Genomic DNA, 114,786 nt, shown 5'->3' with positions numbered 1-114,786 from the left:
CCAGGCGCATCGAGGACATGATGCAATCCATGCTCGGCAAGATCGAACTCGAAATAAAGCCGCAGGCCTGGCCGCTTTCCGGCCTCGTGCCTCATGTTTTTGCAGCCAGACGCACGATTCTTATCGGCGAAGCCGCGCACGTTTTTCCGCCAATCGGCGCACAAGGCCTCAATCTGGGATCGCGCGATGTCGAAACGCTGGTCAAGGCCGTAGAAAGCGATCCGGCAGATCCCGGTTCGGATCGGGTCATTCGCGCTTATGACCGCGCGAGACGCCCGGATATTCTGGCCCGCACCGGCTCCGTCGATGCACTCAATCGTTCGCTTTTGTCCGGCATGCTTCCGGCGCAGATCGTGCGCGGCGTGGGCCTGGAAATGCTTCGCTCCTTTGCGCCGCTGCGCGCGTTCTTCATGCGTGAAGGGCTTCGCCCCGGCAGCGGCTTCTCGCATCTTCTTCCGAAACTGCCGAGGCTTCCACACCGAGACGACGGAAAACGCTCCAGCTAACCTGATTTTCGGACCACCTGACACATCAAACTGACAGAATTGCCGGTCGCTGCCGACTTTAATTTGTCGCGCGGTGAACTAAATAATGTTGCATGGGTATGACACAGATAAAGCACGCGAAATTCCAGATCGGCCAGGTGGTCAAGCACCGGCTATTCCCCTTCCGCGGGGTCATCTTCGACGTGGATCCAGAATTCGCGAATACGGAAGAATGGTATGAATCCATTCCCGAGGAAGCGCGCCCGCATCGCGATCAGCCATTCTATCATCTGCTCGCTGAAAACGCGGAATCCGAATATGTCGCCTACGTTTCGGAACAGAACCTCGTGCCGGATTTGAGCGGCGAGCCCCTGCGCCATCCGCAGATAGAAGAAATGTTCGACCGGCTGGATAACGGTTCATATCGCGTAAAAGCGCAGCACTCGAACTAGGGCGCGTTTCGATCCAATGAATGGAACCGGCGCTCTAATCTCTTTTATTTGAAATATAATCATTAAGATAGAAGCGTCTTTTAAAGCGATAGTTGAAAAGAAAAGGGGCGCTCGAAGCGCCCCTTTCTCGTGACAGACTGGATGCAGCTTAGTTTGCTGCGCCCTTTGCCTTGTCCTGTTCAGCCTTCATCTTGGCTTCAAAGTCTTTCTGCTTCTTCTGGACGGCGTCCTGAAGTTCCTTCTGGCGTTCTTCCAGTTCCGACTGCTTGAGAGCCGGGCCAGTCAGAGCGCCGGAGAAGCCGGTGAGTGCAACCGGAATCGGGTTCGGCTTGTTCTGATAGTTGACCGAAGTCAGGGTCAGCTTGCCGCCCTTCTTGAGCGCGTTGATGAGATCGTCGGTCAGCGGAGCTTCGGCGATGCAGCGATCCGGGAAGCAGATGCCGTATTCAAGCTTGACCGGCTTGTTGTTGTCGATCTGGAGGCCGACACCAGCAGGAATCAGACGGCCGATAGGAACGGTCACCTGAAAGATCTTGCGGTTGATCTTGCCCTTGATCTCGATGAGGTTGACGGCGGTCAGGAGCTGGCCGGAATCCGCGGTGACGATGTTCTGCGTGTTGCAGATGTCATTGTCTTCCTGCTTCGAGCAGACCTTGAACCAGCCCTGTGGCGGCTGCTGCGCCGATGCAGGCATCGTCGCGGAGGCAAGCAGGGCGAACGCGCCAGCAATGGCAGATGCGGCAGCGATTGTCTTCGTGCTGGACATGATCAACAGGTTCCTTTCAACACTCTGATCTATAGTTCCCGTTCTGTAGTTAAGTCAGCGATAGACCGTCACTGATTTGAAAATGCGGCAACAGCGTGACCTTGAGGGTTTTAGCCCCCATTCAGGCCCTATCCGGGCCCAATCCGGAGCCGTGTTACAACGACTAGGGGCATGAATCCAGATGAGTTTCGACATTCCATGCTCGGAATCCGCCAAAATCTTTGTTTTAGCTCCTACTGTCACGCGGCGGACACGCCCTAATTCCGCACTTAATGTACGATCATGCTAGTTTTCGGTTCCGAATCGGCGCTTCCCGGCGGCGACCATCAAACTTGTTTACAATGGACGATTGAAGTTGAACGGATTGATTGCCTATCTCCGCAAAGCGGTTCTTGCGAGCTTTACCGGAGCGGTTGTCGCCGCAATGCCGGTGCAGGCGGTAGCGGAAACCCAGCCGGACTACGCGCTCTCCATGCATGGAGACGTGGCGCTACCAGCCGACTTCACCCATTTTCCTTACGCAAATGCCGACGCACCGAAGGGCGGCGCGCTCACAATGGGCGTTGTCGGCACTTTCGACAGTCTCAATCCATTTGTGCTGAAAAGCATGCGTACAACGGCGCGCGGCCTGTTTCTTGACAGCGATCTGGGAAATCTGGTTTTCGAACCATTGATGCAGCGTTCGCGAAACGAACCTTTTACGCTCTATCCTCTCCTTGCGGAGAAAGTCTCTACCGATCCGGATCGCAAATGGGTCGAGTTCACGTTGAACCCGAAAGCGAGATGGTCTGACGGCCAACCGGTGACGGTGGACGATGTGCTCTTCACCTACGACATCCTGACGGAAAAGGGACGCCCTCCCTACAATAACCGGATGAGCCGTGTCGAAAAGATCGAGAAGACGGGCGAACGCTCCGTTCGCTTCACCTTCAACGACAAGTCGGACCGTGAGTTTCCCATGCTTATCGCGTCCGTTATGCCCGTGCTGCCAAGGCACGCCATCGATCGCGAAACTTTTGGCAATTCGTCCCTTAAACCACCTGTTGGCAGCGGCCCGTACCTTGTTTCCGGCGTGCAGCCCGGCCAGCGGATCGTCTACAAGCGCAACCCTGATTATTGGGGCAAGGATTTACCCTCCCAGCGCGGCCTCAACAATTTCGACACTTTGACAGTCGAATATTATCGCAACGAAACTTCCCTTTTCGAGTCCTTCAAGAAGGGGTTGCTCGACGTCTTTATCGAAGCAAACCCGACCCGCTGGCAAAAGCTCTATGATTTCCCGGCGGTCAAACAGGGACGGGTTATCAAGGACAACTTTGAAAAAGGCACGCCAGCCAATCTGCTGGGATTCGTGTTCAATACGCGCCGCCCGATCTTCGCCGATCGGCGCATCCGGCAGGCGCTGGGGCTGCTGTTCGACTTTGAATGGGCCAACCGCAATCTCTTTGCCGATCAGTACCGGCGCACGCAGAGTTACTGGGAAGGATCGGAGCTTTCTTCGGTGGGCAAACCTGCAGACGACCGCGAGAAGCAATTGCTTGCGCCTTTCCCCGACGCTGTTCGCGAGGATGTCATGAATGGCACATGGCATCCGCCGGTAACGGACGGCAGCGGCCATGATCGCACGCCTGCAAAGAAGGCCTATGATCTGCTGACGGAGGCAGGCTTCCAGTTTGAACACGGTCTTGCGGTCGATCCTTCGGGCAAACCGCTCACGTTCGAAATCATGACGCGCTCGCCCGACGAAGAAAAGGTCGCGCTTGCTTACAAGCGCAATCTCGCGCGACTCGGCATTACGGCAGAAATCCGCACCGCAGATGATGCCCAGTATCAGCAACGCCTGCAAACGTTCGACTACGACATGATCCTCGGCGCGCTGACCGGTTCGCTTTCGCCCGGCAATGAACAATGGATGCGCTGGGGTGCGGCCTCGCGGGATGTGCAGGGAAGCTTCAACTATCCCGGTGTTGCCGATCCGGCGGTCGATGCGATGATCGAAGCGCTTCTGGCCGCAAGGACCCGTGCAGATTTCGTCAGTGCGGTCCGCGCGCTTGATCGTGTGCTTATCTCCGGCGACTATTACGTTCCGCTCTACTACCTGCCCTATCAATGGGTGGCCCGGTGGGACCGCATCGAACATCCGCAGAAGACTTCGCTCTACGGTTATCAACTGCCGACATGGTGGCGCGCAAAACAATGACCGGGCTTTAACGTCAGTGTAATTCGCCCTACATCCACCCAATATATGATGAGTATTCAACGGGAGGCCGAGCCTCCGGTTCCTGCACGGAGATTGAACCATGGCCGCCAGAAAGATAACTATCGATGTGGTCTCGGACGTCGTCTGCCCATGGTGCTTTCTGGGGCGCAAGCGCCTCGAGGCGGCTCTTGCCATGGTGCCGGATGTGGAGGCGGAAGTGCGCTGGCGTCCCTTCCAGTTGGACCCTACCCTGCCGCCACAAGGCAAGGATCGCCAGGCCTATATGCGGGAGAAATTCGGCACAGGCGGAAAGATCGATGACATCCACAAACAGTTGACCGAGCTTGGCGAGGAAAACGGCATCGTCTTCGATTTCGACGCCATCGCCCGCGCGCCGAATACGCTCGACGCACATCGCGTCATCCATTGGGCGGCACAGGCTGCACCCGATACGCAGGATCGGATGGTCGGCCTGTTGTTTTCGCTCTATTTCGAGCAGGGACAGGATATTGGCGACCATGAAGTGCTGGTTGATGCGGCGGCAAGCGTCGGCATGGACGCGGCAGTAGTCGCCCGGCTTCTCCAAAGCGATGCCGACAAGGCGACAATTCGCGAGGAGATAGATACGGCCAGCCGCATTGGTGTGCGCGGCGTGCCCTGTTTCATCATCGACCAGAAATACGCCGTCATGGGCGCACAGACGGCCGATGTTCTTGCCGACGCCATCCGCCAGACGGCGGAAGGTTTTGAACCGGGTATTGCCGAGGATCGCTGAAAGAAAAGCTATAAAATAGCCCGCGCTCCATCTGGACGCGCGGGCTTTTTCTTTGAATAATTGAATGCCTACATGCTCTGATCGGACACGCGAACCAGAGTCCAGCATGGCTGCTTGGCAAATTCATATTCCATATATTCGCCACCGTCCGTGCCCTTGATGACAACGATCTTATTGCCATTGGCAGCATCTTTGTATTCGGCCTGCAGCTTCTGACGTTCCAGCGTCGCCATATCTGGCATCACAGGCCATTCAACGTCAGCGAGTGGAACTTCCTTGCTTGTCTTTTTTGGCTCCGGGTCAGCTTCCATGTCGAGGCCTTCAAAGATGACTGTCTTGGCGGTCTGAGCTTCCTGAATCGCAATGTTATGGCTGAAACGCGTGACAAAATTCTCGATACCTTCAACCTTGCAGTTGAGTGTGGTCAGAGCAAAAGCCGATTGAGAAGCCAACACAAGTGCACCCGCAGTGCAGAAAATGCGCAAAGCATTCTTTAGCATCAAAGTTCTCTCCGTTCTAAAATCTCGGGACCAACAGGCGGCTCCGAACCCTCAATTTTTATCCCCGTGTGCCTCAGCCGCCTGTAGCAATTTTTGCGAGCTGAGTCATGATGACTGCCGAGCCGTTGAGGCGCTTCTCCGGTGTTGCCCAGTCGCGGATGAAAACAATGCTCTGATCTGGCCTGATCTTGGCCATAGAACCCTGTTCCCCGATCATTTTCACAAGCCCGACGGGATTTGCAAAAGTGGCATTGCGGAACTGGATGACCACGCCCTTCGGACCGGCGTCGAGCTTCTCGACATTCGCACGGCGGCAGAGCGCCTTGATGTAAACGATCTTGAGCAGATGCTGCACTTCTTCCGGCATCGGGCCAAAACGGTCGATAAGTTCCGCACCAAAGGCATCGATATCCTGCGGCTCTTCCAGATCGGCAAGGCGACGATAAAGGCCGAGGCGGAGCTGAAGATCGGGCACATAGGCTTCCGGAATCATTACCGCCGTGCCGATCGCGATCTGCGGCGACCACTGGCTGTCTTCAACCTCGATTGTGCCCTTGAGTGTCGCCACGGCTTCTTCCAGCATTTGCTGGTAGAGCTCGAAACCGACTTCCTTGATATGGCCGGATTGTTCCTCGCCGAGCAGATTGCCTGCCCCGCGAATATCCATGTCGTGGCTTGCAAGCTGGAAGCCCGCGCCCAGCGTGTCGAGCGACTGCAGAACCTTGAGGCGGCGTTCCGCCATCTGCGTCAGCATCTTGCCCGCAGGGAGCGTGAACAGCGCGAAGGCGCGTTGCTTGGAGCGACCGACACGACCCCGCAACTGGTAGAGCTGCGCCAAGCCGAACATATCGGCGCGATGCACGATCATCGTGTTGGCCGTCGGAATATCGAGGCCGGATTCCACGATGGTCGTGGACAGAAGCACATCATATTGGCCGTCATAGAAGGCGTTCATGATGTCATCCAGCACGCCCGGCGCCATCTGGCCGTGGGCTACGGCGACTTTTAGCTCAGGCACATGGGTTTTCAGGAATTCTTCGATCTCGCCAAGATCGGAAATACGCGGGCAGACATAGAAGCTCTGGCCGCCGCGATAGCGTTCGCGCAACAGCGTTTCGCGAATGACGAGCGGATCGAACGGCGACACGAAGGTGCGGACTGCCATGCGATCGACCGGCGGCGTGGTGATGAGCGAGAGTTCGCGCACCCCGGTCAGCGCAAGCTGCAAGGTGCGCGGGATCGGCGTGGCGGACAATGTCAGCACATGCACATCCGACTTCAGCTCTTTCAGCCGTTCCTTGTGCTTGACGCCGAAATGCTGCTCCTCGTCGATGATGAGCAGTCCGAGATTCTTGAACTTGATGGAGTTGCCGAGCAGCGCATGGGTGCCGACGACGATATCGACGGTTCCATCCTCCAGCCCCTTCTTGGCAGCCGCAAGCTCCTTCGTCCCCACGAGCCGCGATGCATGCGCGACGTTGATGGGCAGACCGTGGAAACGTTTCGAGAAGGTCTTGAAATGCTGGCGAGACAGAAGCGTCGTCGGCACGACGACCGCAACCTGAACGCCGCTCATCGCCGCAATGAAGGCAGCGCGCAGCGCCACTTCTGTCTTGCCGAAACCGACATCGCCGCAAATCAGGCGATCCATCGGCTTGCCAGCAGCCAGATCGTCCGCGACGGATTCAATGGCCGTCAACTGATCGTCGGTCTCATCATACGGAAAGCGAGCTGCAAACTCCGCATAGAGACCATCGGGCGGCGTCATGACCGGCGCGCCGCGCATCTGGCGTTCGGCAGCGATCTGGATCAGCTGACCGGCAATCTCAAGCAGGCGTTTCTTGAGCTTCGCCTTGCGCATCTGCCATGCGCCGCCGCCAAGTTTGTCGAGAACCGCATCCGAGCCTTCCGAACCATAGCGCGACAGAAGCTCGATATTTTCAACCGGCAGGAACAGCCGGTCGTCGCCTGCATAATGGATTTCAAGGCAGTCATGCGGCGCACCTGCCGCCGTGATCGTCTTGAGGCCAATGAAGCGACCGATACCGTGATCGACGTGGACGACAATGTCGCCAGCGCTGAGTGAGGCAACCTCCGAGATAAAGTCCTGATCCCGCTTGCGGCGCTTGGAGCGGCGGATGAGGCGGTCGCCCAGAATATCCTGCTCGGCCACGATGACGAGATCGCCCGCATCGAAGCCGCTCTCGACGGCCAGCACCGCCGCCGTCACCTTGTCGCGGGACAGCGCCTTGACGGTAGAAAGCCTGTCGACGGATTCGATCTTTTCCAGCCCATGTTCGTCGAGCACCTGCAAAAGACGGTCGAGCGAGCCTTCGGTCCAGGCAGCAACCAGCACCTTCTTGCCCGACGCCCGCAGTTCGGCAATATGCTTCACCACCGCCTCGAACAGGTTCACATCGGTGGCGGCGCGCTCCTCGGCAAAGCTGCGGCCCTTATGCACATCGGCATGAACAATCGTCCGACCCGTAACTTCCGGCGCACCGAACGGCGTCAGGTCGATGCGCATGCCCCCGGCTTCCGCGTGCTTCTCGACCTCTGATGGCGTGAGATAAAGCGTTTCCGGCTTCACCGGCTTGTAAGGCACGGCGTCACTGCCCGGTTCCTTGCCTTCAGCCTGCCTCAGCCGCGCCTCGTAATGATCGACAACCATGGTGTGGCGTTCGGTCAGCGCCTCATGGACAAGATGATCGAAGACCACCGGCATATCGTCCGCATGATCGAATACGGTGTCGAGCCTGTCATAGAACAGCGGCAGCCAGTGTTCCATCCCGGCAAAGCGGCGGCCTTCGCTGATAGCCTGATAGAGCGCGTCATCGCGCTGCGGCGCACCGAACATCGCGACGTAATTCTTGCGGAAACGGCTGATCATGTCAGGCGAGAGCGTAATTTCGCTCATCGGCTGAAGCACGAATTCCTTCCGCGTGCCGGTGGTGCGCTGCGAGGCCGGATCGAAAGCGCGAATCGTCTCCAGCGTATCCCCGAAGAAATCGAGCCTGAGCGGCTCTTCCGCGCCCGGCGCATAAAGATCGAGAATACCGCCACGCACCGCAAATTCGCCGATGTCGCGCACGGTGGAAACGCGCTCGAAGCCGTTGCGCTCCAACCGGGATGCCAGATCGTTCATGTCCAGCTGGTTGCCGGGGCGCGCAGAAATCACCTGCTCGGCAATTGCAGCCTGTGGCGGCAGTTTTTGCAGCACGGCATTGGCTGTGGTCAGAATGATTGCCGGATGCGGCGCTTTCCTGAGCGCGGCCAGGGCGCCAAGCGCTGTGAGCCTGCGCGCGGCGGCGTCCGCTCCCGGCGACACGCGATCATAAGGCAGGCAATCCCATGCAGGCAGATGCAGTACCGGCATGTCCGGCGCCACGAAACTCAAGACCTGTTCCAGATCCGCAATGCGCTGCCCGTCGCGCACGATATACATGATCGGCCCGCGTTCGCCGATCTCTTCCACCAGACGGATAAGACAGAACGCCTCATAACCGTCGGCGACGCCGTCGATCACGATATGACGATTTGCCCCGGATGCGCTGGAGGACTTGAGACCTAGTTTGCTGAAAACGGGCATGGGAACCTTGAACTCAGAATTCTATGCGGTCGCGGAAAGCGACAATATCGCGAAACAGCGGCGTGTCGTAGTCTGCGGGGATCGGGCTCTCGCCCGTCACCCATTTGAGAAGATCGCGGTCGAGCACTTCGAGAATATGCTCGAACTCATCAAGCTGCGGATCGGTGAAGCCCACAATATACGCGTCCGCATATTGTCCAAGGATCAGATCCATCTCGCGCATACCGCGATGCCACGCGCGAAACAGAAGCTTGCGGCGCCGTACATCCAGATTTTCCGTCGCCAATGTGCTGCCAGTCATCCTTGGTAAGCTCCAGTCAGTTCCAAATTGCTGCTGGTATATAGCATCTGCGCCGCAAACGGGAACCCGTTTATCCAACAGGAACAAAAAGAGCACAGAAAGATTGCACGCCGCCCTTGCACGGCAGCCAGAAGCAGTTAATGCTCCCGCCATGCGTCCATCCGTTCTCGACCCATTTTTCGCCTCCGTTCGTTCGCTTTCAGGCATTGGCCCGAAGGTCGCCGCCCTGCTTGGCAAACTGCTCGGCACCGACATACCGGGCGCGGAGCCGAAAGTCGGCCAGCTTCTGTTTCTGGCGCCGCATAGCGTGATCGACCGGCGCAACCGCCCCGGCATCGTTAACGCGCCTGAAGGCGCAATCGTCACGCTGGAAGTAACGGTAGACCAGCACCAGCCAGCGCCGCCCGGACGCGGCAATGTTCCGCATCGCGTCTTCGCGCATGACGATACCGGCGAAATCGCGCTGACCTTCTTCCATGCACAATTGCCATGGTTGCAAAAAATGCTGCCCGAAGGCGAGACCGTCATCGTGTCTGGGAAGGTGGAATGGTTCAACGGCCGCGCCTCCATGGTCCATCCGGACTACATTGCGAGCCTGGAAGATGCGGCCAATTTGCCGATGGTCGAGCCGGTTTACCCGCTGACGGCTGGCCTGTCGCCGAAGACGCTGGCGCGCGCCGTCAAGGAAGCTTTGAGCCGTGTTCCAACAATGCCGGAATGGGTCGACGCTCCCCTGCTGGCGCGGGAGCGCTTTACCAGTTTCCAGCAATCGCTCAATACGCTTCATCTGCCGGAAGACCCCTCCGATATTGGGCTTGAAAGTATTTCGCGACGCAGGCTCGCCTATGACGAGTTTCTCGCCGGACAACTGGCGCTCGCCCTTGTTCGCGCCAAGACCCGACGTCTTTCCGGTCGCCCATTGGAAGGAACAGGACGCATCGTCGCCGAAATCATGCGCCACCTGCCCTATCGCTTGACGAAGGGGCAGGATCAGGCCGTTCGCGAGATCATCACAGACCTCAAATCGCCTGAACGCATGTTGCGGCTTTTGCAGGGTGATGTCGGCTCGGGCAAGACGGTGGTGGGGCTGCTTTCCATGGCGCATGCCGCTGAATCCGGTGGTCAATCCGCGCTGATGGCGCCAACGGAAGTTCTCGCCCGCCAGCATTTTGCGACTATTGCGCCGCTTGCGGAGAAAGCGGGATTGAAGGCCGCGCTCCTGACCGGCCGTGAAAAAGGACGCGACCGGAATGCAGTGCTTGAAGGATTGAAAAGCGGCGAGATCGATATTGTGATCGGCACGCACGCGCTTTTTCAGGAAAAGGTCGAGTACCACGACCTCGTCCTGGTCATCATTGATGAACAGCATCGCTTCGGCGTGCATCAGCGCCTGATGCTGACGGCCAAGGGTTCGGCACCGGATATGCTGGTCATGACAGCGACCCCCATTCCGCGCACCCTTGTGCTTACCGCCTTTGGCGATATGGACGTTTCGAAACTGACCGAGAAGCCAGCCGGACGCCAGCCGATCACAACGGCTATCGTGCCGATGGAGCGCATGGGCGAACTTGTCGAGCGCATCCGAAAGGCTGTCGGAGAAGGACAGAAAATCTACTGGATCTGCCCGCTGGTCGAAGAATCCGAAGTCGTTGAACTGACATCAGCGGAAGAACGCTTTGAAAGCCTCAAACCCGTCTTTGGAGACCGCATCGGCCTTATCCATGGCCGCATGAACGGTGCTGAAAAAGACGAGGCCATGCGGGCGTTCAAACAGGGCGAAACCCGTGTTCTGGTTGCCACCACAGTGATCGAAGTCGGCGTGGATGTGCCCGATGCCACGATCATCGTCATCGAGCATGCAGAACGGTTCGGTCTGTCGCAATTGCATCAGCTGCGCGGGCGTGTGGGGCGCGGCGACAAACCTTCGACCTGCCTGCTGCTTTACAAGGGGCCGCTCGGTGAAATCGCGCAAGCCCGGCTGAAAGTGATGCGTGAGACGGAAGACGGTTTTCGCATCGCCGAGGAAGACTTGAAACTGCGTGGCGAAGGTGAACTGCTTGGCACGCGGCAGTCCGGAACGCCGGGTTTCCGCCTGGCTTCCATCGAAGCGCATGGCGATCTTCTGGAAATCGCCCGCAAGGACGCGCGTTACATTCTGACGAGCGATCCAGACCTGGAATCCGAACGCGGACAGGCGCTGCGGATATTGCTCTATCTCTTTGGGCGTGACGAAGCGATCAGGCTCCTGCGGGCGGGATAATAATCTCGCCCCTTAGCCTGAGGTGCGGAGCGAAGCGATGCCTCACCCTTCGAGACGGTGCTGCGCACCTCCTCAGGATGAGGCATTGGGGAGTGAAATCACCTTCAACGCTTTATAAAAGCCGTAACAGCTGCTTTTCCCGATTACTCGACAGTCACCGACTTCGCCAGATTGCGCGGCTGGTCGACATCGGTGCCCATCAGAACAGCGGTGTGATAGGCCAGCATCTGGATCGGCAGCGCATAGACAAGCGGAGTGATGAATTCCGGAACGTCCGGCAGAACGATGGTTGCCATCGTGTCGATGCTGGCAGCTTCTGCGCCTTTTTTGTCGGTGATAAGAATGATCCGACCCCCGCGCGCCGCCACTTCCTGCATGTTGGAAACGGTCTTCTCAAAAAGGCGATCCGACGGCGCGATGACGATTACCGGCATGGTTTCATCGATCAGCGCAATTGGGCCGTGCTTCAACTCACCGGCGGCGTAGCCTTCGGCGTGGATATAGGAAATTTCCTTGAGCTTCAGCGCGCCTTCCATGGCAAGCGGGAAGGAAGTGCCGCGACCGAGATAAAGCACATGATTGACCTTGGCCAGTTCATGGCAGACTGCGGCGATCTGGTCTTCCAGCTTCAGAACCTGATTGATGAAACGCGGCGCTTCGGAAAGCTGGCGCACCAGTTCCTGTTCGCGCTTGTCATCGATTGCGCCACGCGATTTCGCAGCCGCGATAACAAGCGAGGCCATGGCCGAGAGCTGGCAGGTAAAGGCCTTGGTCGAGGCAACCCCGATTTCCGGCCCGGCAAGCGTCGGGAAAACGGCATCGGATTCACGCGCAATGGTCGAGCCCGTCACGTTGACGACAGCGGCGATTTTCAGCCCCTGCGATTTGCAGTAGCGCAGCGATGCCAGCGTATCAGCCGTTTCGCCGGACTGCGATACGAACATCGCCAGCGAATCTTTCGAAAGCGGCATTTCGCGATAACGGAATTCAGACGCGATATCGCTATCGACCGGCAGGCGCGCAATCTGCTCGAACCAGTATTTGCCGACGGACGCAGCATAATAAGCCGTGCCGCAGGCAGATATCGTCAGGCGGTCGATCTTGCTGAAATCGATGCCGATTGCTTCCTGACGCACCTTGCCGGTGGTGAAGTCGAGATAGTTCGCCAGCGTGTGAGAGATCACTTCCGGCTGCTCGAACATCTCTTTCTGCATGAAGTGACGATGATTGCCCTTGGAGACAAGCATGTTAGCCGTCTGCGTCTTCTGGATCGGCCGCTCGACTTCGCTGTTGTTCTCGTCGTAAACGGTCACACCCTTGCGCGTCAGAACGGCCCAATCGCCATCTTCGAGATAGGCGATGGTATCCGTGAAAGGCGAAAGGGCGATGGCATCCGAACCGAGGAACATTTCACCTTCGCCATAACCGACGGCAAGCGGCGGCCCCTGGCGAGCGCCGATCAAAAGCTCTTCGTCGCCCTCGAACAGGAAAGCAAGCGCGAAAGCGCCATGCAGCATCGGCAGGCTGTCGCGGACAGCCTCGACCGGAGACTTGCCCTTTGCCAGTTCGCGGGTCACAAGATGCGCGACAGCTTCAGTGTCGGTTTCGGTCTGGAACTTGTAGCCTTCCGCCTCAAGCATGGCGCGAAGTTCGGCGAAATTCTCGATGATGCCGTTATGAACAACCGCAAGGCGCTCGGTGATGTGCGGATGGGCGTTACGCTCCACAGGCTTGCCGTGCGTCGCCCAGCGGGTATGGCCAATACCGATGACACCAGGAAGCGGTTCTCCAGCCAGTCGCTTCTCCAGATTGACCAGCTTGCCTTCGGCACGGCGGCGATCGAGCTTGCCGTTCTGCAAGGTGGCGATACCGGCAGAATCGTAGCCGCGATATTCAAGCCGCTTCAGTGCATCCACGAGAAGCGGAGCGACTTCGTTATTTCCGATAATGCCGATAATTCCACACATGGGCTGCTCCAGATCCGACGTCGAGACGTAATGTTTCGCGGTTTAAAGATTCTAACGCAGAACGGCAACCCAATGGATTGCCGCTCACTTAAGCTATTGGACGATTTATTTCGCCGCGGTTTTAGCCGCTTTGATGGCGGCATACTTCTCTCGCAGGATTTTCCCCCGGCCTTCCTTCGTTTCCTGCCGGGCACGACCGAAGGCCAGCGCATCGGCAGGAACATTGTCGGTAATCGTGCTGCCCGATGCGATATAGGCATTGTCGCCGATTTCTACCGGCGCAACCAGAGAACTGTTCGAGCCGACGAACGCGTTTTCGCCGATCACCGTCTTGTACTTGTTGTACCCGTCGTAATTGCAGGTGATGGTGCCCGCGCCGATATTGCTCGATGCGCCGACTATCGCGTCGCCGATATAGGTCAGGTGATTGATTTTCGCGCCTTTATGCAAGGTGGCATTCTTCACTTCGCAGAAATTGCCGACCTTGGTCTTTTCTCCCAGATTTGCACCGGGGCGCAGGCGGGCAAACGGCCCGATCTCTGCCTTGGGACCGACCTCCGCACCTTCCAGATGCGAGAAGGAATGTATCAAGGCTCCCGACGCAACATGCACATGCGGGCCGAAGAATACATTCGGCTCAACAATAACGTCGGCCTCGATCAGCGTGTCATGCGAGAAGAACACGGTTCCGGGCGCAATAAGCGTCACGCCTGCCAGCATCATCTCGCGGCGCTTGCGATCCTGCCAGATGGCTTCGGCTTCAGCCAGTTCGACACGATTGTTGATGCCGATGACATTATCGACCGGCACTTCGATGGCCGTCACATTCATGTCCCTGCCATGGGCGATGGCGACAATATCGGTCAGATAATATTCGCCCTTGGCGTTGTTATTATCGACGGCATCCAGAAGCGCCAGAGCATGTTGGCCACGGACAGCCATCAGCCCGCCATTGCAGAAACCGATCTGCTTCTGCGCTTCGCTTGCTTCCTTTTCTTCAACGATGGCGACAAGCTTGTCGCCCTCTTCGATCAGACGGCCATAGCCGTGCGGATTCTCCGGGCGGAAACCGATAACGACAACGTCTGCGCCTCCGGCCAGCCGCTCGCGGGCCTTTTGCAGGGATTGTGCCTCGATCAGCGGCGTATCACCAAAAACGATAAGCAGATCATCATAACCGCGTTCGATTGCCTCGCGCGCGGCCAGAACTGCATGCGCTGTACCGAGACGTTCCTTCTGCTCGAAGGCCGAGACAGGCCCTGCATTCTTTTCCACCGCCGCGCGCACTTCGTCGGCGCCGCGCCCCACGACCAGCGCAACATCGCTTTTGCCGGTGCCCTGAACGGCCTTGACCACGTGCGAAACCAGCGGCAATCCCGCCACCTGATGCAACACTTTGGGCAGGCTGGATTTCATGCGTGTGCCTTCGCCAGCAGCTAGCACGATGGAAAGGCAGGTACGGTCTGTCATTGTGTCGTCCAGAAAATTGAGATGATCTTCGCTCATAACATCAAAGCGTCTATGAAAACTTACGCGCCAGTCTTCAGGAAAAGACCTTCGATTTGCCCAAGTGCAGGAAAGGTTTCAAGCATCCAGTACGAGAATGATTGCATGCCGCCCGTCAGGAACAAAACTCCTGCTACCACCAAAAGCGCGCCCATCGCTTTCTCCACCTTGCCCAGATGCACCCGGAAACGCGAAAGAAACCGCATGAATGCGCCGGAAAAAAGGGCGGCGATCAAAAAAGGAATGCCAAGGCCAAGCGAATAGGTTGCCAGCAACAGCGCACCCTCGCCCACCGTGCTGCTACCGCCCGCAAGCGTCAGGATCGGCCCAAGAACTGGCCCGATGCATGGCGTCCAGCCAAATGCAAATGCCAGCCCCATGACATAGGCTCCGAGCGGCGACGCCGGAGCGTTGCGGGCCTGGAACCGGGCTTCGCGAGACAGGAACGACAGGCGCAGGACGCCGAGGAAGTTCAATCCCATCAATATGATGACCACGCCCGCGACGATTGCAATTTCCTGCTGCCAGGCGCGCAGGAAGGCGCCAATCGAAGAGGCGCCAGCGCCAAGCGCCACAAAAACAGTGGTAAAACCGAGAACAAAGCAAATTGCGGCAAACGCCAGCGAACGGCGCGCCGAAGGCGCTGCTGCAACGGTTGTCGCCTTCTCTGCACGGAAATCCTCGACGCTCACGCCAGCCATATAGCACAGATAAGGCGGCACAAGCGGAAGAACGCAGGGTGACAGAAAAGACAACGCACCGGCTCCGGCAGCGGTCATGTATGAAATATCGAGCACCAAGACCTCTTTCAATTCATCAAATCACTTGCAGCCTGACCCAACCGCAGGCTTATATAGACCAACTTCTGCTCTACTTTGAATATTTTCAATGCGGCATCTCGCTCGAACACAAGTTCGCCCTAAATCGAGATCATTGCGCAATTTATATATGTTGCTCCAACCGGACGATGTTCCTATGAGCCTTATTGATGATGACGAAGTGCCTTCCATGCCATCCGAAACGTCAGCAAGACATCATGGCTGGTTCACCCGCTACCAACATTTTCTGTTTCCGATAGCCGGTATCGCCATTGCGTTGCTTGCAATCTATGTGCTGGAGAATCTTCTCCAGCATACATCGCGCACGGAAACGCTCGCCGCACTGCATAATATATCGTGGGCAACGCTTGCGCTGGCAGTGTTTTTCACGGCTCTGAGCTATGCCGCTGTCGCACTTTACGATGTCGTGGCCGTCGATACGATCGCGCCAAACCAGATACCGCGCCGCCTTGCAGCCGTTGCAGGCGCCGCTGGCTACGCGATTTCCAACGCGCTTGGCTTTTCCCTGCTGACCGGCGGTGCCCTGCGTTATCGCATCTATGCCGCGGAGGGCGTGAGTCTTGCTGACATCGGCAAGATCGTCGGCACGTCATGGTTCGCGATCTGGTTCGCGCTGATCATAATGGTGGGCGCCGCTCTTCTCATCGATCCACGGGATGTTCCCTGGCTCTCTGCCATCGATTCCCGCATCGATATCGTTGCCGGCATCGCTATTCTGGGCGGTATCGGCTGGCTGATCTACTGGCTGTCGCATGGGCAGCGCAGTTTCACGATAGGCTCATTCAGCCTGCGCCTGCCCAACTCAAAGGGAGCGCTGCTCCAGATATTTGCCGGGCTCGTGGATGTGGGCGCCGCAGCGGCTACGCTCTATGTCCTCATGCCCGCCGATGCTGTGCCTAGCTTCGCCGTTTTCGCACTCGTCTATGTGATCGCCATCGTGCTGGGCATTGCCAGCCATGCGCCCGGCGGCCTCGGCGCCTTTGAAGCGACAATTATTGCAGGTCTCGGCCTTGGCGGAAAACCGGATGCGATTGCGGCGCTTCTCGCCTACCGGCTTATCTATACGATTATGCCGCTTGTCGTGGCGACCGCAGGCATTCTCATATGGGAGATCATGCGCCGCCGCCATATGCTCGGCAAGCAGGCACGCTTCGCCAAGCGGCTGGTCGAGCCGCTCGTCCCCGGTCTGTCTGCCAGCATCATCTTTCTGGGCGGGATCATGCTTCTCGTTTCCGGGGCCACGCCGGACCTTCGCTACCGCGTCGAAGTGCTCTCCGACATCGTTCCGGAATCCTTCATGGAAATGTCGCACCTCGCCGCCAGTCTGGTCGGCGTGGCGCTGCTCATCGTTGCTCGCGGTCTCTCAAAGAGGCTTGCGCGAGCATGGGTGGCTGCGCAAATCCTGCTTCTCTGCGGCGCGGCCTTTTCTCTGGCAAAAGGTCTCGACTGGGAAGAAGCCATTACTCTCTGTCTTTTCGCTTTCACACTGTGGGGGTTCCGGGATTCGTTCTATCGCCGCCCTATTTCGGGGCCGTTTGACCTGAGCTGGAACTGGATCGCGACCGTCGGCACAACTGTGCTCGTTTCCACATGGCTTGGATTTTTCGTTTATCGCCACGTGGAATATTCCAACACGCTCTGGTGGGATTTCGCCTGGAACGGCAATGCCCCACGCTTCCTGCGGGCAACCGTGTTGGTCTTTGCCGTGGTCGCCGCAGTTGGCCTTTACTCCATCATCAACCGGAACGGTCATCGCAGGCGAAAGGTGGATTATTCAATACCCCCCGCCGTGCCCGCCCTCGTCGCCCAATGGCCGCACACGGATGCCGCCCTGGCGCTGCTTGGCGACAAGCAATTTCTTCTGGCCCCCGACAACAGCTCCTTCATCATGTATTCCCAGTCCGGGGGCAGTCTGATCGCGCTTGGCGAACCCATCGGTAATGAACAAACCGGCAAAGAGCTTGCATGGTCCTTTCACGGGCTGGCCGACAAGCTTGCCCTGCGCACCGTATTTTACGGTGTTGGTCCGCAAAGCCTGCCCCTGTTTCTGGATATGGGCCTTGTCGCCCTGAAACTCGGTGAAGTCGCCCGCGTTGATCTCGCCGAATTCTCGCTGGAAGGACCGCGTCGCCAGCCGTTCCGCTATGCCGACAGAAAGATCGACAAGGATGGACTGACGTTTGAAATCATTCCGTCCGCCGATGTGCCTCCGCTCATCCCACGCCTGCAGGAGATTTCGGATGCCTGGCTGGATTTCAAGTCGGGCAGCGAGAAAGGGTTTTCGCTCGGATATTTCGATGAAGAATATATGAAACGCTTTGACGTTGCAGTGCTGAAACGCGACGGAGAAATCGTGGCTTTTGCCAACATATGGCGCGGCGCGGACAAATATGAAATCACTGTCGACCTCATGCGCTACATGCCGAATGTGCATAAGCTCCTTATGGACGCGCTTTTCGCGAAGCTGCTGATGGCCGGCAAGGAAGAAGGCTACAAGTGGTTCAACCTGGGCGCCGCCCCGCTATCGGGCCTGAGCGGCAGCAGGCTGGCCTCCCGTTGGAACCGCTTCGGCTCGTTCATCTACAAGCGCGGCGCCGATCTCTATCACTTTGGCGGATTGAAAGCCTTCAAGGAAAAATTCGATCCTGTCTGGACGCCGCATTACATGGTTTGCCCGGGCGGCCTTGAGACGCCGCGCGCCCTTCTCGATGCCACGACCCTCATCAATGGCAGCCCACTGGAGTTCATCCGCAAATGACGAAAAGACGCGTTCTCTTTATTGTGCTCGGATTGGCGCTGGTGGCAGCAGCGGGCGTGTACGGCACAATGCATACTGGTAAAATCGCGCGGCTCTGGACAAAAGTCATCGATTCCGACGAGCCGGTTATCCATGCCAGTGCCGAAAGACTGTCCAACATTCCTGTCTATATGCCAGAGAACGATCCTGTCGGACTTGCCATCCTGCTGAGTGATGACGGCGGCATAGGCGACCGGGAAAAACAATTCATGGATGCCATGCTTGCCCGGAATATGATCGTTCTGCCGGTCGAGCTTGGTCCGTGGCGCGCGGCGCTCGATAAGGAGGGCGGCGAATGCAACTATCTGGACTCCGATTTCGAAGCCATCGCCAAGGAAGCCTTGCGCGGGCTGGATCTCGGGGTCTATTTTCACCCCGTCCTGACGGGTGTCGGACAAGGCGCGACCATCGCTTATGCGGCGGCCTCGGATTCTCCGGATGCAACGATTGCAGGCGCTGTCGCGCTTGATCCGGTTCCTGCCAGGACCCGTCTTCCTTCTTGCACGGAAAAAGCCGCAGCAACCAAGGCCCCGGATGGAGGCTTCACCTATGGGTTCAATGTGGCAATTCCCGCCCCTGCCCTGGTGATCGGGCCGGCCGGATCACCGACGAATAATCCCGTTACTGCCCGGCAGGAAAATTTAGCCGTGCTTCAATCTGCTCCTGCATTTCCGGCAAGACTCAAAATGGCTGTCGACAATGTCGTGGCCATGGCGGATCAGGACGCCAAGAACGAAGCCCTGCCGATCGTCGACCTTCCTGCGAAGGACGGAAAGGCCGATATGATTGCGGTCTTCTATTCCGGTGATGGTGGCTGGCGCGACCTCGACAAATCCATCGGCGAGTGGCTGCAGGCACACGGCGTCCACGTGATCGGCGTGGATTCGCTACGCTATTTCTGGTCGGAACGCACGCCGGAGGAAATCGCCAACGACACGACGGCGATGATCAAAAAAGCTGATCCGACAAATAAATTGCCGGTAGCTGTTCTCGGCTATTCGTTTGGCGCTGATACATTTCCGTTTGCCTGGAAATACCTGCCTGCGGCCATACAGGACCGGACGAAAATGATCGGCCTTCTCGGGGTCGAAACGACGACCACATTTCAGGTTTCGATTGAAGGCTGGCTCGGAATGGATGGTGACAAGGACGTCATTCCGGCCATTTCGACAATCCCGCTCGACCGGGTCGTCTGTGTCTATGGACAGGAAGAAGAGGATACCGCCTGCACTGCTCCGGAACTGAAGGGCATGGAAGTCATGAAACTGGCTGGCGGCCACCATTTCGATGAAAATTATGAGCCGATTGCCGCCAGCCTTCTGGAAAAGATGCGCAGCCGTGCCGGATTGCCGCCGCGACCAGCCAGTTGATAGGCCGCCGACAGGTCATCGCCAGAGATCAGGTATAAAAAATCGCCCAACCGCAAATCGGGGATCAAACGGTGACATCTAAGTATTTGAATGTGTTGGTGAGCGCGCAGGGATTCGAACCCTGGACCTACTGATTAAAAGTCAGTTGCTCTACCGGCTGAGCTACGCGCTCCCTGTTGGAGCAAATCGCCCCCGGAAGTGCGGCGGAACATAAGGGTGGCTTACGGATTGGTCAACACCATAAAGTCAGGTTTCTCCAACATAAATTCAAAAAAATAACAGGTCAGGGATACTCTATCTCGCGCAACAGCTTCCAGATGCCGGTAAATAGGTCATTTTCACGTTTTTCTGAGGGCTTAGCAGCTTCAACAGAACAGCGATTCTGAACCGTATGGTGATAGAACGACGACTGCCGGGCCTTCCGGGCCGGACCTTGCCGCGTGGCCATGCTACAGCTAGGGTCGGGACCTGTTAATTTGTTGGAAGTGGCGCCTGAAATGACAAGAGCTGCTGGAGCGGCGAAGGGCGACTACATCCAAACAGCCAGCCTCGTGCCATTTTCACCAAATTAACAGGTTCTGCCCTAGCTTCATCGGAATGAACTAACGGCACGGTATTTCATGTCTCTGACCACCAAGGCATTCTTCCATTTCCGGCGCTCCTTATCCGGCGTTGGCATAGCGCTAGGCACCCTGTTTTTTGCTGCGGCGCTCACGCCGAGCCTCGTTCCACGCACCTACGTCATGCAGGGCATTCTCGGTGGCGTCGCGTTCGGATCAGGTTATGGCATTGGCGTGCTATGGCGCTGGCTCTGGCATTACCTGGAATTGCCCGAACCCCAAGACCGCCTGCGCAGCAGAGCCAATCTTGCCGTCGGCGTGGTCTGTCTCGCGGTGGCTGTCGTAGCCCTTTATTTTGCGGCAAGCTGGCAGAATTCGGTTCGAGCCGTCATGGACATGGAACCGGTGCCCAGCGCCTATCCGATGAGCGTTTCGGCTTTGGCAGTACTGACATTCCTCATTCTGTTGGTACTTGTTCGCCTTCTCATCCGGCTAGGGCGATTCGTCTCCGGGAAAGTGCAACTCGTCATGCCTCGCCGGGTAGCCAACGTCCTCGGCGTCACGATTACCGTGATCCTTGTCTGGACGATTGCCAACGGGCTGCTCATCCAGTCCGCGTTCAGGGTTCTGGATCGTTCCTTTCGCGAGTACGACGCTCTGATCGAGCCGGATCGCCCACAACCGACGGCACCGGGCAAAACCGGCAGTGCTGCCTCGCTTTTGCATTGGAACGAACTTGGGCGGGCTGGACGCGAATTTGTCTCCTCGGGCCCTGCCGCTTCCGACATCACGGCGATGACCGGAGAAAGGGCAATCGACCCCATACGGGTCTATGCGGGTCTGCAAGTCGCCGACACGCCGGAACAACGCGCGGAGCTTGCACTGGAAGAGCTGAAGCGGCAACGCGGCTTTGACCGTTCGGTACTGGTCGTCATCACGCCCACCGGAACAGGATGGGTTGACCCTGCAGCAATGGACGGTCTTGAGTTTCTGCACCATGGTGATGTGGCCAGCGTCGCCGTGCAGTATTCCTATCTTTCCAGCCCATTGTCGCTGCTCTTTCAGCCCGAATATGGAGCGGAAGCATCGCGGGCGTTGTTCATCGCCGTCTACAACTACTGGAAAAACCTGCCGCGGGACAGCCGACCTCGCCTGTATCTTTATGGCTTGAGCCTCGGTGCGATGAACTCGGAAATTTCGTCCGAGCTTTTCGAAATGCTTGATGACCCCATCAACGGCGCGCTATGGAGCGGCCCTCCTTTCCCCAGCCGCGACTGGAAAGCCATGACCAGACGGCGAAATCCGGGAACGCCGGAATGGTTGCCGGTGTTCAGGGACGGCTCCTTTGCGCGTTTCATGAACCAGTATGGTGAAGCCCCGGGAAATGGAACGCGGTGGGGCCCAATGCGTGTGGTTTATCTGCAATATGCCAGCGACCCGGTCACTTTCTTCGACACGCTGTCCTTCTACCGCCAGCCTGATTGGATGCAGGCACCGCGCGGGCCCGATGTGTCACCCGATCTGCGATGGTATCCGGTGGTAACCATGCTTCAACTCGCCCTCGACATGGCCTTTGGAACGGCCACACCGATCGGGCACGGGCATGTATATGCTCCTGAGCACTATGTCGACGCGTGGCTGGAAGTTACCGGCGTAACTGGCTGGGATGCGCACAATATCGCAAGGCTCAAGCAGTATCTGCGCCAGAAAATGGATGGGACAAACATCGAGGGCTATGAACAGCGCGGCGGATAAGAGCGCATCCCGAAAGGCGTGAAACCCATTCAACAGGATGCGCGCCCCACCGGATAGTCGGAGCCCCGCTGTTCTTTATTCACCGGTCAGTAATCGGGCGATTTCTGCGGCGTCTGGGAACTGTTCAGATTCAGCATCGGAATCGCTCCGTTGGGCAGCATTGTGGTCGGCAGTTGACCATCCCATTTCTCGGCCTGCGTCAATGCAACGAGACCCGGATTGTCGCGAAGTGCATCGCCACGCGCCTTGATGGCGGTTGCCTCCGCCTCGCCCTTCAGCCTGATCGCGTCAGCCTCGGCTTCCGCCTGAAGACGAACGGCATCCGCCTGCGCCTCTGCTTCGGCGCGGCGAGCATCTGCCTGCGCTTTTGCCTGCGTCACGGTGATTTCAGCCTGCACCTTTTCGCGCTCTGCATTCTGACGAAGCCGCTGCACTTCAACTTCGGCCAACATGCGCTGTTCGATGGACTGCTCATAAGAGTCCGAAAAGTCGATATTCTCGATCTGCACCGTGTCGATGATAACCGGACCGCGCACACTGTTCTGAATGGCCTGCGCAATTTCCTGATTGAGACGGCTTCGTTCCTGAATAGCCTCCACGGCATTGAATTTGCCGAAAACCGTCTTGCTTTCCTCGAAAACGCGCCGCTCTACAAGGCGGGACAGGAGCCCGTCTTCACCGCCATAGGTCGCGTAGACTTCTTCCACGCGGTCTGGCGGAATGCGATAGTTGACCGACAGGTTCATCGTGGCTGGTTGCTGGTCGCGGCTATAGGCTTCCATGCTGTTATAGATCGCAGCTTTGGATTGCACCGATATTCGTACGATAGAATCGATCACCGGAATTTTGAAACCGAGGCCGGGTTGTGCAACGCCGGAAACAGCACCGTAGCGCAAAACAACGCCACGCTCGCCTTCATCAATCGTGTACCAGGAACCAAGTACTACGCTCAATATACCGAGTAAAATTACACCGGCTATTGCTTTGGGTAAAATCGCGCGCATCCTGTCTCCTTTGGCGCTCTGTTGTAACAGAGGGGAACCGAAAGCTTTTCAACAAGCGCGCTGCCGGAACTCACCCCGACCGCCTTTTAGGGTGCACCGCCGTGAATGACAATTACTGGTGGTACAGATGATGAAGCTAGTCCACAAAAACAAAGCCGCCCTTGAAGGGCGGCTTCATTGTGTTCAGCAGTTTTCAACTATCAATATGGCGAATAACACTGCTGGCGGGGGCCGTTATACGGCTGAAAAGTATTATCCGAGGCCCTATATGAGCGATAACGATTATAGCACCACTGTACATGTGAATTGCTGTAACCATAAGCCGGTGCGCGATAGACTGGCGGGGGCGGTGGCGGCGGAGCGGCAATCGCACCACCGATGATTGCACCGGCGCCGAACGCAGCGAGCGGATACCACCAACCGTCATTATGCCGGCGATAGCCGTGGCGATAATAGCGGTCACCGCGATAACCATTCCAGTAACCCGGCCCCGGGCGGTATGGCCGGCCATGCCAGCCCGGACGAGGCCCCGGCCGATAGCCGCCCCAGTGCCCATGGCCCGGTCCGCGACGCCAGCGGTCATCCCGAACCTGTTGAACATGCTCGTTGCTCGCCGCAGGCGCAGTTGGCATGACGGGCGCAGCCGAGACCGGGACTATCGCGCCGATCAAAAAGCTCGCACCGACAAGGCCGACCATCATCTTTTTGAAGGTGTTCATCCTGTGCTTCTCCATTTCAATGATGCCATCATTGCCGTCTGTTTATGAATGTCCGCTGAACGTTGCGGGGAAAATCTGCCGGCTCCCTGTTTTCTCCCCGCAACGCGGCATGTTTCATGCGGCTTCTAACGGAGGAGACGACAATTGGTTCTCGCTATTCCATTATTTTCGTTAGCAAATTGCGAGACAATCGGATAACTTGCGTGAAGTAGGGCAGCTTGTAAGCGTTTTCAGGGAGTGGGGTTTGCATTGGCAACAAAAGCAGGGCCGTCCGTAAAAATTTTGGGAACATCTTTTTCCCAGGAAGCGGATCCTTTCACGGCGGCAGTTCAACTGACGCCCATGCCGATGCTCATCACCAATCCCCGCCTGCCCGATAACCCCATCGTCTTTGCCAACAAGGCCTTCCAGAACCTGACAGGCTATGAAGCCGATGAAATCATTGGGAAGAATTGCCGTTTCCTGCAAGGCCCCGGCACGGACCCGAAACATGTCGAGATGATCCGCGCGGCAATCGAAACGGAACAGTCGATCGATATCGATATTCTCAATTACAAGAAGTCAGGCGAACCATTCTGGAACCGGCTTCACATCTCCCCTGTCAAGACCGAAGCAGGCGAACTCCATCACTTCGTTTCATCACAGCTCGATGTGACCCTGGAACTCGGCAAGCTGGTCGAGCTGGAAAAAGAACGCGAAACGCTTTCGCTTGAAAAAGAGCGCAGCAACGATCAGCTGCAATATATCATCGAAGTGGCGAATGTTGGCTTCTGGACGCGGGATTATCATACGGGCGAAATCAGCTGTTCATCGGAATACAGGCGTATTTTCGGGCTGACGCCGGATGAGCCGGTCAACTATGACAAGATCATCGAAATGGTGGTGCTGGAAGACCGGATTGCACTGATCCAGCGGTCGCAGGAATCTTTCGCGACCGGCAAGTCTTTCCGGATGGAATATCGCATCACGAACAGGCTGGGTCAGGTGCGCTGGGTTGAAACCCGAGCCAAGGCACTGACGGGCAAGTCACCGACGCTTCTGGGTATCGTCATCGACGTCACGGAGCGCAAGAAAGCCGAAGCTGACAAGGCTTTGGTCACCCGCGAAATTTCACATCGGTTCAAGAACTCGATGGCGATGGTGCAATCCATCGCCAACCAGACCTTGCGGAACGCCACCGATCCGCAGACCGCGAACGAGTTGTTCAGCGAGCGGCTGCGCGCACTTAGCCAGGCCCACGACATGCTGCTGCGTGAGGACTGGACGGGCACCACGATCAACCAGATCTGCGACACCGCGCTTGCCCCTTTCAACAGCACGTTCGGTCATCGAATCCGTACCCATGGTCCGGCACTGGTGGTGAGCGACCGGGTAACCGTCTCCCTTTCACTGGGCCTGTATGAACTGGCAACCAACGCGGTGAAATACGGCGCGCTGTCCAACGAAAGCGGCACCGTCCAATTCGACTGGAATGTCGTTCAAAGGCAGGGCGAGCAGAAACTTCATATGCGCTGGATCGAAAGCGGCGGACCTCCAGTCGAACGTCCTGCCCGGCGAGGCTTTGGCCAGCGGCTGCTCTACTCCGTTCTCGCAGGCGAGTTGAAGGCAAAATGCGATATCGACTTCGCGCCGGGCGGACTGGTAATTGATGTCCTCGCTCCCATGACAGCGGATGTGTTTCCGCAACTCGAGGGCATTTCACGTTCGCAGGCTGAGTCCGTCTGATGAAAATGAGCAGCGAAAACGCTGCTCTTTTCTTCTTTAGTTGTGCGGGCCGCGACGGCGCGGCTCGATATATACGCGGTCACGATGACGGTGGCGATCATGGCGCCAGCGAGCACGGTCGCGTTCGCGATAATAGCGGGGTGAATGACGATCCCACCCGCGACGGTCATCGCGCCAGCGGCGATCCCAGACGCAGCGACCGCTTCGCGTACGAACCGCACCACGAGGGCAGCGATAATCAACCTGAATGGCAGAACCAGCGCCATGGGCACCGACAGCCGGTAGTGCGGCCGGAGCAACAGGCGTGGCCGCTTCAGCAACAGCAGTTAGCGCGAAAAGCGCGAGAGCCGCAGAAACCAACTTGAATTTCATTCCATTTTCCTTTTCAGAGCTGTCCAGAATTGGAATATCTTGCCCACAAATACCTAGGTCAGACAGGCGAGTGGTAAAGTCACTTAATCTTACGGCGAGCTATCAATCTCGACCCCGCCCCATCAAACGGGACGCCGCACACCACCTGCAATTTTGCTGGGGTATTTTTAAGAGAATCTGGATATCAGAAGCCAATTGAATTCGCATGCTATCCCTTGAAGCAAGGGAAGAGCTGCAGAATCTCCAATCCGCAAAGCCGATCCTGCGCCGGTTCACGTCCGGTAGCGGGCGGAGCTTTGCGGCTGTCGCAAGGAGCAGGAACATGGATCATTCGGCCTCTAAAATCGGCGCCATAAGGGGCGAGAAAACCGGTCTGGTTACGACCCAGATCGAATGGATCGAACTGGTCGGCGGCTTGCCGGAGCAAGATTCGCTCTTCCTTCGCGACCTGATCGGGCGGCACCGTGAGCAGTTCGTTGGTGTGTTCTATGATCGTCTGATGAGCAATCGTGATGCGGCAACTTTTCTGTCCCAGAAAATGGTCCAGGAGCGCCTGCACAACTCGCTGAGCGATTGGCTCCTGAAAATGTTCGAGAGAACGCCGGCGATGTTGACGCATTCATCCGTGAGCAGCGCAAGGTCGGCGAAGTCCACGCCCGCATCGACGTACCGATCCATGTCGTCATGCAGGGCGCGCGCCTGCTCAAGAACGAGATCGTCCGTCAGCTGAAGCTGGAAGTTGCCACACGCGAGGGTCTGGCGCGTCTGATCGTGCATGTCAGCAATGCAATCGACATTGCGATTGAAATCATGAGCCAGTCCTTCGTGAAAGACGCGCGCGAAAGCGCCCAGACCGACGAAGCCTATCGGGCCTTTACGCTGAGCCATGATTTTCCGCTTGAGCGAGAATCGCAACGTGCCGCACTCATGGAATGGAGCCAGTCGCTCCTTTTCAATCTCTATGGCAATCCCGACAGCCCGCTTCACACGCTGGCCAGCTCGGACTTCGGATTATGGTTGCAGCATAAGGCCGATCTCATGTTCTCCAATTCCTCGACGCTGGAAAATATCCGCCGGAATGTAGAACATATAGACAATGTGCTCCTTCCGGCCATCAACGGCGCCCGCAAAGATAACCCGACTGAACTCGCTGCCTCCCTGTCACTGTTCCAGACAAAGATCGGGGAAGTGAAGTTTCTGCTATCCGAACTTTTTCAGGCGGCTGCGGCCATGGAAACGGGCCGCGATCCTCTGACCCGCGCGCTCAATCGTCGTTTCATGCCCTCGATCCTGACCCGCGAAGTGCGCATGGCGTCCCAAAAGGCAATGGATTTAAGCGTTCTGATGATCGATATCGATCACTTCAAGAACATCAATGACACCTACGGGCACAGCAGTGGCGATGCGGTTCTTCAGCAGGTGGCCGAAACGATCCTTTCGCTCTGCCGCCCAAGCGATTTCGTGTTCCGCTATGGCGGCGAGGAATTTCTGGTCGCGCTTGTCGAAGCCGACGAGGACAAGGCATTTGCAATCGGCGAGGAACTGCGCAGACAGATAGCCCAACAACCTATGAACCTACCCGATGGCGCGCGTCAGTCTGTCACCCTGTCCATCGGTGTTGCGGCATTCAATGGTCATCCGGATTACAGCCACCTCGTGAACGCTGCTGACCGGGCGCTCTATCGCGCCAAGCAAGCCGGTCGCAATCGCTGTGAAAAGGAAGTACCGCTCGCGATTGATTGATTGCAGAGGCATTTTGACATCTGGCGATTACGCTGCAAAACCGCCATATGCTCCCATCATGACGAATAGCTCCGTTTCCCCCGTTTCCGATATTGCCTCACCAAAGCCGCGCGAGCGCAACGCGCTGGAGACGCGTTTTCTGCCGCAACAGGCAGATGCACCGCCGGTGGACTGGGTTGTCGCAGACGGGCTGACGGACTACGAGGAAGCACTTGCCTTCATGGAAGCGCGTGTGCAGGCCATTCGGGAAGGCACCGCTAACGAACTCGTATGGCTGGTCGAACATCCTTCGCTTTACACGGCAGGAACAAGCGCCAATGCAAGCGACCTGCTGGCGCCCGACAGCCTGCCCGTGTTCAACACGGGGCGCGGCGGGGAATATACCTATCACGGGCCAGGCCAGCGTGTTGCCTATGTGATGCTGGACCTGAAACGCCGCCGCGAGGATGTGCGTGCCTTCGTGACGGCGCTCGAACAATGGATCATCGAGAGCCTGGCCGAGTTCAACATCAAAGGCGAACGGCGTGAGGATCGCGTTGGCGTATGGGTAACGCGGCCTGAAAAGCCCCGCCTGGCCAATGGCGGCATGTGCGAAGACAAGATCGCGGCTATCGGCATCCGTCTGCGGCGCTGGGTGAGCTTCCACGGCATAGCCATCAATGTCGAACCGGATCTCAACCATTATTCCGGCATCGTGCCTTGCGGCATCTCCGAACATGGCGTTACCAGCCTTGTCGATCTGGGCTTGCCGGTGACGATGGGCGACATGGACGTCGCTTTGGGAAAGGCGTTCGAGACGGTATTCGGTCCGCGTCAGCTCAAATAGTTCTGCTCACGCCACTGCGTCGGCCTTCACCCGGCGCTCGCGCATGAAAACATAAAAACCCGATCCGACGATGATTGCGATACCGAGCCATTTCGATGGCGTCGGGAAATCGCCGAATACTATCAGGCCAACCAGAACCGCATTGACGATTTCAAGATACTGGAACGGCGCCAGCATGGATGCTGGTGCGAGCTTGAACGCCTGCACGACCATGAGGTGACTGACAGTGCCGATTGTTCCAAGAAGCAGCAGGAGCAGCCAGGGCTGGATGCCCTGCGGCAGCCCGAAACTCAGATCGCCAAGCCCCGCCGCAGTTCCATAGATCATGGCGAGCCCCGCAAACATCCAGCCGCCCACACCGGCATAAAACTGCATGACAAGCGGGCTTTCCTTCGCACCGTATTTGCGATTCAAAATGAGATAGATCGCAAAAGTTACGGCGGTCGCGAGCGGCAGAAGCGAGACCGCGCCGAAAATCTCGAAACTCGGCTGGATTACTATCATCGTCCCGATGAGACCGATACCGACAGCACTGAATCTTCTCCAGCCCACTTTCTCCTTCAGGAAAATGGCCGAAAACAGCGTCAGAATAAGAGGCTCGGCAAAGAAGACGGCCATCGCATCGGCCAGCGGCATATACTTGACTGCCGTAAAGAAGCAGAGCCCGCCAAACCCCATCAGCGCACCGCGAATGAGGTTGCCTGCCAGATGCTGCGTTCGCAACGCTGCAAAGCCGCCGACCATGAGCAGGATGAAGAACATCAGCCAGCACTGAACGAAGAAGCGCATGAAGGTCACGGTTGCCGGAGGCATATGGTCTGCCATGGCGAGCCACTTGCCGATGGCATCCATCAGCGGCAGCAGAAGCACCGAGAGCACCATGATCGCCATGCCTTTTACGTGCGCTTCCATGCCGCCTGTCGCGCTGCTCTGCATTTCAAACTCTCGGTATCTGGAATGTCCCCGCTATGGCTCTATGCGAACTGCCGCAGCGTTTCCATCCAATTTGACCGGAATTGCCCCGCTTGTTTGACTTTCGACCGCTTTCTGGTGCAAATCAGTTCCGTTCTGGACAAAACCCTTTGAAAAAGCCGTGCGCAAACGGAACGTAAGGCGAACTTTAGTCGCCTTTCGCGAGCGCGCGTGGCATCATTCAAGTGATTCGCGAACAGTATTTTCCGGTCTTTGGCGAGCAGGCTCGACAGCGGCCTCCTGAAATTCAGATAGAGAGCTTTTCGGAACAAATGGACGATAGCAACGATCTCTTCTCGAGAGTGGTCAACAATGCCCGGGCCCGAGAACAGGAACAGGGGCGACAGAGCGAAAAACCTGTGGCGCCGCAACCTGTTGCGCAGCCGGTGGCAGCGCCGTCGCTCTCTGTTCCAAAGCCGGTAACCGCCAAGGCGCCGCCTGCTTCATCGGCAGGCGATGACTATAATGCTTCGTCCATCCGTGTTCTGGAGGGTCTGGAACCCGTACGCCTGCGCCCCGGCATGTATATTGGCGGCACGGACGAAAAGGCGCTGCATCACCTCTTCGCCGAAGTCATCGACAACTCGATGGACGAGGCGGTGGCGGGACACGCCAATTTCATCGAAGTCAGTTTCGACGCCGACGGATTTGTCACCGTTTCGGACAATGGGCGCGGCATTCCAGTGGACGAACATCCCCAGGTGCCGGGAAAATCCACGCTCGAAGTCATCATGACCAAGCTGCATGCTGGCGGCAAATTCGACGGCAAGGCTTATGAAACGTCAGGCGGCCTGCATGGCGTGGGTGTTTCGGTGGTGAATGCCCTTTCGGACGTGCTTGAAGTGGAAGTGGCGCGCAATCGCCGTCTTTATCGGCAGCGTTTCTCGCGCGGTATTCCGCAGGGCGGACTGGAAGATGTCGGCGAAGTGCATAACCGTCGCGGCACCCGTGTCCGTTTCCACCCGGACCCTGATATCTTCGGGAAAACGGCGCAGTTCGATCCGCATCGTCTCTATCGCATGGCGCGCTCGAAGGCCTATCTGTTCGGCGGGGTTGAAATCCGCTGGAACTGCGATCCTTCCCTCCTCGACCCGAAGAAGGAAACGCCGGAGAAGGCGGTGTTCCACTTCCCCGGCGGCCTGAAAGACTATCTCGAGGCATCGCTTGGCAAGGAACATCAGGTCACGCGCGAGGTTTTCGCAGGCAAGACCGAAAAGCAGGGTGGCCACGGCGCGGTTGAATGGGCCGTTTCATGGTTTGGCGGCGACGGTTTCGTCCATTCCTATTGCAACACCATCCCAACCGGCGATGGCGGCACCCATGAGGCAGGCTTGCGCATTGCGCTGACACGCGGCCTGAAAGCCTATGCGGAACTGACCAACAATAAACGCGCCTCGATCATCACCACTGACGACGTGATGGTGTCGGCGGCGGGAATGCTGTCGGTCTTCATCCGCGAGCCGGAATTTGTCGGCCAGACCAAGGACAAGCTTGCCACCGTCGAAGCGCAGCGCATCGTGGAAAATGCAATCCGTGATCCGTTCGATCACTGGCTGACGGCTTCTCCGCAGGAGGCGTCCCGCCTCCTGGAATGGGTGATCGACCGCGCGGATGAGCGTTTGCGCCGCCGTCAGGAAAAGGAAACTGTCCGCAAAAGCGCGACGCGCAAGCTGCGCCTGCCGGGCAAGCTCGCCGATTGCACCCAGAACGCGGCCGCCGGGGCGGAACTGTTCATCGTCGAAGGTGACTCGGCAGGCGGTTCGGCCAAGCAGGCACGCAATCGCGCCAACCAGGCCATTTTGCCGTTGCGCGGCAAGATTCTGAACGTTGCCAGCGCAGGACGCGAGAAGCTGACGGCGAACCAGCAGATTGCAGATCTCATTCAGGCTCTTGGTTGCGGCACACGCAAGAACTATCGGGAAGACGATCTGCGCTATGATCGCGTCATCGTCATGACCGATGCTGACGTCGACGGTGCGCATATTGCATCCCTGCTCATCACATTCTTCTATCAGGAAATGCCGGACCTGATCCGCAACGGCCACCTCTATCTGGCAGTGCCTCCGCTTTTCCGCTTGAGCCAGGGCGGAAAGGTCGCCTATGCGCGTGATGAAGCGCATAAGGATGAGCTTCTGCGCACCATGTTTACCGGACGGGGCAAGGTGGAAATAGGCCGTTTCAAAGGCCTTGGCGAAATGCGCGCCGAACAGCTCAAGGAAACGACCATGGACCCTAAGAAGCGAACGCTTTTGCGTGTCCAGGTGGACGAAGAATATGTCGATGAAACCCGCAACACGGTCGATGAACTGATGGGCACCAAGCCGGAAGCTCGTTTCCGTTTCATTCAGGACCGTGCGGCTTTTGTCGAAGAGTTGGATATTTAGAGCACGTTTCCAGAAAGCCTGAACTGCTCGCGTCCCATGAACGGCAACCCGCAAGCGCGATGCCGTTCATTCTCTTTTTCAATAAAACTGTTTAAGCCATTGTTAAAATGAAGCTTCAAGCTTTCACATCGATGCCGAGCTTGGCTTCAATTTCCTCAATCGATTCCTTGACGAAGAATGTCTGGTCCGTGCTCAGCGTCACAATACGCGTGCCGGTTCCATAAGTATTGTAGCACAAAACATGATTGAAATTCACGGCGAGCTTCTCCCCGTTTACTTCCGTCAGCATGATCCACATCGCTTGCCCTCCTCCTAGTGTATTCACTCTCAAGAAGGATAGGCGCGACAGAACGTTCGGCAATGGTTGCGACAAGCTGGCTTCAAAGCTTTGCGCGCATTCTCACCTTTTCAACCTGTTTCCTGAAGCTTTCCGACCACTCCTCTCCCTGCCACTCGATCCGGAAACCAACCTTTTCATAAAGATAGATCGCGGGGAGATTATCCGCATGCGTCCCGATCACTGCTTCATCGAAGCCGTCGAACAGGAGTTGCGCCATCAGGGCATCAAGAAGCTGTCCGCCAATTCCCTGCCCGTGGCAGGGCGGATCGACCCATAGGTCGGAAATGTAATTGCTTCGCGGCACTCTCGCACCCCAGCCCGCAATAGTTCCGCCCTTTTCGGCAGTCAACACACCATCCGCATTCTCTTGAAGGTCGTGCAGGAATTTGGCTTCCAGCGCGTGCTGCCGATCAGCGGTAAGTTCCACGCCACGAGCCGCAATCCGCCACGCCCTGACTGCCAAGGCGGCCATAGAAGCAAATTCGCCGGGGAAGCCCCGGCGAATAAGAAGATCGGATTTTACCACCATTTTGCCGGAGTAAACCGTCCGGCTGCCTGTTCGATGGCGTGTGCCGCCTGGAACAGCGTCTCTTCCTCGAACGGGCGTCCGATGAGCTGAAGGCCAAGTGGCAGGCCGTGGTCATTGACGCCCGCAGGCACGGCAATGCCCGGCAGGCCGGCCATGTTGACAGTCACCGTGAAGATGTCATTGAGGTACATCTTTACCGGATCGTTGGCGAGATCCTCATCGGCTAGGCCAAAAGCAGCCGATGGCGTCGCTGGCGTCAGGATCGCGTGGACGCCCTTGGCGAATGCGTCCTCGAAGTCCTTCTTGATCAATGTCCGTACCTTCTGCGCACGCAGATAGTAGGCATCGTAATAGCCAGCCGAGAGAACGTAAGTGCCAATCATGATGCGGCGCTTAACTTCCTTGCCGAAGCCCGCCGCGCGGGTCTGTTCGTACATGTCGGCAATGTCCTTGCCTGGCACACGCAGACCATAACGCACACCGTCATAACGGGCGAGGTTCGAGGACGCCTCCGCAGGCGCGACTATATAATAGGCGGCCAGCGCATATTTCGTGTGCGGCAGCGAAATATCGACAATTTCCGCACCAGCATCCTTCAGATACTGAATGCCCTTCTGCCAGAGTTCCTCGATTTCGCCAGGCATGCCATCGACGCGATATTCCTTCGGAATGCCGATCTTCATGCCCTTGAGCGATTTGCCGAGGGCAGCTTCGTAATCCGGAACAGGCAGATCGACGGACGTGGTGTCCTTGAGATCAAGCGAAGCCATCGATTTCAGCAGGATAGCCGCATCGCGCACGTCGCGGGCGATCGGCCCGGCCTGATCGAGCGAGGATGCGAAGGCCACCGTGCCCCAACGCGACACGCGGCCATAAGTCGGCTTGATGCCAACCGTGCCGGTGAAAGCCGCTGGCTGACGGATCGAGCCGCCTGTGTCGGTTGCAGTCGCGCCAGCGCAAAGCTGCGCTGCAACCGCGGCAGCCGAACCGCCCGACGAACCACCCGGTACCAGGTCGGCATTGGAACCCTTGGCCCGCCATGGATTCTTGACCGCGCCATAATAGGACGTTTCGTTGGACGAGCCCATGGCGAATTCGTCCATATTGAGCTTGCCGAGCATAACCGCGCCATCCGACCACAAATTGGCGGTGACGGTCGATTCATATTCCGGCTTGAAACCGTCGAGAATGTGGGAGCAGGCCTGCGTATGCACACCCTTGGTCGCAAACAAGTCCTTCACGCCCAGCGGAATGCCTTCCAATGCGCCCGCCTCGCCCTTGGCGATGCGCTCATCCGAAGCCTTCGCCATCGAACGCGCCTGATCGTGTGTCACCTTCACGTAAGCGTTGATGGTGTCATTCGCAGAGTCGATAGCTGAAAGATAGGCGTCGGTCAGTTCGGTCGCTGTGATGGCTTTGGCCTTCAGCTTGTCGCGCGCCTCGGCAATGGTCAGTGCGGTCAGTTCGCTCATCGTCAAATCCTGTCAGTGCGCCTCAGTGAGACGCTTTTCAAAAAAGGCGCTGTATTCAGATTCGGAATAGTCCAGAACCACACCGCAGCGCGTAAAACCTGAATTCTCATAAAGTCGCCATGCCCCGGCAAAACCGGGACCAGTTCCCGTTTCGAGTACCAGACGGGTCACGCCCCTCGCCCTCGCCAGATCGACAATCGCATCGACCAGAACCGAGCCAACGCGCTTGCCGCGCACTTCCGGGAGGGTAAACATGCGCTTCACCTCGGCGATGCCATCTCCATGCATCTTCAAGGCACCGCAGCCGACAGCCTTGCCGTTTTCGTCGCGCGCTACAAAGACCGACGTATCCGGCCCCGCCATCTGCTCCACCGTCATCTTGAACTGGAATTCCAGCGGCGACAGCGGCAGGAGATGCGCATTCAGGCCGTCGACCAGCGCGCGCACATCGTCCTGCAAAGGGGTCTCGACTGAAACCCGAATGGCCATGACCTACTCCACGACCTTTGGGACGACGAAGAAATTGTCTTCCGTAACCGGTGCGTTGGCGACCACTGCGGCAGCAATGCCGCCATCGGTCACCTTGTCTTCGCGCATGCGCATGTCCATTGGCGTAACGGAAGTCATCGGCTCGATACCGTCGACATCGACTTCGTTCAATTGTTCGACAAAGCCCAGAATAGCATTGAGTTCGCCGGTCATGCGTTCGGCATCGTCGTCGCTGACAGCGATACGCGCCAGATGCGCGACGCGCTTGACGGTGGAAATATCGACGGACATCCTGTTCTCCGCAAATGCACTAACTTTGTACCCACGCACATCTTGTCCGAAAACCGCATTGCGTGTTCCGGGTTGTGCTTCAGATCGGGCGGCGACCCGCCACCCCTGAAAAGGTTTCCTACCGGCTATAACGGCGCGACTGTTGAAGCGCAACATTTCTTGCGCCTCAAAAGGCCTTTAGAAGCTGTGGACAGTTCCAGCCGGATCGGTCAGCACTTTTGTCTCGCGATGGTCTGCCATTCCTTCAGCGAACTTGTCCGCCGTCTGATCGATGATGGGGAACGAGCCGTAATGGCACGGCAGCACGGTTTTGAAATTGAAGTAACGCTGGCAGGCGAGAGCCGCAACCGCACCGCCCATCGTAAAGCGATCGCCAATGGGAACGATCCCGATCTCTGGCTGATGAAGCTCGTTGATAAGCCCCATATCGGAAAAGATATCCGTGTCTCCCATATGATAAAGCGTCGGCGCATCCTCGAAATGGAACACCAGACCGTTCGGATTGCCCAATGCCTGCGATACGCCGTTTTCCGTCAGCATTGCCGAGGAATGAAGTGCGTTGACGAATGTAATGGTAAAGCCGTCATGCGCCACCGTGCCGCCCGTATTGCCGGGATCGACCTTTTCCACGCCCTGACTGCCGAGCCAGCTTGCAAGATCGGCGTTGGCGATAACCGTCGCACCATGTTCCCTTGCAATTGCTACCGTATCGCCGACGTGATCGCCGTGGCCGTGCGTCAGCGCGATGTGGGTCACACCGCTGGTTACTTCCTTGAAATCTATGCCCTTCGCACCGGGATTTCCGTTGAGAAACGGATCGATGAGAATGACGGCCCTTGCAGTTTCAACGCGGAAGGCGGCGTGGCCAAGCCATGTAAGTTTCATAAACTCTCTCCTCAATCTGTGTTTCCGGCTCGATTTCCAGTTTGCGAACAGATATGACGCCAATAAAGTTGAAGGCAATAGAAACCACTTCAAAATCCGATGAGGACCGATGGCTGTCGTTGAAATCGAGGAAATTCCGGCGCTGCTTCAGCCCGGAAAGACCATTGCCGGACTGGACTTGGGAACCAAGACCATCGGCCTTGCGGTATCGGACCTCGGTCTTTCCTTCGCCCATCCGCGCCCGGTCATCAAACGGGTGAAGTTTTCGATCGACGCACAAGTGCTTCTGAAAGCTCTCGACGCCGACAAGGTCGGCGTTATCGTCATCGGTTTGCCTATGAATATGGATGGAACATCGGGTCCCCGCGTTCAGGCCACGCGGGCATTTGTGCGCACCATGCAGCCGCTCACCGACTTGCCCTTTGTGTTCTGGGACGAGCGCCTGTCGACGGTCGCCGCCGAACGGGCGCTTATCGGCATGGACGTCTCTCGAGGCAAGCGGGCCGAACGTATCGATTCGGCGGCCGCAGCTTTCATTCTTCAAGGGGCGCTCGACCGCCTGCACAGCATCAGGCGGTCGGTATCCGACGATTACGACGCCGGATAAAGCTGGTCGAGAATGCGTTCCGCATTGTGGCGTGCATCCAGCATGCCATAGGTCGACCGCCACTGTCCGCCGAGGCGGGTTTCAATGAATGCGTCAGCCACATCGTCGGCACCAAGCTGGCGCAGTTCTGCGGCGGCGGCGGCATAGGCCAATTGCTCGGTCAGAAGGCGTGCAACACCCGGATCGGTTTCAGTGAGCTGCAATGCAGCACGCAGCACATCAAGCGTTCCCTGCCCGCGCGGGCCAAGCTGTCCGCCGATCCACTCCAGTACTTCATCGAAAAGCGCCGGCGCGCGGGACAGCACACGCGCGACATCCAGCGCCATGACATTTCCGGACCCTTCCCAGATCGCGTTGACCGGCGCTTCGCGATAGGCGCGCGCAAGATTGCCTTCCTCGATATAGCCGTTGCCGCCAAGGCACTCCATTGCCTCATAGAGTAAGGCAGGCGCGATCTTGCAAACCCAGTATTTCACCACCGGCGTCATGCAGCGGGCAAACGCCGCCTCTGCGCGATCACTTGCAGCCATATCAAAGGCGCGTGCCAGCCGCATGGAAAGCGCGGTCGCGCCGGCGACATCGAGCGCCATATCGGCGAGTACACGCTGCATCAATGGCTGTTCGATAAGAGCCTTGCCAAACACCTGCCGGTGACGACTATGATGCACGGCTTCGGCGAGGCCAGATCGCATAAGTCCAGCCGATGCCACTGCGCAATCGAGCCGCGTCAGCGTGACCATATCCATGATGGTCTTGACGCCCTCGCCCGGATTACCGATCAGATGACCGACCGCGCCGTCAAATTCCACCTCCGATGAGGCGTTGGACTTGTTGCCGAGCTTGTCTTTCAATCGCTGGAAAAAGAACCCGTTCCCGCTTCCCTGCGAAGTGAGGCGCGGAAGCAGAAAACAGGAAAGACCGTCTTCTGCCTGCGCCAGCGTCAGGAACGCATCCGACATAGGAGCGGACATGAACCACTTGTGGCCAGTAATGGCATAGGTGCCGTCTTCGTTGCGGATGGCGCGGGTCGTATTGGCCCGCACATCGGTTCCGCCCTGCTTTTCGGTCATACCCATGCCAAGCGTAATGCCCTGTTTGGCAAATGCTGGCTTCTGCGAAAAATCGTACTTTCTTGAAAGAATGACCGGCGACCATTCCTTGTAAATTTCCGGCGAGGCCATGAGCGCGGCAAGCGATGCGCTCGTCATGGTCAGCGGGCAAAGATGCCCCGCCTCAAGCTGCGCCGTCAGGAAAAAGCGCGAGGCGCGTGCCTGATGACGGCGACCGGTTTCCAGCGGGTTGCCCTCCCAGATGGAACAATGCAGGCCAGCCGCGATAGAGCGGCGCATCAGCGCATGATAGGCTGGATGATATTCAACCAGGTCGATACGGTTGCCCTGCCGGTCATGGGTGCGCAATTTCGGCAGCTCGGTGTTGGCGAGACGCGCAAGGTCCTGTGCTTCAGCCGACATGACGAAACGGCCCGTCTGCTCCAGATCCGTATGCAGTTCCTTCGGGAAACGTGCCGCAATCTGCATCAGAAGCGGATCGCCCAGATAGGCATTGTTGCCCGTCATGGGCGGTGTCTGGTTGGTCACGTCGTGCGTTTTCAAAAGCTCGTTCCGTCTTGTGCGATTCAGTTCTATTTAGGGTTCTTGCATCGCATTTGCTAAAATTTTGCCATCCCGAACGCAATTTGTCGTCAGGACAGCACAGGTTTTTCTTGGTGAATCGCCCATAGCCATTATAAGGACGGTTGCGGGACCTGCCTCATGGTCCTATACGGGTGACTTGCCATGACAAATCAAACGGTCCCTCCGCTTTTCCCTCACCGCCACCTGCTGGGCATCAAGGGGCTTTCGCCCCTGGACATTCTCTGCCTTCTTGATCTCGCCGATCAGGAAATCGCTGTTTCCCGACAGCCCGAGAAGAAAAAGTCCGTGCTGCGAGGTCGCACGCAAATCAATCTCTTCTTTGAAGCATCGACACGAACGCAATCATCGTTTGAGCTGGCCGGAAAACGGCTCGGTGCGGACGTCATGAATATGTCGGTCGGTAATTCATCGGTCAAGAAAGGCGAAACGCTCATCGATACCGCGATGACGCTGAACGCCATGCAGCCGGATATACTGGTCATCCGTCACGCCTCGGCAGGCGCTGCCGCCCTGCTCGCGCAGAAAGTCGGCTGTTCGGTCGTCAACGCCGGTGATGGCGCGCATGAACATCCAACACAAGCACTTCTTGACGCTCTCACTATCCGCCGCGCCAAAGGCCAGATCGAAAATCTGATCGTCGCCATATGCGGCGATGTGCTGCATTCCCGCGTGGCACGCTCCAACATTCTTCTTCTCAATGCTCTTGGCGCGCGGGTGCGTGTCGTCGCGCCATCCACGCTCCTGCCCTCCGGCATGGCGGACATGAGCGTCGAGGTCTTCAACTCGATGGAAGAAGGCTTGAAGGACGCGGATGTCGTCATGATGCTGCGGCTTCAGCGTGAGCGCATGGCCGGTTCATTTGTGCCTTCGGTACGCGAATATTTCCGCTTCTATGGCCTCGACAAGGAAAAGCTGAAACACGCCAAGCCGGACGCCCTTGTCATGCATCCCGGCCCGATGAATCGCGGCGTTGAGATCGCATCTGACGTTGCCGACGGGCCGCAAAGCGTCATCCAGCAACAGGTTGAAATGGGGGTTGCCATGCGCATGGCCGTAATGGAAGCCCTGCTCGACCCGCGACGCAAGCTGGGCAATGGAGAAAATGCATGAGCGCGATCCTCTTTGAAAACGCGCGCATCGTCGATCCGTCGCGTGGTCTCGATGAAACCGGCAGCGTTTTGATCCGCGATGGAAAGATCGTTGCCGCCGGTGCCAACGCCCGCAATCAGGGTGCGCCGGAAGGTGCCGAAATCGTCGACCTGAACGGCAAGGCAGTGTTACCCGGCATGGTGGATGCGCGTGTCTTTATCGGTGAACCCGGCGCAGAACATCGCGAAACCATCGCCTCGGCAAGCCGTGCGGCAGCTGCGGGCGGCGTGACCTCCATCATCATGATGCCCGACACCGATCCGGTGATCGATGACGTGGCGCTCGTGGAATTCGTCAAGCGCACGGCACGCGATACGGCCGTCGTCAATGTGCATCCGGCAGCGGCGATCACCAAAGGCTTGCGCGGCGAAGAGATGACCGAAATCGGCCTCTTGCGCGATGCTGGTGCGGTTGCCTTCACGGAAGGCAGGCAGACCATCGCCAACACACAGCTCATGCGGCGCGCGCTGACCTATGCTCGCGATTTCAATGCCGTGATTGCCTGCGAAACGCGCGATCCTTATCTCGGCGCAAACGGCGTGATGAACGAAGGTCTGTTTGCAAGCTGGCTTGGACTTTCCGGCAGTCCCCGGGAAGCGGAAGTGATTCCGCTGGAGCGCGATCTGCGTCTGGCAGCGCTGACCAACAGCAACTATCACGCCGCACAGCTTTCCTGCGAAATGTCGGCGGAGGCCGTACGCCGCGCCAAGGATCTGGGCGCCAAGGTGACGGCAGGTGTATCGATCAACCATTTGTCGCTCAATGAGAATGACATTGGAGAATTCCGCACCTTCTTCCGTCTTTCCCCGCCCCTGCGCAGCGAACAGGACCGCCTTGCCATGGTCGAAGCCGTGAAAAACGGCACCATCGACATTGTCGTTTCGGCTCACGACCCGCAGGACGTCGATACCAAACGCCTGCCTTTCTCGGATGCCGAAGCCGGTGCCATCGGCCTCGAAACACTCCTGGGAGCTGCACTCCGCCTCTATCACAATGACAGCATTCCGCTCCTGCGGCTGGTGGAGGTTCTATCGACAGCTCCGGCGAAAATTTTCGGTCTGGATGCCGGTACGCTCAAACCGGGCGCCAAGGCCGATCTTGCCATTGTCGATCTGGAAGAACCATGGGTCGTGCGAGCGGAAGACCTGCACTCACTCTCAAAAAACAGCTGCTTTGAAAGTGCGCGTTTTCAAGGCCGCGTCGTCCACACATTAGTGGCCGGAAAGACCGTATATTCGGCTTGAAAAACACCGCATAACCCGGAACAATCAACCGAAAATTCCGGGTAGGCGGAATCAAGAAGCAGCAGGGGATGTTCATGGCCGAATCGGGATTTGTCAGCATGACGCTCGTAGGAGCGCTTGTCTTCGGCTATTTTCTGGGCTCGATTCCTTTTGGCCTGGTTCTGACCCGCCTTGCAGGGTTGGGTGATGTCAGGTCCATCGGCTCGGGCAACATCGGGGCGACGAATGTACTGCGCACCGGTAACAAGAAGCTTGCCGCAGCAACCCTGATCCTCGACGCCCTCAAAGGCACGGTCGCCGTTCTGATCGCTTCACGCTACGGGCCCGATGCCGCAATCGGCGCGGGCTTCGGTGCCTTCATCGGGCATCTTTTTCCGGTATGGATCGGCTTCAAGGGCGGTAAAGGCGTTGCCACCTATCTCGGTATCCTGATCGGTTTGGCATGGCCCGGCGCGCTCGTCTTCGCCGCCGTATGGATCGTAACCGCACTTCTCACGCGGTATTCTTCCCTTGCAGCGCTTGTCGCCAGCATCATTGTTCCAATCGCGCTTTACTTCCAGGGCAGTCCCGCAATCGCGGTCCTCTTCGCGATCATGACAGTCTTTGTCTTCTACAAACACAAGACGAATATAGGGCGCCTGATAAACGGCACCGAAAACAAGATCGGAGCCAAGGGGTGAAGGGAAGCGCGAATTCGAAAACTGGAATTCGCCTCTCCGACCGCCAGCGTCTCAACTGGCTGCGCCTCATCCGAACCGACAATATCGGCCCTGTCACGTTTCGCGACCTGATTCTGTTTTGCGGTTCAGCTTCAAGCGCGATAGAAATGCTGCCCGATCTCAACATCCGGGGCGGCAGCGCACGCCCCATCCGCGTCATGTCCATGGACGATGCAGAGCGCGAGCTTGAAACCATCGATCGAGCCGGTGCCCGCCTTGTTGGAATGGGCGAACCGGATTATCCGCCACAGCTGAAAAATTGTGAGGCCCCACCCCCGCTGGTCACGATTAAGGGAAACGCCGCTGTTTTCAACAAGCCTCCCGTTGCAATTGTCGGTTCCCGGAACGCCTCGGTAATTGGCGCGCGTTCCACCGAACGCTTGGCGAATGATCTTGGCGAAGCCGGGTTTGCTGTTATTTCCGGACTTGCCCGCGGCATCGATGCCGCTGCCCACCGCGCAAGCTTGAAGACAGGAACCGTCGCCGTGTTGGCAGGCGGGCTTGATCGCCCCTACCCACCCGAAAACCTGCCCCTTTATCGCGCCATACCGGAAGAGGGTGGCGTACTCATAAGCGAAATGCCGATGGGCGCGGAGCCTCGCTCGCGCGATTTTCCCCGTCGCAATCGCATCATTGCAGGGCTCTCGCTGGGATTGATCGTCGTCGAAGCTGCCGAACGATCCGGTTCGCTTATCAGCGCACGCATGGCCGGCGACATGGGGCGTACAGTATTCGCTGTGCCGGGCTCACCGCTCGATCCTCGTGCGCGCGGCACGAACCTGCTTCTCAAACAAGGCGCAACATTGGTAACGGAAGCAAACGACGTTATCGAGATGCTCCGGCCGCTGGCCGGTTCAAGTGCGTATCCAACGGATATGCCGACACAACCGGATCTTTTGTCTCCGGCCATGGAAGAACCAGAATCTTATCAACCGATTGCGACGGAGGAACAACGGGACATTGTTATTGATGCACTTGGCCCCGTGCCGACCGATATCGACACGCTGGTTCGCCATACGGGTCTGGATACCGGTGCTATCCAGCTCGTTCTTCTGGAGCTGGACCTGGCCGGGAGGCTGCACCGATATGCCCGTAATCAGGTCGCCCTTGTCCCTCTGGAATAGCCTCTTATGTCTTGGCTTCGTTGTGAAGTGCCTCTCGCGCTTCGACAAGAGCCATCTCGATCATATAGGACAGCAACAGATAATCTGTATTCTTTGCCATTAAATTGAGCTGCTCCAGCATCTGCTCGATATATGTCAGCGTCTCGTGCCGAGTCGCGCTCTGTACATCGTCATCGTCTTCCATATCTGGAAAACTCGTTGTATCACCCATACCTATCTCCCCGCGAGATAAATCGCTCTTTGTTTCATTTCATGCTACTACTGGTTACACTCAACTTAACAGCAATCTTAAGTTGTATTTCGTTATTTTTGTCGTCCTGCTCTTGACCAAACGCTGCCTGCTGTTCATGTGAAGGCAACGAATTTCTCGCGGAGAGGAGATATTTTGTCTCCATGGGACGCGAATCTGGGCTGCTTTAAATGAACGTCGTTGTTGTCGAATCGCCTGCCAAGGCAAAAACCATCAATAAATATCTTGGTTCGAACTATAAGGTTCTGGCCTCGTTCGGTCATGTGCGAGACTTGCCAGCTAAAGACGGCTCGGTTCGCCCCGATGAAGATTTTGCAATGTCGTGGGAGGTGGATAGCAATTCCTCCAAACGTCTTGCAGATATTGTCAAAGCGTTGAAAGACAGCGACGGCATCATTCTCGCAACCGATCCGGATCGCGAAGGTGAGGCCATTTCCTGGCATGTGCTCGAAGTACTGAACCAGAAGAAGGCGCTCAAAGGCAAGACGGTCAAGCGTGTGGCATTCAATGCCATTACCAAGAAAGCTGTTCTCGATGCCATTGCCAATCCACGCGATATTGATGAGCCTCTGGTTGACGCCTATCTGGCGCGCCGCGCACTGGACTATCTCGTCGGTTTCACGCTTTCGCCCGTGCTATGGCGCAAACTGCCGGGCGCGCGTTCGGCTGGCCGCGTTCAGTCAGTAGCGCTGCGTCTCGTCGCGGATCGCGAATCCGAGATCGAGCGCTTCATTCGGGAGGAGTACTGGAACATTGCCGCGCTGTTGAAGACACCGCGCAATGACAGTTTTACTGCCCGCCTGACGGCTGTTGACGGCAAGAAGCTCGGCAAGCTCGATATCAAGAATGGCGAACAGGCAACCGCCATTCGCACCATGCTTGAAGGCGCAAGCTTCAAGGCGCTGTCCGTTGAGGCAAAGCCGACCAAGCGCAATCCCGGACCGCCATTCACCACGTCAACCTTGCAGCAGGCGGCATCCGGCCAGCTCGGTTTCTCCGCATCGCGCACCATGCAGGTGGCGCAGCGGCTTTATGAAGGCGTCGATGTCGGTGGCGAAACTGCCGGCCTGATCACCTATATGCGTACCGACGGTGTGCAGATGGCGCCGGAAGCCATCAATGCGGCCCGCGATGCAATCGGCAAGAGCTTCGGCGCGAAATATGTGCCGGAAAAGCCTCGCTATTATTCCAGCAAGGCCAAGAACGCGCAGGAAGCGCACGAAGCCATCCGCCCGACGGATTTCTCCCGCCATCCGAAGGACGTGCGCCGCTATCTCGACGACGATCAGGCACGGCTTTATGAATTGATCTGGAAGCGCGCCATCGCAAGCCAGATGCAGGCCGCCGATATCGAGCGTACCACGGTCGACATCGAGGCGGTCAATGGCTCGCGTTCGGCCCTCCTGCGGGCCAATGGATCGGTCACCAGGTTCGATGGCTTTCTCGCTGCCTATATGGATCACCGCGAGGAAGAAGACGACGAGGAGGATAGCGCAAAGCTGCCGGAAATTCGTTCAGGCGAAGCCCTGGCACGCGAAAAGATCGATGCGACGCAGCATTCGACCGAGCCTCCCCCGCGCTATTCGGAAGCTTCGCTCATCAAGAAGATGGAAGAACTGGGCATCGGCCGTCCTTCGACCTATGCCGCCACGCTGGCCACGCTGCGTGACCGTGAATATATCACGATCGACAAGCGCAAGCTTATTCCAGAGCCCAAGGGGCGTCTGGTTACGGCCTTCCTCGAAAGCTTCTTCGAGCGTTATGTGGAATATGATTTCACGGCTGACCTTGAGGAAAAGCTCGATCTCATTTCCGACGGCAAGCTTTCGTGGAAAGATGTGCTGCGCGATTTCTGGCGCGATTTCTCCGGCTCCGTCGATGACATCAAGGAACTGCGCGTTACCAATGTTCTCGATGCGCTGAACGAAGAGCTGGCACCGCTGGTGTTTCCGGCGCGCGAAGACGGCAGTGACCCTCGCTCATGCCCGACCTGCGGCACGGGCACCCTGTCGTTGAAACTCGGTAAATACGGTGCTTTCGTCGGCTGTTCCAATTATCCGGAATGCAAATATACGCGCCAGCTCGGCGGTGACGCCAATGGCGAAGCCGCGGCTGCGGATGAACCGAAATCGCTCGGCAAAGATCCGTTCACCGGTGAGGAAATCACTGCACGGACAGGCCGTTTCGGCCCCTATGTCCAGCGCGGCGAAGGCAAGGAAGCCAAGCGCGCCAGCCTCCCGAAAGGCTGGACCGTCGATGCGCTCGATCATGAGAAAGCCGTTGCGCTTCTGTCGCTGCCGCGTGATATTGGTCAGCATCCCGAGACCGGCAAGATGATCTCCGCCGGGATTGGTCGCTATGGGCCCTATGTCAGCCACGATGGCACTTTCGCCAATCTGGAAAATGCCGAAGAGGTTTTCTCTGTCGGTCTTAACCGTGCGGTATCGGTTTTGGCCGACAAGCAATCGAAGGGTGGCGGTCGTGGCCGTTCTACTCCGGCAGCATTGGCGACGCTTGGCGACCATCCAGACGGCGGGTCAATCACTGTTCGCGACGGGCGCTATGGACCTTATGTCAATTGGGGTAAGGTCAACGCCACCTTGCCGAAGGGCAAGGACCCGGCGAGCGTTACGCTGGAAGAAGCACTGGCGCTGATTACGGAAAAAGCCGGCTCTTCCAAGAGCAAGAAAGCCCCTGCCCGCAAAGCTTCGGCCAGCACGGAAAAGAAAGCTGCTGCAAAGAAGCCTGCGGCCAAGAAAGCGCCAGCAAAAGCCAAGTCGACAGCCAAGCCGAAAGCCAAATCCAAGGCCGAGGCGGCAGAGGAGTAACAATTGGCACGCCGTTTTTCCAAATCCGATACCGGTCGTTCCGCGCGGACCGAACGGCGTGCAGCCAAAGCAAAATCCGCCGAGGGCAAGAGCGATCCCCACGCGTTTCTGCCGACCCGCGAAGAGGTTCTCAAATATATTGAGGAGAATCCCGACAGGGCGGGAAAGCGGGAACTGGCGAAAGCCTTCAACATCAAGGGCGATGCGCGGGTCTATCTGAAAGACCTTCTGCGCGAACTTTCTGACGAGGGCCTTGTTGAAAAACGCGCCCGCAGGCTATCTCGCCCCGGTGCGCTACCTGCCGTCACTGTGCTTGATATTACCGGACGCGACGAAGATGGCGGTTTGCTCGCACGCCCGTCGGAATGGGATGAAGCAGGTTATGGCAAGCCACCCGCCATCCTGATCCGCCGCACCCGGCTCAACAAAGCGTCTGAAGGCGGCCCGGCCGTCGGCGTTGGGGATCGCGTTCTAGCCAAAATATTCCGCAATGAAGATCGTGACGGGCCGGACTATACCGCGCGAGTGATGAAGCGTCTCGAGCACCGAACAAATGCGGTGCTCGGTATTGTGCGCAAGCTCGGCAATGGTGAATGGCGGCTTGACCCGGTAAACCGCAAGCAGCCGGAAGTGCAGCTCGATCCGGGCCATCTGGAAAATGCGGAAGCCGGTGATCTTGTTGAAGTCGACCTGATTTCCTCCCGGCGTCAGGGATTGCCGCGCGGCAAGGTTCGGCAGGTGGTAGGCTCGATCGACAGCGAAAAAGCCCTGTCGATGATTGCCATCCACGAGCATGAAATCCCGCATGTTTTCCCGGCTGAAGCGCTGAGCGAAGCAGAAGCTGCGACCGCAGCCACGATGGATGGCCGCGAAGACTGGCGCGATATTCCACTTCTCACCATCGATCCGGCGGATGCCAAGGATCATGATGATGCTGTTTACGCCGAGCCGGACCAGGACCCCGAGAATCCGGGAGGCCAGATCGTCATTGTGGCTATAGCGGACGTCGCCGCCTATGTCCGTCCCGATTCTGCGCTCGACCGCGAAGCCCAAAAACGCGGTAACTCGGTCTACTTCCCGGACCGCGTCGTGCCGATGCTGCCAGAGCGGATTTCAAACAATCTCTGTTCGCTTCGTGAACTGGAAGACCGCCCTGCCCTTGCGGTCCGTATGGTTTTTGCGGCCGACGGACGCAAGAAATCGCACAAATTTCACCGCATCATGATGAAATCGGCGGCGAAGCTGGCCTATTCGCAGGCGCAGGCCGCGATCGACGGTGCGCCGGATGACAAGACTTCGCCTATTCTCGACAGCATACTGAAACCGCTGTGGAACGCCTATGCCGTGCTGAAGCGGGGGCGTGACGCGCGCGAACCGCTGGAACTCGATCTGCCGGAAAAGAAAATCCTGCTCACGCCCGACGGCAAGGTCGACAAGGTCATCGTTCCCGAACGGCTCGATGCGCACAAGCTCATCGAAGAGTTCATGATTCAGGCGAACGTTGCCGCCGCTGAAACATTGGAAGCGCGCCGCCAGCCGCTTATTTTCCGCATTCACGACGCCCCAGCGCTTGCAAAGCAGGAAACCTTGCGTGAATTTCTGAGGACGCTGGACCTGAGCCTCGCCAAGGGAGCCGAGTTGCAGCCGGCGCAATTCAATCGGATTCTTGAGGCCGTCGAGGGCTCTGATCATCAGGAACTAGTCAACCAGGTGGTGTTGCGCACACAGAGCCAGGCAGAATATAACCCCGACAATATCGGGCATTTTGGCCTGCATTTGCGTCGCTATGCGCACTTCACCTCGCCGATCCGCCGCTACGCCGACCTTATCGTTCATCGCGCTCTGATCAAGGCCCTGAACCTCGGCAACGATGGCCTCACCGCCGATGAAGAAGCGCATCTGGAGGAAATCTCTGCGCTGATTTCCTCGACCGAGCGTCGCGCCATGCTGGCCGAACGCGAAACGGTGGATCGTCTTATCGCTCATTTCCTCGCCGCACATCTCGGTGATGAATATGAGGGACGCGTTACCGGGGTGACGAGAGCGGGCCTCTTCGTGAACCTTGCGACATATGGCGCAGACGGGCTGGTGCCCATTTCAACTTTGGGTCATGAATACTATCTATATGACGAAGCGAACCATGCGATTGCCGGTGAGCGGAGCGGCAAGGGCTTCCGTTTGGGCGATACAGTGACGGTTCGGCTTGTGGAAGCGCTCCCCGTGGCGGGTGCGCTTCGTTTTGAGATGGTTTCGGAACCGCATCCTCTGCCGATGGCGACCCGCTCGCATCACAAGGCAAGCCGGACGATGCGTGGACGAAGGGGTAAACCCGCGGGCATCCCGCGTCAGAAGAGAAGAGGTCGCTGATGAGCACGCTAGAGGCCAATTCCGCGCAGAATATACAGGTTTTCGGAGGGGAAAGCCCCAAGGCGGCCCACCCGAAACGCCCTTTGGGCGAAGCCATGTGGCGCGGATTTCGCGGACGTTGCCCGCATTGCGGTGAAGGAAAACTGTTCCGGGCCTTTGTGAAACCCGTGGCGCAATGTTCCGTGTGTGATGAAGACTACACAGAACAACGTGCTGACGATCTTCCTGCCTATCTGACCATCTTGATCGTAGGGCACGTGGTCGTGGGTGCCTTCATGGGCGTTGAAGCAACCACCAATCTTCCGCTTTGGGCTCATATGGCGATCTGGGGCCCCCTGACCGTGATCATGTCGCTGCTGCTTTTGCAGCCAATCAAAGGCGCAACCATCGGGCTGCAATGGGCGCTGTACATGCACGGTTTTGGAGGCAAGGGTGACGGCGAATATGGCGACGTGACCTAAACGTCACCGTGACCGCCATGGTTCAGCTTCCATCCTCGCCAATCAAAGCCGGAAAAGCTTTGCGGCCGCGTGACGCGGCATCGCTGCTGCTTGTCGACCGGTCGGGGGGCAAGCCGCGCATTCTCATGGGTCGACGCCACGCCAGCCTTGCCTTCATGCCGGGCAAATTCGTCTTTCCAGGCGGCCGGGCAGATCCGATAGATGGCGCTATCGGCGCGACAGCAGAACTGCACAACAATGATGTTGCCAAATTGCTTGCCGGCATGGGAGCCCGTGCGTCGCTGCGCCGCGCCCGGGCACTCGGCCTATGCGCCATCCGAGAGACTTTCGAGGAAACTGGCCTTCGCATAGGGCAAGCGGCATCGACACCGGTTACCTTGCCTGCACATAGCGACTGGTCGGCATTTTTCGACAATGGCATGATACCGGCGCTCAGCAGCCTGCGCTACTTTGCCCGCGCGGTTACGCCGCCAGACAATGTTCGCCGTTTCGATACCCGCTTTTTTATCGCCTTCCGCGATCATATACCGGAACTTGATGGACAACCGCTCGTTCCCAGTGGGGAACTGGAAGATCTGGACTGGGTTTCGATCGATCAAATCGACAGGTTCGATGTGGCCCATATCACCCAGGCAATCCTGAAAGAAGCGCGCGCGCTTCTGACAAATGCCGACTCTGAACTGCCCGCCACCTTGCCGGTGGTACAATATTGCAAGCGGCATGGCCGCTTTGTCCGCGAAGTGATCTGAACTCCATGAATCAAGAAATCCAATCCGCCGATCTTGTCCCGCAAGAACCAGGCGGCGGGCCGGCAGAGGGCCAGTTGCACTGGCGTTCGCTCGCTGCAGCCATCGCCACAATCAGCGCGGTTGGTGCAGCAATCGGCCTGGGCATTCCACTGTTGAGCGTTCTTCTGGAAAGCCGTGGCCATTCTGCTAGCCTGATTGGAGCCAATACCGCTGTTGCGGGCCTGGCCTCCATCGTTGCCGCCCCCCTTGCCGCGCCTATTGCCGCGCGGCTGGGTGTGGTCAAGGCGATTTTCCTTATGCTTGTCATTGGAAGCGGGGCATTTCTCGGCTTCCATTTCTTTCAACCCCTCTGGGCTTGGTTTGCGCTGCGCATCGTTCTGCATTTCGCGCTGACCGTCCTTTTCGTTCTGTCGGAATACTGGATCAACGCATCGGCGCCGCCTGAAAAACGTGGCCTGGTACTCGGCATCTACTCCACATCGCTTTCGCTGGGCTTTGCGCTCGGACCGTGGCTGTTCTCGAAGATCGGCAGTACGGGAGGACTGCCTTTCTATGTCGGCTTCGCCATCATCATGATCGCCCTCATACCGGTTGCGATCGCTTGGCGTGACAGCCCCGATTTCGAGGAAGGTGAACACGTCCCGTTTCTGCCCTTCATTTTTGCCGTACCGACAGCGACCATGGCCGTCTTCGTGTTCGGCGCTGTTGAAACCGGTGGCTTCGCCCTCTTTCCAGTCTTCGGCGCGCGTATAGGTTATCCTGAGGCCGATGCGGCCCTGCTGCTTACGATGATCGGGCTTGGCAATGTTCTGATGCAGATTCCGCTTGGCATTGTCAGCGACCGCATTTCAGACCGCCGCAAGCTTCTGCTTTTCTGCGCCACCACCGGCCTCATCGGCATGATCGCACTGCCCTATCTCATGCAGCACTGGTATCTCATGGCGGGTATCCTGTTCCTTTGGGGCGGCGTGGTGGCGGGCCTCTATACGATCGGCCTCGCGCATCTGGGTTCCGAACTGACGGGGCGGGAACTGGCGTCCGCCAATGCCGCCTTCGTGTTCTGCTATGCCATCGGCATGCTTGCCGGACCGCAGGCCGTCGGCGTTGGCATGGACATGATGGGCCCGAAGGGATTCCCGATGACTCTCGGTGTGTTTTTTGCCGCATATGCACTCTTTGCAGCAGGAAGGCTGCTTTTGCGGAAGAAGCGGGCTTGACTTTTCGCCGCCAATACGTAGTGTCGCGCCAAATTTCCGCTGCCGGATGAGATTACCGGAATCGCTGGAGGTTTCCATCCATTGAGCATGATCCCGAGAATTGGGAACCGGTTTTCGGCAAGATCATGCTCCGGCAAAGATACAGAGCAGGTAATTCGATATGGCCAAGGCTACGACGATCAAGATCAAGCTTTTGTCGACCGCTGACACCGGCTTCTTCTACGTAACGAAGAAGAACAGCCGCACGATGACGGAAAAGATGACAAAGACCAAGTACGACCCGATTGCGCGCAAGCACGTCGAGTTCAAGGAAACGAAGATCAAGTAATTCGTTTCAGGTCGTCATCGACAAGACGATTGAAATAGAAAGCCGTCTCCTTCGAGGCGGCTTTTTCGTTTTCTGCCCATGTTCAACTTTCAGGCAGCCGAGGAGACGATGCGATTTCGTCCTCCCTTTTTCGCCTGATAGAGCGCCGCATCAGTTCGCGAGAAAAGGGCTTCGGCGCTGTCCCCTATCAGCCTCAATCCGGCGATGCCCATGCTAACGGTCAAATTGACCTTGTGCTTGCCGTTGGCGACAGAAAAAGGCGCCTCCGATACGGCCGTCCGGATTCGCTCCGCGACGGCCCTTGCGGCCTCCACATCGCTGTCTGGAAGCACCACGACGAACTCCTCTCCGCCGTAGCGGCATAGAAGATCCATGCCGCGAATATTCTTGCGCAGGCGTGCCGCAAACTCGCGAAGGACATCGTCGCCCGCATCGTGCCCAAACTGGTCGTTGATCCGTTTGAAGTGATCGAAGTCGAGCATGATGACGGACAATGGCCGCTCGCGCCCCATGGCGCGTGTAAGCAGGACCGGCATATGCGTATCCAGATAGCGGCGATTATGCAGCCCCGTCAGGCTGTCCGTCACTGCCATGGTAATCGTGCGATTGAGGCTTTGCCGCAAGAGATCGTTATAGCACTTCCGTTTTATCTGCGTTCGCAAGCGTGCGAATAGCTCCAGCTTCTCAAGCGGACGCATGAGATAGTCGTTTACGCCCAGTTCCAGTGCGCGCACCACCAGCGCCCCTTCATCTTCCCGCACGACAAGAATGATCGGCACCAGCCGTGTGCGCTCGATAGTTCGCAACTGGGAGCATAGACGCAGCGGGTCATAGTAAGTGAAATTGGCTGAAACGACGATGCTGTCGTAATCGGTATCTATCGCCCGGATCAGGGCTGTGTTCGCATCGCTGGCCACGTCCACGCGATAAGTCTCTCCAAGAATGAGACGAAGGCGCGCGGCCGCCAGTTCATCCTCATCGACGATGAGAATGCGAGCCACCTCATCCTTATCGGCATAATTCCCGCCCATCTTGCTTGCCAGCAGCGTCTCCACCTCTGCGTCCGCTACGGTGCCCGTTCGCTGGAAGAGCTCGTCAGAGACGAGTTTCAGCCGCGCCAGGCTCTTTACGCGCGACATAAGCTGAAGATCGCTGACGGGCTTGGACAGAAAGTCGTCGGCACCAGCTTCGAGACCGCGGATCTTGTCCTCCGCACCATCAAGCGACGTTACGACGACAACAGGGATGTTGGATGTGCGGGGATCGTCCTTCAAACGACGGCAGACTTCAAAACCGTCCATGTCCGGCATTAATATGTCGAGCAGGACGACATCAATCTGTCCGCCCAGACAAATCTCTATGGCCTCCGGCCCGCTGTGGGCCGTAACGACCTCGTAATATTCGGAGAGCAGCCTGGCTTCGAGGAGCTTTACATTGGAATCCACATCGTCAACGACGAGAATTCTTGCAGTCATGATGCCCCCGCCCTGATTTCCGCTAAGCGTCGCCCATATAGGATTTGATTGTTTCTATAAAGCGGGGCACCGAAATCGGCTTGGATATATAGGCTTCGCAGCCGCCCTGCCGTATACGCTCCTCGTCGCCTTTCATGGCAAATGCCGTTACGGCGATCACCGGAATATGCCGCAACTCATCATCGTCCTTCAGCCATTTCGTGACTTCCAGCCCCGATACCTCCGGAAGCTGTATGTCCATCAGAATCAGGTCGGGTCGATGCTCTCGCGCAAGGTCCAGCGCCTCAAGCCCGTTTCTCGTACGGATGGTCTCGTATCCGCTGGCTTCGATTAGATCGCGAAACAACTTCATATTGAGTTCGTTGTCTTCGACAATCATTACGCTTTTCGGCATCGAATATTCCTTGGTCTTATTCCCTGCAGCAAACCGGCATTTTCTCGATCTTCTTATCTGACAATGGACCGAAATAGACCACTAGAAAGTTCTCCACTTTCAGACCACGATCAGTTTAACCTCATTTCATTGATGAAAGGCAAATAATTCCATTGTTCCTCGACGGAGCGGCAGCTACACATTCGGCCAGACAACGAAAAAAGCGGAGAAACCACATGAAAACGCTGATGAGTCAGGCGGATGCGGAAGCGATCGCTATTGAAGCTTTAGCGTGGCTGGCGCAAGACAAGGACCTGCTGCCTCGCTTTCTCGCCCTGACCGGCATCGAAGCGACGTCCATCCGGCAGGCCGCGCTTGAGCCCGGCTTTCTCGCGGGAGTACTGCAATTTTTCCTGTCTCATGAACCGACACTGTTGCGCTACTGCGAGGAAGCAGGACGAGATCCGGCAACAATAGACAAAGCCCTCACGCACCTGCCTGGCGGTCTGAACCAGCACCTCTAGGAGTGTGCTCAACCACCGCATGACAAAGCCCGGCAAAGCCGGGCTTTCTTATTGATCATTCAGCAGCAGGAGTTGCTGTAGCAACCTCGACTTCATTCGAAACCGACAACACGTTCAATTCGTGCTGCTTGCCATCGCGCGCCGTCCAGGAGATTGACTGGCCCGGTGCAAGGCCAATCAACGCGGTGCCGATTGGCGTGAGTATGGAAATCTTTCCCTGCGCAATGTCCGCTTCGCCAGGATATACGAGCGTCACCCGGCGCTGCTGTCCGTCATTGGAGCGAAACTCGACAGTAGAGCCCATGTGGATCACATCCTGCGGCAAGCGCTTTGCAGGCACGACTTTTGCACGGTCGAGCTCGGCCATCAGTTCCTCGGCAATCTCCTCGAGACGTTCCGAAACATTGGTGGCCAACCCCATCAGGCGTTCATAGTCGATTTCGCTGACGACGATATTGGGCTTCTTGCGATTCTTTCCGCTCATGGCGAGTGCTCACTGCTGTTGAAAGGTAATAAATCTCCGTGCTGTTATGCACGAAGCTGTTCAGATTGATTTTGGAGAAAGCGCTTATTCGAAATCCGCTTTGGACAAGCGGCGTACCGTCCCCCGGAGTTCCCCTGCGCTAGGCAGAACTCGAGGGTAGCTATCCCGTGATCGGATGAACCCGATGGAGTATGGATGCAAAACGGTTGTTCATGGCACTAAACTTGGTGATATTCCCGGCAATGTCAAGTGTAAGAACCTGCAGGACCTATATGCCGGTGGCGCTTCAGCCTTTCGATGCTATAAAAGGATGTTCCTTTTATGTTCATCAGACGGTTCGTCCTCATGGCTGACACCACTGCCCCTAACAGTCCGGAAAAAGGTGTATGCCGCGATTGCCTTGCGCCGCAAAAGACGGATACAGGCAGGCGTTGCCATGCATGCGGCAGTCCGCGTCTTCTTCGCCATCGCGAGCTTTACAGGCTCTCCCTCGCCCATATTGATTGCGATGCATTTTACGCCTCGGTCGAAAAGCGCGACAATCCGGAGTTACGGGACAAACCCCTCATCATCGGCGGGGGGAAGCGCGGCGTCGTATCGACTGCCTGCTATCTCGCCCGTATTCATGGTGTGCGGTCCGCCATGCCCATGTTCAAGGCGTTGGAAGCCTGTCCGGACGCAGTTGTCATCAAACCCAATATGGAAAAATACGTGCGCGTCGGTCGCGACGTACGGCAGATGATGCGTGACCTGACGCCCCTCGTCGAGCCACTCTCTATCGATGAGGCATTCCTGGATTTGAGCGGCACCGAGCGACTGCACAAAGCGCCGCCCGCAATCGTTCTGGCGCGCTTTGCCAAAAGGGTTGAGGACGAAATAGGCATCTCCGCCTCAATAGGACTTTCCTACTGCAAATTTCTGGCCAAGGTTGCATCAGACATCGAAAAGCCCCGCGGTTTTTCTGTTATCGGCGAAGCGGAGGCATTAACCTTTCTGCGGGACCGATCGGTCAGCACGATCTGGGGCGTCGGCAAGGCCTTTGCAGCCAAACTGGAAAGTGACGGAATCCGATCCATTGGCCAACTCCAGACGATGGAGGAAGGAACGCTCATGAAAGCCTATGGCACCATGGGCCAGCGTCTGTACCGACTGTCGCGAGGACAGGATAGCCGCAAGGTCGAGCCTGATCACGACATGAAAAGCGTCTCGGCCGAGACGACCTTCAACAACGACCTGTCGGACGCAAATGATCTCGTTCCGGTGCTTCGCGCACTTGCCGAAAAAGTATCCCGGCGACTAAAAGCTGGTGACATAGCCGGACGCACCGTCGTCCTGAAGCTGAAAACCCGCGATTTCAAATTGCGTACCCGCAATCGCCAGCTTTCCGACCCCACCCAACTTGCAGATAGAATCTTTCGCCATGGATTGCAGCTTCTTGAAAAAGAGCTGGATGGAACGAAATTTCGTCTGCTTGGAATTGGCGTTAGCGAACTTTCTTCAAGCGACCGGGCCGATCCGCCCGATCTTGTGGACACACAGGCCACCAAACGCGCCGTCGCCGAGAATGCCATCGACCGGTTGAGGAACAAGTTCGGGGTGAGTGTTGTCGAAACAGGCTATACTTTCTCCAAGGGTAATCTGGCCCGCCCGCAAATGCCACCAGACAGAGATGAACAGCCTTGAGTTTTCTCGTCGTGGAAACCCATGGAGAAATTTTCTACATTTGCCTCTAACGGCTTGACGAGACCGGTCTGTATCAATATTGGAACGGACCAAGGCAATGCCAAGTGATTTGGCAACGGCTTTACGGAAGGCCTCGTGGCGGAGTGGTTACGCAGAGGACTGCAAATCCTTGCACCCCGGTTCGATTCCGGGCGAGGCCTCCAAATTTTCTCAAATAAAATCAATAATTTGTCTAGATTGCTATTGATATCGGAGCAGATAGCCTTATTGCGCCATTCTGCAAATTGATTCCCTTGAATTACAAGGGTTTACAAAAAGGTCTGGCAAATCCACCCAACACATCTGATTCCGTTTGTTATGATAAACAAGCAAGGTAGCGGAACGCCAGCCCGATAAACTCACAGGCATGCTCTGTGAGCCGCCCGTCTCAAACATCTCCCCGATTGTTCGTGGCGTTACGCCGGAGAGAGCTTTATAGCCCGGCGCAGTTTGGCTCGTAGATATCAAGCCTTTCGATAACGATTCCATTGATTGCTGGCACTAGAAGGACCTCGCGACCACAATGCGTCGGCACCCCGATACGAGCGTTGACGGTTACATAGCGTCGGATTCGGATCGGTGCCGGAAAATTCGCTTTTTCCGGCACCGATATCCAGCTCTTTTCAAATTCGCTACGGCTTAGTGACATCTGACAGTCACCTCCATTGCTAGACGGCTCACTTCACAGTGACGTGGGAAAGCCGACCGTTTTCAAACTGAAAAGTCGCGGTGCACGCAGGGCCAAAACCAGCTCCTGTCCATGGCGAGATATTGAGAACATAGTCGCTGTCTTCGCCATTATATCCCTTTTCAAAGGCAACAGGAACCGAGTCGATGGTCCCAAATGATCGAATGACCTGGCATCCGCTTCCTTCTTCAAGCCAGTTGTCGGGCCCCTTGGCATTTACGACTTGTCCGTTCTCTATCCTGAAATATACGCCCGGCTGATAGCAGGACAGCGATCCGGCCGTGCCGTTCACAACGTAAAAATTCGTACCCGGCAAATGATTCATATCCTGTATTGTATCGGTGTTGCCTATTATCTGTTCGACCAATTCGCTCGGTAACGAGACAGGTGGCGTCCCGGCTTTAGCCCATTCCACCAGTTTTTCCGGCGTAACATCCTCGACAGTCGTCGTGGCTCCGGTAATGCCGGTGGACGCCGTCGCGACCAACTGGGCGAGAACATCCGGGGTCTTGGTGCTGACTTTGCCGTTGCGATGCAGGTTTCGATACTGCATTTCAACGGTTTGGCATAGTCGTGTCAGATCCTGCGCCAGCCCCAGATTAGTGGCTGAAAGCAGACCGGCAACACCGATCACCCAAAAAAGAATCTTCATCTCAATCTTTACTCCCTGTCGGCGCTTCCCCGTTGAACAGCCTTTCATACATTTTTTTGTCATTCCGTTCTCAAACTCATTTGGTATTTCAAGTTTCGTTCGATTTCCCAAGATTTTTTTATGCAGCGCGGACCTGCGAGCCCCAGTGTCAAACCCCGCCATTCCTAGCCAACCAAACCGCTCAGCGAAACCCTCAGTCGTCACCCAAACCTGCGGTTGATTGAAATCAACTTCATCGCTGGCTTCTTATGGTAGAGTGGCATCTCTTTATCATAATGGAACTCAACGTGGCCCATCCCCTTCTCATCGATAAAGTAGCCACAGCAATTGAACAATGTGGCTGGGAAACTGTCGACATTCTGCAAATGAATAACGTGATGGCGAGAGCAACCATCGCCGCCATTTACGACGTTCTTGTTGATCACGCTCAACAATCAAACAGAGAAGACGTTATCGAGTGGCTTATCGCCAGTCCAATCGGAAATAAGAACTCGCAACGATAAGCGAGATTAATACAAGACTTTTAAATCCTCCGCCGGGCCTCTGCTGGTGACAAGAAGCCTGTGGCAGAGTTATCCGACCGCTGTCAGATCGAGTACTTTCCCAGTATACGACACCGTGAGGGTCATTTACGGCCGCGCTGCTGTTCAACACACTTCCTTGCGTCCTGCCCCGGAACACACTGATCCTTTTTGGAGTTCAGAAGTCGATCCTGTTTCTGCGATTCGGACGCTTTAGGTACGTCAACGCTGTCAGGATCAGACGGCGGCCGTCCCGGTGCCGGCGGCGGGTTGCCCGGCACTTCGGGTTCCTGTGTGCCTGACTGTGTCGGCATCCCCGATTCCTGGGCGAAAGACACACTCGAAAAGCTTAACAGTAGCGCCATAAGGACTGAAAGTTTCATTTTTTCACTCCGACAGTTGGACCAATAGTAGGTTCAACGAAATTCGGAGTGACAATGTTCCTCACCTGAAGCGGTTGGACGCTCGCTACCACTATGTCTAGAAAGTCAAAGGAACGCCAAGTTCCTTTTCACACAGGGTCAAATCCTCGGAAAATTTCGTCAGCAAAGGATCGTAGTCTGGTTCATCAGTGCTGTCGCTTTTAACGTACTCGGATATTGTCTGCGAAACCTTCATGAGGGAGCCAGCAGCGACGTCACAACTTACGAATGCCTTATACTCAGCGGAGCTTGCATCCGCGTCTGCGGCTTGTCGCCAGTCAGACTGAGCACGTGCGACGGGAGTCGTCACCTTTTCTTCCATCGCGACGCCCAGCTCCCTGGATCGCCCATCGGAACTCTCGCCCAGTTCGATATAAGTCATCATCCCCGAAACGACGGCTTTATGAAGCGTCAACGCATCTTCTTTCGCACCAGCAAAAGCCGGAGATACGGAAACCAAGGCTAAATTCATAACAATAAAACTGGATGCCAAACGCATAAATCACTCCCGAACAATGTAGCGCTCGAACTTATACCGATGAGCGGAACCAAGCGCAAATCGGCCGCCTGCTCAGGCATTTTTAGTGGGACGCGCATACTGGTTATCGAAACAGATAACAGCTTAGCTATGGGCAACCTTATAGCGCAAGGCTGACATGTCAGGTTTATGACGTGCCGCTCAATCTTCCTTAACAGAGTCGTTTGAGCATACGAGTGAGATGGGTTCAGCGAAGCTCAAGGCCTTATGATTATGGATTTATAGAATTATCGAGCGCGAAGTGGCTCCCCGGGCCGGATTCGAACCAGCGACCAACCGGTTAACAGCCGGTTGCTCTACCGCTGAGCTACCGGGGAACAGGTGCTCGTTGCGTCAGCGAGGTGGCGTATAGCAAAAGGATTTCGCCTTTGCAAAGGGCTAAATCCATTTTTTTTCATCTTTTTGCATTCTGCCCTCGAAACCCTATATTCTCTGGGAGATTTTCCGCCTGTGAATTGTAACATATCAGCCTGAGAGACGACCCAGTGAGTGATCAGTACGCCGAAATGCCCCGAAAAAAAGCCATTGTGATTCTTGGTCGGCGAATCCCCATGCCGCAATCTGTCATGATGCGTCGTATGCTTGGCGGCTCACTCGTAGTGGGCGGGTCTCTGGGGTTTCTTCCGATTCTAGGCTTCTGGATGCTTCCCCTCGGACTTATCGTTCTGTCGCACGATTCTCATCGCGTCCGCCGCTGGCGCCGCCGAAGTGAAATTCACATCTGGCGCAAATGGTTGAAGCGGAAGCCAACCGACACGCCAACTGCTCGATGAGTCGGCAACCGGACGAAACAAGCACCGACGGGGCAGCACCTGGGAATTGAATTCCGATCTATCTGCGCAGCTCACCCGGGGTGAGCTGCCGATATTTCCGCAAAGCTGTGGTTAGGTGGCTCTGGCTGGAAAAGCTCAAATGGCGCGCAATATCTCTTATCGACATAGATGTCTTTTTAAGCAGCCGCTCGGCTTCATCGAGCTTTAGCCCCATCAAATACTGATGAGGTGTCTGTCCGAAACTATTGCGAAAGGACGTTGAAAAATGGCCCGCCGAAATTCCGACCAAATCAGCCATATCCCGGACCGAAACAGGCTGATGAAAATTCTGGGAGAGGTATGTTTCAATACGATGGCACGCCAACTTGCTGAGTCCAGCTTTGCTATCAGTGGAAATTCGATTGCCCGGTGCACTGCGAGCTATCGTATGCATGAGGACCAAACCAAGAGCGCGCAGATAAGGCTCATCCCCCTCACCTCGCAGGCGGATTTCATCCCAGATCATATTTGATATCGGCAAGCATTCTTTACATAGGAACTTTGCAGCACTTCCAAAATTCTTGATCTCGTTCTTCCAAATATTCTGGAAAAAAACGTCCCGAAGAAGCTGTCCATCAAACTGCCCTATCAATACTTCTGTGGGCTCGGGCCAATCGATTGTTAATTTCACGAAAGCCGGAATGATAAACACGGTACCGGTCGGGCAATTGGAATTCTCGCCATCCCGGCCAGAACAACACCACCTCAGATTGCGAACCTGTTCTCTCAAGACGAGGAAAGTCGTCCCGCTTGCGCGATAATTGACCGGCCCCATCTGCGTAGTGGCGCAGGTAAAGCCCCATCTAGTCCCGCTCATATGTGGTTCATACACAACCATTCCTCAGCCCCATCCCAGAGAATATTCAACAACAAGTCAATCAGTAAGCTCATCGTCACCTCATTCATTCAATCCACGCAGAGAATAAACTTGGTTTGTCGGGAGGCCGCATGCCCCTCGGCACTGACGCCCCCTTCGCAATGCAACCCATCATGGTATGTGCAATCTATACGTGTAGAAGCTTTTTGCAATCGGAATCTTGAGCCCTAACCAGCCCCTGCAGGTGCAAATGGATCGCAAAAGCACTTGTCAGTCGACTGTTATTCGATTATGCAATTGCAAATTATTAGCAATAAGGATTGGAATATGCGGAATTGCATTTTACGAACAGCAACGCTTGGTCTTTTGAGTGCAGCTCTTGTCTGGTCTAGCGCAACCGGCGCACTGGCGGAGAAATTCAAGGCCGTGACGACATTTACCGTTATTGCCGATATTGCGCAGAATGTTGCGGGCGATGCTGCAATCGTTGAATCTATTACGAAGCCAGGCGCGGAGATTCACAATTACCAGCCTACGTCCGGAGACCTGATCAAAGCGCAGGATGCGAAGCTGGTACTCTGGAACGGGCTGGGGCTGGAGCTTTGGTTCGAAAAATTCTTCGCCCGTCTCAACAATGTTCCAAGCGCAATCGTGTCCAACGGCGTGGAGCCAATGGACATCACCGAGGGACCATATAACGGTAAGCCGAATCCACATGCATGGATGTCCCCGAATGCCGCGCTAATCTATGTCGATAATATTCGGGACGCCTTTGTCAAAAACGATCCTGCCAACGCAGCTACCTACAAATCAAACGCCGAAGCCTACAAGGCAAAGATCAAAGCCGCCATCGACCCGATCCGGGCAGAGATGGAGGCAATCCCAAAGGAAAAGCGCTGGCTGGTTTCGAGTGAGGGCGCATTTTCCTATCTCGCGCGGGACTTCAACCTGAAGGAACTTTATCTCTGGCCAATCAATGCAGACCAACAGGGCACGCCCCAGCAGGTTCGCAAAGTGATTGATGGAGTGCGTAAAAACGGCATCTCCGCCGTATTTTCGGAGAGCACCGTATCCCCCGCCCCTGCGAAGCAAGTAGCCCGCGAAACCGGTGCAAAATATGCCGGGGTTCTCTATGTCGATTCACTTTCAGAACCGGATGGCCCCGTGCCGACATATATTGACCTGCTGAAAGTTACTTCGCGCACCATCGCTAATGGACTTAAGCAATGAATTTGTCCGCAGGTATTGATAAAGTACTTCACTCCGCGCCAGAAAAAGGAATCTATGTAAAAGACGCCACTGTCACTTACCGGAATGGCCATACGGCCCTGCATAATGCGAGCTTTGCTATTCCGACCGGAACAATTACGGCGCTGGTAGGCGTTAACGGCTCAGGAAAATCAACCCTGTTCAAGGCGATCATGGGGTTTGTAAAACTCGCCAAAGGTGAAATATCCATACTCGGAATGCCGGTCGAAGCTGCACTGAAGCGCAATCTGGTGGCCTATGTTCCGCAGAGCGAAGATGTCGACTGGAATTTCCCGGTTCTCGTTGAAGATGTCGTCATGATGGGACGCTACGGCCACATGGGCATGCTGCGCATGCCGCGCCGTCCCGACAGGGAAGCGGTAGAGAATGCGCTTGCCCGTGTGAACATGCTTGAGTTTCGCCATCGGCAGATCGGCGAGCTTTCCGGCGGGCAAAAGAAACGGGTGTTTCTCGCCCGAGCGCTGGCCCAGGATGGACGCGTCATTCTTTTGGACGAACCCTTTACCGGCGTGGACGTCAAGACCGAAGAAGCGATCATCGTTCTTCTTCGCAGCCTTCGGGATGAAGGACGCGTCATGCTGGTCTCGACGCATAATCTCGGCAGCGTTCCCGAATTCTGTGACCGCACTGTATTGTTGAAACACACGGTGCTTGACTACGGTCGGACCACCGAAGTTTTCACGCAGGCAAATCTCGAAAAGACTTTCGGCGGTGTGTTGCGCCATTTCGTACTGACCCGGAATGAACGTTCCGGACGAGCACCCGTCAACGTCATAACGGACGATGAACGCCCGTTCGTTGTTTATGAAAAAGGGGGGTCGGCGCCCCACGACCGGAGCCGGAAACAATGACGCTGCTGCTTGAGCCATTCAGCTATAACTACATGTTGAATGCTATGTGGGTTTCCGCCTTGGTGGGTGGCGTGTGTGCCTTTCTTTCGGCCTATCTCATGCTGAAAGGCTGGTCGCTTATTGGTGATGCCCTCTCCCATTCAATCGTTCCGGGTGTTGCCGGCGCTTACATGCTTGGCCTCCCCTTCTCCATCGGCGCGTTCTTCTCGGGCGGCCTTGCAGCGGCAGCGATGCTTTTCCTCAACCAAAGGACAAAGCTGAAGGAAGACGCCATCATCGGCCTGATCTTCTCCTCGTTCTTCGGGCTCGGGCTTTTCATGATCTCGCTCAAGCCGACGGCAGTCAGCGTTCAAACCATCGTTCTGGGCAATATCCTCGCCATCACCCCGGAGGATACATTGCAGTTGGCGATTATCGGCTTCGTTTCCCTGTCGCTGCTTCTTTTGAAGTGGAAAGACCTGATGGTGGTGTTCTTTGATGAGAACCATGCGCGTTCGATAGGACTGAGGCCCGCTCTGCTGAAGATCATGTTTTTCACATTGCTGTCGGCATCCACTGTCGCTGCCATGCAAACGGTCGGGGCCTTCCTCGTCATCTGTATGGTGGTGACGCCGGGCGCAACCGCTTATCTGCTGACGGACCGGTTTTCGCGACTGCTGTGGATCGCTGTCGCGATTGGCTCTGTCACAAGCTTTTTCGGGGCCTATGTGAGCTATTTTCTGGATGGGGCGACGGGGGGCATCATCGTTGTGCTCCAGACACTGGTTTTTCTCAGCGTATTCCTTCTTGCTCCGAAACACGGACTGCTGGCAGCACGGCGCAAGGCTTCATTAGCCCTCAGGGAGTTCCAGCAATGATCATTTTTGAAACCCTGGCCGCCCCATTTCAGTTCGAGTTCATGCGCTATGCCTTGGCCATTTCAGTCCTCATCGCGATCCCGACGGCATTGCTGTCGTGCTTTCTGGTTCTCAAGGGCTGGTCATTGATGGGGGATGCGATCAGCCATGCCGTTCTTCCGGGTGTGGTCGTCGCCTACATCATCGGAATACCTTTCGGCTTCGGAGCGTTTGTAGCGGGCATGTCCTGTGCCCTTGCAACGGGTTATCTCACCGAGAACAGCCGTATTAAACAGGATACAGTGATGGGCATCGTATTCTCCGGCATGTTCGGCCTTGGTCTGGTTCTTTATGTTGCGATCCGCTCGACGGTCCACCTCGACCACATTTTGTTTGGCGACATGCTCGGCATAACATTGTCTGATCTGGTCGAAACGGCCGTTATTGCCGCACTCACCGCTGGCATCCTTGTCGTCAAATGGCGGGATTTCCTGCTACACGCATTCGATCCGGTACAAGCCCGTGCAGTCGGTCTGCCGGTCCGCCTGCTGCATTATGGCCTGCTTTGCCTGATCTCGTTGACTATTGTAGCCGTTTTGAAAGCGGTGGGTATCATTCTGGCCATTGCCATGTTGATTGCGCCGGGTGCGATTGCGTTTCTGCTTACACGCAAGTTCAGCACCATGATGTTGCTCGCCGCAGCAATTGCGGTTTTTGCTTCCTTCTTCGGGGTCTATCTGTCGTTCTTCATCGACAGCGCGCCTGCCCCTACAATCGTTCTGCTGATGACAGTGATATTCCTTGCCGCGTTCATTTACGTTTCCCGACAGACTCCCAAAGTCGAAGAGCGGCTAGACGCTGACGGTGAAGTTCGGTTCTAAAGTCTCTACCAGACCTGCTCGTGTCTGACGTGGACAGCATTGCAACGCTGTCCACGCCATCGACGTTGCGTCATACAGCTGTTATGAAATCCCGATAAACAGCCACCAAACGGCGTTCCATAACGGAACTCGAGACAGTTTTTCCGGCGCAATTTCATTTTTGCGGCTTGTCGAGGTTGCTTAAAGATGCTTCAATCCAATTTGCACGGCTGTGCAGAAAATATAAAATCAGCCGGCGATCCTGGGGAGGAGCCGCTTATGCCAGCGTTTTTGGAGGTGGCGGACGCGCGCGTTCGATATGGCAATAATGAAGTTCTCAAAGGCGTAAACCTATCCGTCAAAAAAGGCGAGTTCGTCGCGCTTCTTGGCTCCTCTGGCTGCGGCAAGACAACGTTGTTGCGAGCCATTGCGGGTTTCAACATGCCATCCGGCGGCGCAATCCGGTTGAACGGCAAGGATGTGACCAGACTGCCTCCGGACAAGCGCGGCATGGCACTCGTCTTCCAGTCTTATGCGCTCTGGCCGCACATGACAGTTGCGCAGAATATGGGCTATGGCTTGCGAATTCGCGGCGTAGCGAAGGAAACCATCAAGCAGAAGGTCGACGACGTTGCGCGCCTGCTGGGACTGGATGCCTTGCTGGAGCGCAAACCTGCCGCCCTTTCCGGCGGCCAACGCCAGCGTGTCGCCCTCGGGCGCGCACTCGCCATTCAGCCTGACATCCTGCTTCTAGATGAACCGCTTTCCAACCTGGATGCACGCATCCGACTATCGGTTCGCCATGAAATCAGCGCCTTGCAGCGCCGTCTCGGCATCACCGCAGTTCATGTGACACACGACCGCGAAGAAGCCATGGTCATGGCCGACCGTATCGTCATTCTCAACAATGGTGAAATCGCCCAGGCTGGCGCGCCCGAAGAGGTCTACAATCATCCGGCGTCGGATTTCGTCGCAGCATTCATGGGCGCGGAAAACCTGATCGAGGTACCGATCCAGATAAAGGCTGATCGCATCGAGATCGCTGCTGGCGCCAATAACAAGGCCAGCACTATTTCCGCAGGTCGCCGCAATCTGTCCGATGGCCCGGCATCGGCACGTTTCCGCAGCGAAGCAGCGCGCCTTACCAAGCCCGGGGCTGATCCCGACTCCCCCACAGCCGAATTGGTCCTCAATGGCACCGTCGAGCAAACCAGTTATCCCGGCGGCCTTTGGAGACATATGATCCGTGTTGGGGATAGGCACATCATGGTCGACGCTCAGGAGAGCCACCAACCTGGGGCAAATGTAGAAATTCGCATACCGGAGCATGCCCTGTTTTTGTTCGACAGATAGTCCGTGGGCTGTAGCTTCGCTGCCCGCGCCTATTGTTGAGTTAAGGAGATCCGAGATCAATGCACGACGGAATCTTTAATGACCCCTGCGATGCACGGCTGTGCATTGAAGCCAAAACCCGCATCGCCGGCCGAAGCGGGAGAATACCCGTCTCAAGCTTGCTTTCATGGGCATGCGCCCCCGCGATTATTACCGTTCCCGATCAACAGCACCACCAGATGCTCCGCATCTGTTTTCAATCATAAGACCGGAAACCCCGGTTTCAGACAGGAGTCCTTTCATGAGAACTATCCTGAACGCGGCAATGGCGATCGGCATCACCGTTGCACCGGCTGCCGCAGACGAACTTACCGTCATCACGGCAGGCGACCAGAACATGGTCGATTACATCAATCAGTATCTTGGACCGTTGTTCGAGAAGGAGAATCCCGGCACGACCGTTCGCGTGGTCGGAACCGGTCCTGGCGATGCCGGCTCGCAGAAGGTTCTCGAGCGCTTCGAAGCTCAGTCGAAAGCTGGCGTGGAAAAGTGGGACACTGACGTCGCTGTCGTCCACGAGAAATTCGTCGGGCCAATGGTAACGGCAAAGTTCCTCGAAAATTATCGTGGCAAAATCGACAGCGGCAAGCTGGTGACACGCGATAATGCAAAAATGGCGCTCGGCACCGATGTCGACGGTTACGTCATGCCGATGTTCAACAGCCAAACCGCGCTTGCCTATAATCCCGCGCTCGTCGCCAATCCACCGAAGAGCTATGACGAGCTTGTGGCATGGGCAAAGGAAAATCCGAAGCAGTTCGGTTACAACGGGATAAAGGGCGGAGCGTCCGGCGTAAGTTTCGTCATGGGTTGGATTTATGCTTATGGCGGCGACGCAGAGAAGCTGATGAAGGGGCCTTTCGAAGAAGGCGAAGCAAAGAACTGGGACAAGGCGTTTTCCTCGCTCAAGGACTTTACAAAGAACGCCACCCTTACCCCGGGCAATGCCGGTACACTCGACATGCTGAGCCGAGGCGAAATCGCGATGGGGCCGGTCTGGGTAGACATGTTCTATTCGTGGAAGGCCAATGGACAGCTACCGCCGGAAATGAAACTTGTCCTTCCAGCACCCGGAATGCCCGGACAGCCGATGCACTATGTGATCCCGGAAAAGAGTGCGCACAAGGAACTGGCCGAAAAGTTTGTTGCGTTGGCGACAAGCCCGAAGGTACAGGCTGAAGGCATCGTCAAGCGCTTCAACTGGTATCCGGGCATCGATGCCGACCACGTCAAGGCAGAGCTGGACGGCGACACCTGGAACAAGCTCTTCACGGATATTTCGCCGGACGACCTTGCGAAATATGGAAAGCCTTTCCCGATCGCACCCTATAACACCGCGATTCTGGAAGCATATGAACGTCAAGTAGGCAACTAAACCCTACAGCTTCGATTGGAGTGCTCGGTTGGACGTGGTTTCAAGCCGAGCACTCCTATGCTTACGGTCATGAGGTTTCGAATGTCGCATCGACTAACGGGTATTCTTCTTGTCGCTCCCGCGCTGGCGATCGTGCTGTTGCTGTTCATCGTACCGCTTTTCGGGGCGATCACCGGAGCTTTCCATGTTTCCGGTGAATGGGGAACCGGCAACTTCACCAAGGCATTCGAGCTATATTCCAGCGACATCATCTTCACTCTCGTCATCGTCACATTGTCGTCGCTGCTCATCGCGCTGTTCTCTATCGCTATCGGTGGCTATCTGACACTCGGCTCCAACCCGCGAGCAGTTACCGTTCTGCGCTGGCTCTATCGCTGGCCGCTTTTCATCCCCTTCATCGTCGTCGGCCAGATACTTCGCACCTTCCTGGCCAAGAACGGGTTGATGAACAGCCTGCTCATCGAAACCGGTGTCCTCACGCCGCTGCAAGCGATGAGCTTTCTGGACTGGCGCGGCATCGTCATCGCATTCGTCTGGAAACAGACACCGTTTGTCACGCTGCTGCTGGCGGGCGCCATGGCATCCCTTGATCGCAGCACAATCGAATCCGCTCGCAATCTTGGTGCAGGACGGCTGCGCATTCTCATCGAGATCGTGCTTCCTCAAGTCCGCCAGACATTGCTCGTTGGATTGATATTGAGCTTTGTCACCATGATGTCCGTCTTGTCCGTCCCGTTGATGATCAATGCGCAGTCGCCAACGATGATTACGGCCAACATGGCGTTCCGCATCAATGCCTACGGCGATTACGGCGTCGCAAATGCGCTGGGTACGATCTCGCTTCTCATGACCAGCCTCGTCGCCTGGGTTTATCTGCGCCAGACCATGAAGGAGCACGGCCAATGAGCAACATTCTCGACTGGCGCTGGCTGCCACGCGGCATGCTGCTTGGTCTGCTGGCCTTCGCGATTTTCGGACCGCTCGCGAACCTGCTCCTGTGGGCTGTAGCTGAGCGTTGGTATTTCCCGCATACACTGCCGCTTCAATATGGATTTTCATTCTGGGCGAATGTGTTTTCGCCTCGCGGCAATGCGCTCTCATCGCTCGGCACAAGCGTCCTTATTGCAGCGCTTACCGTGATCGTATCGCTCGGCCTCGCCATTCCCGCCGGTTATGCTCTCGCACGATTGAAACTGCCCTTTCGCGGCTTGATCCTGTTGACGCTGCTCATCCCGCAAGCTTTCCCTAACCTGCCCGTTTACGTGAACATTGCGCAGATGTTCTATTCTTTCGGCCTGAATGGAACGATCACCGGTGTAGTTCTGGTGCATGTCACCCACGGGCTGGTCTACGCCGTATGGATCGCCACGGCAGCGTTTTCAGCAATTGATCGCGAGATCGAAGAAGCGGCTCGTTCAATGGGCGCTTCCGCACTCAAGACATTCTTCGACATCACCCTGCCGATAGCCGCGCCCGGCCTGCTTGCAAGCGCGATCTTTGTTTTTCTTGAATCGCTCGACGAGTTCACCGGCACTTACTTCGTCGGCGCTCCGGACATTTCCACCCTGCCCCTGCTGCTTTATACAGCAAGTTCCGGCGGCAATTATCAAATCGCATCGATCAGCGCTCTGATATTGCTGGTGCCGTCAATTGCCTTCATGTTCGTGGTCGAGCGCTTCCTCAGGGCCGATGTCCTTTCAAAAGTAGGGCGATGAAATGCCAGATAAAGAAACACAGCGAGAGCATGACATCGCGGACAGCCTGCCTCGATTTATCAGCGCGCACGAAGTCGCACTGGAGGCTGGCGTATCGCGCTCCGCCGTGTCCCGCACCTTTACACCAGGCGCCAGTGTCTCGCCTGCGACACGCGAGAAAGTGCTGAAAGCTGCCGAAAAGCTCGGCTATCAGGTCAATGACCTTGCACGCGGCCTTCTGGCCAATCGGAGCCGTATTGTCGGGATGATCGCGGCAGATCCCGACAGTCCGTTTCGCTCCCGCCAGATCGCAGCACTTTCCCGTCGGCTCGCAGCCCGCGGCAGTGTTCCTGTTCTGATTCCGACCGGCCAACACGGAGAGAACCTCTCTGCCGCGCATGAAACACTGCTGCGTTATCGTGCGGAAGCGACGGTGGTTCTTTCTGGCATGCCGTCTTCGTCATTTGTCGAGCTTGCCCAACGAAACGGCCAGACCCTCATTCTCGTCGGGCGAACAGAAGAGGGAGCCGACCACATCCATATCAACAATCGGCTTGCCGCCGAAACGGCTGTCGAAATCTTCGCGGCACGGGGCATGAAAAAACTAGGCCTCATAACGTCGAATGTCGGCAGCCTCAATCTGGTCGAGCGCGAGGAAGCCTTCGTCGCGAAAAGCAAAAGCCTTGGGTTGAGCGTCAGCGTGCAGCGTGGCGAACTGACAGATTATGACGGCGGTTACGGTGCCGCCTCTCTGATGCTGGGCGAAAGAGAGCGCGTCGAAGGCATTTTCTGCGTCAACGATCTCATGGCATTCGGCATGATGGACTGCGCGCGCGATGTCTTCAATCTCTCCATTCCCGACGATGTCTCAGTCATTGGCTTCGATAATGTCGCGGAAGCACGTTGGGGTGCCTATCGACTGACCACATTCGATCAGAACGCAGAACGGCTTTCCGCCGAGATCATCCGGTTGCTGGACGAGCGGCAGACCGCACCGAACGCACCACCTCAGACAATTATGCTCGAATTGCCACTCATTCTCCGTAGCAGCGTGAGGCCCATTAAAAATGACCGCAGCGTTCGGGAGATCCAACAGCAATGACCTTCCATTCCATCTGGTTGCGTCCCGCCCGTGACGATCTCCGATTTCTCGAATCTGTCGTGACCGATCTGGCTTCCGGCTTCAATTCACCCATATTCGAGCCGCATGCGACACTCGTACCTGACATGAGACGTTCGGCAGATGAGCTACTGCCTCTGGTGCTCAGCCTTGCAGTCGGTCGCAAACCGTTGGACGTTCTGGTTGACGATGTAGCGGGAACCGAAGCTTATTTCCGCTCCTTCTATGCTGCACTGCAGAAAACACCGACACTGATGACGCTAAAGCAGGATTCTCTCGATATTTCGGGGGAGAAAGACATCTCGACTTTTCTTCCACATGTCTCGCTTGCCTATGGCGTCGCCGACCATGGCTCGCGCGACACAGAGATGGCACGGATGGCACGCTTGCTAGTCGGCCGCAGCATTCGCTTCGACCGAATGGTGATTGTCAGCTCTTCAAGTGAAACGCCCATCGACCAATGGATCGTCAAGCACGAGGTCTATCTCGCGGGATAGAAAAGCCCGCCAGGTCTGGCGGGCCTTTGGAACTTTGGGCTCAAAGAGGGCGCGGATACTGTCTGTAGACCGTTTCGATGTCCGCCAGAACGTCATCCGAGAGCTTGACCTGGTGAGCTGCGATATCAGTCTTCAGCTGGTCGACAGTTGTCGCACCAATTATCGCCGACGTCATGAACGGGCGCGTCAACGCAAAGGCGATTGCCATCTGGGCAATATCGAGCCCGTGCTTCGTGGCAACATCGATATAGGCGCGGACGGCTGGCTCGGAATGAATATTGTTGCGCCAGAGGCCACCTTCGGAAATGGCTGCGCGCGAACCGGAAGGCAGTTTCCCACCCAGATATTTTCCGGTCAGTACACCGGCGGCCAGCGTCGAATAGGCCAGCAACCCCACGTTTTCGCAGAGCGACAATTCTGCCAAGTCGAAATCGAACTGGCGCTGCAAAAGACTATATTCATTCTGGATCGAGGCGACGCGGGGCAAGCCATGCTGTTCGGCCAGACGAAGCCACTGCATTGTTCCCCATGCTGTCTCATTGGAAAGACCGATGTGCCTGATCTTTCCGTCGCGAACCATGTCTCCAAGTCCGAGCAGCACGTCGTGCATCTGTTCGGTTTCTGCAGCCCCGTCCGTAGCGGAAGGATCAAAGGTCCAGCTTTGGCCAAAATGATAGTGCGCCCGCATCGGCCAATGGACTTGATAAAGGTCGATATAGTCAGTCTGAAGCCGCTTCAGGCTGTTTTCCACCGCTTCGCGGACATTGTTGCGGCTTGGTTTGGCACCATCTCGAATCCACTTCTGCCTGCCGCCACCAGCAATCTTGCTTGCCAGCACGATCTTGTCGCGTTTTCCGGATTTCTTAAACCAGGTACCGATATAGGTCTCTGTCTTGCCATAGCTTTCCGGGCTCATGGGGATGGCATATCCCTCGGCCGTATCAATGAAGTTGATACCGGCATCGAGAGCAATGTCGAGCTGCTCATGAGCATCGGACTCGGTATTCTGTACGCCCCAGGTCATGGTGCCGAGGCAAATTTCAGTTACAGTAAGGCCGGTACGGCCTAAAGGCTTCATTTTCACGAGATTTTCCGGATCGATTGTTCGCGACTGCGCGATATGAGAGTGGAGCCAATTGATAGCCCCGCTCGACCGCGGCTGACAAGCCTGTCACGAAATTTTTAAATCAGCCTACAGAAAACGCTCGGCCGAATAGGGCTTTGGATCGACAAATGGCTCTTCTCCGACAAGCATCTCTGCAAGCAAGCGCCCTGTCGCCGGCCCCAGCGTAAGCCCGTGATGAGCGTGGCCGAAATTGAACCATAGCCCTTTATGCTTAGGCGCGGCCCCGATGACCGGGCGCATGTCCGGCAGGCAAGGACGCAATCCAAGCCAGGGCGTGGTTTCGACAGCCTCTCCCAATTGCGGCACAAGCTGGCGCGCAATCTTCTCGTCTTTTCTGAGTTGAATATAATTTGCGGGCGCATCGGGTGAAGCGAACTCTATGCCCGTCGATAGCCGCACCCCCTGCACCATAGGCGCAAGAACATAGCCTGCTTCTTCGTCGACAACAGTATGGCCGAGCCGCGAACCGTCCTTCATGGTGAAGTGAAGATGATGCCCCCGCTTGATGCCAAGCGGGATTGGATAGCCGAATTTCCTGAAGACGAGACCGGACTGCGGACCGAGCGCCACGACCACGTCACGCGCATGCGCAATGCCGTTCTCAGTCGTAACCTGCCAACCGCCCGCCTCCGCTGTCAGGGTTGCAGCATCGCCATGAACGAAAACCCCACCGTTTCTGATAAACAGATCGGCATAGGCTTTGACCAGTCCTCCCGGGTTAACGACGGTTTTCGGATCGAGCCAATGAATGCCGCCAGCCACATCGCCCAGCGACTTCTCTCGTTCCCGCAATGCTGCTGCATCCAGAATGTCATAGGACAGTTTGAAACGCTGCAGATCGGGTAAACGGCGCACCGCTGCGTCGAATGCCGAAGATGACCGGAAAACTTCGATCCACCCCTGTGACCGGATCAATTTTTCACTGCCGGACTGGGCCACCAGATTGTCATGCTCCCGGACGCTGGCCTCAATCAAGGGCAACATGGCATCCGTCGCAATCTTCAACCGCTCCGGCGACGATTCCCTCCAGTATCGAAAAAGCCAACGAGCCATTTTCGGTATGTAGAAGGGGTTATAGCGAACGTCCGAACGGCGGTTCATGCCGTAACGAACAAGCGTCCAGAAGCCTTGCGGGAAGGAATAGGGTATGACGCTTGAACGCTCGATCAGACCGGCATTGCCGAAACTGGTGCCATTGCCGGGGTCGTTTTTGTCGACCAGGCACACCGAACGGCCCCGCGCCTGCAGATGCAGTGCCGTGGATACACCAACAATACCCGCCCCCAGAACGATGACATCTTGTTGCTGAATCGGCATTTACGCATCCATAAAAACAACGAAATAAACGCGCCGATTTCAGCCGGCGCGTTGTTGCTTACAGCAAAGAGCTGCCTTTATTACAAGCAATCAGTAGATGTCGAAGTCGAAATATTTCTTCACGATCGTGGCATAGGTACCATCGTCGCGAATTTTCTTGATTGCTGCGTTGAATTGTTCGCGCAGGTCGTCATCGCCCTGACGCAACGCTATCCCGGTATCGGTCTGCGTATTGGGAATATCGCCAATAAGCTTGCAGCAACCCGCGCCGTCACCCTTGATCCAGTCGGAGATCGGGAACTTGTCGGAAACGACTGCATCAAGGCGTCCGCTTTTCAGGTCTGCGTTGGCTTCATCGGCAGTCGGATAAAGCTTCACGTCGGCACCGGCCTTGCCGTAGACATCCTCGGCATAGTTACCCTGCGTGGTCGACCCTTGAGCACCAATCGTCTTTCCCTTGAAGGCCTCCGCATCCAAGGATGTGATCGGGCTGTCCTTCGGCACGGCAACGGAAAGCGGCGTGGAGTAATACTTGTCGGTGAAGGCGACTTCTTTCTTGCGCTCTTCCGTGATGCTCATCGAGGCGACGACCGCATCGAACTTGTTCGACTTCAGTCCGGGTATCATCCCGTCCCAGTCGTTGGCGACGATGGTGCACTTGGCGTCCATCGCCTTGCACAGGGCCTCGGCAATTTCGACATCCAGACCCTGAAGCGAACCATCCGCGGCGACAAAATTGAAAGGTGGATATGCACCTTCCGTCGCGATGCGGATTTCCTTCCATTCCTTGGCCTGCGCTGGCAAGGCAGCGATTACAGATGCAACGCCTGCAAACAGGATGGCTTTCAGCATGGTCGTTCCCCTTATTCCTTTGTTATAATTATATTATCGGAGCATTACCAGTTCAGCGCAACGCCCCACCTTTTTATGCGTCTTCCAACTGAAGCACCGGACGCTCCCCACATCAAGCCATGTTTGGAGAGCGCCCGATGAAATTTTGGCATCAATAGATGTCGAAATCGAAATACTTCTTGCGGATCGTTTCGTAGGTGCCGTCTTCACGGATCTTCTTGATCGCCGCGTTGAACTGCTCGCGCAGATCATCATCACCCTTGCGAAGGGCAACCGCGATCTTCGTTTCGGAACCGGGAATATCACCAAGGAACTTGCAGCAATCTGCGCCCTGCTTCTTCAGCCAGTCGGCGGCGAGAAACTTGTCGGCGGCGATGGCATCAAGACGGCCGCTTTCAAGATCGGCATTGGCTTCGTCGGCGGTCGGGTAGAGCTTCACGTCCGCGCCCGCCTTGCTGTAGACGTCGTCGGCATAGTTGCCCTGCGTGGTGCCGGCCTGCGCGCCTACCGTTTTCCCGTCGAATGCCGACGGATCAAGCGAGGTGATGTCCGTGTCCTTCGGCACGACAACCGCAAGCGGTGTCGTGTAGTAGCGGTCCGTGAAGGCCACCTGCTTTTCACGCTCTTCGGTGATAGCCATCGAAGCAATGACTGCGTCGAACTTGTTGGCCTGCAAACCGGGGATCATGCCGTCCCAGTCATTCGCGACGATCGTGCATTTCGCTTCCATCGCTTCGCAAAGCGCATTGGCGATATCGAGATCGAAACCTTCAAGCTTGCCGTCTGGAGACATGTAGTTGAACGGAGGATATGCGCCTTCGCTGGCGATACGGATTTCTTTCCATTCCTTCGCCTGAACCGGCAAAGCGAGAAAGACTGAGGCCAGACCGGCCAGCACAATTGATTTCAACATAGCTTTCCTACTTCTTCAAAGCACATCCCGAATTGTAGTGGTTTCGGGGTGCACAGATACACATCAAGCGGACAAACATATTCCATCCACCAGTTTGGATCGGGCAATGCGCTTAAATCCGATCCTATTCAATTGCGACTTTGGTAGGGCGGAGACGGCCGCCACCAAAACGCAAACAGGGCCTGCTGCGCACAAGCGCAACAGGCCCTGCATTCATGCGGCAGGAGCTATCAGGCAACCATGCGTGCGCAATGGTCTTCCTGTGCATAGGCCTTGCCAAAGCGGTTCGCGAGGAACGCTCCGAGCGTAATGTCTTCCTGGCGGATAAAGCCCTGCTGTGGAAGATCGCCCTTGGCGAGCATGTCGAGCACGGCGCAGATCGCCGAAGCCGTCGTAATCTGAATGCCCGAGCGCACGATCTTGCCAACCGGAGCGGCATAGACCTTATTCGCGTAGGTTTCCTGAACCAGGCGACCATTCTTGGTGCCCGACACAGTCACGAAAATCACCACAACGTCCTGAAGAGTGGTCGGCAGGGCATTTTCGAAGATGTCCTTGAGCACTTCACGGCGATGACGCAGGCCGAGATCGTTGAGAAGCGCCTTCATCAACGCAACGTGACCCGGATAGCGGATCGTGCGGTAGTTGAGCGTGCGCACCTTGCCTTCCAGCGTTTCGCAAAGCGTGCCCAGACCACCCGAGGTGTTGAAGGCTTCGTAGGTGACGCCATCAAGCGAAAACTCTTCGCGCTCTTCGAGAGCAGGAACTTCGGTCAGTTCGCCGTTCACGATAGCTTCGCATGGCTCGATATATTCGTTGATGACGCCGTCCGTGCTCCAGGTCAGGTTATAGTTCAGAGCATTCGAAGGGTACTGCGGCAGAGCGCCAACGCGCATACGAACGCTGTCCAGCTTGTCAAAACGCTTCGCCAGATCATAGGCAACGATGGAGATGAAGCCGGGAGCAAGGCCACACTGCGGAATGAAAGCCGTCTTCGCTTCCTTCGCCAGTTCCTTGACGCGACGCGTGCTGGCCACATCTTCGGTCAGGTCGAGATAATGCACGCCTGCCTTGGCCGCAGCTTCGGCGATACGGGTCGTCAGGTGGAACGGAGCGGCGCTGAGTACCGCAAACTTGCCGGCCAAGGCAGCTTCGAGGGCCTTGGCGTCTTCAATGTCGAGCGCCTGCGTCTTGACTTCGGCACCCGATTCCAGTGCATCGAGCTGCGCTTGAGAGCGGTCGACAACGGTAACAGCATACTCGCCTGTGGAAGCGAGAAGATCGGCAATGGTAGCGCCGATTTTGCCTGCACCTACAACAACGATCTCTTTCATGTAAATTCCCCTTGGAATGCAATTCGGATATGCAAGAATCGCATAGTTCCATGCAAAAAGAAGTATGCGAACTGACTATATGACGTTGTTTGTTTATGCATATTGACGTATTTTATATGCATTATGACGACAGAAGCAGATCTAATCCTCATCGCCCTCCTCCGTGAAAATGCCCGTGCTTCGACGGCCGACCTTGCGAGGCGCCTCGGAGTTTCGCGAACAACGGTTCAAAGCCGTATCGAGAAGCTCGAAAAGCGCGGTGTCATCGAGGGTTATACGGTCCGAATCGCCCCGGAGTTCGAGCGTGATCTGGTGCGCGCCCACGTATTAGTGACTGCCTTGCCAAAGCTCGCGCCAAAGGTCGAAACTGCATTGCGCGGCATGATGGCCGTCCGTTCACTTCATTCTGTGAGCGGACATTTCGATATGATCGTCGTTGTGGAAGCCCCTTCCATACAGGAGCTTGATGCCGTTCTGGATCGCATAGGCGCGCTGGAAGGCGTCGAGCGCACGATGTCGTCCATCATCCTCTCGACGCGAATTGATCGTTAAGATACAAAAACAATATCGCAGCGGTCAGAATCACTGGCAGTGCTTAGGTGGAGACTGCTCCACTCATGCGCTTTCGGCGAAAAAGCATCACCGCAAGCCCCAGAAGCACGGTGCCTGCAATAAACAGAAAGGCTGCGGCAGCGATCGCCGGGCTGATGTTCTCACGAATTGTCGAGAACATCTGGCGCGCGAGGGTACGCTGATTTGGTCCCGCGACGAACAGCGTCAGAACAACCTCGTCCAGCGAGGTGGCGAATGCCAGCACAGCACCCGAAGCGATACCCGGCATGGCAAGCGGAAGCGTGATTTTTCGAAATACTGTGAGAGGCGACGCGCCAAGGCTCTCGGCTGCCAGCTCGATACGCCGGTCGATACCGCCAAGAGCACCCGTAACGCTTACCAGAACAAAGGGGATCGAAATCACGGTGTGCGCGACAATCACGCCAAGATACGAATTTGCTATGCCCAATCGCACGAAGAGCAGTTGCATGCCCACACCCAGCACTACTGCGGGAACGACCATTGGCAATAGGAACAGAGTTTTAATGGGGCCGGAAAGAAAAATTATCCTGCTGCGCAAGCCAAGCGCGGCCATCGTCCCCAACACGGTTGCCAAAATCATAGTCCCAGAACCGATGATCAGGCTGTTGACGATCGCGCGGCGCCAGACATCCGCTGTCGCGAGTTCCTCAAACCAGCGCCCTGACCAGCCCGGCACCGGATAGGTCAGAAACACGCTGGAGGTAAATGCCAGTGGAAGGATGGCGAACAGCGGCGCGATCAGAAAGATCACGGCAGCCGCACCGAACACGATTTTCGCGAAGCGCCCCATCTTCATGCCCTCCGGGGATCATCGGCGGTAAGCCGTCCGTAAACCGCGTAGAGTATCAGACAGGCTACGAGCAACACGAGCCCAAGTGCACCGGCCATGCCCCAATTGGCCGAACCGGTTGCGTAATAAGCAATGATCGAGCTTATCATCTGGTCGCCCGGTCCACCGATCAACGCAGGAGTGATGTAGTAGCCAATCGCGCTCATAAATACGAGTAGCATGCCGGACACGATACCGCGCATACTCAACGGAAGCAGCACTCGCAGGAACGCTCTCCACGGCGGCGCACCAAGAGATGCGGCTGCAGGCATGAGATTGCCTGGGATAGACACAAGCACGCTGTAGATCGGAAGCACCATGAACGGCAGAAGCACATGCGTCATGGCGATGACCACACCCGCCCTGTTGAAGATCAAGGGAAAAGGCGCATCGGTTATGCCGAGCCAGATCAGCGTATCGTTGATGAGGCCCTTATCCTGCAAAAGAATGAACCAGGCAGCCGTTCGCACCAGCAACGATGTCCACAGCGGCAGTAAAACAGCAGCAAACAGCACGCTTTTGATCCAGCCCGTAGATGACGCCAGCAAGACCGCGTAGGGGTAACCAATCGCTGCACAAGCCAATGTCACCAGAGCAGCAATCCAGAAAGTACGCAGCATGATCGCCCGGTTTGCCGATGTGCCCGGCGCCATAGAAACAATTTCACCCGATGTCGAGCGCTCCATATCGACGGCCGCAAGCAGGTTGCGATCAGTTGTCGGGGAAAGCGCATTTGCAATCGCCCGCCAAAACTCCGGCCGGCTCCATCGCTTGTCGATCATTTCAAGATCTGGAACAGGATCGCCCTTTTCGATGGCTGAAAGCGTTTTGCTCATCAACGTGCGAAAGCCGGATTGAGCGCTGTTCAAGCGCCGAACCATATCGCCTATCGCCTGTTGGTCAGTCGAAGATTTCAGGTCCGTTACCAGGGCCTGCTTCATGTCTGGCGATGGACCCGACTGTCCGTCCCAAAGACTTACCGCTTCTGCGGTTCGGGGTAGAACGCGCAATACCGCTGTATCTGACACGGCCTGCTTCATCATCACCCCGAGCGGCCAAAGAAAAAACAGCGCGATAAAAACAAGCAGAGGCGTGATCAAAAATATCGCTCGAATATTTTTGCCGGACAAAACCGTCATGCTGCGATCGTCCAGCAATCAGCGGCACTGAACTTGGCGACGACATCAGTTCCGGGCGTCCATTCGCGCGATTTTCTGTCTAGCCGCACGATGAAATCATGCGCACTCCCATCAAGCTGGATACGCAGATGATCTCCTTGATAGACGCTATCAACCACGCGCGTTCTAAGGAGGTTGTCTGAATTATCCTCGCTGCCAAGTTCGATACGCTCAGGCCGGATGGACAAGAGAACCTTCTGCCCGGCCGCGAGAGTTTCCTTGGATGCTGCGGTCAGCGTGCCGCCGTCCTTCAGGCGAATAAAAGCACGCGCGTTTTCCATCCGCTCGATTATCCCTTCGGCGAGATTGGTTTCGCCTATGAATTCGGCGACAAACCGCGTTTGCGGCTCATCGTAGATCGCACGCGGCGTGCCGATCTGTTCAATTTTTCCTTTGTTGAAGACAGCGATCCGGTCCGACATGGTCAGCGCTTCACCCTGATCATGGGTGACGAAGACAATCGTCAATCCCAATCGGCTGTGCAGCGCGCGGATATCGAGTTGCATCTGCTCGCGCAACTGCTTGTCGAGAGCGCCCAGCGGCTCGTCCATCAAGACGACACCTGGCTCGAAAACCAGTGCACGGGCAAGCGCCACCCGCTGTTGTTGCCCGCCGGACAGTTGCGATGGCTTGCGTTCGCGCATCGGGGAAAGTTGCACCATATCGAGCACTTTATCCACCAGCTTGCCGATCTCGCCCTTTCCAACACCACGCATCTGCAAAGGAAAAGCAACATTTTCGCCAACGGTCATATGCGGGAAAAGCGCATAGTTCTGAAAAACCACGCCCATGTTACGCTTATATGAGGGAACCGCATTGATAGGCTTTCCATCGACATAAATCGTCCCGCTGCTCGGACTTTCAAACCCGGCAAGCATCATCAGAAGCGTGGTCTTGCCTGAACCGGAGGGGCCGAGCAAGCTCACGAATTCGCCCTTGCCTATATCGAGGTTCAAACCATCTATAACTTTGAAATCACCGTATGATTTACTGATATTCTCGAAGCGGATGCGGCAGTCCGTCAATGAATTACTCCATCTTCCGGAAAACGGGGAAACCCCGCCGGTGTTGCGCCCACGGGGCCATAATTGCGAATTATTGTGCCAGCCACGCGTTGAAGCGCTTCGTCAGCTCTTCTGAGTTGTCGATCCAGAAGTCGACATTCAGTGGCAGAGAGTCTTTCAGATTGGCTTCCGCTGTCGGAAGATCGGATGCGAATTCCGCGGGCACCTTGCTTGCGGCTTCCTTGTTCGGCAGGCCGTAAGCCACGTATTTCGGCAATTTCACCTGATTCTCGGGCTGGCTCGCAAAAGCAATGAAATCCAGCCCCACATCCTTGTTTTCGGCATCTTTCAGGATGACCCAGCTGTCGACAGCATAAATGCTGCCCGGCCAGACCACCTTGAAATTCTTGCCCTCGCTCCTGTTTATGCCCGTGATGCGCCCGTTATAGGCCGACGCCATCACCACTTCATCCGAGGCCAGCAATTGCAGTGGCTGCGCTCCTGCTTCCCACCAGACTATATTTGGCTTCAGTTCATCAAGCTTTTTGAATGCGCGATCCACACCCTCTGGCGTCGAGAGAACATCGTAAATCTCGTCCTTGCTGACCCCGTCAGCGAGGAGTGCAAATTCGAGAGTATATTTGGCGCCTTTGCGCAGGGAGCGTTTGCCTGGAAACTTTTTCACATCCCAGAAATCTGCCCAGGATTGCGGACCATCTTTCAACTTGTCCGCGTTATAGGCGATCGCGGTAGACCACACGATCGCACCGACACCGCAATCATTGACCGCACTGTCGAGAAACTTGTCTTTGCCGCCTAGCTTGTCCCAATCGATCTTTTCGTAAAGACCGTCCGCACAACCAAGGGCGAGTTCTTCCGCCTCCACCTGCACCACATCCCAATTGGGCTTTCCTGCTTTCACCTTTGCCTGAACGACACCGTAGCCGCCGTCCCAGGATTCATCCAGCAAGGGCTTGCCGATCTTCTCGGAGAAGGGCTTGAAGTAAATTTCCCGTTGGGCGTCCTGATAGTTGCCGCCCCAGGAAACGACTGTCAGATCGCGGGCGGTCGCAGAGCCTGTATCGAGTGCAGTTGCAAGGAGTCCGCCCATAAGGGCAAGGCGAGCAATTTTCATCGACATGTTCCCATTTTGGTTCGACGGGTTGTTCCCGACGTTGTTGTAATGGGCCATGCTAGCTTGATCGTTAGTCGCGGGCAATATTGTAGTCGCCCGACAATGCAAAAGTATTATCCCGTTTTCACGAGGTGGAGAATCCGGGCGAAACGTCCGGATTTCTCATTCGCGCGCGCTTCAAACGCGTTCAAGCGCAAGGGCGATCCCCTGCCCGACACCTATGCACATTGTTGCGAGAGCATACCTGCCGCGATTGAGCGAAAGTTCGAGCGCCGCCGTGCCTGCAATGCGCGCACCGGACATACCGAGTGGATGTCCAAGAGCAATCGCGCCGCCGTTCGGGTTGACACGCTCGTCGTCGTCGGAGATTCCGAGATCGCGCAACACTGCCAGGCCCTGCGATGCAAATGCCTCGTTCAGTTCGATGACGTCGAAGGCATCAGTCGCGATACCGGTACGCGCGCAGAGCCTCCTTGTCGCCGGAGCAGGACCAATACCCATGATGCGGGGAGGAACACCTGCCGTAGCACCACCAACAATGCGCGCTATGGGCGTGAGGCCATATTTTTTAATGGCCTCCTCTGACGCGATGATGAGCGCTGCAGCTCCGTCATTTACACCTGAAGCGTTGCCTGCCGTCACAGTGCCGCCCTCGCGGAAGGGCGTGCCCAGCTTTGCCAATGCTTCCAGGCTCGTCACACGGGGGTGTTCGTCCCTGTCCACAATGATCGGCTCACCTTTGCGCCGCGGTATTGTGACGGGCACGATTTCCCTGGCAAGGCGTCCATTCTCTTGCGCAACTGCCGCCTTTTCCTGACTGCGAAGCGCAAATATGTCCTGATCCTGCCTCGAAACATTGAAATCTTCCGCTACGTTCTCGCCCGTCTCCGGCATGGAATCCACACCGTACTGCTTCTTCATCAAAGGATTGACGAACCGCCAGCCGATGGTCGTATCGAAGATTTCCGCCTTGCGTGAAAATGCGCTGTCGGCTTTCGGCATGACGAAAGGCGCGCGGCTCATGCTTTCCACGCCTCCGGCGATGACAAGTTCTGCTTCGCCGGCTTTGATTGCGCGTGCGGCCGTTATGACAGCATCCATCCCTGACCCGCAGAGACGATTGATCGTGGTTCCTGACACCCCAACTGGCAATCCCGCCAGCAGAAGTGACATACGCGCGACATTGCGGTTGTCTTCCCCGGCCTGATTGGCTGAGCCGAAAATGACGTCATCGACGGCTTCCCAATCGACAGAGCCATTACGCTCCATAAGTGCTCTCAGTGGGACCGCACCAAGATCGTCGGCACGAATCGATGAAAGCGCGCCCCCGTAGCGACCGATTGGCGTGCGGATATAATCGCAGATATATGCTTCACTCATGGTATGGCCTCACAGTTCCGGGACAACGAGATCGGCAACCGGGCCGTCCACGTGGAGTTTCGCACCGGTCATGGCCTGAAGGTCTTCCAATGTCATGGAAGCCAACTTTTCACGCAGCACAAAACGCCCCTTGTCGATATCGATCACCGCATGGCTGGTATAGACACGCGTGATACATGCAACACCGGTTAGCGGGAAAGTGCACTTTTCGACGAGCTTCGGTTCGCCCTTCTTCGTCACATGCTCGGTAATCACCACGACCTGTTTCGCGCCGTGCACAAGATCCATTGCACCACCGACCGCCGGCACACCCTTGGCCCCTACTCGCCAGTTAGCGAGATCGCCGTTCTGGGCAACCTGATATGCACCAAGAATTGCCACGTCGAGATGGCCGCCGCGCACCATTGCGAAGCTGTCGGCGTGGTGGAAGAAAGCCGCGCCGGGCTTCAGCGTGACCGCCTTCTTGCCAGCATTGATCAGATCCCAATCTTCCTCGCCCTCCGGAGGGGCTTCGCCGAAATCCAGAATGCCGTTTTCCGTATGGAAAATCGCTTCGCGGCCTTCCGGTTGATAACGGGCGACCATTTCTGGAAAGCCGATACCGAGATTTACATAGGCACCGTCCTGGATATCCTGTGCGGCACGCCAGGCGATCTGCGCATTGGATAATTTGATGTCGTCATGAATATCGATCATCATGCGTAGGTCACTCCCGCGCGAATGAGTTCTTCTTCCTGCTTCGGATTTGCAACTTCAACGACACTGTCAACGAAGATGCCCGGCGTGATGACATTTTCCGGTTCAATGCCGCCGAGCTGAACAATTTCCGACACCTGCACAATGGTTCTCGCTGCAGCCATGCACATGAGCGGATTGAAATTGCGCGCCGCCATACGATAGGTCAGATTGCCGTGCCTATCGCCAAGATGAGCCTTGATGAGCGCGAAATCAGCCTTCAACCAGCGCTCCTGCACATAGGGTCGCCCGTCAAATTCAGCTATAATCTTGCCTTCCGCCAACTCCGTGCCGTAGGCGGTCGGGGTGTAGAATGCCGGGATACCGGCGCCACCTGCACGAATGCGCTCGGCAAGCGTTCCTTGCGGCACGAGTTCCAGTTCAATGTCGCCAGCTATATATTTATCTGTGAAGGCGCGCGGATCGGATGAGCGCGGGAAAGAACAGATCATCTTCCGAACCATCCCGGCGTCGATCATGGCTGCAATGCCAATGCCGCCATTGCCAGCATTGTTATTGATCACAGTCAGATTCTTCGGCCCCTTGTCGATCAGGGCATGAATGAGTTCGATTGGCGCGCCCGCGCCACCAAATCCCCCGATCATGACACTCGCGCCATCACCTATTCCGGCGACTGCGTCCGCCAAACTTCCGATTGTCTTGTCCATTTCGCCTCCATACTGGAACGCGCGATTTCACGCCGAGCGTTTCCAGCCTCAAACACGATGAAATTAGCCCCCGCATCAACGACGGGTCAAAACATTTGTGCGTTATTTGACATTTGTTCACATATCGCACAAAATAGATTGTCGCTTTCAGGAGGCTTCATGCGCGAAACTGACTTCATCGGAGGCTTTGCCAAAGGATTGAAAGTTATCGAAGCGTTCGGCGAAAATCAGCCACGTCTTTCGATAGCGGACGTTTCAAAGATTACCGGACTCGACCGCGCGACAGCACGGCGGTGTTTGCTGACCCTCGCTGCGCTCGGCTATGCCGAATACGACGGCAAGTTTTTCATGCTTCTGCCGAAAATTCTTCGGCTCGGACACGCTTATCTTTCTTCGACACCCTTGCCGACGATCATCCAGCCGCATCTGGACCGGTTGTCCGACACAGTCGGCGAAAGTGCGTCCGCGTCCGTTCTGGACGGAACAGAAATCGTGTACATCGCCCGCGCCTCGCAGATGCGTGTCATGTCCATTAACCTGATGGCTGGAAGCAGGCTTCCGGCCTACTGTGCCTCGATGGGGCGCGTGCTCCTAGCCTCGCTTCACGAACCCGAAGCACTTACGATTCTTGAGCGCACCGAACGGAAAGCGCTGACGCCATTTACGAAGGTGGCAATTGACCAATTGATGGCGGAAATCTCCGTAATTCGTGATCAAGGTTATGCAATCAACGATCAGGAACTGGAGCTCGGGCTGCGTTCAATCGCAGTTCCAGTCTTCAATCACAGAGGCACCGTAGTTGCAGCAATCAATATCGGGGCGCCGGCGGCTCACGTCGAAACAGGGGGGCTGGTCGAACGCTTCCTACCCGCCATGTTGCAAGTCCAGTCGGACCTTCGCAGTTTGCTGAGATGAACTGTCGAGGATGAAAAATCCAATTAAACCTTACAGTGATAGGTCTTGAGCGGCGAGACGCTCCCGCTCCCTCAAGCGAAACGCACGTGGTGTTTCACCTGTCATTTTCAGAAAGAAGCGCGAAAAATAAGCCGGATCTGAAAATCCGAGGCTGTAGGCGATATGCTGTACGGAGGATGGCATGGCTATCAAATCGCGCTTGGCCGTATCCATCAGCTTGTTTGCAACCAAATCTTGTGTCGTTCCTCCAGTTAGCTGCTTCACCGTCCGATTGAGATGCGTCGGTGAAACTCCCAGCAATTTCGCATAAAATGAAACCGGCTTGTGATCTCGGTAATAGCGATCGATCAGCTCCAACAGCCTTTCAATACGAGCGGGCATATATACCCGGCTTTCTTGACGCTTCGCCGGGTTTGAAGAATATGCATGCCTTAAAATGTAAATGAATGCAACTTGAACAAGAGACTCCAGCATGCTGTTTTTATATGATTTTCTTGCATGAAACTCTTCTTGCACTTGGCTCAGAAGAGAGGAAAGTAATCCGAGATTATCTTCGCCTGCGTCTTTCATGGATATGAGTTGCGGCTGCGTCAGCCACTCTGCCATCACTCCCGCTGTCCCCCCTCCCACAAACGGCATATGCGGGCTCAGAATCGTCACGATGTGGCCCACTATATCTTTTGAAAATGCAAACCCATGATTGAAACCGGGAGGCACCAAAATCGCACATGGTGTCTGAAATGGGCGGATGGCGCCGTCAAAATTTACCTGCCCCGAACCGCTTTCAATATACAGAAGCTGAAAGAAACTCACGTGACGATGCAGTGAAATCTCGAAATTGTGCAAACTCGATCGCGAAAAAAGCGTTTCGCAGTGCAGCCAGAAATCCGGCCTCTGCTCGTTGTCCTCTCCGTAAAGCTCGTATGTTGGAACAAAATTTTCCGACATCTTGTCCTCCGATAATGTTCGATTTGTACAATAAATTGCCGGAATTATCCATTGTCAGCCTGAAGGTTCCCCCAAGAATAAGGAAGACTGCATTGGGAGGACTATATGCGAACTCAGGTCGCAATCATCGGATCAGGCCCTTCGGGTCTGCTCCTTGGGCAGCTTCTGACGAAAGCCGGGATAGACAATATCGTGCTGGATCGCGTCAGCGCGGATTATATTTTGGGCCGCGTGCGTGCAGGCGTATTGGAAGAAGGCACCGTCAAGCTGATGGATGAGGCTGGCGCATCTGCGCGCCTGCATGCTGAAGGTCTGCTGCATGATGGCTTCTCGCTCGCTTTCGACGGGCGGGATCATCGTATCGATCTGCATGAAATGACCGGCAAACGGGTCACGGTCTACGGCCAGACCGAGATGACGCACGACCTCATGGATGAACGGCAGAAGTCAAACGCTGCCAGCATTTACGAAGCGGCCGACGTGACCCCGCACGATTTCGATACGTCATCGCCATATGTCACATTCGAGAAAGAGGGTAGAACGCATCGTATTGATTGCGATTTCATCGCCGGATGTGACGGGTTTCACGGCGTGAGCCGCAAATCCGTGCCGGAAAAGGCAATCAATATTTTCGAAAAGATCTATCCTTTCGGCTGGCTTGGAATACTGGCCGATATTCCACCCGTCGCGCACGAACTGATCTATGCGAACCACAAACGGGGCTTTGCCCTGTGCTCCATGCGGTCCCTCACCCGCAGCCGTTACTATATTCAATGCTCGTTGGACGAGACAATCGAAGGCTGGAGCGACCAGCGCTTTTACGATGAATTGCGTAGGCGTCTTCCAGCACATCATGCAGAAGCCATGGTGACTGGACCGTCTTTCGAGAAATCCATTGCGCCCCTGCGCTCCTTCGTGGTCGAACCAATGCGCTTCGGACGGCTGTTTCTTGTTGGCGACGCCGCGCACATTGTTCCTCCGACCGGCGCCAAAGGACTGAACCTCGCCGCAAGCGATGTGCATTATCTTTACGAGGGACTGAGGGACTTTTACCTCGACAGGTCCGAAGCCGGTATTAACGCCTATTCCGGCAAAGCCCTCGCCCGCATCTGGAAGGCCGAGCGCTTTTCATGGTCGATGACAAAACTGTTGCACCGCTTCCCGGACATGGCGCCATTCGATGAAAAAGTACAGGAAGCGGAACTTGACTACTTCTGCACTTCCCACGCTGCTTCGACCGCACTTGCCGAAAACTATGTCGGATTACCGTTCTGAAAGCCGACGATTGAACTGCAATTGATATTGTCGAGACATACCAAGGGTTTGGTACAGAGGCCCCAACAGTATTCATTGAACCCCCGGCGATAAGTTCCAATCGGAACTTGTCGCATCTCGCGCGGTCGGCCACCTCATCAAGGTAGTCGACCGCGGTTCTATGGCTTCAGGCCGGCAGCTTCACGCAATGTCTGGATCAGAATCTGCATCGCGGCGGTCTGCGCCATATCGGTCCGCATCGTGAGCCCTACAGGGCCCGTTGTCTCGCTTGTATCAATGGGCAACGCAACCAGCTTGCCCTCTGAGACGTCCCTGGCCGCAACGCCCTCTGATATAATCCACACCGCATCGCTCTCGCGGACAAATGCGCGCCCGAAAGCATCGGATACAGTTTCTATCTGAACAGGCAGTGTTCCGATCCCATTTGTAATCAACAGCCGGTCCACAAAAGGACGAATGATCGAGTTGCGTGTCGGCATTAAAACCGGATAATCGGCCAGCCTTTCGAAAACCGCGTGTCCAGTTGCCAGAGGATGCCCCGCCCTCACAAGAAACCGGACCTGCTCCGAGTAAAGATGCTCGAAGGAAAACCCGGTCATCTTTTCAGGTGCTGCAAGGCGCCCGACGACCAGATCGAGATCGCCAATCCGCAACTGCTCCAGAAGAACAGCATTTTCGCCCGTCACGATTTTGACCTGGCTGGATGTTCTCTCCGCAAGAAACAGGCTCATTGCTTTCGGCATGATCCGTGTTGAAACTGTCGGCAATGCGCCAATGCGAATAGGCGGCCCCGATCCGTCCAGTTCCTGTGATACGGAATCCAGTCCCTGCCTGAGAGCCGTCAGAGCTGTTCCCGCGTGACGAAGAAACACTTCACCGAACCGCGTTATCCTTATCCCGCGACCATCGCGCTCCACCACCGGAACGCCCAGAATTTCCTCCAGTTCACGCATTGTCTTGGTCACGGCCGGTTGACTGATACTCAAGACTTCCGAAGCCTTGACCACGCTTTTCTGTCGCGCAACCTCAACAAACGTATGCAGATGGCGAAACTTGATCCGGTTTCCAATCACCTATCTATAACCTTATAGTTATGATTTCGGCCAACAATATCATTTTACTTAACCAGTTGAAAGCATGACAGTGCGATGCAAGAGGAGAAAGCCGTGCAATTCGCATCCGTAAACGACGTCGTCATCCATTACGACTTTCAACGGGCAGCAGCCGAAAAGCCCGTTCTGGTTTTCATTAATTCGCTGGGAACCGATCTGCGCATATGGGATGAAGTTCGTTTACGCCTGGGCAACGACGTATCAGTTCTCGTCTATGATAAGCGCGGCCACGGTCTTTCGGACATCGGAAACACTCCTTACACAATCGAACTGCTCGCCGCCGATCTCACCGCACTGCTAGACAAGCTCTCGATAAAGCGGGCGATCATCTGCGGGCTTTCTGTCGGCGGTTTGATTGCGCAAGGCGTTGTTGCCGCGCGACCCGATTTGGTGACAGGGCTTGTTCTGTCCAACACTGCCCACAAGATTGGCACTGCCGATATGTGGGATGCGCGTATTGCCGCTATTCGGGAAAACGGCCTCGCAAGCATTCTCGACGCGACAATGCCCCGCTGGTTCACCCCTGCCTATCGGCATCCCGATAATCCTTCCTATCGTGCGTATTGCAACATGTTCGTTCGGCAACCGCTCGAAGGCTATGCAGCCACTTGCGCTGCTCTGCGGGATGCCGACTTAACGCAAGTAGCCAAAAAGATTTCGGTGCCGACATTGTGTCTGGTCGGCGAGCAGGACGGTTCTACACCGCCCGCCATTGCGCGCGAATTGGCAGGCCTCGTTCCTCAAGCAGATTTTGCAGAGATTGCCGACTGCGGCCATATCCCCTGCGTCGAACAGCCCGATGCCTACGTCTCGCTGTTACGCAACTTTATTACAAACAGATTCTAGCATGGAGAATAACCATGGCTGACAATGCCGTGCGGTCAGACCGTTACAAGATCGGCATGAATGTGCGCCGTTCGGTTCTGGGCGATACGCATGTTGATCGTGCTTCAAACAGCGCGACCGACCTTGATGCACCATTTCAGGAGCTTATAACGGAAGCTGCATGGGGAACCGTCTGGTCGCGTCCGGGCTGGACCAAACGGGAGCGTTCGATCGTTACCATTGCGCTTCTTGCCGCACTCGGGCAAGACGACGAGGTTGCCATGCATATACGCGCTACAAAAAATACAGGCGCGACGAGGGAGGACATCTGCGAAGCATTGATGCATGTCGCTATCTATGCGGGAGTTCCGGCATCGAACCACGCTTTCAAGATCGCCAAGCAGACTTATGCGCAGATGGATGCGGAGGAGGCCGAAAAATGAAAAACAGTCTGCCAGAGACAACTCCATTCTTTGCTCGTGATCTGTCGATGCATCCACCGGCCTACACGCCGTGGTACAAGACCTCGGTGCTTCGCTCACCTACCCGCGCGCTGCTTTCGCTCGAAGGCACCAAAAGCGAAATTGCCGGCCCGGTATTCGGGCACAACATGCTGCATGAGCTGGATAATGATCTCATCCTGAATTACGCGCGCCCCGGTGAGATGCCGATCGGCCCGCGCATCCTTGTGCATGGCCGTGTTCTCGACGAAAGCAATAGGCCTGTTCCGGGGGCGCTCCTGGAATTCTGGCAGGCCAACGCCGGCGGACGTTACCGCCACAAGAAAGAAACCTATCTTGCAGCCATCGATCCAAATTTCGGGGGTGTCGGCCGCACCATAACGGACGAGAACGGCTATTACTGGTTCAAGACCATAAAGCCCGGTCCATATCCCTGGCCAAATGGCGTGAACGACTGGCGTCCGGCTCACATTCATTTCTCGGTGTTCGGGCATGGCTTTGCGCAACGTCTCATCACTCAAATGTACTTCGAAGGGGATCCATTGATCTGGATATGCCCGATCGTCAAAACCATCCCGGACAAATCGGCTATCGAACGGTTGGTCGCACCGCTGGATATGAACGCCAGTATGCCGATGGATATGCTCGCTTACAAGTTCGACATCGTGTTACGCGGTCGTCGTTCAACCCTCTTCGAAAATCGCCCGGAGGGCAACTGATATGGCGCAACCTCTCACGTATCTGAAAGAAACCGCCTCACAAACCGCAGGCCCTTATGTCCATATCGGATTGACCCCCAACTTTGTCGGAATCGACGGCGTCTTCCAGCAGGACCTCGGGTCTGGCCCTCTCTACGGTGAGGAAACCACGGGCGAACGCATCACCATCAAAGGTTATGTCATTGACGGAATGGGTGCACCGCTTCGCGATGCGCTTGTGGAAATATGGCAGGCTGATGCGCGCGGCCTCTATAACAGCCCTTCGGAAACCGGCGGCAAGGCCGACATCGGCTTTCGTGGCTGGGGCCGGTGTCCGAGCCATATGGACACAGGCGAATTCACTTTCGAGACGATCAAGCCGGGGCGCGTTCCTTTCAAGGATGGTCGCCTCATGGCGCCGCACGTCACCTTGTGGATCGTGGCTCGTGGCATCAATCTCGGCTTGCAGACACGGATGTATTTTTCCGACGAAGCCGATGCCAATGCAGAGGATCCCATCCTTGTTCGCATCGAACACCGCAGCCGGGTGCAAACTCTCATCGGTCGACGCGAAGGTAGCGTCTATCATTTCGATATTCACTTGCAGGGCGAAAAAGAAACCATCTTTTTCGATATTTGACGCATGAGTATCTCGGTCTTCGAACACCCATTTCTGGCGCAGCTCTTCGGCGATGACGAAGAGATATTGAGCCTGTTCACGGCAGCAGCCGATATTGCTGAAATGTTGCGCTACGAAGCGGCACTGACCGAGGCTCAAGCCGATCTTGGCCTGATACCAACCGAGGCAGGACTTGCAATCGCGCAAACGATAGAGACGTTCGAACCCAGCCTCTCCAGTCTGGCAAAGGCCACGGCCCGCGATGGTGTGGTTATTCCCTCGCTCGTGAAAGAGCTAAAACTGGCTGTGGGGAAAGATTACGGAGAGTATGTTCATTATGGTGCGACGAGCCAGGATGTCATCGATACGAGTCTTGTTTTGCGGCTGAAGCGTACAAGCACAATCCTCTATGGAAGAATTCAACAACTGGTTCAACGCTATGAATGGCTTGAGGTGACGTTCGGAACGAATGCGCTCACCGGCTATACACGTATGCAGGCTGCTCTTCCCATAACCGTATCGGACCGCATCTCGAGCTGGAAAAACCCTCTCTGCAGTTACGGCACGAAGTTGAACGCCATCTCCTTTCCCGTGCAGTTCGGAGGCGCAGCAGGAACGCTTGAAAAATTCGGCACGCAAGCACCAGCCCTGCGGGCGCTGCTAGCCGAAAAGCTCGAACTGCACGATAGTCTGCAATGGCACAGCCAACGCGCATTCATCGTTGAATTTGGTAATCTGCTTTCGCTTGTCACGGGTACTCTGGGAAAGTTCGGACAGGACATCGCACTCATGGCCGAAATGGGTGAGGAACTTTCCCTGACAGGTGGCGGCGGATCGTCGGCTATGCCGCACAAGCAAAATCCCGTGGGAGCGGAGATATTGATTAGCCTTGCCCGCTTCAATGCAGCCCAAATGGGAGGGCTCCATCAGGCGATGGTGCACGAACAGGAACGCTCAGGCGCAGCCTGGATGGTCGAATGGATGGTCCTGCCGCAGATCGTTGCGTCAACCGGCAGTGCTCTTAACATTGCATCGGCGCTGATCGACAAGATTGTCCGGATCGGCACCGAACAAGCGCCAGACACATAACCATCCGGGTATCGATTATAAGTAATTTTTCATTTTACATGACCATTTAGATAGGCATGCTGAAATCAGGACATTCCCTGTTGCGACGAGACGGTCACGGGCAGGAATGGTGGGCGATAGGGAGGAGAACATGAAGAAAATCGCAATAACCGCGCTCGCGGTCTTTTCACTTGCGACGTCGGCAGCTTATGCGGACGTGGTGAAGGTCGGTGTCATCGGTCCATTTTCAGGGCCATTTGCCCTTCAGGGCAAGAACTTCAAAGCTGGCATCGACGCCTATATGGCCGAGCATGGTAACAAGATCGGCGATGACACTGTCGAGATCGTTTATCGCGACGTGCCGCAGGCAGACCCGGCGCAGTCCAAGGCACTTGCGCAGGAACTCGTGGTCAAGGAAGGCGTACAATATCTCGCTGGCTTTTACTTCACTCCTGACGCCATGGCGGTTACACCCATTCTCAAACAAGGCAATGTGCCGATGGTGGTCATGAATGCCGCCACGTCTTCCATCGTAACCAAAAGCCCCTATGTGGTGCGCACGTCCTTCACCACGTGGCAAACGTCAACCCCGATCGCGAAGGTCGCACTCGACAAGGGTGTGAAGAAAGTTATCTCGGTTGTGAGCGATTATGGACCAGGAGTGGATGCTGAAAATGCATTCAAGGCAGCGTTCACCGAAGCTGGTGGAGAAGTGGTCGAAGCCATTCGTATGCCACTTGCAACGAACGACTTCAGCCCGATCATGCAGCGCATCAAGGATTCCGGCGCTCAAGGCGTGTTCGCGTTCCTGCCGTCAGGGCCAACGACGCTCGGTTTCATGAAGTCCTATGTCGATAACGGCTTAAAGGGCTCGGGCATCCAGCTTTTCGCTCCGGGTGATCTGACCCAGGAATCCGATCTTCCGGCGTTGGGCGAGAATGCTCTCGGCGTGCTGACGACGTTCCACTATGCGGTTTCCCATGACTCGCCGGAGAACAAGAAGTTCGTAGAGGAAGCCCGGAAAGCTGTTGGCAATCCTGTCGAACTTTCCTTCCCTTCGGTTGGCGCGTATGACGGCATGCATGTCATATACAAGATGATCGAAGCGACCGGCGGCGAAAAAGATGCCGAGAAAGCGGTCGAAGCAGTCAAAGGCATGGAATGGATCAGCCCGCGCGGCCCAGTATCCATCGATCCAGAAAGCCGCCACATGACGCAGAATATCTATCTGCGTGAAGTAGCCAAGGCTGATGACGGGACTTTCTACAACAAGGAAATCCAGACTTTCGAGAAGCAGGGAGACCCCGGACTGAAAGCTCAATAGCTCGGCGGTCGAACTACTGCCGCGCATTGCCTGGAGAGGCGTGAAACGCGTTCGCTCCGGTCCGTAACTGCTTGTTTTACCGCGTATCCCGAACAATGTCTTGCGCATCTCGGGATACGTTCCAACAGGATCATTCAATGCAGACTGTGCTCAGCATTGCTGTCGATGCCCTTGCTTACGGCATGGTGCTTTTCGTCATTTCCATCGGCCTCTCGGTTACCATGGGCTTGATGCGGGTCGTCAATCTGGCTCATGGAGCATTTGCGATGATCGGCGGCTATTTCGCATCCTATGCCGCCCAGCAACTCGGCCTCAATTACGGCTTTGCGATCATTATTGCCGTCGCTGGTACGATGCTCATCGCAGTTCCGGTGGAACGGCTGCTCTATCGGCGCATTTACGGAGCGCCCGAGCTGACCCAGGTTCTGATGACCATCGGCATCACTTTCTGCATCATAGGACTGACGAATTACATATTCGGGCCGACGCTGAAGACCATCCCCTTGCCGGAAGCGCTGCGTGGATCGGTCGATCTCGGATTTCGGGCTATCGCGAAACACCGTGTCTTTGCGATCGGTTGCGGCCTGGTAGTAGCTCTTGGCCTTTGGTACATCATCGAACGCACCGCCTTCGGCGTGAAACTGCGTGCCGCTGTCGACAATGCCAATATGACGGCAGCCCTCGGTGTGCGAACTGAAATCGTTTATGCCGTCAGCTTTGCGCTTGCCATTGGGCTTGCAGCTCTCGGCGGCGTTGTTGGCGCCGAACTTCTGCCTGTTGAGCCCTATTACGCACTCCGCTACATGGTGACTTTTCTGGTGGTTGTTTCGGTCGGTGGTGCAGGCTCCATACCCGGTGCGCTGATCGCTTGCCTCCTACTCGGCGCAATCGATACTACCGGCCGTTATCTGGCACCGGAATATGGCGAGTTCTTCTTTTATCTGGCGGTGATCGTCATTGTGACCCTATTCCCCCGCGGCCTTGCAGGAAGGTTGGCCAGAAAATGACCGACGTGACGCAAAGCCTCAACCAACGCCGTCATTCTCGCGCGGGTTTCCTCGGCATCACAGCCATAATCCTGGCCAGTGTCATCGGCTGGTTTCTGTTTCCCGATAATCTGGCGCTGCTGACACGCATCATCGCAATTGCCTTGCTCGTATTGTCCCTCGATCTGGTGACCGGCTATTGCGGCATCGCAACACTTGGTCACGCTGCCCTATTTGGCGCGGGAGCCTATGGCGCCGGCATCGCCGCCGCACATTTCGGAATTACCGACCCGCTCCTGATGACACTCATCGGCCTGATAGCTGGCGCGATCACCGGACTTGTTTCCGGAGCCGTCATTCTGCGTGCCCACGGCCTCGCGCAACTCGTCCTATCGATTGCCGTGATCCATCTTTTTCACGAAGCGGCTAATAAGGCATCAAGCTGGACCGGCGGTAGCGATGGACTGAGTGGCATTGCGCCCGATCCAATTCTCGGCATATTCGAGTTCGATCTCTACGGACACACGGTCTACATTTACGCTGTAGTCCTGCTGCTGATTTCTTTCATCTTCTTGCGGTTTGTCGTGCGCTCGCCTTTCGGCATGCTTTGCCGGGGCGTGAAAGAAGACCCAATCCGCATTCACGCGATGGGGGCTTCGGTTCAGTCAGTCCAGCTTCGCATGTACGTTATCTCCGGTGCCGTTGCCGGCGTTGGCGGCGCGCTGAACGCCATATCGACGCAGGTCGTCGGGCTCGACAGTCTCAGCTTCACCCTGTCGGCAGAGGCCTTGGTGATGCTGGTTCTCGGCGGCACGGGATCGCTGTTCGGCGGGCTGATCGGCACGGTAGTCTTCATGTGGTTCGAAGACCTCGTCTCTGCCGCAAATCCTTTCCACTGGCTTACGATGGTCGGTGCCCTGCTGATTGCTGTCGTGCTGTTTGCGCCGCGTGGCCTCTACGGCACGGTCGCCTATTACTTTGAAAAGAAGGCGCATCGCAAATGAGCACCGTGTTTGAAGTAACAAAACTGCGCAAGAATTTCGGCGGGCTGGCGGTCACCAACGATGTTTCGATCAGCATGGCGAAAGGCGATCGCGTTGCGCTTATAGGTCCCAACGGGGCAGGCAAGACCACGTTCGTCAATCTTGTTACGGGCAATCTTCCGGCCACCTCCGGCACGGTGACACTGGGCGGCGAAAATGTCTCCAGGCTTAACGCCATGCAGCGCGTTCGGCGTGGGCTTGTGCGCTCATTTCAGGTTACCCGCCTCTTCTTCGACATGACCCCTGAAGAACACGTCGCGCTTGCGATCCTGCAACGAGAAGGCATGACAGGACGCATTCTCGGCAACTATCGCAAAATGCCCGAAGTGATGGATGAAGTGCGCGACATTCTCGATACGCTCGGCCTTCTGTCTCTCGCCCAATTGCGGGCGAACGAGATCGCATATGGCCAGCAGCGTCTTCTGGAAATTGCCCTTGCTTTGGCTCTTCGTCCCAAGGTGCTGCTGCTTGATGAACCTGCCGCAGGAGTTCCACAAAGCGATACGGGCCGCATCGAGGAAGCACTTGCCCGATTACCCCCCGATCTGGCGGTTCTCATGATCGAGCACGATATGGATCTCGTTTTCCGCTTTGCAAAGCGCGTCGTCGTTCTGGCCGCAGGAACGGTAATCTTTGACGGGCTGCCTGAAGATGTCGTGCAGGACGCCCGTGTCCGCGAAGCCTATCTGGGGAGCTATGCGCAATGAGTGCAGCCGCGCTTGAAATTCGCAATCTTTCATCCGGTTACGGCCCCACACGCGTGATCGAAGATGTATCCTTCAAAGCCGATCCGGGGTCGCGGCTTGCCGTTCTTGGCCGCAATGGTGTCGGCAAGACCAGCCTCTTTGCTACCATAGCAGGGCAAACACGCCGTTATGGCGGCGAAATTCTGTTGGACGGGAAGAATATCGCCACGCTTCCTTCGGCAGCTCGCGCAATTGCCGGTCTCGGCTACGTGCCGCAGACCCGTGATGTCTTCCCCACCCTCACAGTTGAAGAAAACCTTTTCGTTGGCCTTAAAAGCCGACCGAAAGACGCGCTTGAAGAAGCCTATGCAATGTTTCCGCGCCTGAAGGAACGACGCCGCAATCTCGGATCACAGCTTTCCGGTGGCGAGCAGCAGATGCTCTCGACCGCGCGCAGCATTCTTGGCCAGCCGACAGTACTGCTGCTCGACGAACCATTGGAAGGGCTTGCTCCCGTCATCTGCGAAGAACTAATGGCTGCTTTCTCGGCATTAGCCCAGAAAGGCGACATGACGATCCTGCTCGTCGAACAGCGCATCCAGAGCGCGCTCGATTTTGCCGATCATGTCATCATACTGGAACGCGGGCGCATCGCATGGTCTGGCACGTCGACAGAACTTGCAGACAATCAGCAGACTGTTGAGGAACTATTGGGTGTGGGCGGCTTGCACTGATCAGTTGCCAACAAACTCGAACTTGTCGACGTCCACGAGGCCCCGGTCGGTAATCTTAAGATGAGGGATCACAGGCAGGGCGATGAAGGCCAGTTGCAGAAATGGCTCTTCGAGGACCGACCCTAGTTCTTCGGCTGCGTGACGCAGAACGCGAAGCTGGTCGCGGACTGTTTCATACGGCTCGGCGCTCATCAAACCAGCAATGGGCAAAGGCATTTCAGCCAACACCTTGCCATCGCGCACGACGACAAAACCGCCTTCAATTTCGCCCAATCGGTTCGCGGCCGCAGCAATGTCTTCGTCGGATGTGCCTACCACACAGATATTATGGCTGTCATGGCTGACCGTTGACGCGATTGCCCCCGATTTCAAGCCGAAGCCGTGCACAAAACCGGTCGCGATATTTCCATTTTTACCGTGCCGTTCGACAACGGCGATCTTGACCACATCCTTTTCGAAATCCGGCTCGACACCCTTCGGGCCGACCTTGAGGTCGAATTTCAGGCTTTCCGTTATGATCTTGCCCGGAATAATCCCGATTGCGCGGGTCTTGCCGCTGTTCGAATGCGAGCGGAAACTCGATGCGCTGACTTTCGGCGCCTTGACGCTGTTGCGCCCCACAGGTGCGACGGCCTTGCGCGCGGCAAACAAATCTTCCGAAACCACCCTGCCCGCTGACAGGACGATTTCAGCGTGGCAGCCTTCGAGGCTATCCACCACGACCATATCAGCCCGTTGCCCGGGCAACCAGACCGCGGTCAAAAAGGCCGAAGGCCCTCGCTGCGGAAACGCTTGCAGCTCGGTAAATGGCAATCGGCTCGACGCCGCCTGCAATCGCGGTCCGAATGAGGTAATCAAGATGGCCCTGATCGGCGATATCCAGCGGGTTACGGTCATCCGTGCACAGCGCCAGAAACTGCGCATGGCGCTCCGTAATGATCGGCATGAGCGCTTTCAGGTCCTTGGAAACGGACCCTTCGCGCACAAGCACATGCATGCCTTTGCGCATCTTTTCGAGCGCTTCTTCCGCACTTGTGGCCTCGTGTTCGGTGCGAATGCCCGCAGAAATATAGCCGTTCAGATCAAAGCCGCGCAGAAGCGGCGCGTGGCCATCGATATGCCGCCCCTGAAAAGCTCTCAGCTTCGCCATGCATTCAGGGTCTTTCGCCAGAACGCCCGGAAAATTCATGAACTCCGCAAGCCCGATCACCTTGGGATGGTCCGCAAAAGGTAACAGATCGTCGATCAGAAGCTCGGCGCCAGACGTTTCCATATGGGTCGCCGGTACACAACTCGAAAGCTGCACACGGATATCCATGATGGTTTCCATGGAGCTATCAAGAAAGAACTTGATACCCTCTGCACCGAGCACGTTGGCGATCTCGTGCGGATCGCAGATGGCGGTCGTCACCCCTTGCGGCAGCACGCAACGATCAAACTCATGCGGCGTAACGTGCGAGGATTCGATGTGAAGATGAGTATCGATAAATCCCGGCACGACGATCCGTCCGGAAATATCGATTTCCTGCTTGCCTTGGTAGTTGCCGAATGTTCCGACAATCCGGTCCCCACAGATGGCAATATCACTTTCGACAAGCTCGCCAGTCACGAGATCGAAGAAACGGCCGCCTTTCAGCACGATGTCGGCAGGTTCCCGTCCTGCGCCCTGATCGATCATCCGTTCCAGCATCACGTTACCTCATATTTCCGGAATCAAGCGTCACAACCTACCATAATGCAAGATGCGGCGGTAAGGTCGCCCTTCCGCCGCATCCATAACCTTTGATGTCCAGATTAACGGACGTACTCAATCATCCGAGCGCGGCTCAGGACCAGTTCGATGCGATCGTCCTGAAGCTTGTGCAGACAGACACGCTTGGTCCACGGGCCATCATGCAGCGTGAACAGGGCCCGTCCCTGGCCCAGGTCTTCCAATGGCATGGCCCGACGCGTAGGACCTATACCCATGATGAGGTGGCCGTCCTTGATATCGAAACTGGCACCATAGGATGGCGCCTGCCAGTGTCCGTCGAGTTCGTGGCCGAGCGGCTCCACTTTGACCGGCTTCAATCGGCGGGACACATAGCCGATTTCCCCTTCCAATTCCGTACCCGTCCAGCGAAGCCGAACCGGTGAGGACGGTGACAGGGATGAGAACCAGCCACCGCCGATATCGTAAAGCGTGTCTTCGGAATCGAGCCAATTGGCTATACCGTTGCGCATTTCCAACCAGAACGGTCCGCTATCCGCCACGTAAAGCCCGTCCGGGATGGTGCAGTTCGTCTCAGGCAACGACAAACCGTTGAGAGCGGCCATGCAGTCCCGCGCCATCTTATACGTATTGGCATCTTCGCGGTTCGAAACCACGATCATTCCGGTTTTTGCTGTTGGGTCGAGCAGAAAATAGCTCTTATAGCCGGGATGCGAACCGCCATGTCCGACAAAACGCTTTCCGTCCACCTCGTTCCTGCGCAGCCCGAGGCCATACCCTGTGACGCGCCCATCAGAAAGACGACGGTCTGCCGACAGCCTATCCAACAGGCCTTTGAACGGCCCCTCGCCGTTAACGAGCGCCTGCGCCCATTTCGTCAGCGCCATCCCGCTGCCCGTCAGGCTGCCGGAAGCTGAAATATGCAGGCCAGCGGAGCTAAGCTGCCACTTTTCACCAGATTTCCAATAACCGGGCACGAGACCGGCAACCGGGTCATTCCAGACATCCGGCGCTTCCATGAAAATGCCGAGTTGTTGCGCAATGTCCGATTTCACAAAATCATTGAAACGGAATCCCTTTCGTTCAAGGGCGGCTTCCACCAGCCGGTAACCGGTGTTGGAATAGGAAATCTCTGAGCCGGCATCGAAATTGAGACGTTTGAGGGAAGCCAGATAATCCAGAAGCTGACCGGCTTCCGTTTCCGTATAGACAGATAGTCCGAGGAGCGTCAGGCATTCGCGTGTATCGGGGAGCCCGCCAGTCATGTCGAGTGCACGTCCGACGGTGACATCGGCAAGTGGGCTTTGCAATTCCGGCAGATGATCACCTAGCCGGTCCTCCAGGCCAATGACATCGCCATGTTTGAGAACCATTGCACAAAATGCATGTTTCGTGACTGATGCGTAGCGAACGACTGTATTTGCCGTAAATGGAACACCGGTAGACAGGCTTTCAAGCCCGCTTGCATAAGCAAACTTTACCCCATCAGGGCCAAAGCCGATGATGACACCGCCCGGCTCATCCTTGGCCCAGCTTCGCGAAAAGACTTTCGCGGCAAGAGAAGCCGCGTTCCAGTCAGCATGCGTTGACATGAAAACTCCGTCAGGCAGGTTCTTCCAGATTGACGCTCAAAGCGCGCAGTTCTGTGGTATGCGGATGTGTCGTTCTGCCGGCGCGCAAATCCTCGGCGCCGAGCTGCTCTACCATCTCGCCGTGTTGCATCACTCCGACATTTGGACACAGATGCGCGATTACCGCGAGATTGTGGCTCACAAGCACATAAGTGAGATTCTTTTCCGCACGCAGGTCGGCGAGCAGATTGAGAATTTCAGCCTGCACCGAAACATCAAGCGCCGAAGTTGGCTCGTCCAGCAGAAGTACTTCCGGTTCGGCAATCAAAGCACGCGCTATCGCCACGCGCTGTCGCTGACCGCCCGAAAGCTGATGCGGAAAACGAAACCGCGCGGCTTTAGGCAATGCGACTTCATCGAGGACCTTTTCAATCCGCTTGTCGATATTGCCGATACCGTGGACCAGCAGAAGCTCGCTCAGAATGCGGTCGATTGTCTGGCGCGGATGCAGCGATCCAAATGGATCCTGAAACACCATCTGCACCTGACGGAAGAAGGCGGGCGCCCGCTTCGGGGCTACGTCCTTGCCGTCGAACGCGATGCGGCCGCTCCATTGTTCGTTGAGGCCGGCCATGGCGCGCAGAATGGTGGACTTGCCCGAACCGCTTTCGCCTACGATGCCAAAACTTCCGCCCTTCTCCACACGAAAGGACACACCCTTGACGACTTCGCGATCGTTGAAGCTGATGCGGAGTTGATCAATATCTATCATGAGTTCAGCCAGCTTTCTTCACGATTGAGAACCGGCAATCGATCGCGAGGATGCATCAGAGACGGAATGCAATTGAGAAGCCCCTTGGTATAGGGGTGCTCGGCGCGCACCAGTTCCGAGGCTTTCAATTCCTCCATGACACGGCCCATATACATGACCATTACCCGGTCACAGAAATGCGACACGAGCGGGAGATCGTGACTGATGAGAAGAAGCCCCATTCCCCGTTTGGAAACCAGATCGTCGATCAGGCGAAGAATTTCCGCCTGTACGGTAGCATCGAGCGCGGATGTGGGTTCGTCGGCAATAAGCAGCTCGGGATCGGGCGCCAGCATCATAGCGATCATGACGCGCTGGCCCATGCCGCCCGAAACCTCGTGCGGGTAAAGCTTTGCCACTTCACGCGGATTGCGGATCATGACCTGATCGAGCAGATCAACCGCCGCATCCATTGCCTGACGCTTGCTGCCACCTTTATGGGTGCGCCACGCCTCAGCCACCTGCACGCCTATGGTCTTGACCGGATTAAGCGAATATTTGGGGTCCTGCAGAATGAAACCAGCCCGCTTGCCGCGTATCTGACGCATCCCGCGTTCGGTAGCCGACAGAATGTCGATACCGTCGAACGAAAGCTTGTCAGCCTTCACATCAGCGATTGGCGGCAGGAGTTTCATCAGGGCTCGTGCGGTCAGCGACTTGCCTGAACCACTTTCGCCAACGATACCCAGTTTTTCGCGACCGAGCTGAAGGGAAACCCCGCGCACGGCATCGAAACGGCTGGTGCGCGTTTCAAAGCTGATTTGCAGATTTTTGATATCAACCAGCATCTGTTCTCTCAATTTTGCTTCGGATCGAGCACGTCGCGCAGACCGTCGCCGAGGAAATTGAAGGCGAGCGATACAAGGAAGATCGCAATGCCGGGGATAGTGGCAACCCACCATTGTTCGAAAATAAAGCGCTTGGCGGTCGCTATCATCGCACCCCATTCGGGCGATGGCGGCTGTGCGCCCATCCCGAGGAAGCCAAGACTTGCGGCGGTGATGATGATCGAACTCATATCAAGCGTGATACGCACGATGACACTCGGCACGCAGAGCGGCATGATATGGCGCAGAATGATGCGGAAAGGCAAAGCACCAGTCAACTTGGCTGCGGCGATAAAATCGCTTTTGCGCAGGGTCATGGTTTCCGCACGCGCCAGACGCGCATAGGGCGGCCACGCGGTCAATGCAATCGCAAGCACCGCGCTTTCGACGCCTGGCTTCAAGGCCGCTACAAAGGCCAGCGCAAGGATCAGTCGCGGAAAGGCAAGGAAAACATCCGTAACGCGCATCAGTGCCGTGTCAACCATGCCACCGAAGTAACCGGCGATGCAGCCGATGAACAGTCCGATCGGCGCGACAAGAATGACGACGGCGATAACCATTCCAAGGGTTACGCGGCCACCGTAGAGAATGCGCGAAAGAATATCGCGGCCCAGTTCATCGGTGCCGAACCAGTGTTCCGCAGTCGGAGCGGACAGTCTGTTGCCGAGGTCCTGCACACTTGGATCATAGGGCGCCAGCAATGGCGCAGCCAGCGACAAAGCAACGAAAGCGACGATGATGAAAAGACCAATCATTGCGAGCGGATTGGCCCGAAGATTTACCCAGATACGATAGCGCCTCCCCCAGTTCGCCTGAGAGCGGGAGGTGGGCGAGTCATCAAGCGCCCAGTTATGAAAATTGGCAAAAATCATCGCACACGGGGGTCCAGAACTTTATAGAGGATATCGGCGAGCAGATTGAGCCCGACATAGATAACACCGATCAGCAGTGTAGCCCCTACAACCGGGTTCATATCGGCATTCATCAATGAGACCGTGAGATACTGCCCAAGGCCCGGCCAGCTGAAGACAGTTTCAGTAACGACGGCGCCCTCGAGCAAACCAGCATAGGTAAGCGCCAGAACGGTCACAAGCTGTACTGCAACGGTCGGGAAAGCATGTTTCCAGATCACAGATGTCAGCGACAGGCCTTTTGCTCGGGCCGTAATCACAAACTCGCCCTTGAGCGCGTCAAGCATGAAGGCACGGGTCATGCGTGTGATGTACGCCATGCTGAAATATGCTAGGATCAGGACGGGCTGAATCATGTGACGGACAGCATCCCAGAATGCGTCCCAGTCGCCCTCGATGAGCGTGTCGATCGTGAGCAGGCCCGTTACATGCGGAATCATGCCCTCGTAGATGATGTCCTGGCGCCCCGGTCCCGGTGCGAGATCGAGCGTCGCATAGAAAACCAGAAGTGAAATCAGCGCCAGCATGAAAACGGGAACCGAGTGTCCCGCAAGACAGATGACGCGGATCGTCTGGTCAACGAAAGACCCTTGCCGCACCGCTGCCCATACGCCCAGCGGAATTCCGATCAGTGCAGCAACAATCAAGGCGGCCGTTGCCAGTTCCAGCGTTGCCGGGAAATAGCGTGCGATATCCTGAGCTACCGGATTGCGGGTCAGAATGGAGTTGCCAAAATCACCGTGCAGGACCTGCCCGATATAATGTACAAACTGAACCACAAGCGGCTGATCGAGCCCCATCTCCGCGCGTACGCGCTGGATAACGGCTTCGGGCGCGTTGTCGCCCACGGCAGCAATAACTGGATCGACCGGCATGACGCGGCCGATCATGAATGTGATAACCATAAGCCCGAACAGCGTGATCAACACGCTGCTCAGGATTCCGGTCAGGTTCTTGAGGCTTTTCTTCACGCCTTGGCGATCCCTGCATAGGAATGGGAATCGGACAGCACGCCGAGACGCATCCCGGTAACGTCCTTGCGGCAGGCAGCCGTCTCGAACTTCTGCATCATGATGATGAACGGGCTGTTGTTCATGAATTCGCGCTGCAGATCTTCATACATCTTCACGCGCTTGGCCGGGTCCTGTTCATCACGCGCGGCCAAAGACTTCTTGGCGAAATCTTCGTTCTGGAAATGCGAGCGCCAGGCAAAAGGCTTGGTTTTCGCATCATCGGAATTGTCCGGATTGTTGCAGAAGACGTCGACATTGGTATTCGGGTCGAAATAGTCAGAGCCCCATACGGTCAACGCCATCTGGTGTTCACGAGCCCGCATCTTCGTCAGAACCTGACGATTTTCGGCAGCCAGCAACTCCACCTTGATCCCGATTTCGGCAAGGCTCGCCTGAATTGCCTGTGCGATATCCGGGCTAGGCTGCGCCGAATAGTGATCCATCTTGATGGAAAAGCCATCTGGAACACCTGCTTCCGCGAGAAGAGCCTTTGCCTTGGCAATATCCTTCTTGAATGGATTTTCATTCAAGGCTGCCGGAAAGCCTTCAGGAACAAGCGTTTGATGCACCTTGTAGTTCAGCGGCACGATGTTCTTCTGAATGCCCTCGTAATCCACAGCCCACTTGATCGCTTCCCAGACCTTCGGCTTGGCGAGAGCTTCCACGCTCTGATTGAGCGACATCAGCATCAAGCCGCCAACGCCCTTGCGCACCAGATTGTAGTTTTCATCACCGTCCAGAATACGAAGCTGTTCAGTGGTGAGATTACGCGCAATATCGACATCACCCTTCTGAAGCATCAGAAGCTGCGAGGACGGGTCCGCAACGTGTCGCAAAAGGATGCGCTTCACATTGCCCTTGTAGGCGCCATGCGGATTAACGTTCAGAATGATGCTTTCGCTCGGCTTCCAGGAAACGAGGACCCATTCACCAGAACCCGCGCTGTTCTTTTGAAGCCAACCATTGCCAAGGTCATCCCCGGAGGCGTTCTCCAGAACAGTTTTCTTTTCCACAATGCTGGCAACGCTTGCCGAGAGGCAGTATAGCAGGAATGGCAGCGATGTCGGCTGCTCGACCGTCAAAGTCAATGTCGATGGATCGGTTGCGACGATACTCTTCTCGGCATTCTCAGGCGTGAAGCCGAACTGGCCGATGATGAAAGCCGGCCCCTTGTTCATCTTGATCGCACGTTGCAGCGAGAAGGCAGCATCTTCCGCTGTTATCTGGGCACCGCTCGCAAACTTTGCGTTCGGATCGATCTTGAACGTAAAGACCTTGCCTTCGCCGTCGGCTTCCCAGGAAACCGCCACACCGCCTTCCACCTGATCCGGATTGGAGAGGCTTGGATGCACCAGACGCTGGTACATGTTGTTGCAGATTTCGCTGCCGACAGCTTCAAAGCTCTCATGCGGGTCAAGACTGGTCATGTTGTCGAGCTGCTGCGCCACAACCAAAATGTCCTGACGTCCAGCTCCGATAGCAGGCAAAATGCTCGCATAGGACAGGAAGGGAACGGCAGCCGCACCCGCCAGAAAACCACGTCTTGAAATCATTGAGAGCTCCTCTTGCAGCGCTTTCCGAACATGTCCATGAATTGGGATGCAATCGTCGACGCTTATATCCGGATATATTTTTCCACCTTTCCGCTATCACGTCAGCGGATGCAGGGGCCAATGCAGAATTTTGCATTGCCTATGCAGACTTTGCATGAGCGCAACCTAAAAGAAAGCTTTCGCTACAAGGAATCGCCGCTCATGCAGGGTGATCATATCAAGTGACTGAAATCGCATTTGCAATTCTTCGCGCTTGGGTCCATCACCCGTGTCTCAAATACTGGACTTGATTTGAAAAGGCTACTCCATGGCAACAGAACAGAAGATACCCGTTTTTGATGGTCACAACGACGTGCTGTTGCGGTTGTGGTCATCCGAGGCTGCCGCGCCGGAGAAGCGCTTTCTTGATGGCGAAAATGTCGGACATATCGATCTGCCACGCGCGCAGAAGGGTGGTCTGGGCGGCGGACTTTGCGCAGTGTATGTACCCTCGCCGTCACGCGAACTCGATGCCAACGGCAACCTCGCGACGCCCAGCCAAACGGATGCGATGAAGGCGACGCTCGCCATGTCTGCAATCCTACTGAAAATCGAACGCGAATCTGAAGGCCGAGTGCGTGTCTGCCGCACGGCAGCAGATATTCGCGATGCGTTTGCGAAGGGGATTTTCGCGTCCGTCTATCATATCGAAGGTGTGGAGGCTTTCAGCGAAGACCTCGATGCGCTTTATGTTCTGCATGAAGCTGGCCTTAGAACGCTGGGGCCTGTCTGGAGCCGCCCGAATATTTTTGCCCACGGCATCCCCTTCCGCTTTCCCGCCTCCCCGGATATCGGTCCCGGCCTTACCGATCACGGCAAAGCTCTCATTCGCGCATGCAACGAGCTGAAAGTCATGATCGACCTTTCTCACATGAACGAGAAAGGGTTCTGGGACGTTGCAGCGATCTCCGACGCGCCGCTCGTGGCCTCGCACTCCAATGCGCACGCGCTTTGCCAGCAAAGCCGCAACCTGACGGACAGGCAACTGGATGCCATTCGCGATACGGGCGGTCTTGTTGGGCTCAACTTCGGCGTGTCATTCCTGCGCGAAGACGGAAAGCGCGATCCTGATACCGATCTATCCGAGATCGTTCGTCACGCCGATTACATTGTCGATCGCATCGGGATCGACCATCTGGCGCTCGGTTCCGATTTTGATGGCACCACGATTTCGTCGACGCTCCGCGACGTAGGCGATCTCCAGCTGGTCATAGAAGCATTCCGCAAGCACGGCTACGACGATGCCTCCATCGTCAAGCTGGCCCATGGCAACTGGATCAATGTCCTTGAGCGGACGTGGGGCGCTTGAGGCTGCTGAATAGACGCGACCTCACCCTTCGAGGGTGAGATCGAAGACGTGATGATGGATATGACCATCGAACATTTCGAGGAGGCCCTTTGTCGCCTCCCGGCTTTCATATCGCACAGATGACGCGAGCGCCTCCGCCAGAGCCTCCCTGCTGTCATACTTGGTCCAAAGCACCATCGGGTAAGCCGGAGCACCTTCATCGCGTTCGACAGCGTAAAGAACGCGCACTTCCCTGATACCGGGAAAGGAGAGCCACATCGGCATGAGGATATCGGCGACATAAGCTTTGAACGCATCCTCGCGCCCAGCATGAATAGCGCCTTCAAAAAAGGCCTGTCTGACAATCATGGATAATAACTCAGTTTACCTTGGTCGGCGGAACATCACCGGAAAAATATGCTGCGAGATTGGCGAGCACCAGTTCGCCCATTCCAACACGGGTTTCGACCGTTGCGCTGCCCTGATGCGGCATCAGCACCGTGTTTGGCGCGGTCAGAAAATCCGCTCTGATCGTCGGTTCATTGACGAAAACATCAAGGCCGGCACCAGCAATGGTTCCGTTGTTCAACGCTTCCAGAAGCGCATCTTCGTCAACGACACTGCCTCGGGCTACATTGACCAGATAGCCTTTGTTTCCAAGTGCCGCCAGAACATCCGCATTCACGATATTTGCCGTGGCAGGGTTGGCTGCAACGCACACTGCGAGCACGTCGCTTTGCTGCGCAAGTTCCACAGGCGTGGCGTGTGCGACCCAACCGGTGTCTGCGACAGGCGAACGGTTCCAGTAATGCACTTCCATGCCAAATGCTTCCGCGCGCCGCGCAAACGATTTGCCAATCTGGCCAAGCCCCAGGACGCCGACCCGCTTGCCTTTCGGGCTTATCCCGAGAGAGAAAGCCTCCCGGCGAGCCCATCTACCTTCCCTTACGAACCGATCGCCCGCAACGACATGGCGCATTACCGCGAGCATGAGGGCAATGCCGGTGTCAGCGACATCGTCCGTCAGAACGCCCGGCGTGGTGCTGACATGGACGTTGCGACCACGTGAAAAAGCGAGGTCAACCTTGTCTGTTCCCACACCGTTAATGGCGATCAGGCCAAGTGACGGCAAACGTTCCATCCACTCGTTGGAGAGCCCTGTTCCGCCCCCAGTGACGACAGCACGTATGGTGCCGAGGGCCGCATCGATAGCCCCACTGTCCTCCGGTTTATACAGGCGAAGAACCTTGTAAGCCGCGTCCAGTCGCTCTTCGATCAACGGCATCATAGGCTCGATGAGCAGAACTTCGTTCGTCACTTCAAACTCCATTACTAAATTATTGGAGACAATCAGGAAATCTGGCCAATGAATGCCTTTGTGCGCTCGTGTTTCGGATTACCGAAAAACTCTTCCGGTTCCGCCATTTCGAGAATTTGCCCCTGATCCATGAAAATGACGCGGTCTGCGACCTGCCGCGCAAAGCCCATTTCATGCGTAACGCACAGCATGGTCATGCCCTCTTTCGCGAGATCGATCATGGTATCCAGAACTTCCTTGACCATTTCTGGATCGAGCGCCGAAGTCGGTTCATCGAAAAGCATGATCTTGGGATTCATGCAGAGCGCACGGGCAATAGCCACGCGCTGTTGCTGTCCGCCGGAAAGCTGGGCCGGATACTTGTCCGCCTGTTCGGGAATGCGGACGCGCTCCAGATATTTGCGCGCTGTCTTTTCGGCCTCCGGCTTCGAGATGCCCCGCACCTTCATCGGCGCCAACGTGCAATTCTCAAGAACAGTCATATGCGGAAAGAGATTGAACTGCTGGAAAACCATACCGGTTTCCTGCCGCACGATATCTACATTCTTTCCACCAGCAGTCAGGTCGTGGCCATCAACGATGATACGGCCCTCCTGAATGGTCTCCAACTGATTGATGCAGCGGATGAGAGTAGACTTTCCCGAACCAGACGGGCCGCAAATAACGATACGTTCGCCGCGGGATACAGTCAGATTGATATTTCGGAGCGCATGGTACGTGCCGTACCACTTGTTCACCCCTTGCATAAGCACTGCCGCACCAGAAGCATCGTGCTGCATCTGGTTTGTCGTTCCCTGAGCCGTCTGGTTCATGTCGAGAAACTCACTTTCGTGGACTGGATCGCCATGCCCGCCTGAGGACGGGCAAGGCGGAATTCAGGAGCTTACTTTGCCTGGGAAACAAAATCCGGCAGCGGCGCGCCAAGCCACTTCTCATGGATCTTGTTCAGTTCACCGTCGCTCTTCGCCTTTTCGATGAACTTGTTGACGAATTCCAGCATTTCGGCCGAGCCCTTGCGAACAGCGATGCCCTGTACCTGCTGGCTGAGCTGGATTTTCTGTTCGTAGCGGCCCGGAGCAGCCTTTTCGATCTCAGCCGCCACAACGTTGGATAGACCGATCAGTTCAACCTGACCGGAAAGCAAAGCCTGCACTGCGCTTGCGTCGTCGTCGAAGCGGCGAATGTTGGCATCCTGCGGCGCAACCTTGGTAACTGCCGTATCCTGCGTCGAAGCCCGCGCGACGCCGATGGTCTTGCCCGAAAGATCCTCCGGCTTCGCAACCGCAATATCCTTCGGTCCGAATACACCAATTGAAATGCCCGCATAAGGCTGGGAGAAATCCACGCTCTTGGCGCGCTCCTCCGTGATGCCCAGCGAAGCAACCAGGACATCGACCTGACCGCTCTGCAGATAGGGAATCCGGTTCGGACCGGTAACCGGAACAATCTGAGCCTCGACACCGATCTCCTTCGCCAGCAGCTTTGCCACGTCAGCGTCATAGCCATCCGGTTCATTGCTGGTATTCATGATGCCGAAAGGTGGAAAATCGACCAGCATACCGATCTTGATTTTCCCGGCGGACTTGATGCCGTCAACAGTCTGCGCAAATGCTGCAGGTGCCAGCACGGTCGCGAGAGCTCCCGCACCAATGAAGGCCATAGCCAAACGTCTGGTGATATTCATTTTTATTCCTTCCCTATCAAGGGCCGGTCTCCTCGCCGGCACCGTTTCTTATTTTTCGGAGCATTTCCTGCCGCAGCCATGTCTCGCAGCAGGCCGGAAATGCCCATTGTCTTCCCCAGCCCCCCGATTACCGAGCCGTAGCACGAGAAAACCTCGCTTCCATGCGGCGCGCGAGAATGGATAGCGGCCAGCACAGGACAAAATAGATAGCAGCCACGGTGCCAAACACCATGAACGGGCTGAATGTCGCGTTGTTGATGATCTGACCTTGGCGTGTCAGTTCCGTAAAGCCAATGATCGCAGCAAGAGACGTTCCCTTGATGAGCTGCACGAGAAACCCCACCGTTGGCGCAACGGAAATGCGCGCAGCCTGCGGCAGGATCACATAGCGCATACGATTATAGTAACGCAGCCCCAAGGCAGTTGCGGCTTCGCGCTGACCGGGCGGCACAGCATCAATACAGCCGCGCCAGATCTCGCCCAGAAAAGCGCTCGCATGCAAAGTCAGTGCAATTGTTGCAGCGATCCACGGATTGATGCCCAGTCCGAAAATATTGAGACCGAAAAAGACCAGAAACAGCTGCATCAGAAGCGGTGTGCCCTGAAACAGCCTTATGAAGCCGAGCGCAATGAAACGCGGGACGCGGGCATCCGAGACGCGCATCAGCGCAACCAGCAGCCCTCCAATACCGCCGCCCACAAAGGCAATGGCGGAAAGAGCAATGGTCCATTGCGCTGCATAAACGATGATGAGAAATTCGTTCCAGCCAAAAGGTCTGATCATGGCCTGCTCCTATCGGCTCAACGGGTATTTGAAGGCCACCTTCTCGATCAACGCGAAGACGGCAGAGAAACCGATGGACATGACGAGATACATGAGCGTGATAACGATATAGACCTCAAAGCTCGCAAAGGTCGCCGACTGCAAATCGTTACCCGCAGCCGCAAGCTCATTGGCGGAAATGACGGATACAACACTCGAAGTCAGCATCAGATAAATGAACTGACTGGTGAGCGATGGATAGACCGTCCGCAAGGCTGGCTTCATGATGACATAGCGGAATACCTGAAGCCTGGAGAGACCAAGCGCTGTCCCAGCTTCCACCTGACCTTTATGAATAGATTCAATACCCGCCCGAATAATCTCCGTGCCGTAGGCCCCGAAATTCACGATCAGTGCGAGAAGCGCAGCACTATTGGGCGACAGGCGCAAACCAGCAGAAGGCAATCCAAAGAAGATAAAGAAAATCTGCACCAGAAACGGTGTGTTGCGGATGATTTCGATATAGGCATCGATGACGAAGCGTACCGGTTTGGGTCCGGATGTCTTACCGACGGCGCAGATAATCGAGACAATCAAGCCTAACACCATCGCAGCGCACGAGAGCTCAATTGTCTGCCACGCACCGACAAGCAGCTTATCCATCGACGCGAAAACGGGCGCGAAGTTGAAATTATACAATGCCGAACCTCCCGGTACACGGACTATGCCGACTTTTCCTCCTGTCGGCAACAAATTTAGATCGATCTAATTGGGTTTGATGCCGCTCGTCAATCATTAATTCGGATTAGATGACTGGCGCTTTTAACGGTACACAGGACTGCCTCACCTGCAAATATGTCTCGCTCACGATCCGCTCGGCCTGCTTTTCCGGACTTGCCAGCCGGGAAAGAAGCAGCCTGGCGGCGTTCTGGCCCACTGCAACCGGTCGCGTTGACACTGAACTCAAGCGGGGCCGTGTCGCCTCCGCGTCGCTTACATCATCGAAGCCGATCAGAGAGAAGTCGTCACCAACTTTCCTCCCACAGTCATAAAGACCCACTGAAAGCCCCAGCGCAACCACGTCATTGAAACAGATCGCCGCTGTCGGCGCTTTTCCCGCCTGAAAGAGTAGCGGGGCCGCTTTGGCGATTTCCGGCATCGTGTATGGCAAGCGAACGATCAAACCGGGATCGAGGCCTTGTTGCTCCATCGCATCCCGGAATCCTTCGACACGTTCGCGATATGCGGAATGGACCGGCCCATGCACGGCAAAGGCGATCGTCCTATGCCCCAACCGGGCCAGATAATTGACTGCCTGCCGCATGCCGCCCGCATAATCCACGCCTGCGTAGTCAATTCGGTCCGTCACATGACGCAATACCTGAACGACCGGCAGCCCCCAGTCCACAAACTGCTCGATGAATTCGGGAGCCGTTTCTGCCGTCAGCGATACAATCACGCCATCGACACCATGCTCGCGCATACGCTGCATGAGGGTGGTTTGATTGGCAAAATTCTCGTGGCTGTTTGCAAGAAGAACGACCAGCCCAGCTTCACCTACAACACTGTCTATTCCAGAAAGCAATTCACCGTAAAACGGGTTGCCGAGGGTCGGCACGATGACGCCCACCGTATTCGACCTCTCCGCCCGGAGACTGGCTGCGCCCATATTATAGACATAACCCAACTCCTGCAGGGCTTTTTCCACCTTCTCGCGTGTCGCTGCCCCCACCAGCGGACTTTTGCGAATGACCAGTGAAGCCGTCGCACGCGATACATTGGCGTGGCGCGCCACATCCAAAAGCGTAACGCGACTTTTCCTGCGATCATCACTCGGCATAAGCTCACCCGTCTGCAAACTGATCAATGTCCGGCCTGGTTGATAGGATTTCAGCAACCCGTCGGCCAGATTCGAGGAGGTATATTCAATTCAGACTTGCACGTTGGTCAATCCGCCGGGGCAGCGAACAGGCAATCACCGTGCTCAAATGCCATCGGGCAGCGTTTCCGACGGCTTCATTGTGCACATGTTCTCCCCACGATTATCACTTGCCTTTCGCTTTTTTTCATTTCGAATGCTATCGTTTTCGGATTTATTCTGCCATTGGAAGAATCGAAGGTTGATCCTTTGCAAAAAATTGCATTCATATAAGTGCAATGAATATATCGCAGATGTCGGAACTTTGAGCCCCCCTAAAGGAGCTCGAATGTTCACGCAATCTCACACTCGAGGAGGAAACATGCTTATCCGTCTGATCACGACTTCGGCGCTGACGAGCGCCCTCGCCCTCACCATCGGTTCGCAGGCATTCGCCCAGACGGAACTGGCGTGGTGGCACGGCATGACCGGTGCCAACAACGAAATGGTCAACGAACTCTCGAAAGAGTTCAACGAAAGCCAGAGCGAATATAAGATCGTTCCGGTTTACAAGGGAACCTATCCCGAAACGCTGAATGCCGGTATTGCCGCGTTCCGCTCCAAGCAGCCCCCTGCAATTCTGCAGGTCTTCGATGCCGGCAGCGGTGTAATGATGGCTGCCGAAGGTGCTGTAGTGCCGGCTGCCGAAGTGCTGGAAAAGGGTGGTTTCAAGTTCGATAAGTCGCAGTACCTGCCCGGCATCGTCGCTTATTACTCAAAGCCCGATGGCACCATGCTGTCCTTCCCATATAACTCCTCGTCGCCGATCCTCTATTACAACAAGGACGCCTTCAAGAAGGCCGGTCTCGATGAAAACAATCCGCCAAAGACCTGGCCGGAAGTTTTTGAAGCGGCCAGGAAGATCAAGTCCAGTGGTGCGGCAGCGTGCGGCTTTACTTCGACATGGCTGACCTGGATTCAGACCGAAAACTTTGCGGCCTGGAATAACGTTCCTTATGGCACCAACGAAAACGGTCTCGGCGGCACCGATGTAAAGCTCGAGATCAATTCTCCGCTTTACATTCAGCATTTCCAGTCGATTGCCGACCTCGCAAAGGACGGCACGTTCCGCTACGGCGGTCGTACGTCGGAAGCCAAGCAGCTTTTCACTTCAGGTGAGTGCGCGATGCTTACCGAATCCTCGGGCGGCCTTGGAGATGTCGTGAAGTCGGGCATCAATTACGGCATCGGCCAGTTGCCTTATTATGAAGGTCACGGCCCGCAAAATACGATTCCTGGCGGTGCGGCCCTTTGGGTTTTCGCCGGTCTTAGCGACGAACAGTACAAGGGCGTTGCAGAATTCTTCAACTTCCTCTCCCAGACCAAAATTCAGGTCAAGCTGCACGAGAAGTCGGGTTATCTGCCAGTGACGCTCGCTGCTTACGAGGAAACCAAGAAGTCGGATTTCTACGAAAAGAACCCGGGCCGCGAAACGCCTATTCTCCAGATGATGGGCAGGGCCCCGACCGAAAACTCAAAGGGTGTGCGCCTCATTAACCTGCCACAGGTCCGCGATATCCTGAATGAAGAGTTCGAAGCCATGCTCGGCGGCAAGCAGGACGCGAAAACAGCACTTGAGAACGGCGTCAAGCGTGCCAACGACGCGATTGCCGCAGCTCAGTAAACGATCACATTGACACAACGCCGCCTGCCTTTTGTGGCAGGCGGCGTTGTTATCCCACGAGGAAGCTCCCCGTGCAGAAAGTAACCTTTCCAAATAAAATTCTGCCCTATTTCCTGCTGGCCCCGCAGATCATCCTGACTGTGGTGTTTTTCTTCTGGCCAGCCAGTCAGGCGATTTATCAGTCCTTCATGCGTGAAGATGCATTCGGGCTCAAATCCACCTTCGTGGGTCTGGCCAACTTCACAAGTGTTCTGGCCGATCCCAACTATCTGCACTCATTCAGAGTGACGATTGTTTTCAATATCCTGACCGCTCTGCTCGCGATGGGCGCAGCGCTGTTGCTTGCGACCGCTGCAGACCGCGTTATTCGCGGTAAAACATTTTATCGTACGCTCCTGATCTGGCCATATGCCGTGGCACCCGCCGTGGCCGGCATGCTGTGGCTTTTCATGTTTAATCCGGCGATGGGCACTTTCGCCTATATCCTGCGCCGCAATGGCTTCGCATGGGACCCGCTACTGGATGGCAATCAGGCTATGGGCCTCGTCGTCGTTGCTGCCGCCTGGAAACAGATTTCCTACAATTTCCTGTTCTTTGTTGCAGGTTTACAGGCAATCCCTAAATCTTTGATCGAAGCAGCCGCTATCGATGGTGCCCGGGGATCGCGGAGATTCTGGTCCATCGTATTTCCTTTGCTCGCACCGACGTCGTTCTTCCTCTTGGTCGTAAACACCGTCTATGCATTCTTCGACACGTTCGGCATCATCCATGCCGTGACGGGAGGTGGCCCTGCCAGAGCGACCGAAACGCTGGTCTACAAGGTTTACAATGACGGCTTCGTCAATCTGAACCTCGGTTCGTCTTCTGCACAGTCCGTCATTCTGATGGCAATCGTGATTGCCTTGACCGCCTTCCAGTTCCGCTTCGTCGAGAAGCGCGTGCATTATTCGTGAGGGTGGCGACAATGATAGAAAAACGCCCAATCTCAAACCTAATCGGTCACCTGATCCTCATCCTTGGCATCATAATCGTCGCCTTTCCCATCTACTATACATTCGTCGCTTCGACGATGACTTCGACCCAGATCATCCGCCCGCCAATCTCGCTTCTGCCCGGCGATCATTTCATAGAAAACTATGGCGAAGCCATCTTCGGCGGCGTTGAACGTGTCGTCGGCGTCAGTCTCGAAAGGCTGCTTTGGAACTCGTTCGTGGTTGCTATGGCCATCGCAGTCGGCAAGATCATTATCTCGTTCATGTCCGCCTTCGCGATTGTGTTCTTCCGCTTTCCGATGCGTATGTTCTTCTTCTGGATGATCTTCGTCACGCTGATGTTGCCCGTGGAAGTGCGCATTCTGCCCACCTACAAGGTAATCGTGGACCTCGGCATGATCGACACCTATGCCGGGCTTACGCTGCCGCTGATGGCATCTGCGACGGCGACATTCCTGTTCCGTCAGTTCTTCCTCACAATTCCAGGTGAGCTGGTGGAAGCAGCACGTATCGACAATGCCGGACCTTTCCGTTTCATGCGGGATATCCTGCTTCCGCTTTCGAAGACGAATATCGCAGCGCTTTTCGTCATTCTCTTCATCTACGGATGGACCCAGTATCTGTGGCCGCTGCTCGTTACCAATGATGCAAAGATGAACACAATCATCATTGGCCTGCGTCGCATGGTCGACTGGGCTGACGCTTCCACTCCCTGGAACTACGTCATGGTAACAGCCATTCTGGCTATCATTCCGCCGATCCTCGTTGTGGTGCTGATGCAGCGCTGGTTCGTCAAAGGTCTCGTTGAAACGGAAAAGTAATGAGCAAAATCGTTCTTGATAACGTCCGCAAGAGCTATGGCGGCAATGTTGAAGTCATCAAAGGCGTATCGCTGGAGATCGATGACGGGGAATTCGTGGTGCTGGTAGGTCCCTCCGGCTGCGGTAAATCCACGCTGCTGCGCATGATAGCCGGATTGGAAGGCATTACATCTGGCACCATCTCCATCGGCGCCCGCGTGGTCAACGATGCTGAGCCCGCTGAGCGCGATATTGCCATGGTGTTCCAGAATTATGCGCTCTATCCGCATATGACGGTACGGGAAAACCTCGCTTATGGCCTGAAAAACCGCAAGACACCGAAAGACGAGATCGAACGTCGCATCGCAAAGGCTGCCAAAGCCCTTGAAATCGAGCAGTTTCTGGAGCGTAAGCCGCGCCAGCTCTCCGGTGGCCAGCGCCAGCGTGTAGCCATGGGCCGAGCCATCGTCCGCGAACCGGCGGCATTTCTCTTCGACGAACCGCTTTCTAACCTCGATGCGAAACTGCGCGTGCAGATGCGTGTCGAGATCAAGCGTCTGCAACGTTCGCTCGGCACCACGAGCGTTTATGTCACCCATGACCAGATGGAGGCCATGACCATGGCAGACCGTCTCGTTGTGCTGAATGCAGGTCGTATCGAACAGGTCGGCACACCGATCGAACTTTATGAAAAACCGGCCTCCACATTCG

110 protein-coding genes, 3 tRNA genes and 1 pseudogene (2 of these 114 running past the window's edge) are annotated in these 114,786 nt (G+C 56.2%); 58 read left to right on the top strand and 56 right to left on the bottom strand.

Going from position 1 to position 114,786, the window contains the following annotated elements; all coding sequences use genetic code 11:
• A protein-coding gene (locus ACS5UA_RS09050; protein ID WP_006468905.1) for a UbiH/UbiF family hydroxylase crosses the window boundary here: on the top strand, positions 1-506 show its 3' portion. Its footprint begins 739 nt before the window's first position; the window shows 506 of its 1,245 coding nt (coding positions 740-1,245); its start codon lies beyond the left edge, outside the window; its stop codon occupies positions 504-506.
• A 92-nt stretch (positions 507-598) separates the two neighbouring features.
• The gene (hspQ, locus tag ACS5UA_RS09045; RefSeq protein WP_006468906.1) at positions 599-937 is read left to right on the top strand and encodes a heat shock protein HspQ; all 339 of its coding nucleotides are present in this window, start codon (positions 599-601) and stop codon (positions 935-937) included.
• Positions 938-1,085: 148 nt separating this feature from the next.
• Here the strand turns inward: hspQ and ACS5UA_RS09040 are convergent, their stop codons facing one another.
• Positions 1,086-1,703 (bottom strand): invasion associated locus B family protein, encoded by a 618-nt coding sequence (locus tag ACS5UA_RS09040; protein WP_006471370.1) that lies wholly within the window; start codon positions 1,701-1,703, stop codon positions 1,086-1,088.
• Between the two features lie 349 nt (positions 1,704-2,052).
• On the opposite strand from ACS5UA_RS09040, the gene ACS5UA_RS09035 reads away from it, so the two are divergent.
• Both ACS5UA_RS09035 and ACS5UA_RS09030 read left to right on the top strand, forming a co-directional pair.
• Positions 2,053-3,903, top strand: a complete 1,851-nt coding sequence (locus tag ACS5UA_RS09035; RefSeq protein WP_006468908.1) for an extracellular solute-binding protein — start codon at positions 2,053-2,055, stop codon at positions 3,901-3,903.
• Between the two features lie 100 nt (positions 3,904-4,003).
• On the top strand, positions 4,004-4,678 hold the full coding sequence (locus ACS5UA_RS09030; protein ID WP_006471372.1) for a DsbA family oxidoreductase: 675 nt from the start codon (positions 4,004-4,006) through the stop codon (positions 4,676-4,678).
• 68 nt (positions 4,679-4,746) lie between these two features.
• Here the strand turns inward: ACS5UA_RS09030 and ACS5UA_RS09025 are convergent, their stop codons facing one another.
• From ACS5UA_RS09025 to ACS5UA_RS09015, 3 genes are all read right to left on the bottom strand, one after another.
• Positions 4,747-5,178 (bottom strand): hypothetical protein, encoded by a 432-nt coding sequence (locus ACS5UA_RS09025; protein ID WP_006471373.1) that lies wholly within the window; start codon positions 5,176-5,178, stop codon positions 4,747-4,749.
• Between the two features lie 73 nt (positions 5,179-5,251).
• The gene (gene mfd, locus ACS5UA_RS09020; protein ID WP_006468910.1) at positions 5,252-8,767 is read right to left on the bottom strand and encodes a transcription-repair coupling factor; all 3,516 of its coding nucleotides are present in this window, start codon (positions 8,765-8,767) and stop codon (positions 5,252-5,254) included.
• Between the two features lie 13 nt (positions 8,768-8,780).
• Positions 8,781-9,068 (bottom strand): FAD assembly factor SdhE, encoded by a 288-nt coding sequence (locus ACS5UA_RS09015; protein ID WP_006471374.1) that lies wholly within the window; start codon positions 9,066-9,068, stop codon positions 8,781-8,783.
• 151 nt (positions 9,069-9,219) lie between these two features.
• Between ACS5UA_RS09015 and recG the strand changes: the two genes are divergently transcribed.
• Positions 9,220-11,328, top strand: a complete 2,109-nt coding sequence (gene recG, locus ACS5UA_RS09010) for an ATP-dependent DNA helicase RecG (RefSeq protein WP_006471375.1) — start codon at positions 9,220-9,222, stop codon at positions 11,326-11,328.
• A gap of 143 nt (positions 11,329-11,471) precedes the next feature.
• On the opposite strand, the gene glmS is transcribed toward recG, so the two are convergent.
• The 3 genes from glmS to ACS5UA_RS08995 form a co-directional block, all read right to left on the bottom strand.
• On the bottom strand, positions 11,472-13,295 hold the full coding sequence (gene glmS, locus ACS5UA_RS09005) for a glutamine--fructose-6-phosphate transaminase (isomerizing) (RefSeq protein ID WP_006468912.1): 1,824 nt from the start codon (positions 13,293-13,295) through the stop codon (positions 11,472-11,474).
• A gap of 105 nt (positions 13,296-13,400) precedes the next feature.
• Complete coding sequence (gene glmU, locus ACS5UA_RS09000; protein ID WP_031346386.1) at positions 13,401-14,765, bottom strand: bifunctional UDP-N-acetylglucosamine diphosphorylase/glucosamine-1-phosphate N-acetyltransferase GlmU; 1,365 nt, start codon at positions 14,763-14,765, stop codon at positions 13,401-13,403.
• 59 nt (positions 14,766-14,824) lie between these two features.
• Entirely contained in the window at positions 14,825-15,598 is a 774-nt protein-coding gene (locus ACS5UA_RS08995; RefSeq protein WP_025090207.1) for a cytochrome c biogenesis CcdA family protein, read from the bottom strand.
• A 178-nt stretch (positions 15,599-15,776) separates the two neighbouring features.
• Here ACS5UA_RS08995 and mprF point away from each other — a divergent pair, with 178 nt between their 5' ends.
• Both mprF and ACS5UA_RS08985 read left to right on the top strand, forming a co-directional pair.
• A complete protein-coding gene (gene mprF, locus ACS5UA_RS08990) occupies positions 15,777-18,398 on the top strand; it encodes a bifunctional lysylphosphatidylglycerol flippase/synthetase MprF (protein WP_031346387.1) in 2,622 nt (873 codons plus the stop codon).
• Positions 18,395-19,807 (top strand): AcvB/VirJ family lysyl-phosphatidylglycerol hydrolase, encoded by a 1,413-nt coding sequence (locus ACS5UA_RS08985; protein WP_021586020.1) that lies wholly within the window; start codon positions 18,395-18,397, stop codon positions 19,805-19,807. Before mprF ends, ACS5UA_RS08985 begins: the two co-directional genes overlap by 4 nt.
• 96 nt (positions 19,808-19,903) lie before the next feature.
• Here the strand turns inward: ACS5UA_RS08985 and ACS5UA_RS08980 are convergent.
• A tRNA-Lys gene (locus ACS5UA_RS08980) sits at positions 19,904-19,979 on the bottom strand.
• 448 nt (positions 19,980-20,427) lie between these two features.
• Between ACS5UA_RS08980 and ACS5UA_RS08975 the strand changes: the two genes are divergently transcribed.
• Complete coding sequence (locus ACS5UA_RS08975; RefSeq protein ID WP_006468918.1) at positions 20,428-22,122, top strand: alpha/beta hydrolase; 1,695 nt, start codon at positions 20,428-20,430, stop codon at positions 22,120-22,122.
• An 86-nt stretch (positions 22,123-22,208) separates the two neighbouring features.
• On the opposite strand, the gene ACS5UA_RS08970 is transcribed toward ACS5UA_RS08975, so the two are convergent.
• The gene (locus ACS5UA_RS08970; protein WP_006468919.1) at positions 22,209-23,126 is read right to left on the bottom strand and encodes a prohibitin family protein; all 918 of its coding nucleotides are present in this window, start codon (positions 23,124-23,126) and stop codon (positions 22,209-22,211) included.
• A gap of 200 nt (positions 23,127-23,326) precedes the next feature.
• Entirely contained in the window at positions 23,327-23,845 is a 519-nt protein-coding gene (locus ACS5UA_RS08965) for a BA14K family protein (protein ID WP_006471381.1), read from the bottom strand.
• A gap of 282 nt (positions 23,846-24,127) precedes the next feature.
• Between ACS5UA_RS08965 and ACS5UA_RS08960 the strand changes: the two genes are divergently transcribed.
• Positions 24,128-25,570: a PAS domain S-box protein gene (locus tag ACS5UA_RS08960; protein WP_036565014.1), complete on the top strand. Its 1,443-nt coding sequence runs from the start codon at positions 24,128-24,130 to the stop codon at positions 25,568-25,570.
• A gap of 36 nt (positions 25,571-25,606) precedes the next feature.
• Here ACS5UA_RS08960 and ACS5UA_RS08955 read toward each other — a convergent pair whose 3' ends face one another.
• Complete coding sequence (locus tag ACS5UA_RS08955; RefSeq protein ID WP_006468922.1) at positions 25,607-25,942, bottom strand: hypothetical protein; 336 nt, start codon at positions 25,940-25,942, stop codon at positions 25,607-25,609.
• Positions 25,943-26,150: 208 nt separating this feature from the next.
• Positions 26,151-26,501, bottom strand: a complete 351-nt coding sequence (locus ACS5UA_RS08950) for a hypothetical protein (protein WP_443101273.1) — start codon at positions 26,499-26,501, stop codon at positions 26,151-26,153.
• On the opposite strand from ACS5UA_RS08950, the gene ACS5UA_RS08945 reads away from it, so the two are divergent.
• Genes ACS5UA_RS08945 through lipB form a run of 3 tightly spaced genes read left to right on the top strand, consistent with a single transcriptional unit; the run spans position 26,442 to position 28,511 of the window.
• Positions 26,442-26,672 carry a hypothetical protein gene (locus tag ACS5UA_RS08945; protein WP_443101272.1) on the top strand — a complete coding sequence of 77 codons (231 nt, stop codon included), beginning with the start codon at positions 26,442-26,444 and terminating at the stop codon, positions 26,670-26,672. The two genes, ACS5UA_RS08950 and ACS5UA_RS08945, sit on opposite strands and share 60 nt — an antisense overlap.
• Positions 26,564-27,685 carry a diguanylate cyclase gene (locus tag ACS5UA_RS08940; RefSeq protein ID WP_443101271.1) on the top strand — a complete coding sequence of 374 codons (1,122 nt, stop codon included), beginning with the start codon at positions 26,564-26,566 and terminating at the stop codon, positions 27,683-27,685. The genes ACS5UA_RS08945 and ACS5UA_RS08940 overlap by 109 nt, the downstream gene beginning before the upstream one ends.
• A 58-nt stretch (positions 27,686-27,743) precedes the next feature.
• Entirely contained in the window at positions 27,744-28,511 is a 768-nt protein-coding gene (gene lipB, locus ACS5UA_RS08935; protein WP_050791023.1) for a lipoyl(octanoyl) transferase LipB, read from the top strand.
• 6 nt (positions 28,512-28,517) lie between these two features.
• Here lipB and ACS5UA_RS08930 read toward each other — a convergent pair whose 3' ends face one another.
• Complete coding sequence (locus ACS5UA_RS08930) at positions 28,518-29,447, bottom strand: DMT family transporter (protein ID WP_006468924.1); 930 nt, start codon at positions 29,445-29,447, stop codon at positions 28,518-28,520.
• Between the two features lie 308 nt (positions 29,448-29,755).
• Between ACS5UA_RS08930 and parE the strand changes: the two genes are divergently transcribed.
• The gene (gene parE / locus ACS5UA_RS08925; protein WP_006471386.1) at positions 29,756-31,867 is read left to right on the top strand and encodes a DNA topoisomerase IV subunit B; all 2,112 of its coding nucleotides are present in this window, start codon (positions 29,756-29,758) and stop codon (positions 31,865-31,867) included.
• A gap of 115 nt (positions 31,868-31,982) precedes the next feature.
• On the opposite strand, the gene ACS5UA_RS08920 is transcribed toward parE, so the two are convergent.
• The 6 genes from ACS5UA_RS08920 to ACS5UA_RS08895 form a co-directional block, all read right to left on the bottom strand.
• The gene (locus tag ACS5UA_RS08920) at positions 31,983-32,165 is read right to left on the bottom strand and encodes a hypothetical protein (RefSeq protein ID WP_006471387.1); all 183 of its coding nucleotides are present in this window, start codon (positions 32,163-32,165) and stop codon (positions 31,983-31,985) included.
• Between the two features lie 82 nt (positions 32,166-32,247).
• Positions 32,248-32,679 (bottom strand): GNAT family N-acetyltransferase, encoded by a 432-nt coding sequence (locus ACS5UA_RS08915; RefSeq protein ID WP_235691677.1) that lies wholly within the window; start codon positions 32,677-32,679, stop codon positions 32,248-32,250.
• Positions 32,680-32,726: 47 nt separating this feature from the next.
• Positions 32,727-34,208 carry an Asp-tRNA(Asn)/Glu-tRNA(Gln) amidotransferase subunit GatA gene (gene gatA / locus ACS5UA_RS08910; protein WP_006471388.1) on the bottom strand — a complete coding sequence of 494 codons (1,482 nt, stop codon included), beginning with the start codon at positions 34,206-34,208 and terminating at the stop codon, positions 32,727-32,729.
• Positions 34,209-34,220: 12 nt separating this feature from the next.
• A complete protein-coding gene (locus ACS5UA_RS08905; protein WP_075041896.1) occupies positions 34,221-34,697 on the bottom strand; it encodes a GNAT family N-acetyltransferase in 477 nt (158 codons plus the stop codon).
• 3 nt (positions 34,698-34,700) lie between these two features.
• A complete protein-coding gene (gene gatC / locus ACS5UA_RS08900; RefSeq protein ID WP_006471389.1) occupies positions 34,701-34,988 on the bottom strand; it encodes an Asp-tRNA(Asn)/Glu-tRNA(Gln) amidotransferase subunit GatC in 288 nt (95 codons plus the stop codon).
• 177 nt (positions 34,989-35,165) lie between these two features.
• Positions 35,166-35,873, bottom strand: a complete 708-nt coding sequence (locus tag ACS5UA_RS08895) for a metal-dependent hydrolase (protein ID WP_006471390.1) — start codon at positions 35,871-35,873, stop codon at positions 35,166-35,168.
• Between the two features lie 109 nt (positions 35,874-35,982).
• Here ACS5UA_RS08895 and ruvX point away from each other — a divergent pair, with 109 nt between their 5' ends.
• On the top strand, positions 35,983-36,480 hold the full coding sequence (ruvX, locus tag ACS5UA_RS08890; RefSeq protein ID WP_006468933.1) for a Holliday junction resolvase RuvX: 498 nt from the start codon (positions 35,983-35,985) through the stop codon (positions 36,478-36,480).
• On the opposite strand, the gene ACS5UA_RS08885 is transcribed toward ruvX, so the two are convergent.
• Positions 36,465-38,093 (bottom strand): acyl-CoA dehydrogenase family protein, encoded by a 1,629-nt coding sequence (locus tag ACS5UA_RS08885; protein ID WP_031346952.1) that lies wholly within the window; start codon positions 38,091-38,093, stop codon positions 36,465-36,467. The two genes, ruvX and ACS5UA_RS08885, sit on opposite strands and share 16 nt — an antisense overlap.
• Positions 38,094-38,276: 183 nt before the next feature.
• Between ACS5UA_RS08885 and ACS5UA_RS08880 the strand changes: the two genes are divergently transcribed.
• From ACS5UA_RS08880 to dprA, 4 genes are all read left to right on the top strand, one after another.
• A complete protein-coding gene (locus ACS5UA_RS08880; RefSeq protein WP_443101262.1) occupies positions 38,277-39,245 on the top strand; it encodes an aspartate carbamoyltransferase catalytic subunit in 969 nt (322 codons plus the stop codon).
• A complete protein-coding gene (locus tag ACS5UA_RS08875; protein WP_006468935.1) occupies positions 39,242-40,528 on the top strand; it encodes a dihydroorotase in 1,287 nt (428 codons plus the stop codon). Before ACS5UA_RS08880 ends, ACS5UA_RS08875 begins: the two co-directional genes overlap by 4 nt.
• A 74-nt stretch (positions 40,529-40,602) precedes the next feature.
• Entirely contained in the window at positions 40,603-41,208 is a 606-nt protein-coding gene (gene plsY, locus ACS5UA_RS08870) for a glycerol-3-phosphate 1-O-acyltransferase PlsY (protein ID WP_006471392.1), read from the top strand.
• Positions 41,205-42,371: a DNA-processing protein DprA gene (gene dprA / locus ACS5UA_RS08865; RefSeq protein ID WP_443101261.1), complete on the top strand. Its 1,167-nt coding sequence runs from the start codon at positions 41,205-41,207 to the stop codon at positions 42,369-42,371. Before plsY ends, dprA begins: the two co-directional genes overlap by 4 nt.
• Positions 42,372-42,375: 4 nt before the next feature.
• On the opposite strand, the gene ACS5UA_RS08860 is transcribed toward dprA, so the two are convergent.
• A complete protein-coding gene (locus tag ACS5UA_RS08860; RefSeq protein WP_006468937.1) occupies positions 42,376-42,582 on the bottom strand; it encodes a hypothetical protein in 207 nt (68 codons plus the stop codon).
• 209 nt (positions 42,583-42,791) lie between these two features.
• On the opposite strand from ACS5UA_RS08860, the gene topA reads away from it, so the two are divergent.
• The 6 genes from topA to rpmG all read left to right on the top strand — a co-directional run bounded on the left by topA (position 42,792) and on the right by rpmG (position 50,571).
• A complete protein-coding gene (gene topA / locus ACS5UA_RS08855; protein ID WP_063621057.1) occupies positions 42,792-45,449 on the top strand; it encodes a type I DNA topoisomerase in 2,658 nt (885 codons plus the stop codon).
• Positions 45,450-45,452: 3 nt separating this feature from the next.
• The gene (gene rnr, locus ACS5UA_RS08850) at positions 45,453-47,816 is read left to right on the top strand and encodes a ribonuclease R (protein ID WP_006468940.1); all 2,364 of its coding nucleotides are present in this window, start codon (positions 45,453-45,455) and stop codon (positions 47,814-47,816) included.
• A complete protein-coding gene (locus ACS5UA_RS08845; RefSeq protein ID WP_006468941.1) occupies positions 47,816-48,277 on the top strand; it encodes a DUF983 domain-containing protein in 462 nt (153 codons plus the stop codon). Before rnr ends, ACS5UA_RS08845 begins: the two co-directional genes overlap by 1 nt.
• A 17-nt stretch (positions 48,278-48,294) precedes the next feature.
• Positions 48,295-49,026 carry an NUDIX hydrolase gene (locus ACS5UA_RS08840; RefSeq protein WP_021587248.1) on the top strand — a complete coding sequence of 244 codons (732 nt, stop codon included), beginning with the start codon at positions 48,295-48,297 and terminating at the stop codon, positions 49,024-49,026.
• Between the two features lie 74 nt (positions 49,027-49,100).
• Positions 49,101-50,243, top strand: coding sequence for an MFS transporter (locus tag ACS5UA_RS08835; protein WP_006471394.1), 1,143 nt, complete (start codon positions 49,101-49,103; stop codon positions 50,241-50,243).
• A gap of 160 nt (positions 50,244-50,403) precedes the next feature.
• Positions 50,404-50,571 carry a 50S ribosomal protein L33 gene (gene rpmG, locus ACS5UA_RS08830; protein ID WP_002966024.1) on the top strand — a complete coding sequence of 56 codons (168 nt, stop codon included), beginning with the start codon at positions 50,404-50,406 and terminating at the stop codon, positions 50,569-50,571.
• 89 nt (positions 50,572-50,660) lie between these two features.
• Here the strand turns inward: rpmG and ACS5UA_RS08825 are convergent, their stop codons facing one another.
• A complete protein-coding gene (locus ACS5UA_RS08825) occupies positions 50,661-52,046 on the bottom strand; it encodes a PleD family two-component system response regulator (RefSeq protein ID WP_241083955.1) in 1,386 nt (461 codons plus the stop codon).
• A gap of 22 nt (positions 52,047-52,068) precedes the next feature.
• Positions 52,069-52,440: a response regulator gene (locus tag ACS5UA_RS08820; protein ID WP_006468945.1), complete on the bottom strand. Its 372-nt coding sequence runs from the start codon at positions 52,438-52,440 to the stop codon at positions 52,069-52,071.
• A 215-nt stretch (positions 52,441-52,655) separates the two neighbouring features.
• Here ACS5UA_RS08820 and ACS5UA_RS08815 point away from each other — a divergent pair, with 215 nt between their 5' ends.
• On the top strand, positions 52,656-52,943 hold the full coding sequence (locus ACS5UA_RS08815; protein WP_006471395.1) for a DUF3572 domain-containing protein: 288 nt from the start codon (positions 52,656-52,658) through the stop codon (positions 52,941-52,943).
• 55 nt (positions 52,944-52,998) lie between these two features.
• Here the strand turns inward: ACS5UA_RS08815 and rnk are convergent, their stop codons facing one another.
• A complete protein-coding gene (gene rnk, locus ACS5UA_RS08810; protein ID WP_021587251.1) occupies positions 52,999-53,427 on the bottom strand; it encodes a nucleoside diphosphate kinase regulator in 429 nt (142 codons plus the stop codon).
• A 345-nt stretch (positions 53,428-53,772) separates the two neighbouring features.
• On the opposite strand from rnk, the gene ACS5UA_RS08805 reads away from it, so the two are divergent.
• Positions 53,773-55,110, top strand: a complete 1,338-nt coding sequence (locus tag ACS5UA_RS08805; protein WP_031346955.1) for a DNA polymerase IV — start codon at positions 53,773-53,775, stop codon at positions 55,108-55,110.
• A gap of 129 nt (positions 55,111-55,239) precedes the next feature.
• Positions 55,240-55,313: transfer RNA gene (locus ACS5UA_RS08800), tRNA-Cys, on the top strand.
• 513 nt (positions 55,314-55,826) lie between these two features.
• Here ACS5UA_RS08800 and ACS5UA_RS08795 read toward each other — a convergent pair.
• On the bottom strand, positions 55,827-56,489 hold the full coding sequence (locus ACS5UA_RS08795) for a hypothetical protein (RefSeq protein ID WP_006471397.1): 663 nt from the start codon (positions 56,487-56,489) through the stop codon (positions 55,827-55,829).
• A gap of 287 nt (positions 56,490-56,776) precedes the next feature.
• Between ACS5UA_RS08795 and ACS5UA_RS08790 the strand changes: the two genes are divergently transcribed.
• Positions 56,777-56,992, top strand: a complete 216-nt coding sequence (locus tag ACS5UA_RS08790) for a hypothetical protein (RefSeq protein ID WP_128005852.1) — start codon at positions 56,777-56,779, stop codon at positions 56,990-56,992.
• A gap of 498 nt (positions 56,993-57,490) precedes the next feature.
• Here the strand turns inward: ACS5UA_RS08790 and ACS5UA_RS08785 are convergent, their stop codons facing one another.
• Together ACS5UA_RS08785 and ACS5UA_RS08780 are read right to left on the bottom strand one after the other, a co-directional pair.
• A complete protein-coding gene (locus ACS5UA_RS08785) occupies positions 57,491-57,931 on the bottom strand; it encodes a hypothetical protein (protein ID WP_006468951.1) in 441 nt (146 codons plus the stop codon).
• 281 nt (positions 57,932-58,212) lie between these two features.
• Positions 58,213-58,287: transfer RNA gene (locus tag ACS5UA_RS08780), tRNA-Asn, on the bottom strand.
• 189 nt (positions 58,288-58,476) lie between these two features.
• Between ACS5UA_RS08780 and ACS5UA_RS08775 the strand changes: the two genes are divergently transcribed.
• Positions 58,477-58,743, top strand: a complete 267-nt coding sequence (locus ACS5UA_RS08775) for a hypothetical protein (protein ID WP_152849512.1) — start codon at positions 58,477-58,479, stop codon at positions 58,741-58,743.
• Positions 58,744-58,801: 58 nt separating this feature from the next.
• Here ACS5UA_RS08775 and ACS5UA_RS08770 read toward each other — a convergent pair whose 3' ends face one another.
• Positions 58,802-59,599 carry an AraC family transcriptional regulator gene (locus ACS5UA_RS08770; RefSeq protein WP_021587253.1) on the bottom strand — a complete coding sequence of 266 codons (798 nt, stop codon included), beginning with the start codon at positions 59,597-59,599 and terminating at the stop codon, positions 58,802-58,804.
• Between the two features lie 327 nt (positions 59,600-59,926).
• On the opposite strand from ACS5UA_RS08770, the gene ACS5UA_RS08765 reads away from it, so the two are divergent.
• The 10 genes from ACS5UA_RS08765 to ACS5UA_RS08720 all read left to right on the top strand — a co-directional run bounded on the left by ACS5UA_RS08765 (position 59,927) and on the right by ACS5UA_RS08720 (position 69,493).
• A complete protein-coding gene (locus ACS5UA_RS08765; RefSeq protein WP_050791024.1) occupies positions 59,927-60,829 on the top strand; it encodes a metal ABC transporter substrate-binding protein in 903 nt (300 codons plus the stop codon).
• The gene (locus ACS5UA_RS08760) at positions 60,826-61,719 is read left to right on the top strand and encodes a manganese/iron ABC transporter ATP-binding protein (RefSeq protein WP_006468954.1); all 894 of its coding nucleotides are present in this window, start codon (positions 60,826-60,828) and stop codon (positions 61,717-61,719) included. Before ACS5UA_RS08765 ends, ACS5UA_RS08760 begins: the two co-directional genes overlap by 4 nt.
• Positions 61,716-62,576 (top strand): metal ABC transporter permease, encoded by an 861-nt coding sequence (locus ACS5UA_RS08755; RefSeq protein WP_006468955.1) that lies wholly within the window; start codon positions 61,716-61,718, stop codon positions 62,574-62,576. The genes ACS5UA_RS08760 and ACS5UA_RS08755 overlap by 4 nt, the downstream gene beginning before the upstream one ends.
• Positions 62,573-63,436: a metal ABC transporter permease gene (locus tag ACS5UA_RS08750; protein WP_006468956.1), complete on the top strand. Its 864-nt coding sequence runs from the start codon at positions 62,573-62,575 to the stop codon at positions 63,434-63,436. The genes ACS5UA_RS08755 and ACS5UA_RS08750 overlap by 4 nt, the downstream gene beginning before the upstream one ends.
• A gap of 258 nt (positions 63,437-63,694) precedes the next feature.
• Positions 63,695-64,768: an ABC transporter ATP-binding protein gene (locus ACS5UA_RS08745; RefSeq protein WP_021587255.1), complete on the top strand. Its 1,074-nt coding sequence runs from the start codon at positions 63,695-63,697 to the stop codon at positions 64,766-64,768.
• 280 nt (positions 64,769-65,048) lie between these two features.
• Positions 65,049-66,182 carry an ABC transporter substrate-binding protein gene (locus ACS5UA_RS08740; protein WP_031346958.1) on the top strand — a complete coding sequence of 378 codons (1,134 nt, stop codon included), beginning with the start codon at positions 65,049-65,051 and terminating at the stop codon, positions 66,180-66,182.
• A gap of 81 nt (positions 66,183-66,263) precedes the next feature.
• On the top strand, positions 66,264-67,088 hold the full coding sequence (locus ACS5UA_RS08735; protein ID WP_006471407.1) for an ABC transporter permease: 825 nt from the start codon (positions 66,264-66,266) through the stop codon (positions 67,086-67,088).
• Positions 67,085-67,897, top strand: coding sequence for an ABC transporter permease (locus ACS5UA_RS08730; RefSeq protein WP_006468960.1), 813 nt, complete (start codon positions 67,085-67,087; stop codon positions 67,895-67,897). The genes ACS5UA_RS08735 and ACS5UA_RS08730 overlap by 4 nt, the downstream gene beginning before the upstream one ends.
• 1 nt (position 67,898) lies before the next feature.
• Positions 67,899-68,978, top strand: a complete 1,080-nt coding sequence (locus tag ACS5UA_RS08725; protein WP_006468961.1) for a LacI family DNA-binding transcriptional regulator — start codon at positions 67,899-67,901, stop codon at positions 68,976-68,978.
• Positions 68,975-69,493, top strand: a complete 519-nt coding sequence (locus ACS5UA_RS08720) for a haloacid dehalogenase (RefSeq protein WP_006468962.1) — start codon at positions 68,975-68,977, stop codon at positions 69,491-69,493. Before ACS5UA_RS08725 ends, ACS5UA_RS08720 begins: the two co-directional genes overlap by 4 nt.
• A 40-nt stretch (positions 69,494-69,533) precedes the next feature.
• Here ACS5UA_RS08720 and ACS5UA_RS08715 read toward each other — a convergent pair whose 3' ends face one another.
• From ACS5UA_RS08715 to ACS5UA_RS08695, 5 genes are all read right to left on the bottom strand, one after another.
• Positions 69,534-70,571: an aldo/keto reductase gene (locus ACS5UA_RS08715; RefSeq protein ID WP_006471408.1), complete on the bottom strand. Its 1,038-nt coding sequence runs from the start codon at positions 70,569-70,571 to the stop codon at positions 69,534-69,536.
• A 114-nt stretch (positions 70,572-70,685) separates the two neighbouring features.
• Complete coding sequence (locus tag ACS5UA_RS08710) at positions 70,686-71,936, bottom strand: NAD(P)/FAD-dependent oxidoreductase (RefSeq protein ID WP_006468964.1); 1,251 nt, start codon at positions 71,934-71,936, stop codon at positions 70,686-70,688.
• A 90-nt stretch (positions 71,937-72,026) separates the two neighbouring features.
• A complete protein-coding gene (locus tag ACS5UA_RS08705) occupies positions 72,027-72,788 on the bottom strand; it encodes an ABC transporter substrate-binding protein (RefSeq protein WP_021587256.1) in 762 nt (253 codons plus the stop codon).
• A 151-nt stretch (positions 72,789-72,939) separates the two neighbouring features.
• A complete protein-coding gene (locus ACS5UA_RS08700; RefSeq protein WP_006471410.1) occupies positions 72,940-73,701 on the bottom strand; it encodes an ABC transporter substrate-binding protein in 762 nt (253 codons plus the stop codon).
• A 230-nt stretch (positions 73,702-73,931) separates the two neighbouring features.
• The gene (locus ACS5UA_RS08695) at positions 73,932-75,035 is read right to left on the bottom strand and encodes a saccharopine dehydrogenase family protein (protein WP_006468965.1); all 1,104 of its coding nucleotides are present in this window, start codon (positions 75,033-75,035) and stop codon (positions 73,932-73,934) included.
• A gap of 123 nt (positions 75,036-75,158) precedes the next feature.
• Here ACS5UA_RS08695 and ACS5UA_RS08690 point away from each other — a divergent pair, with 123 nt between their 5' ends.
• A complete protein-coding gene (locus ACS5UA_RS08690) occupies positions 75,159-75,587 on the top strand; it encodes an Lrp/AsnC family transcriptional regulator (RefSeq protein WP_021587257.1) in 429 nt (142 codons plus the stop codon).
• A gap of 43 nt (positions 75,588-75,630) precedes the next feature.
• Here the strand turns inward: ACS5UA_RS08690 and ACS5UA_RS08685 are convergent, their stop codons facing one another.
• From ACS5UA_RS08685 to ACS5UA_RS08655, 7 genes are all read right to left on the bottom strand, one after another.
• On the bottom strand, positions 75,631-76,419 hold the full coding sequence (locus ACS5UA_RS08685) for an ABC transporter permease (protein WP_031346961.1): 789 nt from the start codon (positions 76,417-76,419) through the stop codon (positions 75,631-75,633).
• Between the two features lie 2 nt (positions 76,420-76,421).
• Positions 76,422-77,597, bottom strand: coding sequence for an ABC transporter permease (locus ACS5UA_RS08680; protein WP_006471411.1), 1,176 nt, complete (start codon positions 77,595-77,597; stop codon positions 76,422-76,424).
• On the bottom strand, positions 77,594-78,661 hold the full coding sequence (locus ACS5UA_RS08675; protein WP_006468969.1) for an ABC transporter ATP-binding protein: 1,068 nt from the start codon (positions 78,659-78,661) through the stop codon (positions 77,594-77,596). Before ACS5UA_RS08675 ends, ACS5UA_RS08680 begins: the two co-directional genes overlap by 4 nt.
• A 70-nt stretch (positions 78,662-78,731) precedes the next feature.
• On the bottom strand, positions 78,732-79,775 hold the full coding sequence (locus ACS5UA_RS08670) for an ABC transporter substrate-binding protein (protein ID WP_021587258.1): 1,044 nt from the start codon (positions 79,773-79,775) through the stop codon (positions 78,732-78,734).
• Between the two features lie 177 nt (positions 79,776-79,952).
• Positions 79,953-81,155 (bottom strand): 3-oxoadipyl-CoA thiolase, encoded by a 1,203-nt coding sequence (gene pcaF / locus ACS5UA_RS08665; protein WP_006468971.1) that lies wholly within the window; start codon positions 81,153-81,155, stop codon positions 79,953-79,955.
• A 9-nt stretch (positions 81,156-81,164) separates the two neighbouring features.
• On the bottom strand, positions 81,165-81,854 hold the full coding sequence (locus ACS5UA_RS08660; protein WP_006468972.1) for a CoA transferase subunit B: 690 nt from the start codon (positions 81,852-81,854) through the stop codon (positions 81,165-81,167).
• A complete protein-coding gene (locus ACS5UA_RS08655) occupies positions 81,851-82,558 on the bottom strand; it encodes a 3-oxoacid CoA-transferase subunit A (RefSeq protein WP_006468973.1) in 708 nt (235 codons plus the stop codon). Before ACS5UA_RS08655 ends, ACS5UA_RS08660 begins: the two co-directional genes overlap by 4 nt.
• 159 nt (positions 82,559-82,717) lie before the next feature.
• On the opposite strand from ACS5UA_RS08655, the gene ACS5UA_RS08650 reads away from it, so the two are divergent.
• Entirely contained in the window at positions 82,718-83,473 is a 756-nt protein-coding gene (locus ACS5UA_RS08650; protein ID WP_006471311.1) for an IclR family transcriptional regulator, read from the top strand.
• A gap of 30 nt (positions 83,474-83,503) precedes the next feature.
• On the opposite strand, the gene ACS5UA_RS08645 is transcribed toward ACS5UA_RS08650, so the two are convergent.
• A complete protein-coding gene (locus tag ACS5UA_RS08645; RefSeq protein WP_006468975.1) occupies positions 83,504-84,421 on the bottom strand; it encodes a helix-turn-helix domain-containing protein in 918 nt (305 codons plus the stop codon).
• A 105-nt stretch (positions 84,422-84,526) separates the two neighbouring features.
• Here ACS5UA_RS08645 and pobA point away from each other — a divergent pair, with 105 nt between their 5' ends.
• Positions 84,527-85,696: a 4-hydroxybenzoate 3-monooxygenase gene (gene pobA / locus ACS5UA_RS08640; protein ID WP_006468976.1), complete on the top strand. Its 1,170-nt coding sequence runs from the start codon at positions 84,527-84,529 to the stop codon at positions 85,694-85,696.
• A 158-nt stretch (positions 85,697-85,854) separates the two neighbouring features.
• Here pobA and pcaQ read toward each other — a convergent pair whose 3' ends face one another.
• Positions 85,855-86,769 (bottom strand): pca operon transcription factor PcaQ, encoded by a 915-nt coding sequence (gene pcaQ / locus ACS5UA_RS08635; protein WP_006468977.1) that lies wholly within the window; start codon positions 86,767-86,769, stop codon positions 85,855-85,857.
• A gap of 93 nt (positions 86,770-86,862) precedes the next feature.
• Between pcaQ and pcaD the strand changes: the two genes are divergently transcribed.
• The 10 genes from pcaD to ACS5UA_RS08585 all read left to right on the top strand — a co-directional run bounded on the left by pcaD (position 86,863) and on the right by ACS5UA_RS08585 (position 95,252).
• A complete protein-coding gene (gene pcaD, locus ACS5UA_RS08630) occupies positions 86,863-87,654 on the top strand; it encodes a 3-oxoadipate enol-lactonase (RefSeq protein WP_006471313.1) in 792 nt (263 codons plus the stop codon).
• 14 nt (positions 87,655-87,668) lie between these two features.
• Positions 87,669-88,076 carry a 4-carboxymuconolactone decarboxylase gene (pcaC, locus tag ACS5UA_RS08625; protein ID WP_006468979.1) on the top strand — a complete coding sequence of 136 codons (408 nt, stop codon included), beginning with the start codon at positions 87,669-87,671 and terminating at the stop codon, positions 88,074-88,076.
• A complete protein-coding gene (pcaH, locus tag ACS5UA_RS08620) occupies positions 88,073-88,813 on the top strand; it encodes a protocatechuate 3,4-dioxygenase subunit beta (protein WP_266029600.1) in 741 nt (246 codons plus the stop codon). Before pcaC ends, pcaH begins: the two co-directional genes overlap by 4 nt.
• A 1-nt stretch (position 88,814) precedes the next feature.
• Positions 88,815-89,432, top strand: coding sequence for a protocatechuate 3,4-dioxygenase subunit alpha (gene pcaG / locus ACS5UA_RS08615; protein ID WP_241083948.1), 618 nt, complete (start codon positions 88,815-88,817; stop codon positions 89,430-89,432).
• A 3-nt stretch (positions 89,433-89,435) separates the two neighbouring features.
• Positions 89,436-90,500, top strand: a complete 1,065-nt coding sequence (locus ACS5UA_RS08610; RefSeq protein ID WP_006468982.1) for a 3-carboxy-cis,cis-muconate cycloisomerase — start codon at positions 89,436-89,438, stop codon at positions 90,498-90,500.
• Between the two features lie 130 nt (positions 90,501-90,630).
• On the top strand, positions 90,631-91,803 hold the full coding sequence (locus tag ACS5UA_RS08605) for an ABC transporter substrate-binding protein (RefSeq protein WP_021587259.1): 1,173 nt from the start codon (positions 90,631-90,633) through the stop codon (positions 91,801-91,803).
• A 137-nt stretch (positions 91,804-91,940) separates the two neighbouring features.
• Positions 91,941-92,810, top strand: a complete 870-nt coding sequence (locus ACS5UA_RS08600; RefSeq protein ID WP_006471315.1) for a branched-chain amino acid ABC transporter permease — start codon at positions 91,941-91,943, stop codon at positions 92,808-92,810.
• Positions 92,807-93,793 (top strand): branched-chain amino acid ABC transporter permease, encoded by a 987-nt coding sequence (locus ACS5UA_RS08595; protein ID WP_006468985.1) that lies wholly within the window; start codon positions 92,807-92,809, stop codon positions 93,791-93,793. The genes ACS5UA_RS08600 and ACS5UA_RS08595 overlap by 4 nt, the downstream gene beginning before the upstream one ends.
• A complete protein-coding gene (locus ACS5UA_RS08590; protein ID WP_006468986.1) occupies positions 93,790-94,539 on the top strand; it encodes an ABC transporter ATP-binding protein in 750 nt (249 codons plus the stop codon). Before ACS5UA_RS08595 ends, ACS5UA_RS08590 begins: the two co-directional genes overlap by 4 nt.
• The gene (locus ACS5UA_RS08585) at positions 94,536-95,252 is read left to right on the top strand and encodes an ABC transporter ATP-binding protein (protein WP_006468987.1); all 717 of its coding nucleotides are present in this window, start codon (positions 94,536-94,538) and stop codon (positions 95,250-95,252) included. The genes ACS5UA_RS08590 and ACS5UA_RS08585 overlap by 4 nt, the downstream gene beginning before the upstream one ends.
• Here the strand turns inward: ACS5UA_RS08585 and ade are convergent.
• The 7 genes and pseudogenes from ade to ACS5UA_RS08550 all read right to left on the bottom strand — a co-directional run bounded on the left by ade (position 95,253) and on the right by ACS5UA_RS08550 (position 103,649).
• Positions 95,253-96,942 (bottom strand): annotated as a pseudogene (gene ade, locus ACS5UA_RS08580) (adenine deaminase).
• Positions 96,943-97,046: 104 nt separating this feature from the next.
• Positions 97,047-98,555, bottom strand: coding sequence for a serine hydrolase domain-containing protein (locus ACS5UA_RS08575; RefSeq protein ID WP_006468989.1), 1,509 nt, complete (start codon positions 98,553-98,555; stop codon positions 97,047-97,049).
• A 10-nt stretch (positions 98,556-98,565) separates the two neighbouring features.
• On the bottom strand, positions 98,566-99,306 hold the full coding sequence (locus ACS5UA_RS08570; protein WP_021587261.1) for an ABC transporter ATP-binding protein: 741 nt from the start codon (positions 99,304-99,306) through the stop codon (positions 98,566-98,568).
• Positions 99,303-100,133 (bottom strand): ABC transporter ATP-binding protein, encoded by an 831-nt coding sequence (locus tag ACS5UA_RS08565; RefSeq protein WP_006471316.1) that lies wholly within the window; start codon positions 100,131-100,133, stop codon positions 99,303-99,305. The genes ACS5UA_RS08570 and ACS5UA_RS08565 overlap by 4 nt, the downstream gene beginning before the upstream one ends.
• Before the next feature lie 8 nt (positions 100,134-100,141).
• Positions 100,142-101,044, bottom strand: a complete 903-nt coding sequence (nikC, locus tag ACS5UA_RS08560; protein ID WP_006468992.1) for a nickel transporter permease — start codon at positions 101,042-101,044, stop codon at positions 100,142-100,144.
• Complete coding sequence (locus ACS5UA_RS08555; protein ID WP_021587262.1) at positions 101,041-102,054, bottom strand: ABC transporter permease; 1,014 nt, start codon at positions 102,052-102,054, stop codon at positions 101,041-101,043. Before ACS5UA_RS08555 ends, nikC begins: the two co-directional genes overlap by 4 nt.
• On the bottom strand, positions 102,051-103,649 hold the full coding sequence (locus tag ACS5UA_RS08550) for an ABC transporter substrate-binding protein (protein ID WP_006468994.1): 1,599 nt from the start codon (positions 103,647-103,649) through the stop codon (positions 102,051-102,053). The genes ACS5UA_RS08555 and ACS5UA_RS08550 overlap by 4 nt, the downstream gene beginning before the upstream one ends.
• Positions 103,650-103,661: 12 nt before the next feature.
• On the opposite strand from ACS5UA_RS08550, the gene ACS5UA_RS08545 reads away from it, so the two are divergent.
• Entirely contained in the window at positions 103,662-103,874 is a 213-nt protein-coding gene (locus ACS5UA_RS08545) for a hypothetical protein (protein WP_006468995.1), read from the top strand.
• Between the two features lie 82 nt (positions 103,875-103,956).
• Entirely contained in the window at positions 103,957-104,997 is a 1,041-nt protein-coding gene (locus ACS5UA_RS08540) for a dipeptidase (protein ID WP_006468996.1), read from the top strand.
• A 21-nt stretch (positions 104,998-105,018) separates the two neighbouring features.
• Here ACS5UA_RS08540 and ACS5UA_RS08535 read toward each other — a convergent pair whose 3' ends face one another.
• The 7 genes from ACS5UA_RS08535 to ACS5UA_RS08505 form a co-directional block, all read right to left on the bottom strand.
• Complete coding sequence (locus ACS5UA_RS08535) at positions 105,019-105,345, bottom strand: hypothetical protein (protein ID WP_006468997.1); 327 nt, start codon at positions 105,343-105,345, stop codon at positions 105,019-105,021.
• Positions 105,346-105,355: 10 nt separating this feature from the next.
• Positions 105,356-106,306 (bottom strand): 2-hydroxyacid dehydrogenase, encoded by a 951-nt coding sequence (locus ACS5UA_RS08530; protein ID WP_006468998.1) that lies wholly within the window; start codon positions 106,304-106,306, stop codon positions 105,356-105,358.
• Positions 106,307-106,326: 20 nt separating this feature from the next.
• A complete protein-coding gene (locus ACS5UA_RS08525) occupies positions 106,327-107,073 on the bottom strand; it encodes an amino acid ABC transporter ATP-binding protein (RefSeq protein ID WP_006471317.1) in 747 nt (248 codons plus the stop codon).
• A 104-nt stretch (positions 107,074-107,177) separates the two neighbouring features.
• Positions 107,178-107,978 carry a transporter substrate-binding domain-containing protein gene (locus ACS5UA_RS08520; RefSeq protein WP_006471318.1) on the bottom strand — a complete coding sequence of 267 codons (801 nt, stop codon included), beginning with the start codon at positions 107,976-107,978 and terminating at the stop codon, positions 107,178-107,180.
• A gap of 127 nt (positions 107,979-108,105) precedes the next feature.
• A complete protein-coding gene (locus ACS5UA_RS08515) occupies positions 108,106-108,762 on the bottom strand; it encodes an amino acid ABC transporter permease (protein WP_006469001.1) in 657 nt (218 codons plus the stop codon).
• A gap of 9 nt (positions 108,763-108,771) precedes the next feature.
• The gene (locus tag ACS5UA_RS08510; protein ID WP_006471319.1) at positions 108,772-109,440 is read right to left on the bottom strand and encodes an amino acid ABC transporter permease; all 669 of its coding nucleotides are present in this window, start codon (positions 109,438-109,440) and stop codon (positions 108,772-108,774) included.
• A gap of 106 nt (positions 109,441-109,546) precedes the next feature.
• Positions 109,547-110,581, bottom strand: a complete 1,035-nt coding sequence (locus ACS5UA_RS08505; protein WP_443101260.1) for a LacI family DNA-binding transcriptional regulator — start codon at positions 110,579-110,581, stop codon at positions 109,547-109,549.
• A 400-nt stretch (positions 110,582-110,981) separates the two neighbouring features.
• On the opposite strand from ACS5UA_RS08505, the gene ugpB reads away from it, so the two are divergent.
• The 4 genes from ugpB to ACS5UA_RS08485 all read left to right on the top strand — a co-directional run.
• Positions 110,982-112,283, top strand: a complete 1,302-nt coding sequence (gene ugpB, locus ACS5UA_RS08500) for a sn-glycerol-3-phosphate ABC transporter substrate-binding protein UgpB (protein WP_443101259.1) — start codon at positions 110,982-110,984, stop codon at positions 112,281-112,283.
• Positions 112,284-112,354: 71 nt separating this feature from the next.
• The gene (gene ugpA / locus ACS5UA_RS08495; protein WP_006469005.1) at positions 112,355-113,236 is read left to right on the top strand and encodes a sn-glycerol-3-phosphate ABC transporter permease UgpA; all 882 of its coding nucleotides are present in this window, start codon (positions 112,355-112,357) and stop codon (positions 113,234-113,236) included.
• Positions 113,237-113,247: 11 nt separating this feature from the next.
• Positions 113,248-114,096, top strand: a complete 849-nt coding sequence (ugpE, locus tag ACS5UA_RS08490; protein WP_006471322.1) for a sn-glycerol-3-phosphate ABC transporter permease UgpE — start codon at positions 113,248-113,250, stop codon at positions 114,094-114,096.
• Positions 114,096-114,786 carry the 5' portion of a sn-glycerol-3-phosphate import ATP-binding protein UgpC gene (locus ACS5UA_RS08485; protein ID WP_006469007.1) on the top strand. 365 nt of this gene lie beyond the right edge of the window, so only the first 691 of its 1,056 coding nucleotides appear in the window; it begins with the start codon at positions 114,096-114,098; the stop codon falls past the right edge of the window. Before ugpE ends, ACS5UA_RS08485 begins: the two co-directional genes overlap by 1 nt.

The organism is Brucella sp. RRSP16, assembly GCF_052246815.1.
GTDB lineage: Bacteria > Pseudomonadota > Alphaproteobacteria > Rhizobiales > Rhizobiaceae > Brucella > Brucella intermedia.
This window is presented reverse-complemented; position numbering and strand designations above follow the sequence as displayed.

Bases quoted from the DNA above. Each gene is read 5' to 3' on its own strand.
- hspQ (WP_006468906.1), top strand. From the start codon at position 599: ATGGGTATGACACAGATAAAGCACGCGAAATTCCAGATCGGCCAGGTG.
- ACS5UA_RS09040 (WP_006471370.1), bottom strand. From the start codon at position 1,703: ATGTCCAGCACGAAGACAATCGCTGCCGCATCTGCCATTGCTGGCGCG.
- ACS5UA_RS09030 (WP_006471372.1), top strand. From the start codon at position 4,004: ATGGCCGCCAGAAAGATAACTATCGATGTGGTCTCGGACGTCGTCTGC.
- ACS5UA_RS09025 (WP_006471373.1), bottom strand. From the start codon at position 5,178: ATGCTAAAGAATGCTTTGCGCATTTTCTGCACTGCGGGTGCACTTGTG.
- mfd (WP_006468910.1), bottom strand. From the start codon at position 8,767: ATGCCCGTTTTCAGCAAACTAGGTCTCAAGTCCTCCAGCGCATCCGGG.
- ACS5UA_RS09015 (WP_006471374.1), bottom strand. From the start codon at position 9,068: ATGACTGGCAGCACATTGGCGACGGAAAATCTGGATGTACGGCGCCGC.
- recG (WP_006471375.1), top strand. From the start codon at position 9,220: ATGCGTCCATCCGTTCTCGACCCATTTTTCGCCTCCGTTCGTTCGCTT.
- glmS (WP_006468912.1), bottom strand. From the start codon at position 13,295: ATGTGTGGAATTATCGGCATTATCGGAAATAACGAAGTCGCTCCGCTT.
- glmU (WP_031346386.1), bottom strand. From the start codon at position 14,765: ATGACAGACCGTACCTGCCTTTCCATCGTGCTAGCTGCTGGCGAAGGC.
- mprF (WP_031346387.1), top strand. From the start codon at position 15,777: ATGAGCCTTATTGATGATGACGAAGTGCCTTCCATGCCATCCGAAACG.
- ACS5UA_RS08985 (WP_021586020.1), top strand. From the start codon at position 18,395: ATGACGAAAAGACGCGTTCTCTTTATTGTGCTCGGATTGGCGCTGGTG.
- ACS5UA_RS08975 (WP_006468918.1), top strand. From the start codon at position 20,428: ATGTCTCTGACCACCAAGGCATTCTTCCATTTCCGGCGCTCCTTATCC.
- ACS5UA_RS08970 (WP_006468919.1), bottom strand. From the start codon at position 23,126: ATGCGCGCGATTTTACCCAAAGCAATAGCCGGTGTAATTTTACTCGGT.
- ACS5UA_RS08965 (WP_006471381.1), bottom strand. From the start codon at position 23,845: ATGAACACCTTCAAAAAGATGATGGTCGGCCTTGTCGGTGCGAGCTTT.
- ACS5UA_RS08955 (WP_006468922.1), bottom strand. From the start codon at position 25,942: ATGAAATTCAAGTTGGTTTCTGCGGCTCTCGCGCTTTTCGCGCTAACT.
- ACS5UA_RS08945 (WP_443101272.1), top strand. From the start codon at position 26,442: ATGAGCAATCGTGATGCGGCAACTTTTCTGTCCCAGAAAATGGTCCAG.
- lipB (WP_050791023.1), top strand. From the start codon at position 27,744: ATGACGAATAGCTCCGTTTCCCCCGTTTCCGATATTGCCTCACCAAAG.
- ACS5UA_RS08930 (WP_006468924.1), bottom strand. From the start codon at position 29,447: ATGCAGAGCAGCGCGACAGGCGGCATGGAAGCGCACGTAAAAGGCATG.
- parE (WP_006471386.1), top strand. From the start codon at position 29,756: ATGGACGATAGCAACGATCTCTTCTCGAGAGTGGTCAACAATGCCCGG.
- ACS5UA_RS08920 (WP_006471387.1), bottom strand. From the start codon at position 32,165: ATGTGGATCATGCTGACGGAAGTAAACGGGGAGAAGCTCGCCGTGAAT.
- ACS5UA_RS08915 (WP_235691677.1), bottom strand. From the start codon at position 32,679: ATGGCCGCCTTGGCAGTCAGGGCGTGGCGGATTGCGGCTCGTGGCGTG.
- gatA (WP_006471388.1), bottom strand. From the start codon at position 34,208: ATGAGCGAACTGACCGCACTGACCATTGCCGAGGCGCGCGACAAGCTG.
- ACS5UA_RS08905 (WP_075041896.1), bottom strand. From the start codon at position 34,697: ATGGCCATTCGGGTTTCAGTCGAGACCCCTTTGCAGGACGATGTGCGC.
- gatC (WP_006471389.1), bottom strand. From the start codon at position 34,988: ATGTCCGTCGATATTTCCACCGTCAAGCGCGTCGCGCATCTGGCGCGT.
- ACS5UA_RS08895 (WP_006471390.1), bottom strand. From the start codon at position 35,873: ATGAAACTTACATGGCTTGGCCACGCCGCCTTCCGCGTTGAAACTGCA.
- ruvX (WP_006468933.1), top strand. From the start codon at position 35,983: ATGGCTGTCGTTGAAATCGAGGAAATTCCGGCGCTGCTTCAGCCCGGA.
- ACS5UA_RS08880 (WP_443101262.1), top strand. From the start codon at position 38,277: ATGACAAATCAAACGGTCCCTCCGCTTTTCCCTCACCGCCACCTGCTG.
- ACS5UA_RS08875 (WP_006468935.1), top strand. From the start codon at position 39,242: ATGAGCGCGATCCTCTTTGAAAACGCGCGCATCGTCGATCCGTCGCGT.
- plsY (WP_006471392.1), top strand. From the start codon at position 40,603: ATGGCCGAATCGGGATTTGTCAGCATGACGCTCGTAGGAGCGCTTGTC.
- ACS5UA_RS08860 (WP_006468937.1), bottom strand. From the start codon at position 42,582: ATGGGTGATACAACGAGTTTTCCAGATATGGAAGACGATGACGATGTA.
- topA (WP_063621057.1), top strand. From the start codon at position 42,792: ATGAACGTCGTTGTTGTCGAATCGCCTGCCAAGGCAAAAACCATCAAT.
- ACS5UA_RS08845 (WP_006468941.1), top strand. From the start codon at position 47,816: ATGAGCACGCTAGAGGCCAATTCCGCGCAGAATATACAGGTTTTCGGA.
- ACS5UA_RS08840 (WP_021587248.1), top strand. From the start codon at position 48,295: ATGGTTCAGCTTCCATCCTCGCCAATCAAAGCCGGAAAAGCTTTGCGG.
- rpmG (WP_002966024.1), top strand. From the start codon at position 50,404: ATGGCCAAGGCTACGACGATCAAGATCAAGCTTTTGTCGACCGCTGAC.
- ACS5UA_RS08825 (WP_241083955.1), bottom strand. From the start codon at position 52,046: ATGACTGCAAGAATTCTCGTCGTTGACGATGTGGATTCCAATGTAAAG.
- ACS5UA_RS08820 (WP_006468945.1), bottom strand. From the start codon at position 52,440: ATGCCGAAAAGCGTAATGATTGTCGAAGACAACGAACTCAATATGAAG.
- ACS5UA_RS08815 (WP_006471395.1), top strand. From the start codon at position 52,656: ATGAAAACGCTGATGAGTCAGGCGGATGCGGAAGCGATCGCTATTGAA.
- rnk (WP_021587251.1), bottom strand. From the start codon at position 53,427: ATGAGCGGAAAGAATCGCAAGAAGCCCAATATCGTCGTCAGCGAAATC.
- ACS5UA_RS08805 (WP_031346955.1), top strand. From the start codon at position 53,773: ATGGCTGACACCACTGCCCCTAACAGTCCGGAAAAAGGTGTATGCCGC.
- ACS5UA_RS08795 (WP_006471397.1), bottom strand. From the start codon at position 56,489: ATGAAGATTCTTTTTTGGGTGATCGGTGTTGCCGGTCTGCTTTCAGCC.
- ACS5UA_RS08785 (WP_006468951.1), bottom strand. From the start codon at position 57,931: ATGCGTTTGGCATCCAGTTTTATTGTTATGAATTTAGCCTTGGTTTCC.
- ACS5UA_RS08775 (WP_152849512.1), top strand. From the start codon at position 58,477: ATGCCCCGAAAAAAAGCCATTGTGATTCTTGGTCGGCGAATCCCCATG.
- ACS5UA_RS08770 (WP_021587253.1), bottom strand. From the start codon at position 59,599: ATGAGCGGGACTAGATGGGGCTTTACCTGCGCCACTACGCAGATGGGG.
- ACS5UA_RS08765 (WP_050791024.1), top strand. From the start codon at position 59,927: ATGCGGAATTGCATTTTACGAACAGCAACGCTTGGTCTTTTGAGTGCA.
- ACS5UA_RS08760 (WP_006468954.1), top strand. From the start codon at position 60,826: ATGAATTTGTCCGCAGGTATTGATAAAGTACTTCACTCCGCGCCAGAA.
- ACS5UA_RS08755 (WP_006468955.1), top strand. From the start codon at position 61,716: ATGACGCTGCTGCTTGAGCCATTCAGCTATAACTACATGTTGAATGCT.
- ACS5UA_RS08750 (WP_006468956.1), top strand. From the start codon at position 62,573: ATGATCATTTTTGAAACCCTGGCCGCCCCATTTCAGTTCGAGTTCATG.
- ACS5UA_RS08745 (WP_021587255.1), top strand. From the start codon at position 63,695: ATGCCAGCGTTTTTGGAGGTGGCGGACGCGCGCGTTCGATATGGCAAT.
- ACS5UA_RS08740 (WP_031346958.1), top strand. From the start codon at position 65,049: ATGAGAACTATCCTGAACGCGGCAATGGCGATCGGCATCACCGTTGCA.
- ACS5UA_RS08735 (WP_006471407.1), top strand. From the start codon at position 66,264: ATGTCGCATCGACTAACGGGTATTCTTCTTGTCGCTCCCGCGCTGGCG.
- ACS5UA_RS08730 (WP_006468960.1), top strand. From the start codon at position 67,085: ATGAGCAACATTCTCGACTGGCGCTGGCTGCCACGCGGCATGCTGCTT.
- ACS5UA_RS08725 (WP_006468961.1), top strand. From the start codon at position 67,899: ATGCCAGATAAAGAAACACAGCGAGAGCATGACATCGCGGACAGCCTG.
- ACS5UA_RS08720 (WP_006468962.1), top strand. From the start codon at position 68,975: ATGACCTTCCATTCCATCTGGTTGCGTCCCGCCCGTGACGATCTCCGA.
- ACS5UA_RS08715 (WP_006471408.1), bottom strand. From the start codon at position 70,571: ATGAAGCCTTTAGGCCGTACCGGCCTTACTGTAACTGAAATTTGCCTC.
- ACS5UA_RS08710 (WP_006468964.1), bottom strand. From the start codon at position 71,936: ATGCCGATTCAGCAACAAGATGTCATCGTTCTGGGGGCGGGTATTGTT.
- ACS5UA_RS08705 (WP_021587256.1), bottom strand. From the start codon at position 72,788: ATGCTGAAAGCCATCCTGTTTGCAGGCGTTGCATCTGTAATCGCTGCC.
- ACS5UA_RS08700 (WP_006471410.1), bottom strand. From the start codon at position 73,701: ATGTTGAAATCAATTGTGCTGGCCGGTCTGGCCTCAGTCTTTCTCGCT.
- ACS5UA_RS08695 (WP_006468965.1), bottom strand. From the start codon at position 75,035: ATGAAAGAGATCGTTGTTGTAGGTGCAGGCAAAATCGGCGCTACCATT.
- ACS5UA_RS08690 (WP_021587257.1), top strand. From the start codon at position 75,159: ATGACGACAGAAGCAGATCTAATCCTCATCGCCCTCCTCCGTGAAAAT.
- ACS5UA_RS08685 (WP_031346961.1), bottom strand. From the start codon at position 76,419: ATGGGGCGCTTCGCGAAAATCGTGTTCGGTGCGGCTGCCGTGATCTTT.
- ACS5UA_RS08680 (WP_006471411.1), bottom strand. From the start codon at position 77,597: ATGACGGTTTTGTCCGGCAAAAATATTCGAGCGATATTTTTGATCACG.
- ACS5UA_RS08670 (WP_021587258.1), bottom strand. From the start codon at position 79,775: ATGAAAATTGCTCGCCTTGCCCTTATGGGCGGACTCCTTGCAACTGCA.
- pcaF (WP_006468971.1), bottom strand. From the start codon at position 81,155: ATGAGTGAAGCATATATCTGCGATTATATCCGCACGCCAATCGGTCGC.
- ACS5UA_RS08660 (WP_006468972.1), bottom strand. From the start codon at position 81,854: ATGATGATCGATATTCATGACGACATCAAATTATCCAATGCGCAGATC.
- ACS5UA_RS08655 (WP_006468973.1), bottom strand. From the start codon at position 82,558: ATGGACAAGACAATCGGAAGTTTGGCGGACGCAGTCGCCGGAATAGGT.
- ACS5UA_RS08650 (WP_006471311.1), top strand. From the start codon at position 82,718: ATGCGCGAAACTGACTTCATCGGAGGCTTTGCCAAAGGATTGAAAGTT.
- ACS5UA_RS08645 (WP_006468975.1), bottom strand. From the start codon at position 84,421: ATGTCGGAAAATTTTGTTCCAACATACGAGCTTTACGGAGAGGACAAC.
- pobA (WP_006468976.1), top strand. From the start codon at position 84,527: ATGCGAACTCAGGTCGCAATCATCGGATCAGGCCCTTCGGGTCTGCTC.
- pcaC (WP_006468979.1), top strand. From the start codon at position 87,669: ATGGCTGACAATGCCGTGCGGTCAGACCGTTACAAGATCGGCATGAAT.
- pcaH (WP_266029600.1), top strand. From the start codon at position 88,073: ATGAAAAACAGTCTGCCAGAGACAACTCCATTCTTTGCTCGTGATCTG.
- pcaG (WP_241083948.1), top strand. From the start codon at position 88,815: ATGGCGCAACCTCTCACGTATCTGAAAGAAACCGCCTCACAAACCGCA.
- ACS5UA_RS08610 (WP_006468982.1), top strand. From the start codon at position 89,436: ATGAGTATCTCGGTCTTCGAACACCCATTTCTGGCGCAGCTCTTCGGC.
- ACS5UA_RS08605 (WP_021587259.1), top strand. From the start codon at position 90,631: ATGAAGAAAATCGCAATAACCGCGCTCGCGGTCTTTTCACTTGCGACG.
- ACS5UA_RS08600 (WP_006471315.1), top strand. From the start codon at position 91,941: ATGCAGACTGTGCTCAGCATTGCTGTCGATGCCCTTGCTTACGGCATG.
- ACS5UA_RS08595 (WP_006468985.1), top strand. From the start codon at position 92,807: ATGACCGACGTGACGCAAAGCCTCAACCAACGCCGTCATTCTCGCGCG.
- ACS5UA_RS08590 (WP_006468986.1), top strand. From the start codon at position 93,790: ATGAGCACCGTGTTTGAAGTAACAAAACTGCGCAAGAATTTCGGCGGG.
- ACS5UA_RS08585 (WP_006468987.1), top strand. From the start codon at position 94,536: ATGAGTGCAGCCGCGCTTGAAATTCGCAATCTTTCATCCGGTTACGGC.
- ACS5UA_RS08575 (WP_006468989.1), bottom strand. From the start codon at position 98,555: ATGTCAACGCATGCTGACTGGAACGCGGCTTCTCTTGCCGCGAAAGTC.
- ACS5UA_RS08570 (WP_021587261.1), bottom strand. From the start codon at position 99,306: ATGATAGATATTGATCAACTCCGCATCAGCTTCAACGATCGCGAAGTC.
- ACS5UA_RS08565 (WP_006471316.1), bottom strand. From the start codon at position 100,133: ATGCTGGTTGATATCAAAAATCTGCAAATCAGCTTTGAAACGCGCACC.
- nikC (WP_006468992.1), bottom strand. From the start codon at position 101,044: ATGATTTTTGCCAATTTTCATAACTGGGCGCTTGATGACTCGCCCACC.
- ACS5UA_RS08550 (WP_006468994.1), bottom strand. From the start codon at position 103,649: ATGATTTCAAGACGTGGTTTTCTGGCGGGTGCGGCTGCCGTTCCCTTC.
- ACS5UA_RS08540 (WP_006468996.1), top strand. From the start codon at position 103,957: ATGGCAACAGAACAGAAGATACCCGTTTTTGATGGTCACAACGACGTG.
- ACS5UA_RS08535 (WP_006468997.1), bottom strand. From the start codon at position 105,345: ATGATTGTCAGACAGGCCTTTTTTGAAGGCGCTATTCATGCTGGGCGC.
- ACS5UA_RS08530 (WP_006468998.1), bottom strand. From the start codon at position 106,306: ATGGAGTTTGAAGTGACGAACGAAGTTCTGCTCATCGAGCCTATGATG.
- ACS5UA_RS08525 (WP_006471317.1), bottom strand. From the start codon at position 107,073: ATGCAGCACGATGCTTCTGGTGCGGCAGTGCTTATGCAAGGGGTGAAC.
- ACS5UA_RS08520 (WP_006471318.1), bottom strand. From the start codon at position 107,978: ATGAATATCACCAGACGTTTGGCTATGGCCTTCATTGGTGCGGGAGCT.
- ACS5UA_RS08515 (WP_006469001.1), bottom strand. From the start codon at position 108,762: ATGATCAGACCTTTTGGCTGGAACGAATTTCTCATCATCGTTTATGCA.
- ACS5UA_RS08505 (WP_443101260.1), bottom strand. From the start codon at position 110,581: ATGCCGAGTGATGATCGCAGGAAAAGTCGCGTTACGCTTTTGGATGTG.
- ugpB (WP_443101259.1), top strand. From the start codon at position 110,982: ATGCTTATCCGTCTGATCACGACTTCGGCGCTGACGAGCGCCCTCGCC.
- ugpE (WP_006471322.1), top strand. From the start codon at position 113,248: ATGATAGAAAAACGCCCAATCTCAAACCTAATCGGTCACCTGATCCTC.